Source organism: Bacillus sp. X1(2014), assembly GCF_007678255.1.
On the sequence record NZ_VEED01000002.1, the window covers coordinates 346,029 to 461,371 of the forward strand.

Below are 115,343 nucleotides of genomic sequence, written 5' to 3' on the forward strand. Positions count from 1 at the left end.
TATTGATCACTAGTCATTTCACATCATTCCTTTGACATGGTATTGGAGGGATCATCCTCGATGATTAAACAAAGGGTGGGATGATTCACTTGCTCATTTTGTTGAACTCGAAAGGCACAGCAGCCATCACCATTCTGTAGACGTTGTTCTCGGTGCACCTTGCATCCAAGCAACCGGGTAAGTACAGATACTGTCACACTGCACAATATAGGACGCTCAAGTGCTACATTATGAAAGGGACAATTCCGCTCAATTAGATAATAATCCTTACCCTTTTTGACTACTTCCATATAAGAGTCATCTTTTGCATAAAAATCCTTAAGCACTTCTAGTCTTTCGTCGATACTTAGCCCCAACATTTTCGGTTCCCATTCACGAACCCTTTCTTCAACCATCGCAGTAAGCACATTTTTTAGGGCACACATTCCGAGATGTTCAACCATCGTATCAAGAACTTCAATCGTTAAGTGATCATAATTCTTATCAAAGAGATGTTCACCAGCAGAGGTTAATCGGTATCGGATGTGAGGTCGGCCAATACCATTTTGCTTTTCGGAAATCCTGACAATCCAGCCATCTCTTTCTAAATGGAGAAGATGCTGACGGACGGCCTCACCGGACATATCTAACAATGAGGCCAGTTCGCTCATGGATGAAGCACCACTTGTTTTAATAGCATGAACGATTCTTCTTCTTGGTTCCGACAAATGTTCGGCTTTAAAACTCAGATCTCTCCCCTCCCCGCGCTTTCTTAAATGTATATTCACCTACCTTTGGAATAGTTCAAGATTTTTATTGAATAAATGGAAAAATTCATTTTTCAAAGGCAAAAAAAAATCCCTTTCATAGGGATTTACTAGAAAACAATCGTTTTATTTTGATGGACAATTATGCGGTCCTCAATGTGCCACTTTACTGCTCGGGCCAAAACGCTTCTTTCAATTCTACGACCGATCTTTTTAAGGCTATCGACATTATCATGGTGGTCGACCCGACTGATATCCTGTTCGATAATAGGTCCCTCATCGAGGTCATTAGTCACATAATGAGAAGTGGCACCAATCAATTTAACACCGCGGCCAAATGCCCGTTCATATGGTCTTGCCCCAACGAAGGCTGGTAAAAATGAATGGTGAATATTGATAATTTTGTTCGGATTTTCTTCAACAAATGTTGGAGATAAGATTTGCATATATCGGGCCAATACCACGAAATCAATCTCATACTCTTTTAGGAGTTTCAGTTGTGTAGCTTCGGCTTGTCCACGAATATCTTTATTGGCAGGTACGTAATAAAACGGGATGTTCAGCCCTTCGACAACCTCTCTTGCGGTTTCATGATTACTGATCACAAGGGCAATATCAGCCATTAGATCGCCGCTTTGCCATTCCCATAAAAGTTCAAGCAAACAATGGAGTTCTTTCGATACAAAGATTGCCGCTTTTTTCACATGATAAACATGCGTTAGGTTCCATTCCATGGAAAACTTCTTGCCAATTTCAACAAACTTATTTTCCATATCCTTCGCTTTTTCCTTTAAACCCGGGCATTCAAATTCAATTCGAATGAAAAAAGTGCCTCCCTCTGGATTAGTTGAATATTGACTAGACTCAATAATATTTGCATTATAGGAAAACAAAAATTTTGAAATCGCCGCAACTATTCCGGGCTGGTCAGGGCAACTTACTAAGAGACAACCCCGGTTCTTATTCTTTTCCTGAAATAATTCAATCTGATCTTTTATATATGCGTTCATGTCACAAAACCTCTCAAAATGTTGTTTTAGACATTATACATTAGTTTGTCACATTAGTTAATCATTATTTTGAAAATTCCTACAACGAACCCCTGACCGTTGTCGCGGCAGCTCCAACTTTATTTGCTAATTGAAGGTACTCTTCTAATTGGGTTAGACTTTCCGGCTGACCTTTTTCATGAAAGCTATACAGAAGGGCTGACATAAATGCGTCACCTGCACCGGTTGTATCGATCGCTTCCACGATCGGAGCAGGAACAAAAACTTTGTTTCCGTTAAAAATTGCACATGCCCCCTTGCTTCCCATCGTGATAAACAGGTAGGGAATCTGCCATTTAGATAATTGATCGATTCCAGCATCTAATGAATCTGTATCGGTTAAAAATTGCAACTCATCTTCAGCGAGCTTCACGATATGAGCATATTTAAGGAAGGAAGAAACGGTTTGGCGGCAATACTCCTCACTTTCCCAACGCTTGAGACGAAGGTTGGCGTCAAAGGCGATGATGTTGCCAGCGTCCTTAGCATATATCAGTGCCCTTTCAGTTGTCTTCCTAGCTTTTTTATGAAAAAGTGTTCCTGAACCAAAATAAAATATCTTTGCCTTTGCAAAAACTTCCCTTCGCAATTCATCTTCAAATAATACCTCATCTGGCGTAAGATTGACGTATGAATGAAAATAGCGCTCACCATTTTCATTTAAATGCACATATACACCACAGATGCTCTTACTCGAAGTGCGTACAGAAAATGAAGTATCAATTTGTTCCTTCTTGAATTCTTGCTGCACAAATTGACTAACTTCATCGGTCCCTAGTTTACATAAATAATAAGCAGGAATCCCGAGTCTCTTTGTCCCCGCTGCCACATTTACGGTAGCACCGCCCAACAGTTGCTGGTATTTGGTATTCGTTTGATCAATTGAAATAAAGTCTATAAATGCTTCTCCCAGTGAAATAACTCCTTTTTGTACCAAGATGGTCCTCCTTCAATGATGGTTCTATGATGATTATATGAAAAAACCTCCTCAATTGAAAATGGTTGAGGAGGATCGTTTACGAGATTAAACTAGCTTATGTGCATACCACTTTTTCCCTTTAAAACGCAGACCAAAGATGATTCCGCGAGTGCCCCATTCTACAATCATGGCGACCCAGACACCGACAATCCCAAATCCTAAGGTAATTCCTAAAACATAACCTAAAATAACCCGTAACAACCACATGGACAGCAATGAGGCAATCGAAGTAAAGTTCGAATCCCCCGCTGCCCGTAATGCTGATGGCATAATAAAGCTTGGTGACCATAGTAGTGGTTGAGCAATGGCACCTATTACCACAAGAGTATAGATTGTGGGAACAATTTCTTCAGGTGGATTGAACATTTTTATCAACACCGGAAACAATGGTAATAACAATAAAGCGGCAATGACAAAAATAATCGAGGAAAGGCCAATTAACGAAAAGATAAATTTCCTTGCGTCAGCAATATTCCTTCGCCCAATACACTGCCCCACAATGGTAACGATGGCAATGCTGATGGAATTAGGTCCGATTTGATATACCATCATTAACACATTGGCAATTGCAAAAACGGTAAGTGAAAGGGTTCCTAACTGGACAATAAATGTTTGCGTAAGCAGCTTTCCACCATTGAAAAAGATTTGTTCTGCAGCGAAGGGCAGCCCTATAAACATGACCTTTTTTAAAATAGAAAGGTCGATTCTAACCGCATTTTTTATCTTGAAGCGGATGGTCTCATTGTATTTTAAGACATACACCAAAGAAGCAGCCATTCCTAAAAATCTAGCTAAAAGCGTGGAAATGACGAGCCCTTCCACACCCATGTGAAAGAATGTAATTAATAGTAGATTTAGAATCGTATTGGTTAAATTCATGACTAACGATAAATTTAAGCAGGGTTTCGTTTCCCCCACACCTCTTAACGCACCAGTAACTGCTTGAAAGACCGCGATGAATGGATATGAAAGACAACTGCCGATTAGATAAATTCGAGCGTTTTGAAATACATCCGCTTCCGCTTTACCAAATAACAGGTTTAAGGTTGGCGTATGAAATATAATGACTAAGGTGCTGATTAGGACTGAAAAAAGGGTAACGGCAGTTATTGCTTGGGTCGCCGTTTTGGACACCATCTCCCCGTTCCCGCTCCCTTTATATTGGGCAACAATCACAGTCCCGCCTGTTGCGACCGCTATAAATACATTAACTAGGAAAATATTCAATGAATCTACCATACTCACAGCACTAACTGCAGCCACTCCAGCCGAACTTATCATCGCTGTGTTTAATAAACTCATGATAATTAAAAAGGCTTGGTCTACGAAAATCGGCAGGATAATGGCAAATATTTTCTTGTAATCTATGGATTCGCCAGAAAAATACTTATCTAACAAAGAAACCGTTCTGTGCCTAATATTCAATTCTATTTTATTCAATACACAACACTTCTTTAATGGAATTTATGGAAAGGTACCGACCATATTTTAATACGGCTTATTATACCACGAATTGGAAGTGCGTAAAGGTTTTTACCTTCTGTCAGAAATGTCCATTTATCGTTGCGTTCGCAGTTCTACACGACGAATTTTCCCCGAGTCCGTTTTAGGCAGTGCATCGATATATTCGATCACCCTTGGATACTTATAAGGAGCCGTTAATTTCTTAACAAATCCTTGTAACTCCGTGGTTAACTCCGCTGTTCCAAAAATCCCATCTTTCAACACAACAAATGCTTTAACAACATTTCCTCTGATTGGGTCCGGTAAAGCGACTACCGCACACTCCTTAACTGATTTATGTTTCATTAATGCATCTTCTACTTCAAATGGTCCAATCGTATATCCAGAACTGATAATGACATCATCTTTGCGGCCTTGGAACCAATAATAATTTTCCTCGTCTTTCAATGCACGGTCACCTGTCAGAAAATATTGACCTTGATAAGATGAAGCCGTAGTCACCGGATTTTTATAATACTGTTTAAATAATGCCGGGAAATCACTTCGAATCGCAATGGTTCCGACTTGGTTGATTGGTGCCGGATGACCGTCTTCATCGATAACATCAATAAATTCTTCTAGCAGCGGCTGTCCCATGGATCCCAATTTTTTCTCATCAACATTTAAATTCGCTATCAATAACGTACTTTCCGTCTGACCATAGCCATCGCGAATCAGGATCTTAAATTGTTCTTTAAACACATCGATGACTTCCCGATTTAGTGCTTCACCGGCAGAAACAGCCGTATGCAAATGGGATAGATCGAAGGTGGAAAGATCATCTAATTTAGCCATCATCCGGTATTCGGTAGGTGTGCAGCATAAAACATTTACTTGATGATCTTGAAGAAGATGTAAATATTTGTGCGGATTAAACCTGCCATGATAGATAAAACCTGTGGCACCTGAACCTAGAATCGATAAGAATGGACTCCAGACCCATTTTTGCCACCCTGGGGAAGCTGTAGCCCAAACCAGATCGTCCTCACTAATATTCAGCCATTTTGACGCCGCAATTCTTAAATGTGCATACCCCCAGCCATGGCTGTGAACAACTCCTTTTGGCTGACCGGTTGTCCCAGATGTATAAGCTAAAAAGGCAAAATCCTCACTCAACGTATCGACATCACTGAAAATTTCTGACTCCTCAGCGGCTAACGCTTCTAAGGAAAGCCAATTTGGTACTTCCTGACCAAAAGCAATCTTATATTGTAAAAAGGGAGTTTCCTCTTTAATATTTTCAAATTCTTCAATTAACTCAGAATAAGAAATGACGGCTTTTGCTTCCGAATGATTTAAGCGATACAGTAAATCTTTTGCTCGTAAAAGTTCTGAAGAAGGGCTAATGACGAATCCCGCTTTTAAACAGGCTAAATAAATAATATAGGATTCAATGAGACGAGTGCTCATAACAACAACCCGGTCACCTTTCTCTAGTCCTAGCTTCGTTAATCCATTAGCTAGTTTATTGGCTTTTGTGATTAACTGAGCATAAGAAATCGTTTTCGTTTCTCCAAGTTCATTTAGCCATCGTAAAGCTATTTTTTCGGAAAGATGCTTAGAAATTTCACTTGCTAAATTAAAGCGCTCTGGTGCGATCAATGATTTCAAATCCACAATTGTCAATCTCCATTCTTAGTAGTTTAGATTTGGGGTTCCCAGCGTAATTCGTTTGAATCTTCATAGTTAGTATCTGGTAATAACACTAGATGCTCAGCAATATTTACTCTTATAATAATATCACTTTATAGAACTATGTAAATTATTTCGCCTCGACCAATACTAAGACCTATTATCTGGTCTTAAATAAAAACCCCAAAAAACCAACTATAAAAAATAGTTGGCTTCGTAAGAACTCTTATTCAAATAAAGGACTAACTGCTTTTTCATTATGAATCCGGTCGATTGCCTCAACAAGAAGAGGCGCAACAGAAATCGTTTTAATTTTATTACTGATTTTATCTTCCGACAATGCAATAGTATTTGTCACTACTAATTCTTTAATTGGTGACGATTCTATTTTTTCAATCGCTTGGTCTGTAAAAACAGGATGGGTACAGCCCGCATAAATTGCTTTTGCCCCATTTTCGTCTAGAGCCTTAGCTGCTAAAGAAATGGTTGCACCGGTATCAATCATATCATCAATAATTATGGCATTTTTGCCCTCGACATTACCAATCACATTTATGGTTTGGGGACCATTTTCTTCAAATCTTCTTTTATCGATTAGGGCAAGTGGAACGTGTAATAGGTTAGCCACTTTTCTTGCTCGACCAATGCTGCCATTATGAGGTGCGACGATAACTATATCATCTAAACCTTGTTCCTTAAAATACTGCCCAAGAATAGGAACACCATATAGATGTTCTACAGGGATATCAAAGAAACCTTGAATTTGAGAAGTATGGAGGTCCATTGTAAGAATTCGACTTGCTCCAGTCTTTTCCAAAAGATTCGCCACTAATTTTGCTGTAATTGGCTCCCGTGACCGTGCCTTTCTGTCCTGCCGTCCGTATCCATAGTATGGAATGACCACATTTATGATACTAGCTGAAGCTCTTTTTAGAGCATCAATCATGATGAGGAGTTCCAAAATATTATCATTGACAGGATACGATGTGGATTGAATAACATAGACCTCACTGCCGCGAACACTTTCTTCAATATGAATTTGAATCTCTCCATCACTGAAATGAGATACTGAGCTTTTTCCTAACTCGCATCCTAAAAGCTCTGCCATTTCTGTTGCCAGCTTTTGATTGGAATTCAATGAAAACAGTTTAAATCGTTTATTTTGTTGATATGTCACCTTAGATCCTCCACACGTTTGAATTTCTACTTGTTACAAAAATTATCGATTCATCTTATTTTACTATATTAATCATCATAGTGGTAGGAAATACATCAGAGAGGTAACTTTTAATAGAGAATCCTTGTGCTTTTCTACTATCAGCCGTTTGAGTCAGTTAATTTGGCCATTACATCAGCTGTTGTCATAATGGTCGCAAATTCTTGATGCAAAGTGGCAAGTTCAAATGTTTGTACATCCTCGGCAGAGCACTTTATTCCTTTATGGTCTGTAAGTTCAAATGCAGCGATCGCGTCCTCGATCAGGTATGTATCGAAACCAAAATTTCCACTCATCCGAGTGGTGGTAGATACGCAATGTTGGGTTGATAAGCCTGTAATGATAACCGATTTGATATTTAGATTACGTAAATAAGTTTCTAATTCCGTACCAATAAACGCACTATTTACATTTTTTTGAAAGACCTTTTCATCTGTTTTAGGACGAATCATCGCTTTAAATTTTATCCCGTTTTTATTTTTATAATAAAGAGGCGATTGTGGCAAAAGGGATAAATGTTGAGAATAGATAACTGGCCAACTCCGTTTGCGCCATTCGGTAAGCAATTGTAAAATATTTTCCTCCGCCTCGGGATTGTTCCGCTTCCCCCAGTACGGATCATCAAAACCTTCTTGAACATCTAAAACCAAAAGTGCTGGTGGATTTACAAAAGGATTCATTCTGTTTTTCTCCTAACTTACTTTTTCCAGGTATCTTAAAATGACTAGGTTAATTTTTTGTAAAAAGGATGAATCGTATTCATGAACAACCAAAAAGCGCGCAAAAGGTTTCGCGCACTCATTCTTATCTGTACTTTTTCGGGAATTATTATTAATTATTCATAGGTTTAATAGAAGATAGTAACTGTTCAGCCCCTGTCACTACATCATGAACAATTTTACTTGCTGGTATTTCGAATTGTAGAAGTCTTGTCGCCTGTCCGGCCCATAGAGCAATATAGTCAGGGTTATTTTGCAAAGCTGCATGTCTGCGAATATCATTCGTCATGGTATTTTGTGTTGGGAAATCAGCCGGGGAAATCTTGTCATTATCGTAAGCTAGAATAAAAGCATTTTTGATTCCCCTTGCTGGACGACCTGAAAAAACTTTGGTAATCACTGTACTTTCTTCTGTGCTATTGATGAGCGCCTCCTTGTATACACGGTGTGCCCCAGACTCAATTGTTGTTAAAAAAGCAGTCCCCATTTGAACTCCCTGTGCACCCAGAGCTAAGGAAGCTACTAGGCCGCGGCTATCCATGATGCCTCCCGCAGCAACAACTGGGACTGAAACTTCATCAACGATCTGAGGGACAAGCGAAAAAGTTCCGACTGTTGCACCGTTTGAATTCTTATCTATTTCAAATGTTCCACGATGTCCACCTGCGTCACTTCCTTGTGCAATGATAATATCTACCCCACTTTTCTCAGCGAGCAGTGCTTCTTCAACGGTTGTTACCATGGTAGTAATGATGATGTTCTGTTGCTTTGCAATTGCCATTTTATCCTCCGGAAGGATCCCAAATGCTGTGGAAATGACAGGAACTTTTTCTTCTATTAATACTTCAAATTGTTCCTCAAAAAAATTATTTGTTTTCACTTGTTGTATTGCCGGCTCAATACCTAAGTTTTTCCTTATGTCATTGAGGACTTTCTGTGACTCTTCCACTCCTTCATAATGATCGTTCAAATTTGTACAAAACAAATTAACGGCAAATGGTTTGGTTGTCCGTTTCTTAATTTCTTTGATAGCCATTCTTATTTCTTCTGGTTTCATATAGGCCGCACCCAAAGTCCCTAAGGCACCAGAGTTCGATACATTGGCAACAAGATCTACGGTCGTAGGTCCTCCCGCCATACCCGCTTGAATAATCGGATAATCAATTTCTAAAATTCTACATAGTTTTGTGTTTAATTTCATCGAAATCCTCTTTTCTACTATTATTAGTATTCGATATATTTGAAGAGATTATTTGAACAATATGACTTATTACAATACTAACAAATATTGGTTTTCTTCTAAACATAAATGCATGAATAATAGAAAAACGATACTTCCAATGAAGTACCGCTTTAATAATTTTTATATATATAATTAAAGTTTTATGCAAAACGATAGTAAATCAATAAAAACGTTGCTAGTACAAAAATGAAGTTTAAGAATACAAAGATAAATTGATCTGTTTTTGTTTTATGCATTTTTATTGGCGGGTTATAGAATGAAACACCTTCAATTATAAAGATAATTAACACAATGTGAATCATGAAATGGCCTATGACTTCTGTCATTCCAAAAAGCATCGTGGTTGAGATGAAAATAGCAGTGACAACAAAACCTAACACTCGGTTTAAAACACCGACTACTAATAAATAGCCAACGACAAATTCAATAAATGCTGCCATAACAACAAATATACTCGGTTCAAAGCCAAATGTTGGCACATGATGGTTTGCGACAATATCTAAAGCCATACTTGGATAAACCCATTTTTCAACGGCTACCCAGCTAAGCGATAATCCTGTCCCTAAATACAGAAATGGAAATCCAGCTTGCTCTAGTTTCGTATTTCCTACCAATAATACACCTATAATGGCTACGTAAAATCCGTAATCTAACATATAGAAAATTCCATGATGGATCGTCACATAAATAAATAATCCTAATAAAATCGATGCACCAATTTTTGTAGAAATATGATGTGGAATCAATAAGAACCCAATTGTCACCCATGTTAATACTGTAATGATCGTACTACTAACATGGAACTCAGGAGCAAAAAGAGTTCCATTCACCATTTGGATCATCAGCGCAACGGCCGTTCCGTACTTTAACAAATATCTAGAATACTTTCTTAAACTGGAGAGACGATCCTCCATTTTTTTCACTGGACCCCATTGGGCCATTTTTGGAATGATTAATGGTAATGACGCTAATACAACAGCTGCCACAAGAGCTAAGAGTAAAAACATCGGTGATAATATATTTTCAATAGACTCCTTATGCGGCACCACATTTGTGAACCACTTCACATGAGCTTGCGCAAAAATTGGTGTCATAATAAGCCCTAATGTTAATAGTATCTGAAATATCTTTTTCATCAGTAATCCCCCTAGTAAATATAAACAACATGAATATAGTGATAATATACAACACTCTTGCCTCCTCTAACCATCTTAAAATTGAATAATTTGTGAAATATTTCACAAATATTACATTCTAATTGTATTTTTCATGTGAAGAGGAGTGCTAAGTCACTGTCTATTAACACTATTTAATTCATGGCAATACAATCTAGTAGAATTGTATGCTATCATATTCAAGTAAATTATTAATAGGAGGCGTTTCACCCCTTGTCCAGATTTGAAAGAGCAATAATTATTGGTGGAGGCATCTCAGGGAAATTAGCAGCACGTGTTGTGTCTGATTTTTTCAAAGAGGTAATGATTATCGAACGTGATCAAGAACCTCAAGGCCCATTTCCAAGAAAAGGTGCCTCACAAGGTGAACATTTACATGCACTCCTCCAAGCTGGTGAGCATGGTCTCGAGGCAATGTTTCCAGGTATAACAAAGAAATTTCACTCAAGTGGCGCAGTGAAAATAAACTCTACGCAGGGTCTAGCATGGTTCCACCATGGTGTCTGGAAATTACGTTTTAATGGAGAATACACGACAACCCTGCAAACTCGCCCACATTTAGAGTGGCATATTGACCAATACATAAAAGCTATACCGAACGTAACCTTTCTATATAATCACACGGTCGAAAACTATATTTATCAAGAAGAAAAGAATAGAATTGCGGGTGTCGATGTTATCGATAGCAGTGGCTCTGAAAAAAATCTAACAGCGAACCTTGTTATAGATGCAAGTGGTGTGAGCAGTCTTTCTAGTAGTTGGCTAAACAAACGTGGCATTTCTATACCTGAACAAAAGGTGAAAATTGGGTTAAGTTACATTAGTAAATCTTTTCAACTGCCTGAGAACGGTGAAAGGGATTGGGAAATTAAAATCGTTTATCCTAACCCGCCACATGAAAAAATAGGCGGTACCATCTCAAAGGTAGAGGGAAATCGTTATATTGTCACACTCAATGGCTATCATAATGAGGTAAACGAAAAAGAGGTAGTAAAAAGTGATAATAGCTTTATAGACCTTACAAAAAAATTACCTAAATTAGATATCTACCATGAAATAAAGGATGCAGTCCCTCTTTCCGGCACCTCGGTCTATCGTGTACCACATATCGTTTGGAGACAATTTAATAGGGTAAAGAATCTGCCCGACGGACTGTTATTGATTGGTGATACGGTTTGCAGAATTGATCCCGTCTTTGGTCAAGGCATGAGTATTGCTGTTTTAGAGGCATTAAAGTTAAAAGAACTCCTTCAGAATGAAAGTCATGATCTTCTAAAAGTCACTAATAATTTCCATAAACAAGAAGCAAAAATCATCGCCCCTATTTGGAATATGGTGATTACAGAAGATTTTCGCTATCCCGAGACCATTGGTAAAAAACCTGCAGGTCTTTCCATTCAGCAATGGTACGCTAAAAAGATTTTCCTCTTATCATCGGAAAATCAAGAAATATATAATTCGTTCATCAAAGTCATGAACCTAATTCGTCCGATGACCATCCTAATGAGCCCTCGAATTATCAAACAGGTATTGAAAAAGACCTTATCAAAATGATTTTATTATGGGCCATCGTCCCTCAAATAGGGTGTCAGGCACCAGTAGTTAATAAAAGCAGGTCCATTTAAATTAGTTAGGACCTGGTTCTATATGAAAGAACCAGGTCCCTTTTATCCTTCTAATCAGCTGCTCTTCAAATTATCCATTTTATTTAGCAATGGAGTTTCATTCAAAGTCCGTAATTTTTTTATATCTACTCGTATCAAGAGTGAGATCACTAATGCAATGATAAACATCCCCGAAAATACAAGAAGGGTTCCTTGGTAGCTTCCAGTTGTTTCCCGAATCCATGAGACGAATATCGGACCGACTAAACCGGCTGCAGCCCAGGATGTCAAAATGTAGCCGTGAATGGCGCCCAACTGCTTCGTTCCAAATAGGTCGCCTATATAGGCTGGTATCGAAGAAAATCCTCCCCCATAACAGGTCATAATCATATAAACAATAATTGAAAACAGAATACCCACTGTTAGGTTTGGTAAAACAAAGAAGGCAACAATCTGGAAAGCAAAAAATAGAGTATACACATTTGGTCGTCCAATGTAATCAGAAATAGTCGCCCAAAGAATACGCCCGGAACCATTAAATAACCCCATAATTCCAACCATCGTCGCAGCAGATGCGGCTGTCATTCCTACTAGCTCTTGTGCCATTGGTGATGCAACGGAGAGAATGGCAATCCCACAGGTTATGTTGATAAAAAGCATAATCCATAAAGCCCAAAATTGTCTTGTTTTTACCGCTTCATTTGCCGTTAATTGTCTAAGATCCTGTTTTATCTTTTTATTGCCTGAAGTTTCAACTGTTGAATCAAAACCTTTAGGTACCCAACCCGCTTTTGGCGGAGCAAGGTATTGAGCGGAACAAAAAATGACTAGAAAATATGTACCGCCAAGAATATAAAAGGTGTTGGAAATGCCGTATGTTTGGATTAAGTGATTCATGATCGGACTGCTGATCATTGCTGCAAAGCCAAACCCCATAATAGCAAGTCCCGTTGCCAATCCTCTTCGATCAGGGAACCATTTAACCAATGTTGACACTGGTGTAATATAGCCAACCCCTAAGCCAATACCTGCAATGACACCATAAAATAAATAGAGTAATAGTAACGATTCAAAGTGTACAGCTGCCCCAGCCCCAGCAACTCCGACGCCAAAAAATAAAGAACTAAGTGTTCCAGACACTCTTGGTCCGAATTTCTCAACAAAGTGGCCTAAGAAAGCCGCGGATAAACCTAAAAATAATATCGCTAAACTAAAGGTAAAAGAAATCTGTTTTAGCCCCCAGCCCATTTGCTGCTGTAATGGGTTTGTAAATACACTCCATGCATAGACAGATCCTATCGAAATATGTATCCCAACTGCCGAAAGAGCAATAAGCCATCTATTTTTCATCTGACCCCTCATCCCCATTTCACATAATATTTTTTATAAATTCAAAATACAAATTAATCTTTTAAATATTTTTACTCCTTATGCATTGTTTGTTATTTGACTATATTAACCTACAATTTTATGTATTTCAAGCAAAACATTTAATTAAAAAACGAATTATAATTAATGATTTTTTAATAATGTTCGTGTTTTTACCAAAGGGCACATTTAGGTCTTTCGCCTTTTTTTCTATTTTCATAAAACATCTTCAAAGGAAACCGCATACAATGTTACAAACAAGGACAGGAGGTGAAATTAGATGGGTTCTAACCATTGTTCCTGTGGCATTTTTGCAATTTTTCTTGGATTTTTAACAGGTGCCATTTGGTTATTGTTTGGATTATTGTGGGTGACTTCATTGCTTGGAGTAATCGGCCTAGTCGGTTTAATTGTTACCGTTCTAAAATTCCTTATCATTTTAATTGGCTTCCTTGCATTCCTTATCTTTGGATTATGCGTATTTAAGAAGGCATGGCATCACTGTAAGTGAAATAGCATGCAGGATTAAGCCGCCTTGGATTTATATATTTTGTGAGGACAGCCTCAACTAGAGGCTGTCCTTTTCATTTCATACAAATAAAAAAAAGCGGGCAACTAGGGCTGTTTAATGCCCTGTTGTCCCGCTATTTAAATTAGAATTTAGAATGATAATTATCGATTTCCCATGCATGAACAGCTGTACGGTAGCTGTCCCATTCTGCTTTCTTCATCGAAACATACTCGTTGTATACGTGCTCACCTAGTGTATTCGCCGCAATATCTCCTGATTCTAATTCTTTTATGGACTCTGCTAAACTTCCAGGCAAGCTATCGATGCCACGGAAGGCTCTTTCCTCTTCTGACATATGGAAGATATCTTCATTAATTGGAGCTGGTGCTTCTAGTCCTTTTTCGATTCCATCTAGACCTGCAGAGGCAATCACCGCAAACGTTAAGTAAGGGTTAGCTGATGGATCTGGGCAACGTAATTCAACACGTGTCGCAAGGCCTTTTTTGGCTGGAATACGAATTAACGCTGAACGGTTAGACGCAGACCAAGCAAGATAACAAGGAGCTTCATATCCTGGCACTAATCGCTTATAAGAGTTTACTAGCGGGTTTGTTACTGCAGTAAAGCTCTTCACGTTTTCTAGAACACCTGCAATGAATTGATAGGCTTTTTCAGATAATTGTAGCTCATCGGATGGATCGAAAAAGGCATTTTCGCTTCCTTCAAAGAATGACATATTGACATGCATTCCAGAACCATTGATTCCAAATACTGGTTTTGGCATAAATGTAGCATGCATTCCGAATTTCTTTGCTACTGTCTTCACGACCCATTTATATGTAGTGGAAAGGTCAGCAGCCGTTAATACATCTGCATATTTAAAGTTAATTTCATGTTGCCCTTCAGCTACTTCATGGTGAGAAGCCTCAATTGTGAAGCCCATTGCTTTTAAGGCACGGTAAATTTCTAAACGAACGCGCTCGCCAAGGTCATGTGGAGAGGGCTCGAAGTAACCAGCTTTATCACCAAGTTCTTGTGTAGCATAACCATTTTCATCTGTTTTAAAAAGGAAAAATTCTAACTCTGGACCTACTGAAATCGTGTATCCATGTTTCTCGGCACGATCAACTGTTTTCTTAAGAACATTTCTTGTATCTCCTTCAAACAAGGATCCGTCTGGGTTCTTTACAGAACATAGGAATCTAGCTTCTGAATAACCGTTTTCAACTGTCCAAGGAAGAACAGCAAAAGTAGCTAAATCTGGTTGTAAATAAAGATCTGATTTATTAATAGGTGAGAAACCCTTAATAGAAGAACCATCAAACATCATCTTACCTTCGACGACATCTTCAAATTGCTCAACTGTTACAGTAACGTGCTTTAAGATTCCTTCGATATCGACAAATTGCAAGTGTAATAGTTCAACACTTTTTTCGTTGATAATTTCTTTAATTTGTTCAAGAGTAGTTGCTGCTACTGGTGCGTTTGAAATTAATGTTTCTGTCATGTCACTTTACCTCGCAATTTCATGTTATATTTTATTACATCAATTAATATAAAATGATTATAATAAAAAAAGAATAGTTTGACAATCCTTTTTAGTAAATTTTTTGAATATTTATTCCGATATTTTAGTAAGCGTTTTCATAATATACCTGATTAAACCTAATATCCTCATACTATCTGGCAAACCTCGTGTTAATATTTATGCAAAAATGTGTATAAAATTAAAATAATAAGCAGAACTAGGTCTCACTTTTTAGCTAAAAGAAAAAACAGCTGCTAGAGAGATCCTAACAACTGTTTTGAATTCAACCTATTAATCTAATTTTTATGATGCTTTTTGAATAGTAATGCTTTTCCCTTGTTTTCGCTTTTCATTAAATTCAGCCGTTGCCGTGAAAAGTACGTCTGTAGATGAATTTAATGCAGTTTCAAAAGAATCTTGTAAAACACCGATGATAAAGCCAACCCCAACGACCTTCATGGCAACATCCATCGGAATTCCAAATAAACTGCAAGCTAGTGGGATCAGCAATAAGGAACCGCCCGCAACACCTGATGCACCACAAGCACAGACAGCTGACAGAACGCTTAGGATAATGGCTGTCGGAATGTCCACTTCAATATTTAATGTATTGACCGCTGCTAGTGTTAGAACAGAAATAGTAACAGCCGCACCTGCCATATTGATGGTTGCACCTAGAGGAATGGAAACGGAATAAGTATCTTTATCCAAACCCAGTTTTTCACATAATTTCATATTAACTGGAATATTTGAAGCGGAGCTGCGTGTAAAGAATGCCGTAATTCCGCTTTCCTTTAAGCACATAAATACAAGTGGGTATGGATTTTGACGAGTTGCAGCGAACACAATGATCGGATTAACAACCAGCGCCACAAATACCATACAGCCAAGCAAAACAGCAAGCAATTTCCCGTAACTTAGTAATGACGATACTCCATTAGTTGTAATAGATTCAATGACAAGGCCCATAATTCCAAATGGAGCAAACTTGATTACCCATGTAACCAGTTTGGACACCGCATCTGAAAAGTTAGAAATCATTGTTTTAGTTGTATCAGGAGCATTTTTTAACGCAAAACCAAGGAGTACCGCCCAAGCTAAAATACCAATATAGTTCGCATTGTAAATAGCTTTAACTGGGTTATCAACCACGTTTAACAATAATGTTTTTAGAACCTCTACCACACCGCCTGGAGCTGCTAATTCCTCCGAACCGGTTGCAAGTGTTAAGGTGACTGGAAATATAAAGCTGACAATAACAGCAACTAATCCAGCTAAAAAGGTACCTAAAAGATAAAGAAAAATAATCGATTTCATATTTGTTTTGTGACCACTCTTATGTTGAGCGATGGCTGACATTACCAAGAAGAGCACAAGCACTGGTGCGATTGCTTTAAGAGCTCCCACGAACAAAGAACCCAAAATGACAACGGGCTTTGCTACTGCCGGGACCGTAACAGCTAGAATAATACCAATAATCAAACCGACAATTATTTGCTTTACCAGACTGATTTGATTCCACTTGTACACTAGACTTTTCATCGAATTCCCCCACTAGTTTAAGATAATTGCATATTTATAGTTCATTTAGGTGTACATATTCTCTCTCTACTTTATTACTGAACTATTTTCTAACTAATAGTATTATAGTGAATATTTAGATATATTACAATAGTATTTTTAATCCTTAAATGGAAGCGTCAAACGTAATCGAGTTTTTTACGTAATTTAATTCCAAAACGTCCTTCATTATCTTTGAATATAAGGTTGTGGAAATGGAGACTAAAAAGATTGACTCGGTAATTGAATAGAGAAAAGTCTAAATAAAGAGGAGTGTTTCATGGTGCCTGACACCAATGCAACACTCCTTTTTCATTCCAACATCTATCTCCTATAGATAATATAGTCTAAAATAACAGGCTCGGTATCATTGGCCCTTAATAGTTGATTGATCTGTCCTCGGTGATATTGACCATGCAGGGCAACGTGGGTCAAGATGTCCCTTACGGAATTCTTAAACTCTATGCCTTGACTGTTTCTATAGGACACTATCTGTTCGAGTGCAGGATCAGTTATACTCGATAGGAATTCTTTAAAGTTTTGATTATTACGGTTAGCCATTACAGCACAAGCTTCTAAACTAACCTCTGCCCAGATTGGCAAATTTGAACTGTCTGATCCTTTTAACCTAGTCAACCACACTTGTTCGGTGAGAAGGATATGTGAGAATAGCCTGTTTATTTGTTCATTCTCCCCTTCCATTTTTTGCAAGGTTTCAAGAATCCGTTGATTAGACCAATGTAAATGCTCAAACATATTTCGGATTGTTTCCAAGTGTACACCTCCATAAAAAATGAATATTCAACTAAAGTTTATTATGCATAGAGTATGAACCTATTCGTACTCTCAGTGAAAATACAGATCTAATCTTCATAAACTTTATGTGCATGATATTTAAATCCAAGATATTGATAGTTTTGTTTTCTATACATTTCTCTTGGAGTGTCTTCACCATCCGCAACTAAAATGATGGTCTTATCGAAAAATTTCTCCATAACAAATTTTTGCAGCCTGCTGCCAATTCCTTTTTTCTGAAAGTTTTCATCTACCACCAAACCATCAATTTCGGCTGTATCATTCGTAATTATTACATCTACTGAACCAGCGGGAACACCTTTATAATAGGCAAGCAGTTGTTGAATATTCTTATCTTCATAATTTCGTTTAGCCAATTCTCTTTTTTGATTTGCAAATTCAGAACCCAACTCTAAATCGTGCTTATACTGCAATTCAAGAAAAGTTTCAAGGTTTTTATCCTTCACAACTTGTACCTCTATATCCGGGTTGTCTTTCACCAAAGGAAATTGTTTAGGCTGGATTGCGTACAATTCGAGAAAACCAATCCTATAACCTGCTTCATTCATATAAGCAACTAATTCCTCTGCTAGTTTTTCGTTTGGAGGAAAATAAAACTTAACGTGCTTTTGACCCTTTTTTAAATGATAGTTTCGTAAATAAATTTCAGCGCCCTTAAATTCTGACAAAGATGGAGATCTTTTAAACTCTATAAAATTACTATCATATCTAAGTAGCATTTCTGGATAATGAATGTGTTTGTATTGATCATTTTCAAATACCACATTTCCTACAACATAAATATTTTCAAAAGTTATATGTCTCATTAATTTTATCCCCTTTTCCGTAAATGCCCGACCACATGGATCATCCAAATTCATTATATACTTTTTCTACCTCTGTTGGATTAATTTACATTTTAAGAAATTAAAAAAGCCCTAGCGCCCTTCAAAATTGTTGAATGGGCCTAGGGCTTTCAAAATCCAATTGTAAGTCCTGAACAAAAAAATAGAAGCACCAATTTATTTAATCTACAAAAACACCCCAGCCATCAGAATAACCGCCATGAGGCTTACTTAAATCATTTAATTTATTCTGTATTTTAATTAATTCACTGTAATTTAATAGCATTCTTTTCGAGCAAGAACATGCCCACTCATCCGTTTCGTCGTCTTGCTCTAAGAAACAATTGAATCCTTCTCCTTTTAATACTTGCGATAATTTTTCACCAGTCACTTGATCAGGCACGGCCACAAAAAATTCGACTGATTGTGGTTTTTTAAAATTCACTCCATCTTTATAAAGACTTCGTAAAGCCTCTCCATCCGCATCATTTGGAAATTTCATTGGTTTTTCCTCCATATTCTAATACATTCATTGTTCATTATAATTCACTTATTTCTATTCCACTAACCAAAATTATAAATTCAACAACTTGATTTAACATATTATTAACATCTTCTACATAGTCTCTTAAAATACGAATTTTATAATGCGTATTGTACAATCCATTACTAATTAAAGGAGGATATGAATGTTCTTAAAAAAACTAACTCAAAATGGCTTAATTACAATTGTTTACTATAAAAATGGAGCTTTGCAAACCTTAAAAGGGCGCGTTTATCGCCTGAATCTAAAAGAACAATTGCTTTCTTTAAAAGATGAAAAACAAAAGTTATTCTCCATCCGTTTATCAGCTGTTAGACATATTTATTAACAGTTTTATTACACCAATGAAAGCTGACTGAAGGAATACAAACCCCTAAACCTGGAAAAGGTTATTTTTTTGTCTTAATTTTTCTTTTTGAAAAAAGAAGATGCCTTGGTCAGTTCTACCAAGGCACCTAATAGTTAGGAAAGTGCTTTTTCAAAAAAAAGCGATTTAGCTATGCTTGATACTAATTTTGGAGGCAGCTAGTTCGGCCTGGTTCCTTGCCTCTTCGACAGTCTCTCCCGAACTTAGCACCACTGCCATCCGACGACCTACTTTTGTTTCAGGCTTTCCAAAGATCCTTACCTGGGTATTTGGGATAGACAAGCTGTCCGCAACTCCATCAATACTGTATTCCTTACTCTCTTTCTCTGCTTTAATCGTCCGACTTGCGCCAGGTGTTAATAGCTGAACCCCTGGGATCGGATATCCCAAAATGGCTCGTATGTGCAGGGCAAACTCGGAAAGATCCTGCGTAGCCATGGTCACCATTCCTGTATCATGTGGTCGTGGTGAAACCTCGCTAAAATAAACCCCATTTGCCGAAAGAAATAATTCAACGCCAAAAAGGCCGTATCCACCTAGGGCATCAGTGATTTTTTTTGCAATGTCCTGCGCTTCAATTATTTGTTCCTTTGACATAGCATGCGGCTGCCAGGATTCAATATAGTCACCATCTTTTTGGACATGACCAATCGGAGCACAATAGGTTGTGCCTGAAACAGAACGAACCGTTAAGAGTGTGATTTCGGAATCAAAATGAATAAATTCTTCGACAATCACTCGAGCTTTTTTACCTCTGCCACCTGAAATGGCCTCATTCCAAGAGTATTCTGCATCCTCAAATGAACGGCAGATGGTCTGCCCTTTTCCAGATGAACTCATTATCGGTTTTATCACACAAGGAATTCCAATTTCTTGCACAGCACTCCTTAATTCCTCCAGCGTGTCTGCAAATGCGTATTTCGCCGTAGGGATTCCCAGTTCTTCGCTTGCCAATCTGCGGATTCCTTCTCGATCCATCGTCAAGTTAGTTGCTTTGGCCGTTGGTACAATACAGAAACCTTCGTCTTCAAGATCGATTAATGTTTCCGTTGCGATTGCCTCAATTTCAGGAACAACCAAGTCCGGCTTTTCTAGTTCGATCACTTTTCGCAGTTCTTCTCCATCAAGCATGTCGACAACATAAAAATGATCCGCCACCTGCATGGCAGGGGCATTTTCATAACGGTCAACAGCAATCGTCACCATTCCTAGTCGCTGAGCCTCAATAATCGTCTCTTTTCCGAGCTCTCCTGAACCTAGTAACATTACTTTTTTTGGTTTGCTAGAATTTGAGGAACTAACCATGTTATCCACTCCTAATTGTTTGCTTTTTAGCTATAATATCGTATAATCAATGGGCATATCAATAGAAAAATAGTTTAAATAACGAACATTATTTATTTTATACTAACTTTCATTCGTTAACCACGAAGTGATCCATACTATCAAACGAAGGGAAATAAAAAATAAAAGCTTCGCAAATTAACGGATTGAAAGAAGAGATAGTAAGAAAAACACTATTTTATTTAGATAAAAAAAGCTAAAATAAAAAGTAATTTAAAATTGACGATAGAGGTGCCAAAGTGAAAGAGATTCTTTTGATTTTGCTGTTACAACTGATTTATGTACCGATTTACACACTGCGAACAATATTTTTGGTTAAAAATATAACAGTGTTAGCATCGATTCTAGGTATTGCAGAAATGTTAATTTATGTTTTTGGCCTTTCTCTTGTATTTGGTGGAGATCAAAGTATTATATCAATGGTTGTTTATGCAGTTGGATTCGGGTTAGGAATTATACTTGGGACAAAATTGGAACAAAAGATAGCGATTGGTTATATTAACGTAACAGTTAATACACAAGAAAAAAATCTTAATTTGATAGACACATTACGAAAAAATGGCTTTGGCGTTACTTTATATACAGGAGAAGGCCGAGACAGTGAACGTTATCGAATGGAAATATTGACTAAGAGAAATAGAGAAAATGAACTAATAGCTACTGTGGAAAAATTTGAACCTAATGCGTTTATTATTTCCTATGAACCAAGAAGATTTAAGGGCGGATTCTTATTAGATCGACTTCGATAGAAGGATTGAAACACAACGAAATGTTGTGTTTCTTTCTTTTATTATTAATTCGCAATTTTTGCAAATAGAAAATGACGTGTGTCCTTTCACACGTCATTTCGTATGCCATTTATAAAGATGGAATCCGTTAATAACCAAATCAGGCCTTTTTACATCTACTAGATTATTATTTAGGTAAAAGGGATTTTCCCATTAAATAACGGTCCACTTCATGAGCAACCTGTCGACCCTCGTTGATGGCCCAGACGATTAGGCTTTGCCCTCTTCTAGCATCACCTGCAGCAAATACACCCTCAACGTTTGTACGATACTCACCGTATGCTGCTTCAATCTTTTGGTTGTTTGCACTAACACCAAATTGACTCAAAAGCGGCTGTTCTGTTCCTTCAAATCCGATTGCAATAAAGACAAATTGTGCAGGCCAGATTTTTTCGGTTCCTGGGATTTCTTTAAAATAGAATCGACCCTCATTGTCTCTTAATTTTTCCATTTGAATCGTGTGAAGTTCCTTTAAGCAGCCGTTTTCATCCGCAACAATTTTCTTTGTTTGGATCGAATATTGACGGGGGTCTTCACCAAACTTGGCTTCTGCCTCTTTATACGCATAATCCATGGTAAAAACATTAGGGTAGGCTGGCCACAAATTCCCTGAAGTACGAGTCTCAGGTAATTGTGGATGTTTGCCAAACTGAACCACACTTCGGCAATTTTGACGAAGGGCTGTTGCCACACAGTCCGCTCCCGTATCACCACCGCCAATCACGATGACATCCTTGCCTTCTGTATTGATAAACTGACCATCTTCAAAATTCGTATCCAAAAAACTCTTCGTCGCCTTGGTCAGATATTCCATGGCAAAGTGAATCCCTTTCGCCTCGCGCCCTTCAATGACTAGATCCCGCTGTTTTTGAGCACCTGTACAAAGAATGACGGCATCGAATTGTGCGTGCAGTTCTTCAGCTGTAATATCTTTGCCAACCTCTGTATTCGTGACAAACTTGATCCCTTCTTGGGTTAATAAACTGATTCGGCGCTCCACGACTTCTTTATCAAGCTTCATATTTGGAATCCCATACATGAGTAAACCACCTGGACGGTCTGCACGTTCAAAAACTGTTACGGAGTGACCTGCCTGGTTTAGTTGATCAGCACTGGCCAATCCAGCAGGACCAGAACCGATAATCGCAACCTTTTTCCCAGTTCTGCTCGATGGGATCCGAGGAGCAATCCAGCCATTTTCAAACCCTTTATCGATGATCGCTTGTTCAATGTTTTTAATTGTTACCGCAGGGTCAGTGATCGCTAATGTACATGAACCCTCACAAGGAGCAGGACAAACCCGCCCAGTGAACTCTGGGAAATTATTCGTTTTAAGCAACCGATCAAGGGCTTCCTTCCATCGGCCGCGATAGACCAAGTCATTCCATTCGGGAATGAGATTATGAATCGGACAGCCTGATGTCGCCCCCTGAATTTCCATTCCCATATGGCAGAAAGGAGTGGCGCAATCCATGCACCGTGCTCCTTGTCTACTTAAAGTTTCGTCCGAAAAAGGCAGGGAATACTCTTTCCAGTCGCTTACTCGCGTAAGGGGATTTCGTTCTTTACCTTTTTCTCGATAGTAATCCATAAATCCTGTTGTTTTTCCCATCTTCCTCTCCCCTTTCTTAGCGTAGTACAGCTTCTGGCTGTTGAGGTGTATTTTTCGGTTTGGAAGAATTGGCTAAAAATGCACTCATAACCGCGTCTTCTTCTGTTAAACCTGCATCCTTTTGCTTCTGAATTTGTTCCAGCATGCGTTTATAGTCCTTCGGAATGACTTTGGTAAATTTTCTGACATAATTTTCCCAGTTTTCTAGAACAAAGCTTGCTTTCACACTATTCGTATAATAGAAATGAGTTTGAATCATTTGCATTAGCTCATCCTCATCGTTTTTCGTCAACGGCTCTATTTCAATCATCTCTTGATTACATAACTTCTTGAAGGCCTCTTGATCATCAGCTAATACGTACGTAATTCCACCGGACATCCCGGCAGCAAAGTTTTTGCCTACATTACCTAAAATAACGACGCGTCCGCCTGTCATATATTCACAGCCATGATCGCCAATACCTTCGACAACCACATTCACACCGCTATTACGGACCGCAAATCGTTCGCCAGCACGTCCATTTATATACGCTTCACCGCTAGTAGCACCGTATAAAGCAACATTCCCGGCGATTACATTTTCACCAGCTGATAGTTTAGAAGATTCGTCTGCTTTTACAATCAACTTTCCGCCAGATAGGCCTTTTCCAAGAAAATCATTGACGTCACCCGTAATCTCTAATGTTACTCCGTTCGGAACAAACGCACCAAAGCTTTGCCCTGCAGACCCTGTAAACCTCAAGGTTATGGTATCGGCAGGAAGTCCCACTTCGCCATAACGCTTCGATACTTCACTTCCGACGATTGTTCCTACAACACGGTTCACGTTCGTAATCGGGAAACTCACATCGACTGGAACTTGATCATGTAATGCTGTTTGAACAGCCGGCAAGATTTTTTGGATATCAAGAGACTCGTCAATTTTGTGATTTTGTGGTGTTGTAAAAGTGCGAACACCCTCAGGCTGATGCAGCAATGGAGTTAAGTCTAAATCTTTTGCTTTCCAGTGTGCTTTTGCTCGGTTACTCATTTTTAATACATCCGTACGACCGACCATTTCATCTATCGTTCTAAAGCCAAGCTCCGCCATTAGTTCTCGAACTTCTTGAGCAATAAAACGCATATAGTTGACAATATAATCAGCTTCTCCAGTGAACTTTTGACGAAGCTGCGGATTTTGCGTGGCGATTCCAACCGGGCATGTATCTAAATGACAAACGCGCATCATCACACATCCGAGTACAACGAGTGGTGCAGTCGCAAAAGCAAACTCTTCTGCCCCAAATAATGCCGCCATGACAACATCTTTTCCAGTCATTAATTTACCGTCTGTCTCAAGGACAACACGATCACGCAACCCATTCAACATTAATGTTTGATGCGCTTCAGCAAGACCCAGCTCCCATGGTAGTCCCGTATGCTGGATACTTGTTTTTGGAGATGCTCCTGTTCCACCATCATAACCGCTGATAACGATGACATCGGCGGCACCTTTTGCCACACCGGCAGCAATCGTTCCAACTCCGCCTTTGGATACTAGCTTCACGCTGATTCGTGCCTCTCGATTGGCATTTTTCAAATCGTGAATCAGCTGGGCTAAATCTTCAATCGAGTAAATATCATGGTGCGGTGGTGGTGAAATCAGCCCGACACCTGGTGTGGAACCACGAACATCAGCAACCCATGGATAAACTTTATTACCCGGAAGCTGTCCGCCTTCACCTGGCTTTGCTCCTTGTGCCATTTTAATTTGAAGCTCATCCGCATGGACCAGATAATGACTCTTTACTCCGAAACGGCCGGAAGCAATTTGCTTCACTGCACTGCGGCGATTATCTCCATTTTCATCCAACGTATAGCGGCGTGAATCTTCTCCGCCTTCACCTGAGTTGCTTTTACCGCCTAAACGATTCATCGCAATCGCCAAAGTTTCATGCGCTTCCTTACTAATTGATCCAAACGACATCGCCCCTGTTTTGAAACGGCGGACAATGGAATCAACTGATTCAACCTCGTCAATTGATAAAGACTTTCTAGTTTCATCAAATGAGAACAAATTCCGTAAGAACCCAATTCTCTCTTCATTTGCGAGTTTGGAATACTTTTTAAATAATTCGTAATCGCCCTTTCGGCAAGCCCATTGCAGTGTATGAATCGTTCCAGGGTTAAAGGCGTGATGTTCCCCTGTTTTTCTCCACTGGAAATTACTGCCTGAATCTAATGTTTGATCATAAGAATCTGCGTAAGCGACTGTATGCAGCAATTTCGCCTCTTCGGCAATCGTATTTAATCCGATCCCGCCAAGCTGCGAAACGGTTCCTGTAAAATAACGTTCAATGACTTCTCCGCTGATTCCAACTGCTTCGAAAATTTGTGCTCCGCGATAACTTTGGACGGTTGAAATCCCCATTTTGGACATCACTTTTACAACGCCCTCAGTCATTGCTTTTACATACTTAAGTACCGCTTCTTCATAGCTGAACGGTAAACTTCCATCTACGATTGCCTGCTTATATGTTGCGAATGCAAGATACGGATTGATGGCATCAACACCATAGCCAATTAATGCAGCGAGATGATGAACTTCACGTACCTCTCCAGATTCGATAATGATGCTTACTTTCGTTCTGCTGCCTTCTCGAATCAAATGCTGGTGAATAGCACTTACTGCCAATAACGAAGGAATCGCTGCATCTTTGTTATTCATTTGACGGTCAGATAAGATGAGTAGACTTACACCTTCAGAGATGGCGGAATCTGCCTCTTTGCAAATCCTTGCTAGGCTGTCTTCCAAATCTTCATCGAACAGAATGTCAATGACTTTACTCTTAAAATCGGCTGTATCCAAAGATTTCAACTGCTCTATTTGACCATTTGTAATGACCGGTGTATCAAGTTGAATTCGACGGCAGTTTAACGGTGAAGGTTGTAATATATTTCCTTCTGCACCTAATAACGTCATCGTTGATGTGACAATTTCTTCTCGTAGTGAATCAATGGGCGGATTGGTTACTTGGGCAAATAATTGCTTGAAATAGTTAAACAAGGATTGCGCACGCTCTGATAAAACCGCTAGAGGCATGTCATTTCCCATTGCGCCAATTGGGTCTTTTCCTTCATTTACAACAGCAACCAAGTATTTTGAAATATCTTCGTAGGTATAGCCAAATGCTTTCTGGCGAATGAGTAAATCCGCTAGGACTTCTTCTTCGTTCGATTTTTCTTCATGTAATCGAACAAGCTGTTCATCCAGCCATTGTTGATAAGGAAGTGTTTCAGCCATCTCCGTTTTTACTTCTTCATCTGAAATAATCCGTCCTTCTTCTAAATCAATCAACAGCATTTTCCCTGGGCTTAAACGATCCTTATATAATACTTTTTCCGGTTCAACATCAATAACGCCAACCTCTGATGAAAAAATAATATAATCATCATCCGTAACGTAATAACGAGCAGGACGAAGGCCGTTCCGATCTAAAATCGCTCCGATTTGTTTCCCATCCGTAAAGGAAATAGCCGTTGGACCGTCCCATGGTTCCATTAAGCAGCTATGATACTCGTAAAATGCTCTCTTTTCTTTTGTCATATGCGGGTTTTCTGACCATGGTTCAGGAATCAGCATCATGGCAGCATGAGCAGGCTTCCGGCCCGCAAGTACCAAAAACTCAAGCGCATTATCTAAAATTGACGAGTCACTTCCTTCGGTATCAAGGATTGGAAGCAGCTTTTGCAGGTCATCACCAAATGCTTCCGAGACAAATTGCTTTTCTCGCGCATTCATCCATTGAACATTGCCGCGAAGTGTATTAATTTCTCCATTATGGATTAGGTAGCGGTTTGGATGTGCCCGTTCCCAACTAGGAAACGTATTTGTACTAAAGCGGGAATGCACTAAAGCAAAAGCCGATACAAAACTCTCATCTTGTAAGTCTAAGTAAAATCTGTCTACCTGTTCTGGTGTTAATAATCCTTTATACACAATCGTTCTACTTGAAAGGCTGGCAAAATAAAAACGTAAATCAGCTTCCTTCGCCCAATGTTCTGATTGTTTTCTAATAATATATAATTTTCGCTCGAACGATAATTCATCCAAAAGCCCTTCTTTGGCTCCAATAAATACTTGGCGAATGAATGGACGGCTTTGCTTGGCTGTTTCTCCGATTGTTTCAACATTGACAGGCACTGTTCTCCATCCAAGAACGGTCTGCCCTTCTTCTTCAACCACTTTATTGATATAGGACTCTATTTTTTCTCTTTCTGAAATATTGTTTGAGAAAAAAAGCATTCCTACCCCGTATTGACCTTTTACAGGTAATTGGACGTTTTGAAGAGTGTTACGGAAAAACGCATCCGGAATCTGAACCATGAGTCCAGCGCCGTCTCCTGTTAATGGGTCACTTCCTTGTCCGCCGCGGTGATCTAGTTTACAAAGCATGCTGAGTCCTTTTTCTACAATCTCGTGAGATGCGAGCCCTTTAATATTGGCATACAATCCAATTCCACATGCATCATGTTCATATTCTGGGCGGTAGAGACCTTGTGCTTTTGGTAGTTGATGAAATGTCATTACTATCTCCCCCGTTCTTAATTTTCCGATAAATCAGTATGATAGTAATTTTATGTTTTAAAATACATATAAACAATATATAATTTAGATTAAATCAATCTCATTTTTATATGAATGGAGGATTTAAGGTGGAACTACGTCAATTACGTTATTTTATGGAGGTAGCAGAGCGTGAACATGTAACCGAGGCGGCAGATAATCTCAATGTCGCACAGTCGGCCGTAAGTTTTCAGATTGCTAAATTAGAAGATGAACTCGGAGTACGTTTATTTGAACGAACCGGAAGGAACATTAAGTTAACGCAGATTGGAATGATTTTTTTAAGCCATATAAAAAAAGCGGTAAAATTGATTGATGAGGCAAAAGAAAAGGTGGATGAGTATTTAGATCCTCAATCAGGTACCATTAAAATTGGTTATCCAACAAGTCTAGCCAGCTACTGGCTTCCAACCGTTATCTCCGCCTTTCGAACAAAACAACCAAACGTTGTTTTCCATTTGAGGCAAGGCTCTTATCAATATTTAATCGAGGCCGTTAAGAATGGTGAAATTGATTTAGCGTTTATTGGGCCTGTCCCAACTAAGGATCCTGATATTGAAGCAAAGATACTATTTACAGAAAACATCTCTGTTTTGCTTCCTTCCAACCATGCACTTGCCGACCGAAAAAGGATAGAACTTAAAGAGTTACGAAACGATTCCTTCGTTTCATTCCCGCAGGGATATATTCTTCAAAAAATTGCCATAGAGGCGTGCAAAGAAGCAGGCTTTGTACCAAATATCACCTCAGAGGGAGAGGATTTGGATGCCTTAAAGGGACTGGTATCAGCAGGAATTGGTGTATGCCTCTTACCAGAAAGCACCGTATATGACTCCATTCCAAGGTTTACAGTAAAAATACCAATTGACTCCCCCCAAGTAAAAAGAACAGTCGGCCTCATCACACCAAAATACAGAGACCTGGCACCATCCGAAAACCTCTTTTACCAATTTGCCATTGATTTCTTCCGTGTATTAGAGCAGTTTCAATAGGTGTCAGGCACTATTAAAAGACACTTTATTTATTTGTCCATACAGGAAAGACAATATAAATACAAATAGGAAAGCCTGCTTTTAAGCAAGCTTTCCTATTTGGGCTCATCTTCCTTGATGAACCTCTTTAAAATCAGAAATGAATAGTCAACGAAATGCCTTAGATCCTATATCTGTTCGGTAATGAGCACCTATAAAAGATACCTTTTCTATGGATTGGTAAGCCAAATCTCTCGCTTCCTTCAAATCGTCACCAATGGCAGTGATCCCCAGGACACGGCCGCCATTTGTTAGAATTTCTCCATCCTTTGCAGTGGTACCGGCATGGAATACAATAGTCGGATAAGTTATATGTTCCAATCCTTTGATCACTTGGCCTTTTTCGTATGGCCCCGGATAGCCAGCAGAAGACATAATCACGCAAACAGCAGACTTGTCTTTCCATTTCACTTCTACATTTTCTAATTCTCCAGTGAGACTTGCAAGCAAGATATCAAGTAAATCTGTTTCAAGCAATGGAAGTACTACCTGTGTTTCCGGATCGCCAAAGCGTGCATTATATTCAATGACCTTTGGACCTGATTTTGTCAACATCAAACCTGTATAGAGAATTCCCTCATATGGGCAGCCTTCCTCTACCATAGCTTTTGCTGTTGGTTGGATTATTTCATGAATAATCTGCTCAACGATTGATGGATCAATATGTGGTAACGGCGCATACGTTCCCATTCCACCGGTGTTAGGTCCCTTGTCTCCATCATATACCGGCTTATGATCCTGTGCCGGAACCATTGCCTTTACCGTAGTTCGATTCACAAAAGCGAGCAGGGTCAATTCTTCTCCCTCTAAAAATTCCTCAACAACCACCCTCGCCCCCGCCGAGCCAAAGGAAACTTCTTTCATCATACTTTGAAGTGCTTCTTCCGCTTCTTCCAGTGTTTTTGCCACAACGACACCTTTTCCTGCTGCTAAACCATCTGCTTTTATTACGATTGGTGCTCCTTCACTGCGGACATAGGCGAGTGCTTCCTCATAGTTAGTAAAAGAAGCATATTTAGCAGTCGGAATCTGATACTTCATCATTAATTCTTTAGCGAACGCCTTACTTCCCTCGATCAATGCCGCTTCCTTCGAAGGGCCATATACTGCTAATCCCTGTTCTTTAAAATAATTGACAATACCCAATGAGAGCGGCTCTTCAGGTCCAACAAAAGTAAGATCAATTTGTTCCTTTTTAGCAAAATCGGCTAATATCTCTATTTCTGAAACAGCGATTGAAACACATTCTGCTAACTCAGCAATCCCAGGATTGCCCGGCGCACAATAAATTTGAGTAACTTTAGGACTTTGAGACAGTTTCCAAACAATCGCATGCTCACGGCCGCCTCCCCCTATCACTAACACCTTCATGAATCTTTCCTCCTAGTGTTTAAAATGTCTTAAGCCAGTAAACACCATAGCGATTCCATTTTTAAATCACCGACTTGAAGCAAGTGTAGGTTTTTATTTTCCTTCAACACGGTTCGCCAGTCTTTTGATCACTTCTGGTAATAATTTGTGCTCCTGCTCCTGAATCTTTTTTATCAATGTTTCTCTGGTCTCTTCCGAATCAATTGTTATGGCACGCTGGTCGATAATCGGTCCTGTATCCATTCCTTCGTCCACAAAATGGACTGTGACTCCGGTTACCTTTACCCCATAATCGAGTGCTTGACCAATGGCATCTTTTCCTGGGAAAGCTGGTAATAAAGACGGGTGGACATTGATTATTTTCCGATCGTATGCATGCAGTAAAACATGACCTAACAGTCTCATATATCCAGCCAGCACGATAAAATCCACCTCCAGTTGAGTTAACTTTTCAAGGATCTCTTCTTCATAGGCTTGTTTATTTGGATAATCTTTTGCCATAAAAGAAAAAACCGGGATTGATTCATTAATAGCCGTGCGGACTGCAAGAGCTTCAGGACGATCACTGACCAGTAAAACCACTTCAACGTTATTGATTTTTTTTGAATTTATGGATTCTAGAATCGCAGCAAAATTAGACCCTGTACCAGAAGCAAAAACAGCAATCTTCATACTTACTCCTTCTTGAATACGACGTCTTCAGTACCTTTTTGTACTGTACCAATTACGTAGGCTTCCTCACCTAACGTTTGCAGGTGATTGATAACATCCGTGGTGTCTGCAGCTTCTATAACTAAAATCATTCCAATTCCCATATTAAAGGTTCGGAACATATCATAATCTGAAATTTTGCCTACTTGTTGGATATATGAAAAGATCTTTGGGATTTTCCATGAACCCGCTTTAATTTCAGCCTGTAAACCATTGGGAAGAACTCGTGGAATGTTGTCATAAAAACCGCCTCCTGTAACATGGACGAGACCAGAGACAGAAAACTTCTTAATCGTTTCAAGCACAGAATTCACATATATTTTTGTTGGTTCAAGTAACACTTTTCCCAATTCAGTCCCCAATTCCTCCACATAATCACTTAATGAGAGCTTAGCATCCTCCAATAGAACCTTGCGGACAAGTGAAAACCCATTGCTATGTACTCCACTTGAAGCTAATCCAATGAGTGCCTGGCCTTCATGTACTTTTGTTCCATCAATAACATGTTTTTGATCAACCATTCCTACCGTGAATCCGGCAATGTCATACTCCTCGTCCTGGTACATTCCCGGCATCTCAGCAGTTTCCCCGCCAATTAGTGAACATCTCGCCTGAACACAGCCATCTGCAATCCCCTTAACTATCGCTTCAATTTTTTCCGGGATAATCTTACCGCAGGCTAAATAGTCTAGGAAAAAAAGCGGTTCGGCCCCTTGGACGATGACGTCATTTACACACATGGCAACAGCATCGATTCCAATGGTATCATGCTTGTTCATGGCAAAAGCAATTTTCAATTTGGTCCCTACCCCATCCGTACCAGAAACAAAAACAGGCTCTTCCATCTTCGATAAATCTGGTTTAAATAGAGCCCCAAAGCCTCCTAGTCCTGTTAAAACCTCTGGCCGGAAGGTTTTTTTTACATGTTTTTTCATTCGTTCAACGGCTTCATTTCCCGCATCGATATTGACTCCAGCATGGCGGTAAGCATCACTCACTTCGTATCTCTCCTTTACGGTAAACTTGCAGAGATTTCCTGCATGTTGAGCTTTTTTAATAATCCCGAACGCATAATGTTAGGTATAGCATTTCGCCAGGCTTCTGCTAATTTAGTAATCGGTTGAGAAATAACGATATTACCATTATGTGCAATTGAAAGTTCCTGACCTTTCACATGACCGATTTCTTTTAGTGGCACCTCCTGCTGTTGAGCGATTTTCTTAATTTTCTCTGCATTTTCCGGAGATACGGAAAGAATGATTCGAGATTGAGATTCACTAAAAAAGCTCAAATCTGTTCGAAGGTCTTCGGTTACTTGAATTTCGGCACCTATCTTCCCACTTATACAACTTTCTGCTAAAGCAACTGCTAAACCGCCTTCCGCTGTATCATGAGCTGACTGCACCAATCCTTCTTGAATCAGTTTAAGGGTAAAAGCTTGTATCTTCTTTTCCAAATCAAGGTTTAACTGAGGCGGGCGCCCTTCAATTTTCCCTGTCATAATTTTTTGGTATTCCGACCCACCTATTTCGGCTTTGGTTTCCCCAATTAAAAAAATTAAATCTCCGTCTTTTTTAAATTCTTGAGTTGTAATATGTTCGATATCCCTAATTAACCCTACCATGCCAATGGTTGGTGTTGGAAAAATAGCTTCTCCTTTTGTCTCGTTATATAAGCTGACATTCCCACCAATAACAGGAGTATTGAGTTGACGGCACGCTTCACTAATTCCATCCGCTGCCTTTTCAAACTGCCAGAAGATTTCCGGCTTTTCCGGACTTCCAAAGTTCAAATTATCAGTAATAGCTAAAGGCTCGGCCCCGGAACAAACCACATTACGGGCTGCTTCTGCTACCGCAATAGCTCCTCCAACAAACGGATCAAGATAAACATACCTTCCGTTGCAATCCGTTGTCATCGCCAGGGCTTTCCGTGTTCCACGAATAGCAACGACAGCCGCATCCGATCCAGGTATGACAGCGGTATTTGTTCTAACCATATAGTCATACTGTTGATATACCCACTCTTTGCTGGCAATCGTAGGTGATGCTAGCAGCTGCTGCAGAACAGAATTATAATCCTTTGGCTCTTCGATGGATGTTGTAATGTCTAATGATGAATATTGTTCGTAATACGGCGCCACTTTCGATGGCTTACAATACACCGGCGCATCTTCTGCAAGCTTGTCCGCGGGGATTTCCGCCACGATTTCTCCCTTGTGAAGTAAACGGAGTTGATTATCATCAGTCACTTTGCCGATTACAGAAGAGTGAAGTCCCCATTTATCAAATATCTTTTTTACTTCCCCTTCTTTTCCTTTTTTCGCTACGACCAACATTCTTTCTTGTGATTCGGAGAGCATCATTTCGTAGGCGCTCATTCCTTTTTCCCGCTGTGGAACGAGATCAAGATCCAATTCAACTCCATTTCCCGCTTTACTGGCCATTTCAGAGCTTGAACTGGTTAACCCCGCTGCTCCCATATCTTGTATCCCGACCACATGACCAGAGGCGATCAATTCAAGAGTGGCCTCAAGTAGCAATTTTTCCATAAAAGGATCGCCAACTTGGACGGCTGGACGTTTCGCTTCGGAATTTTCACTTAACTCTTCTGAAGCGAAGGTAGCTCCATGAATTCCATCCCTGCCGGTAGCCGCTCCAACATAAATGACTGGATTACCAATCCCTTTAGCGACGCCTTTTTGAATTTCATCATGGTTAATTAAACCCACACACATGGCATTCACAAGAGGATTCCCTTCATAGGAAGCATCAAAGTAGATCTCCCCGCCAACCGTTGGAATGCCCATACAGTTACCATATCCGGCAATACCCGCTACCACATTTTCAAAGATATATTTCGTTTTTGGGTTATCAAGTTCGCCAAAACGCAGCGAGTTCAATAGAGCGATTGGGCGGGCTCCCATGGAAAACACATCACGAATAATCCCGCCCACCCCTGTTGCAGCACCTTGATATGGTTCAATGGCGGAAGGATGATTGTGGCTTTCAATTTTAAACACCACTGCTTGATTATCACCTATATCAACAATACCCGCTCCTTCTCCAGGGCCTTGCAAGACGTGCGAGCCGGATGTCGGAAAACGTTTGAGAACTACCTTCGAATTTTTATAGCTGCAATGCTCGGACCACATGACACTAAATATGCCGGTTTCCGTATAATTGGGTTTCCGCCCAAGGATTTCAATTACTTTATCGAATTCATCATCAGTTAATCCCATTTCCCGATAGACCTTCTGCTGGGCGATTTGCTCAGGAGTTGGTTCTTTATGCTGTACCATATTGTTTCCTCCAGTAACTTAAAATAGATGAAAACATCCGTTTTCCGTCATCTGTTCCCAGCCATTTATGAACCGCACGTTCCGGGTGGGGCATTAATCCTAAAACATTTCCTCTCTCATTGATGACCCCTGCAATCTCAGAAATCGACCCATTTGGATTCGTCCCTTTATATCTGAATACGATTTGATTGTTCTTTTCTAATTCATCCAACGTCTCTTGATCACAGTAATAATTACCATCGCCATGGGCAATCGGTATACGTATCGTCTCACCTTCCTGATAGTCTAATGTGAAAGGAGTTTGGTTGTTTTCCACTATTAAATCAATGAAGTCACAATGAAATTTTAATCGTTGATTTCTTCGTAAAGCACCTGGCAAAAGATTAGCTTCTGTTAGAATTTGAAACCCATTACAGACACCAAGAATCAATTTCCCTTCTTCAGCGGCTATTTTCACCTGCTCCATAACAGGAGACAAGCTCGCAACAGCACCTGGACGCAAATAATCCCCGTAGGAGAACCCTCCTGGAACAAGAATTGCATCATATTTTGATAGGTCTGTTTCAAGATGCCATACATATTCGACAGACTGTTCAATCGTATCTAACACTGCTTTATACATGTCTACATCACAATTTGAACCAGGAAAAACCAGTACAGCAAAGTTCATCTTATTCCCCTCCTATCCTTCCTGCTTCGTAAGATCAAACCGAAAGTCTTCAATCACGGTATTGGCTAACAGCTTCTTACACATATCCTTTACTCGTTCTTCTGCCGCCTTTTGATTATCGCTATTAATTTCAAGCTCCATGTATTTCCCTATTCGTACATCTCCAACTTCATCATATCCAAGAGAATGCAACGACTCATGAACGGCATTCCCTTGTGGATCTAGTACACTTTCTCTTAAGGTTACATATACTGTTGCTTTAAACATTGACATTACCCCCAATTCTCCGTTGTATTTCTTGATAGGCTTCCTCAACGTTCCCTAAATCCCGCCTAAACCGGTCTTTATCTAATTTTTCCTTTGAATGAGCATCCCAAAAACGACACGTATCCGGTGAGATTTCATCCGCTAAGATAATAGTGCCTGCTGGGGTTTTTCCAAACTCTAATTTAAAATCAACTAAAATAATATCTTTATTTAAAAGATACTCTTTTAAAATCTCATTGACTTTTAGGGCTTGTTTTCGAAGTTCAACCAATTCTGGCTCTGAAGCGAGTCCAAGAATGGCAATATGATCATTGTTAATCAAAGGGTCCCCCAATTCATCATTCTTATAGTAAAATTCCACAATGGGTCCCAGTAGTTCCTTCCCTTCCTCCCATCCCAGCCTTTTGGCAAGGGAGCCCGCCGCAATATTTCGAACGACAACCTCAATCGGGATAATCTCTACTTGCTGAACTATCTGCTCTGTTAATGAAATCTTTTTAATAAAATGATTTTCCACGCCTTTCTCTTTTAACAAACTTAGGAAGATCGCACTAATCTCATTATTTAGAGTTCCTTTTCCGGCAATTTGACCTTTTTTCTCGCCATTGAAGGCAGTAGCATCATCTTTATATTCAATCCAATACTTTCCTGGTTCTGATGTTTTGTACACTTTTTTTGCTTTTCCTTCATAAAGCTGTTCTAATTTTTCCATTATTTTTTCACTCTTTTCACTCGTTGGTTATGATTTTAGCAGGACGGTCTAAACCACGTTCCCTTATGACCAAATTCCAAGATCCTTAATTTGCTTGTCTATTTGCTCGAGATTTGAACCTAAAAAATTAATGTGACCCATTTTCCTATTTTCTACGCTTTCCTTTTTGCCGTATAAATGTAGTTTGGCTGTTGATGGTAACTGCTCTATTTTATCTAGCACTTTATTTAAATGCTGACCTAAAATATTAACCATGATAATCGGACTTAAAAGTGTAGTATCTCCTAAAGGCAGTCCACATATTGCCCGAATATGCTGCTCAAATTGAGAAGTAATACATGCATCCATGGAATAATGCCCGGAATTATGAGGTCTTGGTGCTAACTCATTAACAATAATTTCACCATCATTCGTAAGAAACATTTCGATCGCAATTAATCCTACTACTTGTAAGGAATCAGCTATTTTTAATGCTTCAGTTTCCGCTTGAATCCTTTGCTCATCGGTAATTCTTGCAGGAACGAAGGACTGATTCAGGATATTATTAATATGGATATTTTCAGCTACCGGGAAAGTCTTTGTTTGACCTTGGATATTTCGGGCAACAATCACGGATAATTCTTTGCAGAACGGGATAAATTGCTCGATGATCATGTCCATCCCTGCCTTTTGCCAAGCCTCGATCGCAATTGGAATGTCATCCCTGCTTTTTATAACCCATTGCCCTTTCCCATCGTAACCCCCTGTAGCTGTTTTCATTATGAAAGGCAGTCCCATACGATCTATTGCCGTTTCAATGTCATTTTCCGAATGTATAACCAAGAAAGGAGCTACTTTCACATCAAAGGACTTTAAGGTAGATTTTTCCAGGATTCGATTTTGGGTTATTTTGAGCAGTTCGCTTCCTTGAGGTACAAAGGATGTAGTTTCTAAAATAGAGGTTATAGTAGAATCTACATTTTCAAATTCATAAGTAATAACATCTGAGGAATCAGCTAGATCTTTAACAGCTTTGAGCTCAGTATAGGGAGCTGTGATTTGAAGATCTGCCACTTGTCCACAAGGTGAGTTAGGTGTAGGATCCAATGTAATGAAGCGATATCCCATATTTCTACCAGCAATTGAAATCATTCTTCCTAGCTGGCCTCCCCCTAATATACCAATCGTTGAGCAGGGTTTAATGACTGTCAAAGCATTTTTCCTCCTTCATCCTTTTTTAAGCTTTTCATAATTTTAGGTTTTCCTGAAATGCACGCAAATACTTTTTTAATCAAAAAAACTTCTATAGTTTTCAAAACTAGACAATTTTGGAAAAGGATAAAAATTCTGCTTTCGCCAAAAATAATGAAATGAAATCAAGGGGAGGAGTACACATATGGATTCAGAAATGCAAGAGAAATGCGGTGTATTTGGAGTTTTTAATCACCCCCAAGCAGCCCATTTAACATATTATGGACTTCATGCACTTCAACACCGCGGCCAGGAGAGTGCAGGAATTGTCGCTAGTGATGGAAAATCATTCAGGCATCACAGGGGAATGGGATTAGTTACCCAAGTATTTTCACGTGAGATCCTTGATGGACTAAGCGGAAACATGGCCATCGGTCATGTACGATATTCTACTTCTGGTGCAAGTTTACTACAAAACGCACAACCTCTTGTTTTTAAGTACAGTGAGGGAGATTTGGCCGTTGCCCATAACGGAAACCTAGTGAATGCCAATATCGAACGGAGGGTTCTCCAGGAACAGGGTGCCATCTTTCAGACAACTACTGATACAGAAATTATTGCTCACCTAATAGCCCGTTCCAGTAAAAAATATTTTAATGAAACTGGACCTGAAGTTCTTAAGCGGATTGACGGTTCCTTTGCTTTGCTAATCATGACAGATAAACAAATGCTGATTGCCCTCGATCGTCATGGCTTACGGCCTCTGAGCCTCGGAAAAATTGGTGAATCCATCGTCGCGTCGTCAGAAACATGTGGACTTAATGCGGTTGATGCTAAGTTTTGGAGGGATGTTGAACCGGGAGAATGGCTTCTTGTTGACGAGACGGGAATAAAAACCGGCAGATTTGCTGCAAAAGGTGACGTTTCCCTTTGCTCCTTTGAATTTGTTTACTTTGCTCGTCCAGATAGTGTGATTCATGGAAGAAGTGTTTTATCCATCCGAAAAGAATTAGGCCAAATTTTAGCAAAAGAACATCCGACATCAGCTGATGTTGTCGTTGCTGTACCTGAATCAAGTGTCCCTGCAGCAATGGGTTTTGCCCAACAATCAGGAATTCCATATGAAATGGGAATCATCAAAAACCCTTATGCCGGTCGTTCATTTATTGAACCAACCCAAGAATTACGGGACTTGGCCGTTCGTCTAAAATTAAGTGCTGTTCGTGAAATTCTCGAGGATAAGCGGGTCGTGCTTGTTGATGATTCGATTGTCCGTGGAACGACAAGCAAGAGAATTGTTCAATTGATTCGTCAAGCAGGTGCCAAGGAGGTCCATGTACGAATTAGTTCCCCTATGGTAAGAAATCCTTGTTTTTATGGAGTGGATATGCCAACAAAAGAAGAACTTTTTGCTAACAAACATGAACATGAACGAGCAATGGGAAGTGTGATTGGAGCAGACTCATTAGCCTTTTTAAGTACCGATGGGTTATTAGAGGCAGTGGATGTAGATTTGGCAGATACTAGCAAACGTTGTATTGCTTGTTTTAGTGGTGCATATCCAACTGATTTGTATCTGAAGTGATAATCTTCATTAAACTAGGACTTCTAAAATGGAAGTCCTAGTCTGTCAATAATATTTACTCAAATAAACCAAACTTTTAAAATTAAGTTTTCCTTTAATAGCAATTAGCCACTGTACTTATTAAATTAAAAGAATAAGAAAAAGAAAAACCTTCAAAATTTTTGAAGGTTTTAGCTTTTTATTGCGAATATTTGATTCCAACCTTGAAAAAAGAAATAGCAATCCTATTTCTCCTGAAGATATCTACCTAACTAATGATTATCATTTTCGTACGCGATTACCACTACTTTTTTATGTGCTTGCTCACTTAGCTTTTCCTCTAGAGATTTAATTTCATTTATTAAATTAGGTGATAGTGAAGCTGCAACATACTGATTTTCATTTTCCATTAACACTACTCCTTTGCGATATTTGTCATAAGTATCTTTAAAGGCTTATATAAGCTTTTCCTGTATCAGGAGAAAGATATGGAACACCATCGCTTGAAATATTAGCACTTTCTCACTGAATATCAATATTATTTAGTTAGCTTTAATGTTTTTATTCATTTAATTTTGTGTCTTCCGTATTTTGATATTCCAGCCGCGCTCATTGAAGAACTAAAAGGATAAATTTTCAGTTTCTTCTATAGATATGAAACATAATAGATTGAAACTCGTCGTTATAGAGAGGGAAGGATGTGGGAACATTGAACAGATACTCAATTGAAGAATTTATCAAACAATCGGAGCAGGTTGATAAGGGACAGGGATTTTTTGAATTAGAGACCCCTCGGATATTGGAAGTAAACTTAGACGGGCAAGTATGGGCAAAAGCGGGATCGATGGTTTCTTACCAAGGGGAAATTAAATTTGTTCGTGAAGGGATGCTAGAACACGGCCTGGGAACCGCGTTCAAAAAGGCGCTTACCGGAGAAGGTGCTTCATTAATGAAGGCCAATGGAAAAGGAAAATTATATCTAGCAGATAGCGGTAAGAAAATTATTATTCTAAATTTACAAAACGAATCTATTTACATTAACGGGAATGATTTACTTGCATTTGAACCAAGTATTAAATGGGAAATAAAACTAATGAAGAAAATTGCCGGGATGATGGCAGGAGGCTTATTTAATGTTCGATGTGAAGGAAGCGGATTGATCGCTTTTACTGCCCATTACGAACCACTCACCTTAAGGGTATCGCCTGGAAATCCTGTGATTACCGATCCAAACGCAACTGTAGCTTGGTCTGGCAATCTTCAACCTAAATTTCAAACCGATATCAGTTTGAAAACATTCTTTGGCAGAGGAAGCGGCGAGTCTATTCAAATGAAGTTCGAAGGAGAAGGCTTTGTCGTAATCCAGCCCTACGAAGAGGTTTATATGAAGGCTATGCAAAGTTAATATGCTTGAATAAACATAGTAAAAATTAAAAAGTGCCTGACACCATACTGCATTGAGGGTGTCAGGCATTTCTTGGTTGTTCCCGCTATATAGGAAACTAAATAAATTTTATATTACTTATTTCCAACCATAAAAGGGCATGGTAGAATCATATAGTTGTTAAATTCTATCAACTACCGGTGGTGTCCTGTGAAAGAATCTGTATTAATTCAAGAAAACAAAAGACTCAAGCTGAAATTTGCTTTTCTAAAAAAAGACATTGTTTTTACAGCTTCTCTTGTATTAGCAGCGACAAGCTGTTTAATTTATCCTCCAAAACTGGAGTATATCAATTTTCAAGTGTTAGTTATTTTATTTAGCTTGATGCTAACCATTAAGGCGTTGGAAGAATTAAGATTCCTAGACAAATTCGCGATTGCTATCATTAATAAATGTAATAACAGCCGCTCTGTTTCAGCAATTCTAATTTTGTTATGTTTTTTTAGCTCAATGTTTGTCACGAACGATGTGGCGCTGCTTACTTTTGTACCATTAACACTTGTGGTCAGTAGGAAAACCCAAATGCCCATGATGGAGACGATTATTTTTCAAACCATTGCAGCCAACATTGGAAGTAGTTTAACTCCAATGGGAAATCCCCAAAATTTGTTCATCTATTCGCATTATGGAATCCAGCCATTTCCCTTTTTTTCGACGGTCCTATTCATGGCTGTCCTTGGAATTAGTTCTCTTTTTTTCCTTATTAAAAAAATGCAAAATAGAGAATTAAAAGTTGTTCTAAATCCAGTGCCATTAGACGATTGGAAAAAACCAGTTGTCTGGGGATTGGTCCTAGCAATTATCTTTGCATCAATTTTTGGAGTGGTCAGTTACCAGGTCGCCTTCTTGGTTACATTGATGACCGTGATCATATTAAATGTAAAATTATTGATAAAGATTGATTACCTACTTCTGTTAACATTTATCTGCTTTTTTATCTTTATTGGAAATATATCCAATTCGAGTACATTACAAGCATTTGCCAATTCAAGCTTGAAAGACACTACAACCGTCTATTTTAGTTCAATTTTATTAAGCCAGTTTATCAGTAATGTTCCTGCCTCTATGCTATTGGCAGAATTCACAACCGATTGGAAACCTTTATTATTAGGAGTGAATATTGGCGGTCTCGGGACTATTATTGCGTCATTGGCAAGTGTAATTTCTTACAAACTATTTATTCAGGCAAATCCAACCGAGAGTAAAAAATATTTAATCAAATTCAGTATTTATAATTTTTCCATTTTAGCGTTTTTAACTTTGATTCAGTACTTTATCCTAAAAATATTTTAATAAATTTTAGCAAGAGTCAAAAAAACAGGCACCATCCAACCAAAAAAATTGAATGATGCCTGCTTTTCCTAAATAAGTGTTTTAAGTATTATGACCCCGAACTAGAACTAATTTTCTTTTGACCGGTCAAAGAAAAATAACTTCCCTTCTCTATGTGGAAAAAGATTTAACTCCTTGACCTTATCTGCATGATTTGTCATGATTTCTTTAAAAAGTTCGTTTGCTGACTTATTTTTTGATTCTATCCCCAATTTCTCTGCTGCTTGGAAAATTCGTTTTTCTCTGACAGCATGGGCTACTTCACGAAGATCCTTATTATCAGTGGAAATGCCTAGTTCTTTCGCTTCTTTTTTAATCTGTGTTTCACGGATTTCATGGACTACATCCCTTAAATGTTTTCCTTCAGTCGAAATTCCCAACTCTTTTGCTTCTGTTTTGATTTCTGTTTCTCGGACTTCTTTCGCTAATGAATCTAGGTCCTTTCCTTTTGTGTCAATCCTAAGCTCCTCTGCCCTCTTTTTGATCATCGCTTCTCGAACTTCTTTGACAATGGTATCTGTATCTTTGCCTTCTGTTTTAATCCCAAGCGAGTCTGCCTGCTTTTTAATAAACTCGGGATTGTGTCTAAAATGATCTCGACCATGTACCTCATTTTCCTTTACTTGTTCATTTTCTTGGGGTGCCGCAAAAGCCTGTAATGAACCTAGAAATCCAAACAAGAAAGCCATGGCACAAACACAAGTCATCTTCATCTTTCTCATCATGTAACTTCCTCCTAGAAATAGTGTGGGTATTACAGATGATAGGATGTCCATGAGATGTTACCAATTTATGAACAAGATGTTAAATTTTGTATTTTATTTTTCCTGCAAAAATGGAAGGACTTAAAGTCTGAGATGAGTAGTGGATTTTTTCGAATTGGAGATTTTATTTTGAAGTTGATTTTTCCTGATTTTGCATAAAGATTATTCGTTCTATTTGCAGCATAACGGAAACTACTTGGAAAAATGCCTCTTTCATTGATGAAGTTTTTAAATGTTTTTCATAATGATGGTGTATGCAGCTGGACATTGCTTCTCTTGCTTCATAATCGAAATGATAAAAATCAATAATCGGGAAAAATAGGCCCCCGCCTAACGGGATTAGTGTCCCCATGGCGATTTCCCCTTGTTTTGGAGGAATAGCAATTGGAGCATACACAATAACATCCAGAGATTCATGGGTTAGAATATCAATAGCAACAAAGGTACGATCATTATATTTATGGCCAATAAAATAGAATTTTGGAACTACATTCTTACACTCCCTTAGCCAAGATTTAATAAAAGGTTTGTTCCTGAGTGTATAATGATTATCGGAAATATAATCATCAAAACAACTATTAACTGGATTTGGGCCGGAATCATACAATAGTCGCCACCAAAACAAATTATCGAGTAATCCTTGCTGTTTCTCTGCCTTCGGGTTATGTTCCTCTACAAATTCTCTAAGTAAAGACAGATTTTCATTATCATAATATAGGTCAAGGGCATAAATCATAAAATCCCTAAATACCTCACTTACCATTACCTGCCTTAAATCTTCAGACACAGGATAGTCAGGCCGAAATTTTTTTGTTTTGTTCACGGTCTGTTCTAACTCTACTATGTTTTCAACGGTTTCTGGTTTTCCCATCAAACATCAATCCCTTCTACTTATTGGATTGCTCAAGTTTATTCACTTTTCGCTTCACGCTTGCAACTTCATTAAAAAGCAATTCAATATCCGCATTTACATCTGATTGAAAGGTCCTCAAATCTTTACGAACATAAGTAACATTTTCTGTTATTAATGTAGTAGAATGCTTAATGATATCTATTATTTCTGCTTGACCCGTCTCCAAGTTTTCCATCCGTGAAGTGATTTCTCTTTGGCCATTTGTTAATTCTACTTGACCCGTCTCTAAGTTTTCCATACGAGAATTCAATTTTCTTTGGCCATTTGTTAATTCTGCATGACCCTTTATTAGTACTTCTTGACTAGCTCTCAGATTTTCCATCCGAGTTGTTACTTCTTTTTGACCCTTTATTAATGCTTCTTGGCCGGTCTCCAAATTTTGTATCCGGGAAGTCACTTCTATTTGCCCCTTTTTTAATGCTCCTTGGCCGGTCTCTAGACTTTCCATTCGGGAAGTCATATCCTTTTGGCTCGTCTTCATATTACTTATAATCTCATTTGTATTCTTCAGTTCTGAAAGAATTTTATCTAATTTTTCTTCCATAAACAAAACCTCCGTTCTTAGATTACATTCACTTTAAACGATTGGCACTTGATTATAAAACAACTTATTTTTGATGTCAAAACAATACTAATCCACCTTTCTTTAATTTATAAAACATTAACCTTTAACACAGTCATAAAAAAATAAACATATATCAAATAGACATAGGTACCCAATGAGAAAAATAGAATAGAAAGGTTTATTGCCAATTTAAGGGGATTTTTTAGGTAACAAAATGTTGAAAAGATAAATTAGAAAAATCATTATAGGATTTAAAATAGTAGAATCAATCGTGAAGAAAACGTGGAAAATCAAACAAGGAATGGTTGTTGACATTCAAATTATATCATTCCTATTCATTTAAACTAGGTTCGAATAATAGTTTTCATTAAATTGTAATATTTTCGAGTTGTTCAATGGATATCTCCGCTTTGACTTTATAAGAAAAAGCCCCGGCAGCATTTAAGGCAAATGGTCCATTCACATCTTTTTTTCATTTACATTCTTTCCTTTAATTCGATATTCCCAATAAATTTTCTAATCTCTTCCTAAAAGACCTTTTGCCATCCGTGGTATCAACTTGCTGTTGTTTTTGAGAGTTATTAAAATACATCCATGCAGACTCGGCTTTTTTTTCCACTTCCTGTTGTTTTATTCCCATCATAGTTTGATAATCATACATTCTCATTATTATTTCATCCTCCATAATATTTAAATTTTTAACTAGACATAAAAGACGACCGTTCGGTTTATTTAAAGGCTAAAACGATCCCTAATTTGTTCCTGATATTTCAGCAGCAATTCATATGTGCAAAAAAACAAGCCGATTAGAAGGGCTTGCCTTATTGCACCAACACTCTCAGGATAAACATCTTTTTTATTTCTTTTAATACCTCATGGTATGGATAATCTTCGTATACAATTGTCTGCGAGACCACTCCATCGACCATGGACCAAAAAAGATCTGCAAATAATTCTGGATTCACATCTTGTTTTATTTCACCAGATTTCTGCCCATCTTTAAGAATATCGGTGATCTGAGAAATAAAATATTTTTGCCTCCGATTACGTAATCGTTCTGTTAATTCTTTGTCCCTGGAAGAATGCAGTTTGAACTCTAAGTGAACCGAAAACCGAGCTTTATTTTCTTCAATAAAAGGATTTAGTTCTAAGTATATATCAAACAAATAGTTTAATTTTTCTATAGCTGATGGTTTTTTAGATATTTCCTGATTAAGTTCATCATAAGTTTGACTCGTTTCTGTACTCATTAATTCTAGATAAATATCATCTTTACTTTGAAAGTAATTATAAATCGCACCTTTACTGATACCAGAATGTTCTACAATATCATTGATCGTGGCTACTTCGAAACCTTTTTTCGCAAAACAAACAAAAGCACTCGATAAGATTTCTTTTTTCTTCTTCTCTTTATAATCATCAGATACAATCGGTGGCATTGTTATCTCCGCCTTTAAAATTAATTGATAATATATTATATGTGAAATATTCAAAAACGACCATTCGGTTTATTTAAATTTTAGCCTATTTCCACCATAAAAGGCAACCAAAATTTACCTGAATTTCTCACAGGATATTAAATGGTGTCAGGCACCAAAAAAAGCCCTTGTTAATTTAACAAGGACTCTAATAACAACTAATAATTGGGACTTATTTTATAATCTTACTCAGCAAAAAATCTACTTTCTCAGTCAGATGCTTCTTTACACTAACATCCATTTCCATTTCATCCATTGTCTCTTTTAAGTTACCGAACCAGATTTCGGCCCTATCTGGAGCAATCTGAAATGGATGTCTTTCTTTCACTTGTGAGACTTGCTTCCCTTGTTCCTGATCAGATCCACCGGAAACTAGTCGGTTGATAAATACTCTTTGCCGATCTTTCAATAATTCGATATCCGTGTTTCTTTCATTAAACATATTAATATAGTAGGAATCTTTTAGAAGCTTATCATAAAATCGGTCAACTAACTCATTCACTTTTTCCTGATCCAGTACAATCGTCATCATCCATACCCTCTTTTTCTTAAATAAAGTAATTAATACTATTATTATAGTGTATATAACATTCTAAACTTGTGATTTACATCACGAAAAAGACTTTGTGGAAGAAAAAAGCTTGAAAAGCGACATGTTAGGCGCCAAGTAATGGCTGGTCAAAAGCGAATAAGGCCTCGTTGATTTCATGAATATTATAGTTACCATGTTGAATAAAGTAATCAATAATTACATCAAATTTATTGCTCCGTGACAAGGTATAACCAGCAGCACCTAGCAGGTCCATCGTTTCCTCCACGTTTAACTTTAAAGCAACGGCAAACGCAATCGTGGTTTTCTTTTTCGGGGTATAATCGACTTCATTCCGGATTTTGGAGAATAATCGCCGGTCAATATTCGCCCGTTTATACGTTTCCACATCCGTCATTCCTTTTTCATCAATGAAACGAAGAAGCCGTACGGAAAAAGATTCATCAAGTTCGTCCAACAGATTGACTAAAGAATACTCAGCATCTTTAAACACATCCTGCTGAACAATTTCGATTTCTTGCTGGCTTTCCCATATGTATGGTTCTACCCTATTACGAGCAAACATGGTTTCTATTTCTTCCACATAATGCTCATCAATATATTGATGAATGGATGTAAATAATTTCTTGCTTAAACCGAAAGAGCTTTTATCAAAAACAACTAGATAAACAAGCATGTCATGCTGGAATAAAAATGAGCCAATTGTCGAAACGGCAATTTGTAATGCTTCCTCCTTGGGATAACCATAAATGCCTGTCGATATCAACGGGAATGCGATGGATTCACACTGATGGGTCATGGCCAGTTCCAAGGAATTATAGTAAGATTCCTTTAATTGTAAGGCTTCTTGATTGGAACCACCTTGCCAAACCGGTCCAGGTGTATGTATGATATATTTTGCTTCTAAGTTAAAGCCGTCAGTCAATACAGCTTCTCCTACCTTGCATTCCCCCAATTGATTGCAAGCTTTTTGCAACTCATTGACACCAGCTGCACGAAAGATAGCACCACAGACGCCCCCACCCATTTTCAATGATGTATTCGCAGCATTGACAATCGCATCCACCTTCATCTTGGTAATATCATGGCGAACAATTTCTAGTGGCATCCGTTTATCCCCCTCCCAAACAATTATTTATAAGTCTATTATCTCCACAATGTCCAAGTTAAGATTCTTATTCCTTAGGGAGATTATACCATTTATTTAATTGGAGGTTAGTAATGAACAAGGAAGATTAGACAAAATAAAACTCCTGCAAAATCAGGAGCTTTAAAGGTAATTATTATATCGATTTGTTTAGCGAACTTTTTCTAAATGACGAAGAATTTGCTCATAATGACCGGTTACGTGCTTAACGATTAAATGGTCGACTAAAAATGATAACGGTTTGCCGTCAAAGTTTGGATTATAACTTGGAGCTGTTTTTACTAAATCCTCTTCTTCAACTTTAGTAAGTGCTGCCTCTACTTTTGGTACTAAGTTTAATAGTGTAGTGATGGCATCACCTTTCTTCAAACGAGATACAACGTTTTCATCTACTGCAGCTAAACGACGCACATGTTCATGATTACGTCCCCATTTTGCACCTGGAACCACTAGCAAGGCTTCCAAATCTGTCACCCAAAAATCAACCGCTTCTATAATATGAGCGACAATTTGCATAGCAGACCATTCTTCTTCAGAAGGTTTCATGTAAAGTGTAGCCTCTTCTGTATTCTTCACAACCGTAACGATCTCATCAATACACGTTTTAAATGTTTCCAATTTTTCATTCAGTACTGCTGTAGTCATAGTCATACATCCTCCCAATCCTCACCTAATTGATCAATAGTTTTATAAGAATTAAGAATAAAAATGCGCTAGAGTTTTCTCTAACGCGTTTTTATTCATGTTGTTTATTAGCAATCGACACGTTCATAATTTTTTTTGAGATAGCCATATAAGAAATCAACAGCCTTGTAATCCGTTGGTTTGTGTTGTTCGAAAATAAAGTTACGAAGGGAAATGGTTGTTGGATCTTCAGCGTGAATAATTTCGCCCCATTTACGTGCTGTTGTTTGTACCATCGCAGAACGCGGAATCCGCAGGTCTTGGTATGCTCTAAATGCATCTTCATAAGATTTATGTTCTTTTAATTTCTCACCTAATACAAACGCATCTTCGAAAGCTTGAACGCCGCCTTGAGCTAAATATTGAAGCATGGCATGACCAGAATCCCCTAATAATGTAATGTTACCTTTGGTCCAATTATCGATTGGTTCACGGTCATACATTTGCCAACGGAATTGACGGTTAATGTAAGATAAAGCGTTTTGTACTTTTGGATGAGTATTTTCAAAACGGCGTGTCATTTCTTCTGGATTTCCCCAGTCCTCTACAGTAGCATCATATGATTTAAAAACAACTACTTGGTTGTAAAGCTCTCCACGACGAACTGGATATTGTACTAAGTGCAGGTTTGGACCAATCCACATGATCACATCATCTAAGTCTAAGTTTGAGTTACTCGCCACTTCTGCGATTGGAATCGTTCCGCGGTAAGCTACATACGCAGAGTTTACTGGTTCATCTTCAACAAATAACTTACGCATATTTGATTTTACACCGTCCGCACCAATCACTGCTTCTGCAGTAAACGTTTCACCATTTTGGTTGACAATTGTTACTGTATCACCATTTTGTTCTGCCGTTTGAATCGTTTGGTTGGTAAAAAATTTGACATTACTACGTTTTTGACATGCTTCATAAAGAACTCGGTGTAAGTCAGAGCGATGCAATACGATATATGGCTGACCGAATTCTTTTTGGAACCCTTCCCCTAAATCAAGAGTTGCTAACTCTTTTGCTGTATAAACATCTTTTAGTACAAGTCGTTTAGGTAATACCGCATGCTTTAAAATTTCTTCCTTTACCCCTAAACGATCTAAAACCTCAATCGCGTTTGGTGCTAACTGAATCCCCGCACCTACTTCCCCAAATTCAGGAGCCTGCTCAAAAATTGCCACTGATTTACCCGTTTCTTGGATTGATAGAGCTACAGCTAAACCACCGATTCCTCCACCTACAATAATGATGTCGCTTACATTAGTCATTGTAAATTCCTCCCACATGTTTTATAATCTTCTACAAATAGTGAACTATGTTCCCGATAAGAAAACTTTATCTCATTATTCACTATTCCGTCAACAATAAAATTATAAAATTTAGAAATTTCTACAAATCATTCATTCTGCTATACTAACCAAAATAATTGAAAATAGGGTGATCATGATGACAACTGAAACGAAAACTGCGGGTATTCAGTCATTACAATTGGGGTTAAATATATTAGAAATCTTAGCAATGGAAAAAGAGCCTCTTAAGTTCACTGATATTCAAAACCGAGCTTCGATGACAAAAAGTAATTTATATAAATATTTGTCCACACTAAGCCAATTTGGGTTAATCAATCGAAATCCTCATACAAACATGTATACTCTTGGACATAAATTAGTACAGCTAGGAAATGCCGCTCTAGGACAAACTTCTTTAATTGAAGTGGTTATTCCTTATTTCAAAAAGATCACTGAGTTCACAAACCTAACCGTACTACTTGCTGTACCAACTATAAAAGGTCCATTCATTTCATATATTTTAAGCGCCGATTATGGAATTAATATCGGTGCACAAATGGGGACACACTTGCCGATCTCCTCCTCTACTGGCGTCGTTTTTTCTGCTTTTGAAAAAGATGTCCATCGGAAGGAATGGGAAGTAGAAGAATTATCGAAGTTCAATGAAAACGAATTACGGCAATTTCATATTGAAAAAGAAAAAACAAGACAGCTGCATTTTGCATCAAAGACAGAGCCACTAATAATGCATGTCTCTTCTTATAGTGTTCCTCTATTAAATTTCAACCATGAACTGCTGGGTGCTATTACTATTGTTGGTATTACCGAGACGGTACCAAATTCAGCCGACCATTCAATTGGACAATACGTTCTCAATGTTGCGAAAGAAATTTCAGAATATTACGGCTTTGTGAAATGAATTTTTTATCTGAAAACAAATAATATTGACAATCTTTTCAAAACCTATTAAAATTTTTATAAATAGTGAACTAGTTTCATAATTAGTGAAATCAAGGAGGACAATACATTGAAACTTATTAATTTTACTGTCGCAGGACATACACGTGCAGGGGCTATCGTTGATCACCAAGTAATTGACTTAAACTATGCCTACCAAGCACAGCTAAAAGCAGAAGGAAAATACAGATACGAGGCCATCGCTAAAGCGTATGTACCAGATAATACAGATGAGTTATATCAAGGTGGTAAAGAATCACTACAACTAGCGCAAAATGCAATCGATTTCATCTTAGCGAATCCTGAAAGTTTTAATAAAAAAGTGATTTACAATCTTGAGGAAGTGAAGGTAGAAGCACCTGTCGTGCGGCCAGGCAAAATTATTTGTGTCGGTCACAACTATCGCGAACACATTTTAGAAATGGGTCGTGAACTCCCAACAAACCCAGTTATTTTTGCAAAATTTGCAAATACCATTTTAGGTCCTGAAGACGATATTCCACACTATCCAATTTCTGACCAACTTGACTATGAAGCAGAGTTTACGTTCGTTGTTGGCAAACAAGCTCGCAATGTGACAGAAGAAGAGGCCTTAGATTATGTAGCAGGTTATACCATTACAAATGACGTAACCTATCGTGATATTCAACGCCGCACCATTCAATGGTTACAAGGAAAAACAGTAGATGGAAGTGCACCAATGGGACCATATTTAGTCACTTCCGATGAATTACAAAATCCATCTGGTTTAGATGTTGTTCTAAAAGTAAATGGAGAAGTACGTCAAAAAACAAATACTGCGAATCTAGTATTCTCCGTTCAAAAATTAGTGTCTTTCTTATCAAATTTAATGACGTTAGAGCCAGGAGATGTTGTCTTAACAGGAACTCCAGGGGGCGTAGGATTTGCGATGAAGCCTCAGCAATTCCTAAAAGATGGGGACGTCGTTCGTATTGAAATCGACCAGGTTGGTGTACTTGAAAATAAAGTAAAAACAACAGAAGTGCCAGCTACAGTTTGATGAGGAGATGTAGGGGGTCGAGTAGCATATCCGCTACTCCCCTTTTCTCTCTAAAATTTAATTAGTAAAGGGGAATGTGAAATGGCTGAAGTAAATCCAGAAGTTCAAGAGTTTATGAAAAGTTCGATTGTAACCGATTACACAAAAGATATCCAACAATACAACTTAGGACCTCTTTGGGAAGCAATTCCTGCAATTATGCACAAAACACCAACTCCTCAAGCAGAAGCTTATCTCTGGAGCGATGAATTAATCAAAAAGAAAATGGCAGAAGCAGCTCAGATCTTCACACCAGAGCGTGGTGGTGAACGTCGCGCAATTTATTTCCAAAATCCTGGCCTTACTTATCGTAAACCTTGGGGCTGGGGATCTACTACGCAAACGATTTATGCTGCTGTTCAAATGTTATTGCCTGGTGAAAAAGCACCATCTCACCGCCACTCACAAAGTGCATTGCGCTTTATTTCTGAAGGGTCAGGTGCATATACGATTGTTCAGGGTGAGCGTATTTTCATGGAAGAAGGCGACTTTTTAATTACACCAAAGGGATTATGGCATGGCCATGCCCATTTAGGCACAGAGCCTATGTATTGGATGGATGCTTTAGATATTCCTACTCTTTACGCGATTGGCGGTACATTCTTTGAACCTTATGAGGATGGATTACAGCAGCCAGATATTCCAGATAACTTTACAGAAAGACGTTATCGTGGGGGGATGGTTCGTCCTGTCGGTGATGATAAATTCACAGTGGCTCCGCTTGCTAATTATAAATGGGATCGCACGGTAGAAGGAATTAAAGGATTGATGGAATTCGATCCAAATCCACAACATGGATATGCAGTCGAATACATTAACCCATCTACAGGTCAATCGGCTAATCCGACACTAGGCACAAGAATGCAGCATTTACCACACGGTTTCCAAACAAAGGCATTACGCCATACTCACTCAACGGTTTACCAAGTACACCAAGGTTCCGGTCACACTGTCATTAATGGCATTCGATTCGATTGGAAAAAAGGCGATTACTTTGTTGTTCCAAACTGGGCTTGGTATGAACACTTTGCATCAGAAGATTCTTACCTCTTCTCCGTAAACGATTTACCAATTATGAACCGTTTCGATTTAGAACAAGAGCAATTCTTTGAAGAAAACAACGGCCACCAAAAAATTACTGGTGAATTTAAAGCAGACTTCCGTTAATCGATTAGGGAAACGCTTGGTCCATTCCAAGCGTTTTTTGATGCCGTTGGGATGGTTGAAGTCAGAACTTACATCAAAAAAGCCATCAAATACTAGATGTATAATAACTAGTACTTGATGGCTCGTATTACTTCCTACTGGATAGTAGGTAAATGATTGTTTATAGCACTTTACTTAAGAACGCCTGGGTACGTTCATGCTGAGGGTTACTGAATAACTCATTTGGTTCATTTTCTTCCACAATATAGCCGCCGTCCATGAATATGACTCGATCGCCCACTTCACGAGCAAAGCCCATTTCATGGGTGACAACCACCATTGTCATCCCTTCTTTAGCCAGCTGCTTCATTACTTCTAGTACATCTCCGACCATTTCAGGGTCAAGTGCAGATGTCGGCTCGTCAAAAAGCATGATCTTAGGATTCATTGCCAGTGCCCTTGCGATAGCAACACGTTGTTTTTGTCCCCCAGATAGTTCTCCCGGATAACTATTAGCTTTTTCTCTTAACCCTACTTTATCAAGCAGCTCAAATGCTAATTTATCCGCCGCAGATTTTTCGGTAGAGCGAATTTTAATAGGTCCCATCGTGATGTTTTCTAAGACGGTTTTATGAGGGAATAGATTGAATTGCTGGAAAACCATTCCTACTTCTTGTCTAACCTTGTTGATATTAATCTTGTTGTCTGTGATATCCTGTCCGTTAATGACTACTTCCCCACCAGAAATTTCCTCGAGGCGATTTAAGCAGCGAAGGAACGTACTCTTACCTGAACCCGATGGGCCAATCACACAAACTACCTCTTTTTCTTGTACCTCTGCATTAATATCCTTTAAAACCTCTACCTTACCAAACGATTTTCGCAGATTTTTAACCTTAATTATACTCATCGAACCTGAATCCTCCTTTCGATGAAATTAGCTAAGATAGTTAATAAATAAATAATGATAAAGTAAATGACACCTACAGCCAGCCAAATCTTGAATGCTTCGAAGGTTGCCGAAGCTTGAATTTGCCCTTGCTGTGTTAAGTCAGCTATCCCGATAACGGATAAAAGCGAAGTATCTTTTAAACTAATAATGGACTGATTCGTAATAGTAGGAAGCATTCTTCTAAATGCTTGTGGGAGGACTACATACCGCATCGTTTGTGCCCCCGTAAAACCAATCGATCTTGCCGCTTCTGTTTGTCCTTTATCTATCGATTGAATTCCAGCTCTGATAATCTCAGCAAAGTATGCCCCGGCATTAATGGCAACAGTGACGATTCCAGCGGTTGTGCTGTTTAAGGAGATCAATTGTAAAGAATTCACGCCGAAATAGATAAAAAACAATTGTACAATAAATGGCGTACCTCGAATCGCATCTACATAAACCTTTGCAATCCAATTTAAGATCTTATTCGGTGCCAATCTCAATAATGCGACAAGTAAACCAATTAAAAATCCTAAAATAATAGCTATTACAAATATATATAAGGTTACTTGAAGTCCTTTTAATAACATCGGTATAGCCGCAGAAATAATATCCATCCTGTTCATCCCCTTTCAACAAGAAGACGCGCATTAAGCGCGCCCTATCTTCACGTATTTATTGTTCACCTAGATACGTTTTAATAATTTTATCATAGGTTCCGTCTTTCTTTAACTCAGCAAGACCATCGTTGATTTTTTTCAAAAGATCCGTGTTTTTTCCTTTTAGAACAGCAATCCCATATTGATCTCCGTTCAAACGATCACCCACGATTTTTAAGCCGAGGTCTTTTTGGGCAATAGCATATGAAATTACAGGATAATCTTCAATAAGTGCATCCGCATTTCCGTTAGATACCTCTTGGAACATAGCGGGACTATCATTAAATTGAACAACGGTAATTCCTAATTTTGAAGCATTGTCTTGTGCATATTTTGCACCAGATGTACCTTTTTTAACCGCAACTTTTTTGCCTTTAAGGTCATTGATAGATTTAATAGTTGAATTATCATCTTTCACAATTAATGTTAACCCTGCATCAAAATATGGTGATGAGAAATCCACTATTTTTTTTCTTTCTTCTGTTATACTCATACCTGCAATAGCCACATCTAACTGATTAGCTTGCATAGCTGGAATGATTCCACCAAAATCCATTGGAGAAAGTTCAATTTTGAAGCCCTGATTTTTTGCAATAGCATTAATTAATTCAATATCGATACCCTTATATTCGTTTCCTTCTTTAAATTCAAATGGAGGATACGTGGTATCTACACCAACTTTATACACCTTACCTGCTTCCTCTTTCCCGCTTTTTGTGTCACTACTTCCACACGCCGCGATAAAGATGGTAAGGATTAAAAACAAACTAAATAAACCAAACTTCTTCATTACTATCTCCCCTTATTTGTCAGATTATTCTCATTTGCAGAATAGAATGAAATCACTTTTATAATATATCACAAATAATAAACAGAAAAAAGCAAAAGTTATTGGAATATAAATTATTTCAATAAAATTAATATAATAGGATAATTTCAACAGCGGACCATATTAATAGAAAAACAGGGACATGAATACTTTTATTTCGATAACAATCCAATCAACTCAGGTTAGGTTATGGCAGCATTTGCATAAAAAATTTTATTAATACGGGCTCCAATTTCATCTCAATGTATATGATATAGGGTAATCGCCTAGTTACTCTCCTTACCATCGAAAGGAAGTGTTTAAGTGTATAATAACGCAATCCCAACAATTTGTGATCAATCTAATGTTTTTCCACAGCCTCAGATGTCTTACGGCTATGCGGCTCCTGTTCAAGGACATTGTGTTAATGTTCGTGGGTGTGAAAATTTTATCATTATAATAGTGTTGTTTATTTTATTAATTATTATCGGTGCATTTGCTTTTTGCTTTGAATAGTGCAGGTCTAAATCAGCTCTGCAAAATATGAATTTTAAATATAATTTGTCCACACCTTCCTTTCACTTCTTCATTTAATGTAGAGAGGGAGGTGAAATTATTTGATTATAGAGGACGTTATTTCAATTGGTGCAAATTGTATTGTACAAATCAGAAATCGCTTTTTTCTTTTAGTGGAAATTGAAGTGGAAGCTGGTAATGTTGCATTTGAGGAATTCGTGTTTATTCGTATATCACGACAAGAGGCTATGACATTGTTGAATGCAGGAGTCAAGCGTTGTGAAATTACAACTCGCGTTCCAAGATCCAATGATGTAGAAGTAGAGTTTATTTGTATCTTGATTGTAGACGGCGAGGCATTTGCTGTTTTTGATGTAGAAAACGACACAGACGATGCAGTTCTGGTAGAAATTCCATTAGCAGCTGCACGTAATTTAATCCGCAGAGGCGCAAGGGAATGTACTGTCATTGACAGATTGCGACATTAATTTTTAAAAAATTAATAGATTGCACAAGAGGGCTATTTAAAAAAATGGTCCTTTTGTTTTTAAAGCCCTTTTCATAAAAAGGGGTCTGTCCCCTGGTGCGTTAAAGCTTTAGTTCACTTGGGAGCTGCCCTCGATTGACCTAATGTTAGTTTTTTGTAATGGTTTGTCCCTCTTCTTGCATAGAGATATTCAAAGGGGGAATTTTTATTTTAAATACTCATAAATTTATTAGAATTACTGTCGCCTATGTTTTTATTACCTCTGCACTGATGAAATTAATGGGTACCGAAGTAACGAATCATTTTCTTGGATTAGGACTGCCCTATCCCCACATAATGTTAAAGCTTGTTATATTAATGGAATTGGTTTGTGGAATTCTATTATTGGTTAATAAAGCTGTTAAAAATGCAGTGGTACCTTTAATTGGTATTATGATCGCAGCCCTTCTTTTAACAAAGGTTCCCCTACTGCACACTGGCCTACTACCATTCGCTTTTGGTGCTCGTTTAGACATAGTGATGTTAGTTTTGCTAGTTTATCTATACAGGCAATAACCGCGCTGATCCTTTCATTTGCTAAAAATAATCAAATATTGCACTTTTCACCCCAATACTCTTCCCCTGTATCTCCATGAGCTTCAAAATGAATAATTGATAATGGGCCGTGTACATTGGCAAGGGCCTGTAATTCAGGCAATTAAATGGATTGATCGCCTCCAAGTACAATTGGAACAGCCCCTTTTTTTGCCCATTCTTTCACATGTTCAGTAATGTACAGATGGTTTTGCAATGTGCTGTCTGGAATAATCATAACATCCCCACCTTCTACACCATCCAAAAAATCAAAAATGATGATAACGCCAAATGCATGCACTCCTGTCAAACCCAGGATTCAAAAGACTCCTTTGGTACTGGTGTCGAGAAGAATCATGGGGAAAGCACCTGTTTCCCCAAAAATCATCCCCCCTCAAACTCATTTCTACAGACCGCCACTATCCCATGGTTGACTCACCGATACCAAATCGTGTTCCAAAACAATGCTTACCATCTGGTTTTCTTTGGATCGATTGATTAGCATGTTTGGCTGCGGTACAGCCCATTTATACATAGTACATTAAATCATGCGTCTATAATTATTTTGGTTGATAATGGGTAATTTATTAAGGTCCGTGGGTAGTAAGGTACATATAAAGGAGGAAAGATATGAGACTCAGAATACTATTTAAGTTATCGGTGGTCGTTTTGTTTACAGCATCTATGTTAATTGGATCCATTTATCCGAATACGAAAGCGATGAGTGTGGAAGCAGCGAGAATCCCAGGTAATAATCAAAAGGCCGATCTTATGATTAAGAACGGGCTTATTTTAACAATGAATACGAAAAAGGACCGCTTTGCTAAAGGAACAGTAGTCATTAAGGACAAGAAAATCATCGCAATTGGTGATGAAAAGTTAGAGAAACAATATAAAGCAGGAAAAGTCATTAATGCCAATGGTAATATCGTGATGCCCGGAATGATCAATACTCATAATCATGTTCCAATGGTTGCCTTTAGAAGTATTGGTGAAGAGGGAGTAGGTAATCGATTGTTTGATGTGTTTTTTCCATTAGAGGGGAAACTACTTTCAAGAGACCTTATTTATAAAGCATCCATTCATGGTGTCATAGAAATGGCAATGGGCGGAGTTACGACCTATGCAGATATGTATTACCATGAAGATGAAGTAGCAAAGGCGACAGAAAAGATTGGCATAAGAGGAGTTCTAGGTGAAACAGTTATTAGTTTTCCAACTGTCGATGCTCCAGAACCATATGGCGGGCTAAAATATGCAGAGAACTTTATTAAACAATATAAGAATCATGAACTAATTACTCCTTCGGTGGTGGCACATGCTCCATACACAGTTAGTCCTGAGATGATTAAGGCATCGAAGGATTTAGCAAAAAAATATCAGGTACCCTTTGCGATTCATGCTGCAGAATTTGCTGATGAAGCCCAAAGAGTAGAAACCAAATTTGGTCAGAAGTTTCCTACCGTTATCAAGTACTTGGATTCTTTAGGAATTTTAGATGAGAATACAATGCTTGCACATGCCATCCATATTGATGATGAAGACATCAACATCATTAAACAAAGAGGCGCTACCATTGCCCATAATCCCATTGCGAATACAAAAGGAGCAACCGGTGTTGCACCTGCGATTAAGATTGATAAAGCAGGGATTAAAATGGGATTGGGTACAGATGGGCCTATGAGCTCAAACACCATGGATGTATTCGGAACAGCGGGGTATGCGGCAAGAGTCCATAAATTGGTAAACAAAGATCAAAGTGTAATGCCGCCAAGTAAGGTGGTCGAACTTGCCACAATCGGTGGAGCCAAAGCACTTGGATTGGATAAAAAAATCGGCTCACTAGAAGTCGGAAAATACGCGGATATTATTATTGTTGATATCCATGCGCCTAACACATTTCCAACCTACGATCCTTACGCAACGTTAACATATGCAGCAGGACCACAAAATGTAAGAGATGTAATCGTTAATGGGAAATTGATTGTAGAAAACAAAAAACTTAAGACATATGATTATAAGAAAAATTTAAAGGATATGGAAGGAATCTATAAACAAGTAGCAGAAGTAGAGAAAACCCTTCCCTATCATCAACAAAAACCAACAAGTGAATGAAGTACTCAGCACAAAAATGATTTATGGGAGATTAGCAGTCCAATCAAGCCTTTTTTAATGTAAAAAAAGAATCAAAACAAACAGCCATCAAACTTGCGATGGCTGTTTGTTTTGCTCGTTTATCTATACCAGCAATATCGTCCCTAAAATACTAAAATCAATTGATTAAATTTTCCTGAAAAGTGGTAAATATAAAACAAGAGAAATACAAACTGGTGAAGTTTTGTAAAGAAAGGATGGTCGAAAATGATTATTATGGATAGGGAACAAAGCTTTTATATGATAAATCAGAACGATCACGCCAAAATTGCAGGGGAAATCGCCCGAAACTGTAAAGATGATTATTTTTTTGATCTTACACGAACCCAAGAAGTGCAACTGGCAATCCAAGAACATGACAGGGCCTGGATAGACCTAGACAAGTCTCCTATATGGAATGATAAAACGGAAAAGCCGTACTCTTTTATCGACTACCCAATAATGCTTAAAATATCTTTTTATAAAAAGGGTTTGAATGAAGTGGAAAAAATGAGCAAGTATGCTGGACTGTTATGCAGTTTACACTATTCATCCTTCATTCAGGATGCTACAGAACACACAGTCAGGGAATTTTGGAATGAAGAAAAGCAAAGACAGGAGCAACTTTTAAAGGAATTGCAAATAGTAGGAGACGAGAAAAAGAATGAAACTTTAATGTACCACTTAGATTTGTTAAAATTTTGCGATTATCTTTCCCTGTATATTTGTTTAAATGAACCTGGAAATAATAAAAGGATACATCCCTTTTTCCGCAATGGATTTCCACAGTTATTTCCTTTTGTTACGGACAAACCCATTGTTGCTCATTGGAAAAACCAAGAAATGGTTTCGCTCTCCTTCTCCCCTCTAAAAAGTGAAATTGAAGTAAAACTGCCTTGTCGGGCTGTAAGAAAAGACCGAATAGAGGAGCACGGCATCTTACAGGCATATAAGGACACCCCTGTTACTATTAGGAGGATAAAGGTTATATAGGAGAAACCCTAAAAAGGAGAATTTTTTTCCCTTCCGATCAACACATCCTACCTGTTCGGCCCCCCTCAGGTTAAGTAGACGAGCTGATAAATAGACGGAGAGATTCCGCCTATTTACTCGAAAAAAGTGAAAAAGAGAGATTTTGCTTTGCATAAACGGAAAATCTCGCTTATTCACCCCGAAACGAGCCCCATTCTACATTTAACCGGAAAAGCTCCGCTTATTTTACTTTTGCTGATTACTCAATTAAGGAGAAGACATCTTATATAAAAAGGCGAAAGTTTCTCTCAAAAATCCAAGAGATCCTCATTTTGATGCATTACGGAGAGGTATTATATAAATAAGGTTTTTGTCCTCCTAATAAAGAAACTGGCATCATTACTATAGCGAAATGTACTTTTTTATATACCAATAACGATTCCAATACGACTGTCATTTCGGCACGTCTTTTAAGAAAAGCACCTCAAAACGGAAGCCTTTAGATCAAGAACTCGTGGCTTCATATCGTTGTATACATGGGATTCTTTTTTTAGTGAAATTAAATCAAAACAAAAAGGAAACTCCCTTCTTTTATCGGAGGGAGTTTCCTTCTTGTTAAAGTATTTAACTGATCGATTCTACTCCCGGAAACCATCCTGGCGAATGAATAATTGCCTGCCACAGGGGATCTGGAACTTCCAGTTCGTGCTGATGATTCTTGTTTATTTTGGTGACAATTTCAGATTCTCTACCTTGTTCCACTTTTTGCACCCACTCAGGATCAATGATCAGTTCACGTCCCAATGCGATTAATGGGACTCCCGTTTCTAATGCGTTTAAGGCATCATCAGCTGTATAAATCGAACCGACGCCGATAACTGGAACTTGATCACCTACTCGTTCCTGAATGATTTCAATACGCGAACGTGTATCCTCCACTCCTCGTTTAGGGGTTGACCGGAAATCCAGCAATGAAACATGAAGATAATCAAGGTCTTTTTCTGCAAGTGCATCTATTAGTGCTAGTGTGTCCGCCATCGTGATTCCAGGTGTTTCAGGTTCCTCCGGGGAAAAACGATAGCCAACCAAGAAAGGTTCCTTCGCATATTCAGCAACCACTCTCTTTACTTCATCCACAATCGCCAATGGAAAAGTTAGCCGTTTTTCAAGCGTGCCGCCCCATCGGTCATCCCGACGATTAGAATGAGGGGAAAAGAATTGCTGAATCAGGTATCCATTGGCACCATGGATTTCAACTCCATCATAACCTGCTTCAATGGCTCGGCGAGTGGTTTCTCCAAAATCGCGAATAATAGATTCGACCTCTGTTTCAGTCAATGCGCGGGGAACGGGTTTTCCTTCACCTTCTGAAGGAACCGCACTAGCACTTACCACGTCACCATTCACTAATTCAGGTGGAACCTGACGGCCGCCATGGAAAATTTGCAAAATTGCTTTCGCACCCTGCTCTTTAATGGCTGATGCTAGTCGACGCAAACTTGGGATCATTTCATCTCGGTCTCCACCAAATTCACCATGAAATCCTTTACCATTTCTTGTCACATAGGTACATGCAGTAATGACCATCCCCACTCCTTTTGCACGTCGTTGATAATACTTGACTTCCGCATCTGAGACAGTGTCGTCAGGATTGGATGAGAAATTGGTCATCGGTGCCATGACAATTCGGTTTTTTAAGTGAATCCCCTTTCCTATCGTAAATGACTCAAATAATGGTGCATATTTTACATTCTTCATGTCTTTACTCCCCCTGTGTGTTCATTTATGTTATATAGGCAAAAAATTACGTTACCCTTTCTATAACTTCACGTTATAGTTTAGGTTTTTGTAAAGCTATATAAATTAAGAGTGTTTTAAAATTAATTCTGTTAAAGCTTCTTTTGGTTGGAAACCGATCACCTTATCTACTTCCACACCGTCTTTGAAAAGAATCAACGTTGGAATGCTCATAACACCAAATGATCTTGTTGTTTCTGGGTTCTCATCCACATTAAGTTTGAGAATCCCAACTTTATCACCAATTTCAAAATCGATTTCCTCCAACACAGGTGCAATCATTTTACAAGGCCCGCACCATGGAGCCCAAAAATCCACTAGCACCAATCCCTCTTTCATTTCTGCAGCAAAAGTTTGATCTGTTACGTGTAAAATTGCCATTATTTTTTCCTCCATTTTAATTTTTTTATTTTAAGGCTCTGTTAAACTTGCCTGTTGATTTCCGCTCCAGGCACTTCGCTTTCCGCGGGCGGTCCGGCGAGCCTCCTCGTCGCTGCGCTCCTGCGGGGTCTCCCCTGCCCCGTCCTCCCGCAGGAGTCTTCGTGCCTTCCGCTCCAATCAACAGGGTGCCAAAATAAACAATTAAGCTTTAACACAGCCTATTTTAAAAAACTTAATTGTTCACTCTGACAAATATATGAAAATTACCTTTTTATATCAAAATTCCTCATTCTGTTTCCACTGATTAGAAATTCAGATTTTTTGATAGGCACTTCATGATTTTTTTTAGAAGATACTAATTTTGCCGATAATTCCTTAAACCACTGCTCATCTTTAAATAGTAAAGCCAAATCTATTAAAGCTAAAAGCTCACTTTCATTTCTACCAGTTGTCTCGGGTAGCTTTTCAGCCCGTTTATTTACGATCCAAATCGATTTTCCAATCGCTGTTTCATTGTCACTATCAACTACATTTATTTGTAACATTCCTTTGGTAGTGTCTACGGTTTCAACATACCCGTGGATCAGTTCCCCATCTCTGGATATACCCTGTATCCAATCCCCATTTTCAAATCGATAATTGTCGGCCATTGTCATCTACACCCCTTAAATGTTATAAAAAAAGTTACAGTTTGGTTTTTTAAAAAAGTTTATTACTAACATCTCATTATACTGTAATAAAATAATATACAGTATGAATAAAAGAAAAAACTAAATCATGGACAATGTTTAATTTTTTCTAAAACGGTACTAAGTGTAATATTCTCTAAATATTTTTCAAAATACAATTCAGCATCATTGAAAATCTGGTCCATTACCACCTGGGTATTAGACGAGATAACACATTTTTGCTCCGGATCACCTGTGCACCAGTTTGGTTTTAGGCTTCCGCGTGAAACGGTACGATAAATATCTGCCAATGATACCTCTTGAGAATTACAGTCGAGAATATAGCCACCACCAATACCTTCTTTTGTCCTAACAAATCCATGATTGCGCAAACAGCTCATGATCTTGCGAATCCGTGCCGCATTTGTACAAACATTGGCAGCGATTGACTCACTGCTAGCCATATGATCTGGTAAATATGCTAGATAGACTAAACTATGGACGGCTATCGTAAAATCACTATTCACTTCAATGCTTCCTCCTCAAGAAGATTAATGTAATTTTATTATTTACAGTTTATAATGTCAACAAAAAATAACTCAATATTAATAATTCCACTATGGCCCATATTAATAACCTTTACTGGCTTAAAAACAAGGTCTCCTATTTTACTTATGCTAATTACTGTGATGAGTATCTACTCTGGTTTTCCAAAATCGCTAAGCGAATAAGTTTCACTTTTATTTCTTTACTTAATGAAAGCCATTCAGGTTTATGGATTTTCATTTTTCATTCCCCCATTAGAGTATTGTTCGGTTTCAAAAAGTTATTAAACAACTTATTTTTGTAACAATATTCATCTGAGATGCATTTGATTATTCTACTACTTTTATCATTCCCGTTCATATGAGCTTTTTAACATTTTTCGTTTTCCATTTTATTTGAATTTTCTACATTTTTTTCATCTGCAACATAGTTTGTAGATTTATGGTTTATTCTTTTTGTTGAATGGGTACTGAATTATCATCCCAAAAATATAGGAGGTAATATCAAATGAACAATGAAAAGTACCCAAGTAAATTACCCGCACAAGAACAAACCGAGCAGCCAGGAATTGAAAAGGAAATGAAGCCACTTCCAGATACGGAAAATCCGAACTACAAAGGAAGTAACAAGCTACAAGGAAAGAATGCCATTATTACCGGTGGAGACAGTGGGATTGGGCGTGCTGTATCTATAGCTTTCGCGAAAGAGGGGGCAAATGTTGCAATAGTTTATTTAAACGAAAACAATGATGCCGAAGAAACCAAACAGCTGGTTGAGGAGGAAGGTGGAAGATGCCTATTAATTGCTGGTGACATCGGTGATGAATCATTCTGCAAAGAAGCTGTACAGCAAACAGTAGATGAGCTTGGAGGAATTGATATCCTTGTGAATAATGCGGCTGAACAGCATCCTCAAGAAAGCATAATGGACATAGAAACAGAACAGCTAGAAAAGACATTCCGGACAAACATTTTTTCAATGTTTCATTTAACACGTGCCGCTTTGCCTCACCTTAAGGAAGGAAGTGCGATTATAAATTCGACGTCTATCACTGCCTATCAAGGACATCCAAAGCTGCTTGACTATTCTTCTACAAAAGGTGCGATTACAACCTTTACAAGGTCTCTTGCCTCTCAGCTTGCGGAAAAAGGAATCAGAGTAAATGGAGTCGCTCCAGGACCAATTTGGACACCACTTATCCCTTCTACTTTTAGCGCAGAAGAAGTTAGTAAATTTGGACAGGACACACCGATGAAGCGCCCGGGACAACCGGAAGAAGTTGCTCCTGCATATGTCTACCTTGCATCAAATGCGGATTCATCCTATGTTTCTGGTCAAATTCTGCATGTCAATGGTGGAAAAGTTGTAAATGGGTAGTTTGGTTCCTTATAAAGGTTTGGATTAGGTATACAGCCCGAGTGCCTAGCCATATATATATTTGTGCCTGTCCCCTAGCACACTACAAAATTAAGCACAGGGGACAGGCACTAAATGAGAGGTTCTAAAAAATAAGCCAACATCAAAAACTATTAATTAGTTAACATAATATTATTATGTGAGATAATACATTCATTTATTTTTGTGATGAAAGATTGATTCACGAAGAAGCAAAACTCTTTCCGTTCAGATAATAAGCGGACTCCAGGAATGTACTGAAAGCAACTTCTACCTCTGGGATACCGAGTGATTGAATATGATTTGTTACAATGTTGGCAAATTTATCTTGAATTTCCTGATCGCGTTCGAACCATTTTACTTCAATTAATGGGTATCCAGGCACTTCATCTCCATCAAATACATAAGTTGATTGGACGATTTCTAAGGTGAAATTGTCCGTTCCGCATGCACATAAATCTGCCAATTCTTTTACTAATGAAATACTAATCGTTTTTACCTGTTCAACTGAAACTCCTCTAATAATTAAATGTGGCATACAAATCGCTCCTATACCGTGTGATAAATTTTTTAAAATATATAACAAAATCCATAATGACACTAATTTATCTAAATATCCAATTCAAACCCGCTAATGGAATATCGATCAATTAGTATAGATGTTTCACCATCCAGGATTAATTCATTCATAAGCATACCTATTAGCGGAGTTACTCTACAATATGTAACCGCCCCATATGTTTTCCATGCATATCCTAAGATAATCAAACCGGTTCATTGGCTTGCTGGGCTTCCTTTTTACCGAAGGTTAGGAACTAAAGCAGCATACTTAATAACACAACCATGGAAAGTTATCAGGGCGTTGTTAAAAAAATTACAATATAAAAAAGTGTCAGGCACCATCTCCCGACACTTTTTCTGTTCAAGTAACATTTACATCATTTCACAGATTTCCAGACAAAGAAATTAATAGATTTGCCTTTTCTTTTGTAAGTGACTTATTACTTTGAGCAGATAACTCATTTACATACGCTTGAAGTTTACCTTCTGCGGCATTCTGATTACCTTTCGCAGCCGCTTCTTTTGCTCCATTAAGTTTGGTAGTCAGCGAATGAGCAACCCCCGTATCCGTTACAAAAGAATCGGTTAATCGGCTTAAACTATCAAAGTCCACTGTTACCGTAAATTGAAATTCTATTTCTGTTGCATTACCTGCATGATCAATAGCTTGGGCTGTGAATTTATTTACTCCTAAACTATATTCATATGCCGGCCTTTCTATAGACGGGCATTCGACAGTAGCAATTCCAGACAAATCATCAGTTGCACTGCAAGTGATAGATATGTTTGAATCAACCGAATAACTTTCCTTTTTCCCAGTTACTGTAATGACCGGAGATGTCGTATCTTCTTCCACAATCATAATCCAGCTGATTTGAGGATCAGGTGAACCAGCTACCCTGCGAACAGTAAGGTCAAGTTTCCCATCCGTTACGTTCACATTTTTATAGCCTTTGACATCGTAAGAACTCGTAAATACATAGCCCTTCGTTTTGGTTTCACCGTTAATTAATATATCTGCTTTTCTGCTTCCCTTAGTTGAACTGTACCACGGATCGTAGAGTCCGGTATAGACAGTGTATTTACCATTTTTCAAATCAAACTTATAGGAGAGATCATCACCGGAATTACTTAAAAGGTAACGTAATGAAGAAAATAAATCTCCACTGTTACTGCCCGACGGTTTTGTCCGATCCCCGATATATCCCCATGTTTGTCCGTTTGCTGGGTCATACTTTTGATCGATGACATCTTTATTAAGGAGTGTACCTTGCATATAAGACGACCATGTTTCGTAATCACTTGTTTTCGCCCCGCCGCCATGGACAAAATATCTTACATGGTCCGGCAAAACTAATATCTTTGTTCTGATTACTTTATTAGCTAATTCAGAAAGTGTCCCCTCAACCACTACTGTTCCAGGCTTCGAGAATGCTTCAACATTAACGTCCCATGTTACTGGCGTGTTCGTTTGAATCCCTTCTGAGTTGGTCACATTAATCTCATTCGGTAAATGAGGTACTTGATCAACAGATACTTTGGCTGGCAGCTCCGTATTAACGGTGACTTTCCCCATTCTGTCTAAAGTATCCAGTTTCCACTCGTCTAGCCATTGCAAACTAATTTCATCACCCTGGCCAAATTCAATTGGCAGCCAAATATATCGAGAATCCTTTAAATCGCTTTCCTTCCATCTGTCACCCATAAATATAAATTTTCCTTTTTTAGCATCAATGGTAATGACATTGGTGCTTTGTGAATCAAATGTTGTGGAAGCTTTCTCACCGATTGCAGGATCACGCATAGGCTTCCATTTTCCGAATATGTCATCAGCAACCGTATATCTTGCTGAATTCGGCGCCCATCCTGTCGCACCAGAAGTTATTAAATAGTACTTTCCATTATACTTGAACATCGCAGGGGCCTCACGTTGTGCACCCGGAAATACTCTTATATAATCCTCACCATAGACAGATTTGTATGTGGTATCGCGTTCCACTTTGCCGTCCTTATGCCAGCCTACAATATCCGTATATGAGTCATTCAATTTCGAAATATAAATCGTCATGTTTTCTTCGCTTGAATAGATTAAGTATGCTGTCCCGTCGTCATCCTTGAACAAGTTCATATCACGTGCCATACCAGGCTGGTTTGGCTGCCCATTATATTCCGCACCTTCAGGAACTCGGTCCATACGGTTACTTTCTTGATAAACGAAAGGTCCGGTAGGAGAATCACTTAATGCATAGCCTGCTTCCGCCTTGGCATAGTTTGCACTTGACGTAGCAGAAGGACCATCGGTATGCATCCACATCACATATTTTTTTGTTTTATCATTATAGATTACTTTAGGTCTTTCGATAATCCGGTCAGTGCCTATATCATTTTTTATATCGGCTTTATCTTCTCTGCCTTCATAAAGTTTCGAGATAAGTGGATCTGTTTCAAATTGGTCCATCGATTCTATTGCAGTTAGAGCGAGACCTTCATCTTTCCAGTTATAAAGATCTGTTGATGAATAAACCCTAACACCTCTAGCTGGAAGGTATCCGTTGGTTTTATCTTCACCATACCAATAATATTTCTTCGTTTCCTCGTCATACATGATACCGCCGCCATGTGCTTGGATTGGAGCACCATATGTATCTGTCCAAACCTGTCCAGGTTTAAAAGAATCGTTTGGAGTGAATACGATAAGTCCTGCTAATGACGTATCTAAGTTCTTCAAACTTGCTCGTATTTGTGCCTGGACTGTTTTCGTGTTAATATCTAACCCATTTTCATTGATATTTTTCACCAAATTTTCTGCCTGTTCAATAGCTTTATTAAGTTCCGCTAAACTGAATTTAGTGTAGGTTTCAGTTTTTTGCGCTTCTTCTTTTGCTGATTCTAATTTTGCTTCCAGATCAAAAAGAGGAACCGCCTTGTACTTCTTAACAATAATGTAATTAACGAGTGGATCATTATAGTTTGATAAACTTCCTGTTGAAGGTCCCTGGATCTTAACTTCTAATTCTCCGTCGTTAACAGTTATTTGTTGATATTCGACTTCTTTTACCGTGGAATAACTTCCAATATCATAATCGCCATTGGATAGATTTTGGCCCTCACTGATAATATTGACACTTCGCCCACTCCAAGGATTTTTGAATCCTAGATTAAGGTCATAATCACCATTCGGCAATTCGAATTTATACACTAACGCCTTATCACGGACTTGTGGACCACTATAATAACGAAGAGACCCTAATTTATCACTGCTACTAGAACCACTAGTACCACTAGTAGTGGTTACCAAACCCCACTTTTTCCCTGTTACTTCATCTTCACCATACATTTGCTCCGTTTTACTAGAATATAGACCCATTTTGTCAGTTCCCTCAACGGTGTTAGGTGTACCATCACCTGCATTTACAAAATACAGAATGTCTGAATCCGTATTTACTGTCTCCGCAGAAACAGGTTTACTAGTTGACAACGCGGGTAAAACAATGAGGATTAAAGCCAAAAAAGTTGAAATTATTTTGCATATCTTTAACAATAGTACCCCTCCTTACAATTCTCAATAAAACTTGATAGACCCATTGTTTCATAGATGATTATTCTAAGAGGTACCAATGACACTGTAATAGCCATTTTCCAGCTTTCATTTCCTTAGGACTAATTTTATTGAATACACCCCTTTCAAGTTAGTGTTCTTTTATTAATGAAACCCATTTCATGAAATCGGTTTCATTAATAAACAAAAAAAATTAAGTACACTTTTTAAATATACATAATTTTCTAACAAGTGATAAGTAAATAGTACATGCTGATTTTTAATGTGTCAATATCATTTATTTTTTGGTAAAGTACTATCCCTAATTACAAGTTCAGGTTCGAGCACGGTTACTTTTTTTACTTTTTCATTATTGATTAATTTATGCAGGACATTCACCGCGTTTTTTCCAAGTTCTAAACTCTTTTGTGAGACCGTCGTTAGTTCGGGAATGACTGTACTGGCAAGAATCGTATCATCAAAGCCAACAATAGCGATATCTTCAGGAATTTTCAAACCAGCCTCCACTGCTACTTTGACGGCCCCAACAGCTGTCACATCATTTACGCAAAAAATAGCAGTTGGCCTTTTGTCTCTTTTTAATAGGTTAGCCATCATCTTTTTTCCCGCATCCATAGAAAAATCGCCATATAAAATCCATTCATTTGGTACTTTTAATCCATTTGCTTTCATCGTTTTTTTAAACGATTTGACCTTTTGTGTAGTGGTAGACACAAAATTATATCCACCAAAAAACGCTATTTCATTATGACCTAAATCAATTAAATGCTGTGTCAGTATTTCGGCACCTTTGCCCTCATTTATGATTACCCGGTGTAAGGAGATATCAGGAAGATTCCCATTGACCAATACGATTGGAATCTTTTTGGCGATATCTTCAACTTCTTTTGCCAGTTCTTGTGAGCAATTGGACAGGTTGATTCGTCCACCCATAAATATAATCCCATCGACTTGTTTTTCTCTAAGAATAGTTAGACTTTGTGACTCTAATTCAGGTTGCCCAGAAGTGTTACATAAGAAAAATGTATACCCTTTACTATTTGCCTCATTTTCCACCCCCCAAAAAACTTCGGGGAAAAAGGGGTTGGTAATGTCAGGGAGAATAACACCAATCATCTTTGTTTCTTTTTTAGTAAGGCTTCGGGCTAACGCATTAGGCTGAAATTGGTACTTATCAATCAGAGCCATGATTTTTTCTCGTGTACTTTCTTTAACAGGTGCTGTGCCATTCAAAACGCGAGAAACCGTCGATACCGATACTTCCGCCTCTTTTGCAATATCATATACTGTTACATTATGTTTCAATCGCTATCACCTATCTGAGCTTAGTTGATTTTAAGGGGATTAAACCTATTTTAATCATACTGGAAATTCTTATAGGAAAAAAGGATTTTAATAATTAGATCTTCTTGATGAATGAAAAAAATGGTTGATTCTAATAGTCTATCAAAAAATATTATTATTCGAAGTTCTTACCATTCAAATAATAAGCAGATTCTAGAAATACAGTAAAGGCAATTTCCACCTCAGGAATACCAATTAATTGCAGCAGAATTTCAATTCCTCCCATAATAATTAGACTTTGTAGGGATCAAGTATAAAGTTTCCTTGTATTCAATCAAGTCTGATTGATGGTATACTTGTAGATACTACTATAGTAATGGTGATAAATGTGGTTTATTTATTGATATTGTTTTTCCTCATGGTTTGTATTATATTATTTTTCACTTTTAAAAAACTTTATATTAGAACTTCAACCATGGCCATGGTTATGGCAATTGGGATTGTTATGCAAGGTGTTCTATTAAATTATTTTGGAATCCAATTCTTCCAACACATTTTCGGAAAAATCCTAAGCATTATTAACCTATCCCTTTGGTTTGCCTTTATTCTTTCTTTGATCATTGCCAGTCTGGATGGAAAATTTAAAGACATCCATTATTCCAATCGAATCAATCGTTTTGGCATTGGCACATGGGTTGCTGGCACATCCATCAGCGGCATCTTATTTTTTAAACAATTCTACCAATGGGGCTTTATTTCGGTCATTATTGCTTTTATTAACATCGTCTTGTGGATGATTTATGTCGGGGTCAGTGTAATAACTTTTATAGAAATTTTTAGGACAAAATCATATCGGAATGTCCATGGAATTCTTCTTCTTACTACTGTTAGCACACAATCGATCGTCCTTTTACTTAACACGGTTTTCAAAAAAATTCCGGACATCTTTAATCTATCATTCCTAATTATAGGAATTTGTTTTTATCTGGTTTGTGTTTTCTTTATTTTAATTAGATACATAAAAAATACTTGGTCAATTGAATTAGATTGGAACAATACGAACTGCATTTTACATGGTGCTTTGTCTATTTCCGGGATTGCTTGTTTAGTCACAGGCATCATTAGTATCGATACCATAAGATGGATATGGAGAGCAGCTCTTCTAATTTTCATTGCGGTTGAATCTATTGAAATTTACAGGCTTTATAAACGGTTTAAACACTTTGGCTTTAAAAATGCGATCTTTATTTATGATGTTACGCAGTGGAGTAGAGTTTTTACTTTTGCCATGTTTTATACTTTTACATCCCTTATCCATACCCATTTATTTATTGGAACCTTCGTGATTGACACGATCTTAAACGAGGGTGTATGGGTGGTTATCATTCTTCTAATGTTTGAACTAATGCTATGTGTTAGTGATCTCATAAAAGCTAATAAACAATTATCAAGACAAATTGCTGATGAAAACGAAGTAAGCTCTCCATTATAATTGGGGAGCTTTTTCATTTTGCATAATTATTTTTGACTGCCAATTAAGTGACAGAACCCGATTTATACAAGAAGCCTGATTAATTCATCAGTCGCTTGAACGCTACCTACTTTAGCTGGAACTACATCTAAATATTGATTGGTATTGGTAATGACTACCGGAGTTTTTACATCATAGCCTGCCGCTTTTATGTTTTCAATGTCAAATTCAATCAGTAAGTCACCCCTTTTCACGGTATCCCATTGTTTTACATGGGAGGTGAAATATTGACCTTTCAGATTAATCGTATTCACACCCACAATAATTAAGATTTCAGCTCCGTCTTCTGATGTAATTCCTATCGCATGATCCGTTGGAAATAAAGTTGTCACAACTCCATCAACAGGTGAAACCACTTCCCCCTTTGAGGGTTCAATGGCAATTCCTTTTCCTACCGTTTCAGTTGAAAAAAGAGGATCTGAAATTTTGCTTAAGGGGACAATTTCCCCGCTTAATGGGCTTGAAATCATTTCTCGTTGTACATTCACAAATCCAAATTCTTTAACCGTTTTTGCTGCTACTGCATCGCTTTTACTTTCATATCCTAATATAAATGTAAGAACCAGCGCTAAAACTAAGGCCGTTCCTGTTCCAATTAAATATAAACCTACCGGTGTAAACACCGGAATAGACAAGAAACTTGGGAGAGCAAATCCAGTCCCTTTACACCAAATGCACCATTAATTGCACCACCAATAGCCCCAGCTATTGCAACAATTACCATTGTTCGTTTGTAGCGAACTAATATACCGTAAGTGATGATTTCTGTTGTACCTGCTAACGCACCCGGAATAAGCCCTGATCCAGCGAGCGTTTTCAAGTCCTTATCTCTTGTTTTGAAGAGAACCCCAAGCCCCATCCCGATTTGAGCAAAAGGAGCTGCCGCTACCATCGGACTAAGTGGGTCTAATCCAGACTTTGCAAGATTAGCAAGGAATATCGGAATAACAGCCCAGTGGAGTCCTAATATCGTCAGAAATGACCATGCTGCTCCCATCACCGCACCTGTGAGAATACCGCTTCTTGCACTTAAAAATTGGATAAAGACTGCCAATGCCTCACCAACATAGGTACCAAAAGGACCAAAAATTAGGACGGTCAAGGGAACAATCACAATTAATGAAATAAGTGGATTGATAAACATATGTAAGTCCTTATAGATGACTTTTTTCAAAAATTTATTTAATAAAGAATAAATCGAAACAGCAATTAAGATTGGAAAACGATGGAAGAATAATTCGCCAATATCACTGGAACCCCAAAAAAATCTACGTTTTGTGCTTTTGATGCCACTAAATCCGTATAATGAGGTTCTAAAAGAGCGGCCCCGATCGCCCCGCCGACATACCCATTGGCTCCGAGCTTTGTCGCTAATGTAATCCCTAAAAAAACGGGGAAGAAGTAAAAAATGGCATGCCCAGTTGCAGCAAGAATGGCATAAGCACCACTTTCATGTGATAACCATCCAACTGTTGTTAAAATCGATAATAAAGCTGATATTAGTCCTGATCCAGCAAGCACACCTAAAAAAGGTGCAAAGCTTCCGCTGACTGTTCCTAAAATTTTATTCATGACCGTATCTTTTTTTTCTGTAGAAGCATCATTTGCCTGAATCGGATTCATTTTTAGTTCTCCTTGTTTGAAAGTTTACAATGACATTCTTACCCATTATTTATCGAATACATATTTTTCCTTATTTTCTTCAAAATGCCCGTCCATATTCGGAAAGTAACAACAAAAAAAACCCCAATCCTTAAATGGATTGGGGTGAATAGAATATATAGTTCGAGAAAACCAATCTCATAGAATGATCAGGAAATTTATCAAATCCGCTTAGTCAATAACTCTTGCCACGCCATGACCACACTTTTGACATTTCCCCTCCAACACAATTCCACCAGAAAATTCTTTAACTGTATATTTCTCAATTTCAACTACATCACAACAAGAACTGCACCAAACATTTCGTTCTAATTCTCTACGGAAATCTACAGGAATCGAAAGCCATTTTTTATTCGCAGAAAAGGAGACCACTTCTTGATTAACTTCACTCTTCGGTTTTTCTTCTATTGTCTCCAATATATCAATAACCTCTTGGATTTTTGTCTTAACTTTTTTATATTCAATCGTTTGCCATGCCTCCAAGATTGTGATTAATTCTTTATTGTCTGAATCTGCGATTTTCTCTAATAATAGAAGAATCAAGCTTCGGTTCCGGTCTTTTAATGTTTCAACAAATTCATATCTTCTATTTTCAGCTGCATCAATAAGCTTTTCCAATAATTCATTTGCATAGGTCTCGCGTTCAATGTCCCAGCCTTTATCCGTATAGACAAGCATTGGAAGTCTACCATCATACTCGATGGCTAAATAATGATGAAGAATCAGCCAGTCTATTTTTGTGAGAATCTCTTTTTGAGAAATACCTTTCAATGCCCCGTATACAGGGCTATAGTCCAATTCTAGTTCTAGTAACTTTTTATCTTTTGATCCCGAAAGGATTTTGGCAAGCATTGCCCGGCCGCCACTCATAATCAAATCATCTGCCCCACGCAGAATGGTTTTAATTTCACTGTCTGGCAATGACTTTATTCCGTTTGGATTTAATTCATATCCCACTTGTTTTCCTTTTTTAACCATCTTCATCCCTCTTTTATGTATAACTCAACTAATTACAAGTATAGCACCTAAAGAAGGGATTAAAACCAACACTTTCGATCAAGTAATAACGTTTAACAATTCAACCTTTTATGTAATCTGACCAATGGGCAGACCTATAGTTTGATTGATGGTATATTTGTAAATATCTAATATATTAAAGGTGAAACTAGAACAACAATGTAATAAAAAATAGCCTCAGAATTGCTTTGTTTATCCATGGCTATTATAATCTTTCAACAGGAACGATTTTGATAACAGAGCCATTAAGGCGACTAATAATATGCTAGCATGGTATACTATGTCCCCTAAACGTAATTCAGCTATTTGCAAAGGAGATTGAAGTATGACAGAATTTTGGGAATCAAGTTTTATCGAAAATCAATTGATGTGGGGATTTGAACCTTCAGACTCCGCGATCTTGACCAAGGATTTTTTCCTTGAAAAGAACGTTAAGGATATATTGATTCCTGGTATTGGATATGGAAGAAATGCAAAGGTTTTCATTGAGAACGGTATAAATGTAACAGGTATTGAGATTTCAAAAACAGCGATTGAATTAGCAAGGCAAAATGAGCTTAATATTCCTATTTTTCATGGTTCAGTAACCGATATGCCTTTTGATAATAAACTTTATGATGGGATATTTTGTTATGCCCTTATTCACTTATTGAATGATCGAGAGAGAGTGAAGTTAATTAAAGATTGCTATAATCAGTTAAAGCCCAACGGATATATGATTTTCACTACTATTTCAAAAGAAGCCCCAATGTTTGGAAAGGGCAAACAACTGGGTAAAGACTATTTTGAGATAATGGATGGGGTGAAAATGTTTTTTTATGATGCTGTCTCGATTAAACAAGAATTCGGGAGTTATGGCCTGATAGAATTTTTGGAAATTGTTGAGCCACATAAGAATATGGAAAATAAACCTCCATTTAAATTTTTAATGGTAAAATGTCAAAAGGCACTATAATTTAGGATATGTCTGCATACAAAAAAGCACTTACTCTGTAAGGAATTTTCCTACTTTCCCTAGTAAGTGCTTTATTTAATCCAATTCTAAATTCCTTTATAAAAACGACGCATTCCGCTTAAGATGCTTATACAATTTTTCATTCGTCCACTTCATTCTCTTCTGTATGGCTATACAAAATGAAGCTAAGATAAAAGGTTCTTCGGAATTAGACTCAAACCTGATTCCTCTGGTATAAAAGTCATCTAAACTCGTCTCCACTATAAATCCGATTCTCTTCATCCAATATTTCTTCGGCCATCTCCAATAATTTATTGGCTTTTAAAATTTCCCTTTGGTTATCATAAATACCGTAAGCGCATTTAAAAAGTAGCGTTATTTCATCATTTGAAGGGAATTTTAGAGACCCAAACAAATTGATTACTTCCCTCTCCCACTCCTGTATAAGTTTAAATTCTTTTTTCTTGAAGCTAATTCTTTTAAAATACAAGCATAATACCAATGCTTTAGGTGTCATGGTACCGCATCCAATCGTCCTATGCACCCTGCTTCTAATTCAGCCACCGTAATAGCTGCATTGCTGATGTTTCCCATTCCTCCTTGAATGATAGGATATTTAATATGTATTAGTTCAGATATATTTAAGTATTTATAAATGTAAAAAATGATATGAGCCATTATGGCCCATATCATTTTTTTAATTGTTACCTATTCTCATAAATATGGATATTACTATACTACTTTATTCTGTTTTACTATCTTGGTATCTTTTTCATCCACTTTTTTAAACTTAAAGATGGAAATCAAAAATAGCACCGCTAAAACAACGAGACAAGTAATAATACTCACTCGATTCTGTTCATCAAACAAAAATAATACTGATATGATGCTTAACGTAACGACTGTAATCGCAGTTACATATGGAAATCCCCACAATTTAAAGCTTGGTTCTTTAGGATAGGAATTGCGAAGTTTTAAATGTGCTAGACAAATACCAATCCAGACCAACGATACGACAAAACCCGGAACCGCCATTAATAAAGTAAATACCTTTTCCTGCGCAACAAAGGCAATCATGGAGCCGCCGACTAAAATAATTGCTGTTAATATTAAACTGTATAATGGTACACCCTTTTTCGATACAAAAGAGAAAGACTTTGGAGCTTCCCCTTCAACCGCTAGGGAATGAAGCATCCGTGTACAACCGTAAATACCGGAGTTAGCTGCAGATAAGACAGCTGTAATTAAAATAAAGTTCATAAGGTGAGCTGCCCCCTTCAGGCCGGCAATGGATAACACCTGAACAAACGGACTCGCATTACTGATGCCAATTTCATTCCAAGGAATTAAACCGCAAATGACCAGAATGGGCAGCGTGTAAAACAAAATAATTCTCCAAACAAAACTTTTAATCACCTTAGGTAAAATCCGTTCTGCATCTTTTACTTCTGTTACTGTTAATCCAATTAATTCAGAACCTCCATAAGAAAACATTACAATTAACAGAGCTGTAAAGATTGACATCCACCCTTTCGGGAAAAAACCGCCTTGCTCTGTAAAATTGTGAAGATAGTTGGATTGATTGCTCGGGATGACTCCAAATAGAATACCTGCTCCTAATATGATAAATACGATAATCATGGTGATTTTAATGCCTGCAAACCAAAATTCAAATTCCCCATAATTTTTAACATTCATCATGTTAATTCCAATAACTAAAGCGGCACAGCCTAAACTTAATTCCCAAAGAGGAATGGATGGAAACCAGTATTGCAAGAAGCTGCCTGCCACGACAATCTCGATCACACATACAGCCAGCCACATGAAACAATACATCCAGCCTATAACAAAGGAAGCACGCTTACCAAATGCTTTCTGAACAAAGCCTTTCATATTTGTGTTTGGATAGACGATGGCCATTTCTGCTATAGCTCCCATAACAACAAGAAGCAATAGTCCTGCGAACATATATGTAAAGATAACACCTGGTCCTGCTATTGATACGGTTTCTGCACTACCTTTAAAAATCCCTGTCCCTATTGCTCCTCCCATTGCCATCATACTTATATGCCGCGGCAACAACTTCTTTTGCAATGATGCATCTTTCATTAACTAGTCCTCCTAAACTCTTTTAATTAATATACTAGAACGACAAGATCAAAATGAGCTATCAACGGGTTTCCTGGATGGTAACGAACTTGTCCAACCGGAAAAATCCTTTAATGCAAACGCTCACACATTTTGCTATTGTTCTTTTTTGGAAATTTCTTTCTACCACCCAAGCCTTTGGTAAGGTCCGATTTATTTTCGGGAGCTCTGTTTCCACATCTTACCTGCTTTTTGAGATAGGAAGACTTCAACCAATCTATTGGCAATGATAATACTTTACCAAAATGATGTGGAGTAGTCTTCCTAATTTGGTGTTCTATTGTCCCTAAGCTTTGTGGGACTTACTAGTTATATTCTTGGAGTTTAGTGGATTTATTGATTACTATGCAAGTTCTATTGGCCACAACTTAGGGTTTTCAATTAATTGTTTAAAGCGGTTCGTAAAGGCTACTGCTGTAGCACCGTCTGCAACGCGGTGGTCAAACGCCATCGACATGGTCATGATCGAGCGAATCGCAATCTCATCGTTTTCCATAACAACAGGCATTTTTTTCGTCTTATGGAAGGCAATTAACCCTGTTTCCGGATGATTAATAATCGGAGTAGCGCCGATACTTCCTAATGGACCAACATTACTGATGGTAAATGTTCCTCCTTTTAATTCAGCCGACGTCAGCTTATCCTCTTGCGCTTTTTTCGTTAACTCTTTCAATTTGTCATGAATTTGACGAACAGATAATTGGTCAGCATGATGAATGATAGGTACAATTAAACCATTTTCTGTATCCGTGGCAATTCCAATGTTATATTCCTTTTCTAAACGGATTACTTCGTTTTCTTCATCAAGCTTGGCATTGAATACAGGGAATTGTTTTAATGCCACTGCGATCGCTTTGATAAAGAAAGCAACAGCCGAAACATTGATATTCATTTCTTTTAAATCGTTTCGATAAGTGAGCAGCTCAGTTAAATCTGCTTCTTCAAAATGTGTCACATGAGGAATCGTATAAAGTGATTTGGTCATTTTCTTTGCAATTTGCTTCCGACGGCCTCTAAACGGAATTACTTCTGCATTTGATTCATTTATGTTCTGAACTTCCTGCTTTTGAATCTCTTGTTTAGGTTCTGTTTCGGCGGAAGGCGCTTTCATTTCCTTAGAAGATTGGATTTTATCACGTTTTTTAACAAAATTGTATATATCTTCCACGGTGATGCGCCCATATGTACCAGTACCTGTAATTTCGTTAATATCTACACGAAACTCTCGTGCAATTTTTCTTGTGTAAGGCGCCGCGATGATGAATTTTTTTTCTCCTTTTTGCTCAGTCACTGCTATTTGCTGCAGTTGTGATTGTAACGCCTCTGCCTTTTTAGTAGCTACTTCTGCTTGTTTCTTTTCTGTTTCTACCGCTTTTGCTCCTTCTGTTTCCAGTACCAGAAGAGTAGTACCAACGGAGACCGTATTACCATAATCCACAACAATTTCCTTTATTTTCCCTGAAGCTGGGGAAGGAAGCTCAGCCACCATTTTATCTGTTTGTACCTCTACAAGAGGCTGGTCCAACTTGACCATATCCCCCACTTTGACGAAATAGTGAATAATTTCTGCCTCTGTCATCCCTTCGCCAATATCATGAAGTTTTACTTCAACCAATGTTTTCCCCTCCTAAAAATGCATAACTTTTTCGATTGCGTTGAATACCCGCTTTGGTGTAGGTAAATAATGTTCTTCGAGCGCAAATAATGGTACCGGTACATCAAAACCTGTCACGCGCTCAATCGGAGATTTTATATACAAAAATGATGTATCATTTATAATGGAAACAATATCATTACCTACTCCGCCTGTTGCATGGGCTTCATGAACAATAACCGCACGTCCAGTTTTTTGAACAGATTCTGCAATAATGTCCTTATCAAGTGGATAAAGGGTCCGCAAATCAATTACATCACAAGTTATGCCGTACTTTTCGGCCTGTTCCGCTGCTTTCATGGCTACCGGTACCATCGCACCCCATGCAAAAACAGAAACGTCATCTCCTGCTTTGAGCATTTTCCCTTTTCCGATTTCAACTATATACTTTCCTTCCGGAACCTCTTCACGGTTAGCACGGTAGATTCTCATAGACTCTAAAAATATGACGGGATCCGGATCTTCGATAGCTGCGATGATTAGACCCTTAGCATCGTATGCAGATGAAGGGCAAACAACTTTTATTCCGGGCATATGAGTAAACAATGCTTCCACACTGTCTGAATGAACTTCCGGAGCACGGATGCCTGCACCGTATGGAGCACGGATGACCATTGGAACTGTATAGCTTCCCATCGTACGCATACGAATGCGTGATACATGTGTCATGATCTGCTCATACGCCGGATAAATAAAACCAAGAAACTGCATCTCTACTACGGGTTTAAATCCATTGACAGCCATTCCGATAGAGGTTCCGATAATCCCTGCTTCGCTCAGTGGCGTATCAATAACGCGATCTTCCCCAAATTCTTCTTGCAAACCCTCAGTAGCACGGAATACGCCACCGTTTTTACCGATATCTTCACCAAGCAGAAGGACTTGCTCATCCTCTTTTAACATCGTGCGCAACCCATCTGTTACGGCTTGAACGAGTGTTAACTCGTTAGTTTTTGTAGTTTGGCCATCTGCCGGTCTGTCTACACTAAAAATCATTAAGCTTCCCTCCCGATCAATTGAAAATATTCCTCTTTTTGTTTCGCAATTGTCCAAGTCGGCTTTTCAAATACATTATCGAATAAATCATTAATATTTGGTTTTGGATAGCTTTCCATATCTTTTACTGCTTGTTCTACTTCGGTTGCGGTTTCTTCTTTGACCTTCATCACCCAATCTTCATCCCAGAAGCTATTTGCTTTCATAAAGCGTTCTACACGAAGAAGAGGATCTCGATTTTCTCGAATTGTGTCACTTTGGGACTGATCGCGATATTTAGTCGGGTCATCTGCCGTTGTATGAGCACCATATCGCCATGTCATTGCTTCAATTAAAGTTGGGCCTTCACCTTGACGGGCACGGTCTAGTCCTTCCATCGTTTGGAAATACACAGCAAAAATATCATTTCCATCGACACGGACACCCGGCATATCATAAGCGAGTGCTTTTTGGGCAATCGTTTTGGAATTCATTTGTTTTTTAATCGGCACTGAAATCGCAAAGCCGTTATTTTGATTAAAGAAGATAACTGGAGCTTTAAACACACTGGCAAAATTCAATCCTTCATGGAAATCACCTTCTGAAGTGGCACCGTCTCCAAAATAGGCAATCGCTGCATTTTTCGTATCTTTTCTTTTTTCCGCCATAGCAGCCCCTGCTGCATGCGGGATTTGTGTTGCAATAGGAACGGCAGGAGGGAAAATCTTTTTCCCTTCTTCAGGCACGCATCCCTCCACACGCCCATTCCAATATAAATATGTACGGGCCATGCCGGCTCCAAACGTTAACGTGGCACCATGGTCACGATAGGTAGGGAATACCCAGTCATCTTTTTCAAGCGCCAGTGCACTTCCAACTTGAGAAGCTTCCTGACCCTCAAACGGAGCATACGTTCCAAGTCTTCCTTGACGTTGCAAACTAATGGCTTTTCGATCAAAGGTACGAATGCGAACCATATTATAGTAGAATTTTTTAACAAGATCTTCAGTTATTTTATCTTTGTAATCTTCATTTATTAGTTGGCCGTATTCATCAACAATTTGAAATATTGGAAATTCCGTTAACATGTCATCACCTCATAAACAGAAATTATTATTTACGAATATCCCATTTAGGACGTTTGGTATGAGTGAAAAAGCTATTATGCTTTTTTCGGTCTTCTATTCGTTTTTCACATAGTCGGTTTGCGGCTTGAATGGTCGTGATATCATCCAACCCTGCCTGTCTGTACACTTCCAATAACGATGTGTAAATGGATCTTGTTTTCGATAATACACGCTCTTTATTGTAGCCATACTGTTCATCTGCTACTTGAATTAGACCTCCAGCATTTACAATGTAATCTGGAGCATATAAAATTCCTTTTTGTTTCAGTACTTCTCCGTGTTTCTCAGTAAGAAGCTGATTGTTTGCCGAACCAGCTACTGCCTTTACTTTTAACAGTTCGATCGTTTCATCGTTAATAATTCCTCCAAAAGCACAAGGAACAAATACATCTGCTTCTGCGGAATACACATCATTTCCACTTACTACACGAGCAATGCTTCCTAATTGTTTTGCACGGTCTTGAATGGCTTTTATGGCTTCTTCATTAATATCACTTACGTATAAATCAGCGCCGGATTCAAGCAATTGTTCGGCTACTTTGAACCCTACTTTTCCAAGACCTTGGATAGTGTAAGTCTTTCCGGAAAGATCATCCGTGCCAAAAACGACTTTATTCGTTGCTTTTATACCGTAAATGACTCCAAGCGCAGTCGGAATGGATGAATCACCGCCGCCTCCGTATGCTTCAGGAATTCCTACGATGCAATTTGTCTCTTTTGAGGCATGAATAAAGTCATCCATTGAAGTACCCATATCTGTTCCTGTGTAAAAACGTCCGTTTAAAGAATCAACAAACTGGCCGAAAGCTCTAAACATAGCCGGTGTTTTATCCGTTGCAGGATCACCGAAGATTACCGCTTTTCCTCCACCGAAATCGACATCGGCAGCAGCGCATTTATATGTCATCCCTTTAGATAAACGCAGTACATCTTCCAAGGCCTCATCCATTGTACGATACGGGCGCATACGGCATCCCCCCAATGCAGGTCCGAGTGTTGTATTATGGATGGCGATAATCGCTTTCAATCCTGTTGTCGGGTCATTGCAAAAAACAATTTGCTCATGCTCATGCATTTTTTCAATAACTGATTCAGTTTTTTGTACAGAATGTTCTAACACGTTCATTTAAATTACCTCCATTAGCACTGTGATTATAGTAGAAAATCATTTTAAAAAAAGAGAAAAAACAACGTCTTTTCCTGTGTTAATGATGAAGAACTTTCATTTTCGACGACTTGCTTGACTCTTTCTTCTCGAATGACCATCTCTGGCTGCCTGCTTTTCGCCTTGGTAGCGATTACATTTAATTAAATAGATGCTTGGCAGTAGATATCGTTTACAACAAACCCTTCTGCTGTTGATGCAGACAAATTAATCAGCACCTTCCAAAAACAATGGTCGAGTCTTTGAAATTACCCTGATTTGAAATAATACATAATCTTTTTATTTGTTTAAAAATTAGAAAGATTATGCTTCCATTTAATAATAAGCTATAATATAATTGAAAAACATACCAAAATGTATAAATTTTGGTGATAATCATTATATTTTGCATAAGTTTTTCAATATTTAACTTCATTTTTAAAAGGGGAATACTTCTATGGACCAATTAGATATTCGTCTGCTTGAACTTCTTCAAATGGACGGACGGATGACTTTAAGTGAATTATCTAAGAAATTATCCCTTAGTCGTCCAAGCATTACTGAGCGTTTAAAAAGGCTTCAAGATAGGGAAATTATTGAAGGATTCAGTGCCCGGGTATCTCTCGAAGGCATTGGACGTGATGTAATCGTTTATATTCAGGTAAGTGAACTCAAGTTATTATCTTATACAGAATTTGAGAAGCGGATTATCGATGACCCTGATATCATTGAATGTCATCGGTTAACCGGCTCAGTTAGCTATTTACTTAAGGCTGCCGTTACAGGGATGGATCATCTAAGCAGGCTTATTGACCGGCTAGCTCCTTACGGAAATGTAAATACATCAATCGTTTTATCATCACCCGTCTCATTTCGCTGCATCACTCCACATGACGTTAAGGAAGAAAAAAAGTAAACCTGGAGCAATGGGTATGAAAAATGGAAAAAGAAAGCAGCTTTTTATAACTGCTTTCTTTTTAACTCATCTAATGTCTTCCCATTTTTATATTTCCACCTCAATGTTTATTTTAAGAATCACATTTGTAATTTATTAATCAAATCTATGAGCTGAGGTTTTATAAGCTCATTTCCTTCCCCAGCTTGTGTAGCCCATTAACTCGACTCCATCTTCTATGACTTCCAGCATTTGTTCTAGGTGTTTCTTGTGGTAACTAATGCGGTAATCGTCTTGAATACTGCCGTCTTCCTCTATTTTGTCATTAGGTCCTAGCCCGTTTTCCACAATAAAAAGTTGAACCTGTCGTTTATTTCCTCACAATCATCGTGAATGAAGACAATAATAACCCCTTAAATTAAAGTCTTGTTAAGAGGCTTGGACATAGAAACAATGCCACATCAATTCCTTCAAGCTACCGTTTTCGAATTCGAACTCGCTCATCTTGTGCCATCCAGTAAAGGATTTGTAATACAAGATCGACTTTAAATAGCAAAAACACCTTGAAGTCTCAAGGCGTTCCTGCTAAAGATGGAATAATATTTACTTAATCTCTGCTGAAATCGGCCTTTTTTAATGGCACGATTTTTGTTTTGTTAATACTTTTATAGCCTAAATAACCTATTAAGAATAGAGGTAGTCCAATATAAGAAACCAATATCCCATACCAGTCAACCTTTGAGCCAATAAATGCTCCGTAATTTGTTCCAAGCATTGCGATTAAACATAATACTGTCGCCAAAATTGGACCTAATGGGAACCACTTAGCTTTATAGGGCAGATCTTTGAAATCTCTTCCTTGTGCAACATAAGCTTTACGGAATCGATAATGTGTAACCGAAATACTTAACCAAGAGATATAACCAGCTAAGCCAGCAGCGTTTAATAGCCAAGAATAAACAGTTCCATCACCAAAAAGGGAAGTAAGAAAGCACAGCATCCCAACAAGGGTTGATATGTATAGTGCGTTAATCGGAACTCCACCTTTATTTACTTTTTTCAAGAATGACGGAGCTTTTCCTTCTTCCGCCAATACCCATAGGACGCGCGAAGCGGCATATAAAGTGGAATTTCCTGCTGACAGAACTGAAGTAAGGATTACTGCATTCATGGCAGCCGCCGCAAAGGCAAGGCCTGCGTTTTCAAATACTAAAGTAAACGGACTCACTGCAATATTCTCTAAATCAGCGCTTAATAATTGAGGGTCGGTATAGCTGATTAAACATCCAATAATAAAAATCGCTAAAACATAAAACAATAATATTCTCCAGAAGATCTGTTTTACTGCCTTAGGTAAATTTTTCGCAGGATTTTCACTTTCACCGGCTGTAATCCCGACGAGCTCCGTGCCTTGAAAGGCAAATCCCACCACCATAAATACACTAAATATGGATAACATGCCGCCTTTAAATGGGGCTTCTCCTTTTGTGAAATTTTCAAATCCGCCACTATGGCCCTTCATAATTCCAAAGATCATTAGTAACCCAACAACAATAAATAATATAATTGTTGCAACTTTAATCAATGAAAACCAGAATTCTGATTCACCATACCCCTTAACGGATAAAAAGTTAAGACCAAAAATTAGTACAAGGAAACTGGCGCTCCAAATGATACCTGGGACATCAGGAAACCAATATTTCATGATCAATGACGATGCTGATAATTCCAAAGCAAAAATAATCGCATTATTGTACCAATAGTTCCAGCCAACTGCAAAACCCAATGCAGGGTCGACAAACCTTGAGGTATACGTACTAAAAGAACCTGAAATCGGAATAAAAGCCGCCATTTCTCCTAAGCTGCCCATTATAAAATAGACCATTATTCCTGCAATGATATAGGCAGCTAAAGCTCCACCTGGACCAGCATCATGAATCGTGGTTCCACTGGCTAAAAATAACCCTGTTCCGATTGTTCCTCCGATAGCAATCATAGTAAGATGCCGTGTTTTAAGCTTTCTTTCTAAATGTTCGCCAAACTCGTGTTCATGTACTGTTTCTTGGGCTTTAAGCGCCGTATTTTGCATAAAACACCTCTTTTTATAATATTTAATGTTAAATATTTGTTAGGTAAAATTTACTTTACACTTTCCACTTGCTCAAGTAATGTTGATAGATTCATTGTTTTCAGACCTTCAGCAGATTTTTCAATATCTTTTGAGAAAATGCGGTCTTTTTTAATAGAAGGAACAAGTTCTCTTCCTTTCTCATACAGCCGTTTTGTTTGGCTTGCCATTTTTTCAACTCCACGGTATTCAACCGCCTGCATCGCACAAATGAATTCAATTGCGAGGACTCTTCTTGTATTCTGAATAATTTGATGTGCATGCCTTGATGCGATTGTCCCCATGCTTACATGATCCTCTTGATTCGCCGAAGAAGGAATCGAATCTACACTTGCTGGATGTGCCAACGTTTTGTTTTCTGATACAAGAGATGCGGCAACATATTGCATGATCATAGCACCAGATTGTAGTCCTGGTTCAGGGCTTAAAAATGGCGGTAAATCATTTAACTGCGGATTGATTAACCGTTCAATTCGTCTTTCAGATATATTTGCCATTTCCGCAACAGCAATTTTCATAAAATCCATTGCAAAAGCAATTGGCTGTCCATGGAAGTTCCCACCGGAAATGACTTTTTCACCGTCATCGAAAATTAGTGGATTATCTGTTGCTGCATTCATCTCAATCTCTAATTTTTCTTTTACATAATCAAGTGCTTGCCACGTAGCACCATGAACTTGCGGGATACAGCGGAGCGAATAAGCATCCTGTACTCTCAATTCGCCCTGTGTCGTCGTCAATAAACTATCACTTAGGTAACCTCGGATTCGCGCTGCAGTATCAATTTGCTGTTGATAACCCCTTGCGATATGAACCTCTTCAGCAAAGGCATCAATAATCCCTTGTAATCCTTCAATGGTCATAGACGAAATTAACTCACTTTGGTATGCGAGTTGTTCTGCTTCTAGATAGCCGACAACTCCCATCGCAGTCATCGCTTGGGTTCCATTGATAAGAGCAAGACCTTCCTTTGCCTCAAGTGTTACTGGGAAAATTCCTTCTTGCTGTAAGGCTTCAAGTGAATCCATTCGATTTCCTTTATAAAATACTTCTCCTTCACCGATTAGCACTAACGCCAAGTGTGAAAGCGGTGCCAAATCTCCGCTTGCTCCAAGGGAACCTTGCTGCGGAATCACAGGGATAATATTCTTGTTTACTAAATCTAGTAACCTTTCAATAACAAGCGGCCTAATTCCAGAAAAGCCCTTTAAAAGTGCGTTAGCGCGAAGAAGTACCATTGCTTTTGCGACAACCTCTGGGAACGGCTCACCTACGCCGCAAGCATGTGAACGAATTAAATTAAGCTGAAGATCTTGAACATGATCTTTATCAATAAGGACATCACTAAATTTTCCAAACCCTGTTGTAATCCCATAGACTACTTTTGATTCTGAAACAATTCTTTCTACAGCTTCCCGACTCTTTCTAGCAGCCTCTATACTCATTTCTGAAGCGCTTACCTTTTGATTCCCAAATAAAATCTCCTTCATTTGTTTCAATGTTAAATTTTGACCTGTTAATGTTATCATTAATCCCACTCCTCTATCACTTTAGTATAATAAAGAAAGAGGCTGGATTCCGATTCCTATTAGAATTGGATTCCAGCCTCTTTTTTTCCCATTTTTGAATTTGTAACAATTTTTATACGCTGCCTCATGCGTTATCCTTCCCTTCTTGATAGTCTATTATTCTATTACCATGATAATTATATGTGATATAAATCTTAATAGTCAACAGGAAAATCCCATATTTTACCACGATAATACTTTAGCACAATAGTTAATGAAAGGGAGTAACCACAAAAAATGGGGTCAGTCCCCCGGTGAAGTAAAGCTTTAACGCACCAGGGGACTGACCCCAAAATCTAGATCCTATCTATCAATGGTCTTTCGCAGCACTGATACCATACCCCGTGTTTGATTTATATACAACTTCTGCAAAGCTTTCTGCATTCGATTTTCCTCTAGACAGAACGGTTCCTAAATATGCGCCAAGGAAACCTAGCGGCACCGTATAAATAGTTGGATTTAGCATCGGGAAAATAGGTTCCCCGGTAAAAATTGCGGCTCCCGGCGTTGGACTCCATACATTCGGGCTCAATAACACAAGGACAACGGAGCTGATTAATCCAATCAGCATCCCTGTAATAGCCCCTGTTGAATTAAAGCGCTTCCAATAAATTGTGCATAAAATTACAGGAAGATTTGCACTGGCAGCAATACCAAGAGCCAATACAGACAAGAAAGCGACATTTAATTTTTGGGCAGACAATGCAAGTAAAATGGAAACAACAGCTACTCCGATCGAAGCAATACGTGCTACAAATACTTGCTGCTTTTCTGTTACTTTTCCGCCCTTAATGATTTCTCCATAAATATCATGGGCAAACGCAGATGCGGATGTGAGCACAAGTCCGGAAACTACTGCAAGTATGGTAGCAAAAGCAACGGCTGAAACAAAGGCAAATAAAAAATCTCCACCCATCGTTTGCGCCAACAATGGTGCTGCCATGTTTCCAGCAGGATTCGCCGCAACAATATTTTCAAATCCTACAAATGCCGCTGCACCGAAGCCTAAAAAGATGGTCATAATAAAAAATGCCCCAATGAACCATGTTGAATAAACGACTGATTTACGTGCCGTCGCTGCATCCTTTACAGTAAAGAAACGGACAAGAAGATGCGGTAAACCTGCTGCCCCTAAGACAAGTGCCATATTAAAGGAAATCATATCCAGCCCATCTTTGTATTTGTTTCCTGGATTCAAGAACTCTTCTCCTAATGGCGTTGCGGATTTTACATGCTGAAACATATTCATAACACTGAAGTCAAATTTAGCAAACACAATAAACGTTATAACAAATGATCCGATGAGCAATAAAATAGCTTTTGTAATTTGCACCCAGCTGGTAGCGGTCATTCCGCCAAAAATTACGTAAATCGTCATCAGGATACCTACAAGCAAAACGGAAGTCGAATAATCGATTCCAAGCAGCAACTTAATAAGTCCGCCTGCCCCAACAAGCTGAGCAATCATATAAAAGATGGAGATAACCAGCGTGTTAGCAGCAGCTACTCCTCGAACTTTTTTGGAATTGAAGCGTGCCGTAATCATGTCGGCCATTGTGTACTTTCCTAGATTTCGAAGTGGCTCAGAAACCAGATAGAGCAAAAATAAAAAGGCAACTAGATTTCCGATACTCATGTAAAATCCATCAAACCCCACTAAAGCGATGGCTCCTGTAATCCCCAAGAACGAAGCGGCAGACATAAAATCTCCGGCTACCGCCAGACCGTTTTGCCATGCTGTCAATCCTCCTCCGGCTGTGTAAAAATCGCTTGCATTTTTTGTTTTTTTAGAGGAAAGATATGTGATGACCAATGTTAAAGCGATGATTCCCAGGAATAAGGATAATGCCAATAGACTCATTAATATAATTCCTCCTTATGTTTCGCTAAGATAGCCGCTGCTGAATTATCAAATTTTTCAGATTTTTTAATGTAGACAAAACCGCATATCCATACGAGTACAAATTGCAGTAATGCATAAACCCATGCCCATGTCATATGGCCAATTGCCTGATAGTTTAATACTTTCGTATAAGCAGCTAAAATAGGTAAGGCAAAATAGAATAAACAGAAAAAGACGGCCATTGGCAAAATAAATGATTTCTTTTGCTTTAACAACGTTTGAAAATCATTCGTTTGGATCAGTGATGTGTAAGAAGCCTTTTGTACTTTCTGCGTGTGTAGTTTCTGTTCTTGAAATTGAACTCCCATACATGCTCCCCCTTTTATAACAAATGTAAATAAATAACTATAAACACTTGTTATACAATTAAATTCTCCGAATCGAAAACTTTCTCACAAAACCCTTAAAAGCAAATATTAACTGTCAATTTTTCTATCTATCACTCTCCTGTAGATTTAAAAACACAACATTTATTTAACAAACAAATAATAAACGACGTTTTAAAATCTGTTATACTATCACTTGATAAAAATACCATAGGATTGAACATTTGTAAATAAAATTCAGATATTTCTGAACAAAATTAGTTTTCTTCTATTTTTTTATAAAGGAAACTTCCATCAGCGAGGGTCTTACTGCCCGTTAACTCAGTATTTAATCTATTAGGGCAAAGCGTGGCATGCCAATAAGCCCAAAGGAAACTACCTTTGGGCTGGCATTATAACGGCTTTGCATTCGGGAAGAAACCTTAAAGTAGTTTCTCGAACTCTTATACATAATTAATTTGACAAAGGTGTTTTTTGTTTATTTCAAAATAATTAGGTCCATTGCTACTCTATTAATTTGTCTGCTCGCTTCTTCCATCATGCTGTCCAACAGCTCTTTTACGCTAGGGATGCCAGAAATCAATCCTGCTACTTGTCCGCTATTAATGAATCCGTTTTCTAAGTCTCCTGCTATCGCTCCAGTTACATGCTGTTTTTCAGACGTCATCTCATTATATTGTTCTAAAGTCATCCCTTGTTCTTCTATATTACGTAATTTGTGTGCGTATGGGGTTTTTAACATTCTTCTTACACGCCCTACAGAACGCCCTACAATGACTGTATCGGTGTCACTTGCGTGAACCAAATTTTGTTTATACGTGTTATGAAAAGGAGCCTCTTTCGTAGCAATCAGCCGTGTACCGATCTGGACACCACTTGCCCCGAGCATCAACGCCGCCGCCAGGCCTTTTCCATCCCCAATTCCCCCAGCTGCAAGTACCGGAATGGTCACAGATTGAGCAATTTGCGGAATCAGTGTGAAGGTTGTCAGTTCAAGATTAGAGTTAATCCCAGCTGCTTCAAATCCTTCCGCTACTAAGATATCCGCTCCTGCTGCTTCTGCTTTTTGCGCATGCTTTACAGAAGCGACAACAGCAATTACTTTTACACCATGATCGTGAAGAACCGGAATAATGGGCGCAGGATTCCCTGCAGATAATGATACAACTGGAATATGATGTTTTATAACCAACTCTACTAGTTCCTTTACAAAAGGTGTAACAGTAATGGCAATATTTAAAGCGAATGGCTTATTTGTTCTCTTTTTCGTTTCTAGAATAATGTTTTCTACTTGGTCCGGCGCCATGGTACCGCTTCCAATTGTCCCTAATCCTCCCGCTTCTGATACAGCCGCCGTAAGGGGCGCATTGCTGATGTTTCCCATGCCCCCTTGTATGATAGGGTATTTAATATGCAATTGTTCAGTTATATATTTCACTTTTACCACTCCCCTTATAAATAATGTTATAATAGAATCAACATAAACACAATCATAATCATACAAAAGGGGACATAATATGCTTAATTTACAAAAAGGAAAACTCAAATAAAAAACTCCTAAAGGAACGCTTCCCTCTAGGAGTTTTTTATTTGTTCGCTGATTAACAGATGGTCAGAAGCATCATACGATTGATCTTTGCGCCTTAAATCATTATCCTCCTGGAAGACCTCTTCAAAGAAACGGTTAGCCGGCTCAGCTAATAATTTATAATATTGACTAAACAACAACGCCGCATGGTTACCGCTCCAGCGCGCAGGTAAAAGCTCCTTCGGCAATCCTGGATCAGTGAATAAAAATTTCCGATACTCGTGAACAAGATTCGTTCTCTCGACAAAACATTCCGCATCCGTCATCTCGCCTCTTTGCATGATACTTTGATGCACAATGTATTTCCTGCTGTAATCCGAGATAAATTGCTCATACTTTTCTTCAATCTCAGATAAAGGCCAACTTCTCTCAACAAGCGATTGGCTTTCCTTCGGCCCCTTATATTCTGATAAAAAGAAATCAACGTATGGCCTAATATCATATTTGTCGATTAAGAGCTCAACTTCCTTATCTAAGGCGTTGGGAGATATCCAGCAGCCGCTGGCAAAACTTCCAAAGCCACTCCATAGTAATTCTTTTCTAAGTTCATCACGAATTTGTCTTTTTTCTTCCGGAATGGTATACATAAGGATTCTCCACTTTCCATCCCATTCATGAGGATTCAGCTTGAAAATTCTCCCCGCGGCTTCTTCCATGCGGTTATCACCGCGAGAAGTTAGAAAATAATAACTTTTATTCCCCTTTTTCTCCGACTGAATCCACCCTAGTTTCAACATACGCGAAACAGCTACACGAACAGCCTGTTCATTATGTCCAAATTCTTTTAACAAGCGTATTAAACTTCCAATCCAAATTTTATTTCCATAATGGCGTAAGTAATCGCCATAAATCGTAAAAATCATGGACTGCGTATTAGCAGTACTCATTTTATCTCACTCTTTCTGTTTGCACCGCCTGTATATGTTTTGTTTCAAAAAAGTGGAGCGCTCGAGAATCTATTATAATCCTATGCTGATTTGCAGCTATTATTTTCCTGTGAAATTAGGCAGTCTCCGCTCGCTAAAAGCTCGTAAAGCCTCTAAACGGTCTTCGGTTGGAATCGTTATTTCATAGGCTTTCGACTCAATTGCCAATCCAGTTTGCAAATCTGCATTCATCCCTTGATTAATCGCATATTTCGCCTGCTTTAAAGCAATAGGACCATTTTTCATCATTTCTGCTGCAAACTCTTCACAGGACTTCATAAGTTCATCACGCTTTACAACTCTCGTCAGTATTCCCCATCCATAAGCATCTGAAGCAGAGATTTTTCGCGCTGTAAAAATCAGCTCTTTCGCTTTTGCTTCACCAATTAACCGAGGTAAACGCTGCGTACCGCCAGCTCCGGGAATAATAGCCCAGCTCGTCTCTGTAAGTCCCAGCTTCGCTTCCTCTACTGCAAGGGAAAAATCACAGGCCAACATTAATTCAAAACCGCCGCCAAACGCATAACCATTTACCGCCGCAATCGTTGGCTGAGGAAGAGAAGCTACGCTGTTGAATACATCCCGAATTGCTTTTACGTTTCTTCTTACTTGCACATCGGTTAAAGTTTTACGCTCTTTTAAATCAGCACCTGCACTAAAGGCTTTCTCACCTGCTCCAGTGAAAATGACTACTCTCACTTCTGGATCTAGCTCAATAGAATCTACCACTTCTTGTAACTGCTTTAATGTCTCATAATCAAAACAATTTAACACGTCAGGACGATTTATTGTTACATACCCTATACTATCTTCTATATTATACAAAACATTAGACATTTTCTACACCTCTTTTTATTTGTAAAAAACCCTTACTTGGCATTTCGTCAAATAAGGGCCCTCACGTTATTCTGTTACACTCTCTACGATCGCCGCTATTCCTTGCCCAACGCCTACACACATCGTCGCAAGGCCGAATTTTGCATCGCGTTTCTTCATCTCGTATATAAGGGTTGTTAAGATACGAGCTCCGCTTGCCCCAAGCGGATGGCCAAACGCAATCGCCCCTCCGTTTACATTCACTTTATTTTTATCCAGCTCCAATTGACGGATACATTCCAAAGCTTGAGAAGCAAATGCCTCATTCAATTCAACTAAGCCGATATCTTCGACCGTTAAATTGGAACGTTGCAGCGCTTTTCTTGTAGCAAAAATCGGTCCTAATCCCATGATAGCCGGCTCTAATCCTGCTGTTGCTCCTACTACATACTTCACTAAAGGCTTCAATCCTAATTCCTTCGCCTTATCGGCACTCATGATTAATAACGCTGAAGCTCCATCATTGACACCTGAAGCATTACCCGCCGTAACCGTTCCTCCTTCAAACAGAGGCTTTAATTTCCCGAGTTTTTCTAACGTTGTATCCGGACGAGGATGCTCATCCGTATCGACGACAATTTCATTACCTTTTCGATCTTTATATACAACAGGGACAATTTCTTGTGCAAAACGATTTTCTTCCATCGCTTTTTTCGCCCGCTGCTGACTCTCAAAAGCAAACTGATCCTGATCACTGCGTGGAACATTAAAGCGCTGAGCTACATTTTCAGCCGTTTTCGGCATTGTGTCTACACCATACATTTCTTCTAACTTTTTATTCGTGAAGCGCCAGCCAATCGTCGTATCTTGAAGCTCCATTCCACCACGAGGGAATTCTTTATCAGGCTTTGCCATAACGAAAGGCGCACGTGTCATGCTTTCCGTACCGCCGGCAATGTATATGTCTCCTTCTCCAATCGCAATCGCTCTCGCTGCATACATGACAGCATCTAATCCGGAACCGCACAAACGGTTTACTGTTGTACCCGCAACGCTAACGGGGAGACCCGCCAGTAAAGCCGACATTCTCGCTACGTTACGATTGTCTTCCCCCGCCTGGTTTGCGTTTCCAAAAATCACTTCTTCAATTTCATCAGCCGGAAGAGACGGATTGCGTTCTACAAGCGCCTTGATGACAACCGCACCTAAATCATCTGGACGTACACTTTTTAATGCCCCGTTATATCTGCCAATTGGTGTTCGAACAGCATCTACGATTACAACTTCTCTCATTTTTTAACCGCCTCTTTTTCTTCGGTAGTATAATCATATACTCCCTTGCCTGATTTTCGACCTAAACGTCCTGCCTTAACATATTGCTCTAATAACGGAGCCGGACGATATTTTTCACCAAGCTTCTCATGCAAATACTTTAAATTATTTAAACGGGCATCTAACCCTACTAAGTCTACAAGTTCAAATGGACCCATTGGGTAGTTCAATCCTAATTTAATGGCTTTATCAATCTCCTCAGGTGTACCCAGCCCTTCTTGAAGCATGTAAAAAGCTTCATTACCGACCAAAGCGCTAATGCGGCTTGTTACAAATCCAGGGAACTCATTAATCACAACCGTCTCTTTTCCCATCTTTTCCGCAACTTCTTTAATCACTTGTGCCGTTTCATTACTTGTTTCCAGGCCGCGAATAATTTCAACAAGCGGCATTTTATGAACCGGATTAAAGAAGTGCATCGCAATTGTTTTTTCCGGACGGTTTCCGTATGAAGCAATTTCCGTTGGACTCATCGTTGATGTGTTCGTCGCAAAGAAACAATGAGCTGGTGCATATTTTTCAATTGTTTCAAATACCGCTTTTTTGATTTCAGCTTTCTCAGGAACAGCCTCAATCACTAAATCCGCTTCACTGGCCGCTTCTTGTAAACTAGTAGCATAGTAAAGATTTTTCTTGGACAATTCTACTGTTTCAGCAGATATTTTTCCGCGGGATAATCCTTTTTCAAAGATGCTGTTCAATTCCTTTTTGGCATTTTCTAATGCCGCTTCTTGCACATCCACTAATGTAACCGAGTATCCCCCGACAGCTCCTACATAGGCAATACCTCTTCCCATTACACCTGAACCTACTACAACAATGTTATTAATCATGGTTGTCCTCCTTTTTTCAACACACACTTATGCAAATAAGTACGAATAAAACTCATTAGGAGCTCTATCCGTACTCATCATAGAATTACACACCAAATGGATTTAATGGACGGCTGCCATAGTAAGAAATGATGCTTTTTGTTTCCGTATATAGATCAAGCGTCTCAATACATAGCTCACGGCCAAAACCGGATTGTTTATAACCGCCAAACGGTGTTCCAGGCATGGCTGAGAATGGGCAGTTCACCATTACGATACCAGCTTGAATTTGATTCGCTACACGAGTAGCACGTGCTCCGTCTTTCGTCCAAACAGCTGAACCTAGTCCAAATTCAGTATCATTAGCTAATTTGATTGCTTCTTTTTCATCTTTAAATTTCATGATCACGACAACTGGTCCAAAGATTTCTTCATTAACTACTTTCATGTCATGATTAACATTGGCAATAACAGTTGGCTCGTACCAGAATCCATTTTCAAATCCTTCGACCTTCGCCCCTTTGCCGCCGGCTAAAATTTCAGCACCGTCTTCAATGGCAGATTTCACATAACCATCCACTACATCCCATTGGCTTTGATCAATAATCGCACCAACATGTGTTTCTTTGTCAAACGGATTCCCTAATTTCAATTTCTTTGTCTTTTCAACAAATTTACTTACAAATTCATCATAAATGTCTTCGTGTACGTATAAACGTGAGCGAGCTTCACAAGACTGACCTGTATTGTAGAAAATACCGTATAAAGAACCGTCTACCGCTGCATCGATATCAGCATCGTCAAATACGATATTAGGAGATTTACCGCCTAGCTCTAACGTAACACGCTTTAATGTTTTAGACGCTCTTGCCATGATATCTTTACCGATTGGTGTAGAACCAGTGAAGGCTACTTTATCTACTTGTGTATGCTCCACTAAGTAGTTTCCAACTTCTGCACCTGAACCAGGAACGATGTTTACGACACCTTCAGGTACTCCTGCTTCATAACAAATTTCTCCAAGAATAATAGCTGTAAGCGGTGTTAAACTAGCCGGTTTTACAACAACTGAACATCCGACAGCGATGGCAGGAGCAATCTTCCACGCAGCCATCATTAATGGATAATTCCAAGGAATGATTTGCGCACAAACTCCGACAGGTTCTTTTTCTGTATAGTTGTGGAATTGTCCAGGCACAGGGTTCACCGTACCGCCATGTCCTACGATGGCACCTGCATAAAATTCGAAGTCTTCGATTGCCTGCATCACTTGACCTTGTGCTGCATTCAGGGATTTACCAGTATCTAAAATCTCTAACTCTACTAATTCATTAAATCTTGAACGCATGATTGAAGCGATTTTATTTAATACACGAGAACGTTTATTAACCGGTGATTTTTTCCATTTGCCAAAATCAAATGCATTGCGAGCTGCTTGAATGGCTTTTTCTGTATCTTCTTTTGTCGCTTTCGCTACTTGTGCGATGACTTCGCCAGTAGCAGGATTATATGTTTTAAACGTAACGCCGTTGCTGCTTTCTACTTTTTCGCCATTGATGATTAAATGGTAGAATTCACGTTTCATAGCAGGTTTTTCTGTTTTGATTTCTTGAACTGTTGTCATATTATCCCACTCCTTTTATTTTCCTGTAAAAACTGGTTTGCGTTTTTCTAAAAATGCGTTAACGCCTTCACGAGAATCTTGTGTCAATCCTGCAATACGTTGACCTTCAGCTTCTTTCTCTAGATAAGAGTCAAAAGAAATGTTGTTAGCCAAGGTTAAATAATATTTGATTAAGCCGATTGCTTTCGTTGGCATTTGAGCAAGTTTCACAGCAAACTCTTTGACTTCTTGTTCCCATGTATCCATCGGAATCACTTTTGTCACTAGCCCGAGGTCAAAAGCCTTCTCAGCACTAACCTTTTCTCCCAAAATAGACAGCTCTGCCGCTTTCGCGCTTCCGATTAATTTAGAAAGGAAGTAAATATTACCTGAATCTGGAATTAATCCGATATGGATGAAGGCATTAAGAAAGCTTGCTTTTTCTGAAGCTATTCTAAAATCACAAGCAAGTGCTAAACTAAATCCAGCTCCTGCTGCTACACCGTTTACGGCAGCAACAATAGGTTTCTCACAATTCACAATTTGTTTCACCATTGGGCCGTAATGATCTCTGAGAACTTGGCCATGATCCATTTCCTCATTAACTTCCGCTAAGTCTTGTCCGGAGCAAAACGCCCGCCCCTCACCCGTTATGACAATACATCGCACCGTTTCATCTAAAGATGCTTCTCTTACCGCCTCTTTTATTTCACGATTCATTTGAGCGATAAAAGCATTCAGCTTATCTGGTCTATTCAGTCGCAGCCAAGCTACGCCATCTTGCACGTTGTAGCGAATCGTTTCAAACATATCCCTTCCGCCTCCTTATCTTCCTTTGAAGTGCGGTTTTCTTCTTTCTATGAAAGCCTGCATTCCTTCTTTTTGATCTTGTGATGAGAACAATAAGTAAAAATTCTTTCGTTCATACTGCATTCCTTCGTATAAGGAATGGTCCACCGCTTTATTTACCGAATCTTTAATAAGACGTAATGATAAAGGAGGTTGTTTTGCTAACTTATTAGCAAACTTCATCGCTTCTTCCATCAATAATTCTTCAGCAACAATCCGATTAACGATTCCGTGCTCCTGCGCTTGTTCTACCGAAATTCTATCCCCAGTCAAAAGCCATTCCAGCGCTTTTGTTCTTCCAGCAAGCTTCGTTAAACGTTGTGTGCCTCCGGCTCCTGGCATTACACCAATATTGACTTCCGGGAATGAAAATTCAGTGCCGCTTGCTGCAATTAACATATCGCAGCAAAGCGCTAGCTCAAAACCTCCGCCCAACACAAATCCTTTCACCGCGCCTATTATCGGTTTTTTGATAAGACCTAAACGGTCCCAATCGGCAAACTGATTTAACAGCTCTAAACGGATGGAATCATCATTTGCCATTTCATCAATATCAGCACCTGCTGAAAAGGCACGTCCTTTTCCGGTAATTAATATTGTGACCACTTCATCCTGCTGATCAAATGATTCAATCGCTTCGACAATTTCTCTTACCATTCTGCGGTTTAATGCATTGTATTGCTTCGGGCGGTTTAGTTCAATTAATCCTACCCCGTCTATAATGGAAGTTTCGATAAATTGGAAACTAATCATTTCACTTCTTCACCTATCATTAATGTTACAAGCTCTCCAGCAAAGCCCATTAAATCTTTTCCAGAAGCCTTACCCTCTGCAGAACGCATGCCTTGCTTAAGCGCTTCATAATCGTCGTAATACATTTCACACATTAAGTAGTACTCTCCTTCTCCACCCATAGGAGAGCCGGTGATTTTGGTTACTTCCATTTTGCGAAGGCCGGGAATCTTCTCTGTAATTGGACCGTGAACATTAAAGTAATGCTCGTCAAATGCTTCTTTATTTTCAGGATGTTTATATAATGCAATCATTTTCACCATAGTTGTATCCTCGCTTTACATTAAATTTGAAATCGGCTTCATTGCCTCAAATGGGTTTTTGCAGCTTTTGCAATACAAAATACTTCTGCATGCGGTCGGTCCAAAAATATTTTCCAATGTTACATAAGTAGATCCACAGTACGGACAGTCTACATGCCAAGTGCCGTCTTCCTCCATCTGTTTTGGAGGAGGGGCTATTCCGAACGCCTTTAGCCCCTGTTGTCCTTTTTGCGTGATACGGTCTGATGTCCATGGCGGGGATTGAACAAACTCCACCGAAACTTCTTCAACAGCCGGAAGCCCTTTCACCGCACAAACAATATTGTTTTTAATAAACTCTAAAGCCGGACAGCCTAAAAAGGTCGGCAATATTTTAATCGATATATCACTGTTTTGGATGGAAACTTCTTCCACCATTCCTAAATCAATGATACTTACTGTATCAATCTCGGGATCTTTTACATTTTCCAATATGCTTAACACGTCTTCCTGTGTTATATGCAAGGGTGCTATCATTATTTACACCTCTTTTCTGATTGATTACCAAGGCGCAACAGGATCGAGGTTGTATACTTCACCTAGTGTTGATAACGCATCCTCTAATTCTTTTGTGTGTTCTCCGTTGCGTCCATTTTGGCTTTGAGGATTTACTTTTCTAGGAATTTCTAACTCTAGGGATTCAAATATACCAGAAAGGGCAATAGTCCATTTTTCTTTTAAAACGCTTTCTTCCTCAATCAAGCCAAATTGCTTCATTTGTTCAGCATGATGCCCTAATGAAAATACATCATCAAAGTCACTCATTACTTTGTCCATGGCCTGCATCATTCGCTCTTTCGCTTCTTCTGTTGTACTTAAAAGCTGGACAAACCAAGTTTTCCAATGAAGCAAGTGATAGTAAAGTTCCATATTTACTTTCACGGCTACTTCTGCCAGCGGGCCGTATGTGCTTTGTTTCAACGAGTCTATTTTCACTTTCTTCGCTTGTGTGTAGAAATAGTTTCTTACTACCGCGTAAGCCCAATCATATTGCGCATCTTCCATATAATGACCTGGGCCGTTTAAGCGTTCTACTAAAATACTATTCTTTCTTTCATGCGCAGGACGAGCATGAGCTAAATCGTCGGCTTTCCCTAATCCTAATTCTTCCAACAGGGTATAGAACATTGTCGCATGCCCCATGCTGTCCTGGCTGATGGAGGAAGAAGCCACATCCTCTTCAATATGCGGAGCTAATCCAAGCCATTCAGAACCTCGGTAAGCAAAAAAGAAATCATCATCTGCCAGCTGAAATAATAATTCAACCAATGCCTCTTTAAATTCTGGGCTTAAAGTTTTTGCTGCTTCACTCATTTGTCTTTTCCCCCTGCCCATGACAATATTTCTTTTTCATCAAGCATCTTCTGTTCGTAATGACGCCATTTTTTCTTTAAATAACCGTAACCTTTGGTTGTACGGTAATCTTTATTATCTAAACGATTTAATATTTGCTTTTCTTCTGGCGCTAACGCTCGAATGTCGGATCTGTTAACCACCCAGATATCAGCAACCGGTTCACGGCGCATAAAATTTTCTTGAGCCATAATCAAAGCCATTTCTGCGTTTGGAGCGAGCAAGCTGAATTGATGCTGGAACGCAGAGCTAGGTGTACGTTTACTAAACACTTCATACTCTTGATAAAATGTTTTCTGGTTATTTTCCATTTTTCCATCTACTCCCTTCTGCTTCTCAGCGAATCGCTGCACTTAATGCTTCCCGTACCCAAGCGTTACTTTCATAAGATTTCCGGCGAAGGTTCAGACGAACTTGAGATCGCGGACCTTGGTTTTTACTGATTTTCTTTAACTCATCCCAATTAGGCTGTTCATATACCCATTGTTGCTTTTCCTCATCATAATGGAGCGTTGGATCCGGAATCGTTAATCCTAATGATAAGATTCGCGGAATATATTTCGTAAAGAAGGCTTGACGCAGTTCTTCATTGTTTTTTGTACGAATCTTGTATTTAATGGTCACATCTTGTTTCGAGCTGCCCATCGTAGTGCTGCTGGCTGGTCCAAAGAAGATGAGCAAAGCCTCCCACCAACGGTTTAGTGCCTCTTGAATCAAGGCCTTTTGCTCTTCAGTTCCTTCCGCCAGAGCGATGATGATGGATTCTCCATGCTGTGCATGGAACACTTCTTCAGCACAAATGCGATGGAGTGCTCTTGCATATGGGCCGTAGGAAGCGCCCAGCATATCCGTTTGAGTGATAATCGCCGCTCCGTCTACCAGCCAGCCGATTAAGCCTGCATCCCCCCAAGTTGGCGCTGGCATATGAAACACGTTGTGGAACTTAAGCTTCCCTTCAAATAGGTCTTCCATTAAGTCGCCTCTTGATTTTCCGAAAGGCTTTAACAAGTCTTCTGCTACACGCAGTAATAATTGCCCGTGTCCCATCTCATCCTGTACTTTTGCCATAATACCGAGTTTCCGACGAAGAGAAGGTGCTTTCGGTACCCATTCTTTTTCAGGAAGCGCTCCCATTATTTCGCTCATTCCATGCATAGAAATTAATTTAATAAGTGCTGTTCTATATTCATCGGGCATCCAATCGTCTACTTCGATCTTCTCCCCCGCTTCAATGCGCTTCATAAATTGTTCTAACTTTTCCGCCTCAGTTAATGTTTCTGTGAGATTAGACATCGTCTATTCCCTCCCTTTCGTATAACACTTCTATAACGATATTATAAATTACTGTTATATTAAAAATCAAACAATTTTTTAAAAATTTAATATTTTATACAGTAGCTGCAACTTTCCGTTCATCCACAATGCGGACTGCTTTGCCTTCAGATCTAGGAATACTTCTTGGAGCAAGAACTCTTACCTTCATGCTCACCAAACAGTTATTTTTCATCGAATGCTGTACTTTTTTCATAATAAATTGAATATGCTCATGCTGCATGTTGTTATTTACTTGTTGGTAAAACTCTTCAGTAATTTCCACATGTAATTCCACCACATCCAACGTTCCTTCTCGACGCAGGCGAACCTGGTAATGCGGTGCGAGCTCCTCGATTTGGATTAAAAAATGTTCAATCTCAGACGGGAAGACATTTACTCCGCGTATAATGAGCATATCATCGATACGGCCCTTCACACGTGACATTCGTGTGGTTGTTCTGCCACATTTGCATTTTTCCTTCGTAATAGAAGCGATATCTCCTGTACGATAACGTATAACCGGAAATGCCTCTTTCGTTAAGCTAGTGAAAACCAATTCGCCTTCTTCACCATCAGCTACAGGTTCAAGTGTATCCGGATTGATAACTTCCACGATAAAATGATCCTCCGCAATATGTAATCCATTTTGCGCTTCATGACATTCCATCGCTATTCCCGGCCCCATTACTTCACTCAAACCATAGATATCACAGGCTTTAATCCCCAACTTTTCTTCTAAAACTTTACGCATTTCTTCCGACCATGGCTCTGCCCCAAAGATACCAAATTTTAAAGAGCTGTTTTTTGGATCTTTCCCCAAATCCTCCATTTCTTCAGCAACTTTCAAAATATAGGAAGGTGTTCCAGCAATGACAGTTGGCTTAAAGTCTTCAATGACAGTAATTTGACGATCTGTATTCCCTCCGGAGATCGGAACTGTTGCCATGCCAAGTCTTTCTGCCCCATAATGAATCCCTAATCCACCTGTAAATAATCCATATCCGTAAGCATTCTGAAATATTCCATCTGGCTCTCCACCAGCTATTGCAATGGCACGGGCAACCATATCTGCCCAATTATCAATATCATTCTTCGTATAGCCCACTACCGTTGGCTTTCCGCTTGTACCAGAAGAAGCATGAATGCGAATGATGTCTTTCTTGTCAGCCGCAAATAAGTTGAAAGGGTAATTTTCACGCAAAGCTTCTTTTTTTGTAAATGGCAGTTTTCTAACGTCCTCTATAGTTTGGATATCCTCTACTGTTATATTAAGTTCATTAAACCTTTCTTGATAAAAAGGTACTTTAGCAGTTACTCTTTTTACCGTTTCCTTTAACCGCTCCAATTGCAGCGCTTTCATTTCCTCTTTTGAATACGTTTCAACGTCATGAATAATCATTACTCCATCCCCTTTGATAGATTCCATCCTTTTAAACGCTTACAAAAAACTTATTGATGTAAAACATGTAACTGATTTTTTGTTAATGATGTGATTTTTGTTACACTTTATATTTATAAGGTATCACATGTAACAAACGTTGTAAATATTTCAAATATTATAATAGTGAAAATAATAAAAAACTTTATAAATAAAAATGAATTTTCATCATTATTATTCCACTAACCTCCCATTACATGAAAAGACACGTTCCTAAATAACACGCCTTATACGGATAAACAAGAAGCTAAATGTTTTTAATCAAACTAAATTGAGAGAACCATTAAATCATAAAAGACACAGCCTTATGCTGCGTCTTTTTTTGCATTTCCATATTTGATATTCCCCGGTTCCAATTTGATCTTGGCCTGTATCTGTTTGAACACCGATATTTGGAATTGTGAGGATTGGACTACGAAAGTGTTGTATAGATTAAGGGGTACCCAATGAATAAAATTTCACTTGGGTACCCCTTTTATTAACCATCCAAAATTTTATAAAAAACTCATCCAAACATAAGTTAGAATGAGCTTCTATTTATTTCAATATTAATTGATTAATACTTGAATATCCATTGGTAGATTCGTTTTATACTGTTTCTACAAAAGAAAGAGGGTGCATCTAAAAATTATATTTTTGGGACACCCTCTTTCTTCTTGAAATGCACCCCGTTAGGACAATACAAAAATCCGCCTTTATGGCATTCTTAGTTATCCTTACATTCCAAACTTTTGGAGCCTTTTATAAAAAGTACTCCTTGGTATTTCTAGTAATTTCGCGGCTGCGGTTACATTACCTTTTGTCTTTATTAATGCATCCACCATTAGGTCCTTTTGTATTTTTTCTCGGGCATTTAACTTCTTTTCAGCATCGTCTTTATTTACTTGAGAATTTGACAAAGAACTGGATGGATGTCTTATTATTAAAGAATCAAAGCTATTAACAAAAATATTCTGACTTGACTGTTCATCAAGAGACATAATGTACAGCCGCTCTAAAACGTTTATTAATTCTCTTATGTTTCCTGCCCATTCATAGTCTTTCAATCTAGAAGATAGATCATCCATATTAGGGATGTTCCATCCATTTCTTTTACAGAAATACCTGATAAGGTGAGGGATATCTTCTTTTCTTTTTCTAAGAGAAGGAACTTCAATTGGGAAAACGTTCAAACGGTAATAGAGGTCTTCCCGAAAAATTCCGTCCTCTACAAGTTTCGTAATATCACGGTGGGTTGCTGTAATAACACGAACATCCAATGGGATTTCCTTCGTACTCCCAATCGGGGAAACATTCTTTTCCTGAAGTACACGCAATAAGGCCACTTGCATGGAATGCGGAATTTCACCTATCTCATCAAGAAAGATCGTCCCCTTCTGAGCCTGTTCAAATTTCCCTTTATATCCTTGCCGCCTTGCTCCGGTAAAAGCCCCTTCGACATAGCCAAAAAGCTCACTTTCCATAAGTTCTTTCGGAATCGCTCCGCAGTTTAATGAAATAAATGGGCCATCCTTTCGGGGGCTGTTGTCATGAATTGCCCGAGCAATCAGCTCTTTTCCAGAACCGGTTTCACCTGAAATAAACACGGTGGTATCTGTTGGAGCTACAAGCTTAACCTTGGCTAACGTATTTTGAAAAACCTCACTCGTTCCACACTCTCCTTTAAAGATAAAGGGTTTTGAATGGCTTTGTACTTGAATTGATACGTTTTTACGATGTGTTAGCACTTCTGAAATAAAATAGCAGCTTCCGATGATCCTGTTGTTTTCCTTCGAATGAAAAGGCATTTCAGCATCAATTTGGTATCCGTTATGTAATAGTTCGTACAGGTTCATTCCGATCGATTGAGGGAACCTTTCGCGAAGCGGTTTACTCGCGGATATGATCATTTGTTTTTGATTACATACCAGAAAGAACTGGTTTTGATAGGTCTCTGCCAGATGGCTTGCTTGCTGGAAAAGTGTTATTTCTTCTAAATAGGCCCGCTTGCTGATTTCTTTTTCAATGGCATAAGAAATCGAAGTGACCATTCCAAGCATAAAGGGGTGAGAATAATTAACTGGGCATGAAACATCAATGACGCCCATTAGATTTCCATTATCGTGAAAAATAGGTGTGGCGGAACAGCTCCATTGATGGGAAGCGACGGAATAATGCTCAGCCCCATTAATAGTTACCGCTTCTTTTGTCTGTAACGCTGTCCCTATTGCATTTGTACCGACCTCCGCCTCAGTCCAGCGCACCCCTTCAACAAAATTAATTTTTCTTGCATCGGATAAGGTTTGTTTGTTTCCTGTTAAAGATAGAACATATCCATCCGGATCGACCAAAAGTGCCATCATTCCAGAATCTTTTATTGCCTGATCCATCTTTTTTATATAGGGGGAGGCTATTTCGATCAGCAGAGAATTCTTTTCTTTTTTGGCATCCAGTTCTTCTTTTGATAATAAATCCAGGCCTTTATTTAAATAAGGGTTTACCTTTTCTTTTTTACAGCGGTGCCAGGATTCCGAAATTCGTTTGTTCAACCGTGCTGAATCAAGAATTCCTTCTTTAACAAATCGCTTCCAAGCATCAAAATAGAAAGTTGTATTCATAAACCCTCCTGTAACCATAGGAACTATTTTCTACAGTAATTTTTTATAGATTACTTTTGTAAATCTTGCGAAGAAAAAAGGAGTATTAGTAGAAATCCGTCAAACGTGGTGTTTAGAAGTACAGTTCTAATTATACAAAACAGAGAATGCGCTTTCAATCATACAATTGTCATTATATAGAAAATTAAAAAAACTACGCGCAATAAACACGTAGTTTGATAACTTAATAGAATATTAAAGTGAAGGATCTACAAGTATCTTAATTTGGTTCTTGTTTTTAGTTAATGCTTCAAATCCTTCAGAAACGATTTGATCAATAGATATTTTTTTAGTTACTAATTCTGCTGCCTGAATTTGCCCATTGGCGATAAGTTGAATAACTTGCGGAAAAATGTTGCGATAAGCTATGATACTAGTCATTTTTCTCTCAGTTAAAATAAAATTATTTACTGGAATTCTGGCTGGCTTTTCCCATATGCTGATATTCACCACATTACCTTCTGATTTTGTCGACTCAATCGCTGTATTAATAGTGGCTTCGATTCCAGCTACTTCAAATGCTACATCAACCCCAAGTCCATTTGTATATTCTTTTATTGATTCAACCGGATTTACTTCGGTAGGATCAATGACGATGTGTGCTCCAGCTTGTTTAGCAATCTCACGGCGTTCTGCTGAAACCTCTACCGCAATAATTTGACTAGCTCCTGCCGCTTTAGCAGCTTGAATAACTAATAATCCAATGGGTCCTGTACCGATTACGGCGATTGAATCCCCAATCTTCATATCACTTTGGCGAACCGCGTGAACGGCAACAGCTGTTGGTTCAACAAGCGCTGCTTGTTCCCATGACATATGGTCTGGGATTTTATGCACCATCTTTGATGGTACAACGCTATATTCTGAAAAACCGCCCAAGCCTCCGGACAGACCAATAAAACCTAATTGTTCACAAACATTATAGTGACCTTTCTGGCAAGAAGAACATTTCCCGCAGCTGTAAATGGGTTCTACACATACTCGGTCACCTACTTTAATACCTATTACAGCTTCCCCAACTGCTGTCACTTCCCCGGCATATTCATGCCCCATAACAATTGGAGCTTTATCCATAGAAATTGGATGGGGCTCTTCTACCGGGACAAAAATAGGGCCAGCCAAATATTCATGTAAATCCGAACCACAAATGCCACAATAGGATACTTTTATTTTCACCTGATCTTTTTCAACCGAAGACTCGGGAATGTTTTCGACTCTTATATCTTTTTGGTTATACCAAAGAGCAGCTTTCATAATCATTTCTCCTTTTCTTAAACATGAACTGCATGTCCAACGGCACTAAGTAATGCCTCATGGATTGCCTCAGAAAGACTTGGATGGGCAGCAATAAATTGTTCCAAACTATCCGTTGTCAACTCAGCATGAAGCATGACGGTACCTTGCCCTATCAGTTCGGTGGCGTGGGGACCGACAATCGAAACCCCAACAATTTCCCCATACTCTGGTTCAACTAACACCTTTACCTTTCCAGATTGTTCATTGGAAATTAACGCCTTCCCGTTTGCGGAGAATGGAAACTCCCCAACTCTTATATCACCATATTGGTCGATGGCCTGCTTTTCCGTTATACCTACACTGGCAATCTCAGGTGAGGTATAAATGCAGCGGGGCACAGCACGATAATTTACATGTGTATCGACTCCGCATGCGTTTAAAGCAGCAACTGTTCCTTCATGGAATGCCACATGGGCCAATTGAATCCCGCCGATAACGTCTCCACAGGCATAGATATTTGGAATGTTTGTTTGCATTTGCTCATTTACTCCAATTCCTTGTCTTGAAAAATCAATGCCGATGTTCTCAAGACCCAAGCTATTTACCCTTGGCTTGCGGCCAATCGAAACGAGGACCAAATCAGGCTCAACCTCATGGAGACCTTTATCGTTTTCTATAAACGCCTTCTTCTGATCCTTGTTTAAATCTTTTAGTCTAGTCGAAGAAAAGATAGTAACACCGTCGTTTTCAAGCTCCTTATGTAAGATCGTAGCTACATCTTTATCTTCTCCTGGCAGCAGCTGATCCGCCATCTCCACAATGGTGACTTTTGTTCCCAATCTGCTATAAATACTAGCAAATTCACAGCCGATTACACCTCCGCCGATAATTAGCAATGAGGAAGGAATGGACTGTAGCGACATCGCCTGACCACTATGAATGATCCAATCGCCGTCAAACGGTGCAAATGGCAGCTGGATCGGTTCAGAGCCAGCAGAGATAATTATTTTGTCTGCAGTTATCTCTTCTTGGTTCCCATTATGCTCAATTCGTAAAACCCGGCTCGTTAGGAAAGACGCCGAACCCTTTATTACCTTCACTTTATTTTTCCTCATTAGATATTGGATTCCTTGAACCAGTGTCGAAACAATCTTGTTTTTACGGCCCTGAACGGAATTCCAATCGATACCAATGCTGCCAGAAGGCAGACGAATTCCAAACTCACTCGCATGTTGAAGTGTATTGTACACTCCAGCACTTTCTAAGAGGGCTTTCGTAGGCATGCACCCTTCATTTAAACATGTGCCTCCAAGAGGTCCCTGGTCTATTATTGTCACTTCATGACCCTGCTGGGCTGCAGTAATTGCAGCCACATATCCAGCAGGACCACCACCTATAATTGCGATCAGAGTCATAAGAGTTCCCTTCTTTCTATAAAAGCATGGTTATCGGCTCTTCTAAATACTGCTTGATCGTTTGTAAAAATGCTGCAGCTGGAGCTCCATCAAGTACACGGTGGTCAAATGTCAAACTGAGCGGAAGAATGCTTCTTCTTTCTAAATTTTCACCAATATAGGTTGGGGTATCATAAACAGCACCGACACCAAGAATCCCTGTTTCAGGTGGATTTAAGACTGGTGTGAAATGCTCAACACCATAGGACCCGAGATTACTAATCGTAAACGTGGAACCTTGCATTTCCTCGTGAGTAAGCTGAGTTTGTCTTGCTTTTTGTGCCAGGGTTTTAATACTTCGAGACAAATCAATAAGTGAACAACTCTCAGCATTGCGGATGACTGGAACCACTAACCCTTTTTCAAGCGCAACTGCCATGCCAAGATGAACGTTCCTAAACAAATGAATTTTATCGTCCATATACGCACTATTCATCTCGCCGTGCTTCTGCAGTGAGAGCACAACGGCACGAGCAATAAAGTCGGTCACCGTTATTTTTTGATCAAAACGATTTTGAACAGTTTTGGCTATTTGCTTTTGTAAAGCCATTAAATCCGTCACATCGGCCTTCATGTTAATCGTTAGCTGTGCTGTTTTTTGCAGGCTGTCAAACATTCGTCCAGCAATCACTTTTCGGATTCCACTGAGGGGGATTTGCTGGGTCTCCTCTATTGGGTTCACCGGAGTTTCGACTGTTTCCTTTTTCTCCTCTGCCTGAGGCGAAGCTGAATTTTTTATGGTTGCCTCTACATCTTCCTTTGTTATTCTTCCTCCAGGCCCCGTTCCTTTGATATTTTCAATAGTAAGGTTGGCTGCCTCCGCGATTTTCCTTGCGACTGGGGAAATTTTCACGCGATTCCGAGCCGCTTTTACTGAAGTGATAGACTCTTGTTTTTCATTTACAGATGTGGCATTTTCCACTTCAGTTTTTTGGGCTTCTTCGACTGCCAACGCAGCAGCTACTTCTTCACCCGGAATTCCGATATAACAAATCACAGTCCCAGGAGGAACCCCTTCTCCTTCGGGAACAGCAATTTTCAATACTGTTCCTTCCGCAGGAGATTCCACATCAATTTCAATTTTTTCTGAACTGACGCTTGCAATCGATTCCCCCTTTTCGACAGGGTCTCCGACTCCTTTATTCCATATCGATACAGTGCCTTCTTTCATGGCCATTCCCAATTTCGGCATCACAACTTCTACCGCCATGTTGATCTCTCCTTCCCGCTCTCTGATTTATACTTCTAGAGGTACACCTACTAGTTCTGCTGCCACTTTGACAACTGTTTCTACTTTAGGCAGATAAATATCTTCGAGGACCGGTGAGAAAGGTACAGGCGTGTGCGGTGCCGTAATTCGTTTAATTGGGGCATCAAGTGTATCAAACCCTTTATCGGCAACTAGTGCTGCAATATCCGTAGCAATACTGCATCTTGGATTGGCTTCATCAATAACGATTAAACGGTTGGTTTTTGCTACAGACGAAAGAATTGTTTCTTCATCCATCGGTGACAGGCTGCGTGGATCAACGACTTCCACTTCAATTCCCTTCTCTGAAAGTTGCTCAGCAGCTTCCAATGCAGTATGTACCATTTTGCCAACCGCTACAATGGTTACATCTGACCCTTCCCGCTTGATATCTGCTTTACCAATCGGAATCGTATAATAACCTTCTGGAACATCGCCTGTCATATTATAGAGTGTTTTATCCTCAAAAAAGATGACAGGATCGTTATCTTCGATCGCTGCGAGTAATAATCCTTTTGCTTCATAAGGTGTGGATGGGACAACCACTTTTACACCCGGAATCGCAGTAAACAGAGCATATAAACTTTGGGAGTGCTGGGCAGCCGCTCTAAATCCGGCACCATGCATGGTTCGAATGGTAACTGGAACCTGGGCCTTGCCCCCAAACATATAGCGAAACTTTGCCCCTTGATTTAATACTTCATCTAAACAGCTTCCAATAAAGTCGTTAAACATTAATTCAGCAATTGGCCTTAAACCGGTTGAGGCCGCCGCCATCGCTGCTCCCATATAACCTGCTTCTGTAATTGGGGTATCCAAAATTCTTTCCCGACCAAACTCCTGAACAAGTCCTTTCGTGACCCCTAGAACTCCGCCCCATGCATCTTCGTCCTGCAAGTGATCCACTTCAGCCCCGCCGGCCACGTCCTCACCTAATAAAATGACATTTTCGTCCTTACGCATTGCAAGTTTCATAGCCTCATTTATCGCTGCTGACATACTCAATTTCCTTGCCATAATCGAATTCCTCCTTTTAATTAGTCGATCAATAAAATGACTAAATTCTAAACTTATTAATCGGGGCTGCTCCTATAAGCCGTCCTTTTTGAATCACCAATTTCAGGGTTCTCTATTTTAATAAGACACATAAACATCGGTTAACAACTCAGAAGAACTTGGGTACGGGCTCTCTTCACTGAACTTCACAGCTTGATTTACCGCTTCTTTAACTGAGTTTTCTAATTTGGTTAATTCGTTTTCAGCTAACAGCCCCTGGCTTAGCAAGTGATTTCTAAAAAGTAGAATGGCATCTTTATCCGTTTTATGCTCGACCTTTTCTTGGTCCGTTTTGTATTTTTGGGCATCTCCTTCGAAATGGCCATAATTTCGATACGTCACACATTCAATTAGTGTTGGACCTTCCCCGCGGCGTGCCCTTGCAACAGCTTCTTCTGCTGCTTGGTAGACTGCGAGAACATCTTTTCCATCTACCTTAATACCTGGGATATTATATCCAATCGCCCGATCAACAATGGATTTACAGCTTGACGCATAGGTAAATGGAGTAGCCTCTGCATAGCCGTTATTTTCGGCAACAAAAACGACTGGAAGATTCCAAATAGCAGCAAGATTAATTCCTTCATGGAAGGTCCCGTGGTTTTGGGCGCCATCTCCAAAGAAACAAACGCTTACATCCTCAGTCTTCTTATACTTAGCTGTTAAAGCAGAACCGCATGCGAGAGGAAAGCCACCGCCTACAATTCCATTCGCACCCAGCATCCCTTTATCAAGGTCGGCAATATGCATAGATCCGCCCTTTCCTTTGCATAAACCAGTTACTTTCCCGTAAATTTCCGCCATCATCCCATTTAAATCACAGCCTTTGGCAATACAATGACCGTGTCCGCGATGGGTACTTGTTATACTATCTTTATCAGTTAAATGGGCACAAACGCCCACAGCAACGGCTTCTTCTCCTGCGTATAAATGAACAAATCCTGGCAAGATTCCCTGTGCAAATAACTCATGCACACTGTCCTCAAAGTTTCGGATTTCTAGCATTTTTTGATACATCCATTGTGCTTTTTCCTTTGTTAAAGCTACATCTTTACTATCCATCGTTCTCATTTTTTCAGCCTCCCTGGAAAAATTCATTACAACTTTATTAATGCAAGAACCGTGCCAAAAAACGGAAGTCATATTCTCAATGCCTTAACGAAAATTCAGGTACAAAAAAAGAGACAAAACGAAACAACTGTCTCGTTTTGTCTCTTTTTGATTACTTTCCAGGTGGCTACTTAAATTAATTTTCCATAAAGGCTTAGTAAATTTGCTTCTTAGCCTTTTTATCGCAAGAGGTTGGAGAAAATATATTCTTATCTAGTGATCTCATCTTATCGATTGTTGAATATGACACTTGCTGCTGAATCTCTGCATCTGAATTTCTTTTCACTTTATTTAAATATCATAGTGGGCTAGTCATGAAAACCATCATTCTATGTATATTAAAAAAGGACCGTTCAACTAAATAGAGATTCTCTCTTATTGTTTTTTAATAGGCGAAACAACCGCATATAAATTTTCACTTGGATCCGAGACCTTGATCTCAACAATTTTATATCCATTCCCTCCATTTTTGCAGTCGTTTTCCCTTGATGTTTTGAATTGAATGTTATTCATTGTTCCTACTTCCTTCCTAGAAAAATTTCTCACAGAAGTTACTATATGCTGTATGTTTTAAATATGTGCATGAATTTTTTTCAAAGTGCTTATGTTTTTCATTTATTTAAATTACATAATTCGCTTGAAAAGGGCTGCCATATCTGGCAGCCCGCTTAGTTTTCTTCATCTTTAAAGATTGACTTTATTAAAGTATGAGGGATATTCAGTGTTTCATCGAAAAAAATGGGAACATCTTCTCCATTTCCCCTTTTTTTGAGGGTAGCTACTTCATTATTTATCTTCTCCATTTTGAAATCCAACTCAGAAGCTGAAAGTGCTGCCTCTTTTAAATCATTTTTTATCCGCTCTGGTATTTCCTTGTCATATTTATAGTATATTTTATGTTCCAGACTTGCCCAAAAATCCATGGCAATTGTTCGTATTTGCAGCTCCACGAACACCATTTCTACTTTGTCTGACATAAAAACAGGGATTTTAATAATTAGATGGAGACTCTGATAACCGTTCGGTTTTGGATTCTTTATATAATCCTTCCTTTTAACTAACTCTACATCCTTTTGATTTTCAATGATTTGACTTATTTTATAGACATCCGTGATAAAGGGACAAACAATCCGAATCCCTGCAATGTCTTTAATATTCTCTTTAATGGATTCCAAAGAAAAATTAAGGTTTTTCGCTTGCAACTTCTTTAGAATACTATCCGGTGATTTTAGCCTCGAATTTGTATGTTCAATTGGGTTATATTCATGGATGTGAATAAATTCTTCTTTTAAAATATTTATTTTTGTATTCATTTCATCCAATCCAAATTTATACATTAATGAAAACCGTTTTAATTCGTTTCTCATATTCCTTAGCTTAATCATATGCTGTTGGGCTAACTCTTCCATTAATAAAATGTCTCCTTTAAACAGAACTAATCCATTAGTAAATAGTTTTACGGTTGCTATCTTATCTTAGACCCTTTGTTTTATTTTGCCCAAAACGATCCTAAATAATGGCTTTAAATGAATGCCGAATGACATCCCCTCGGCTAATGATCCCAACCAACACCCCGTTTCGTTCTACCGGCAGCTTTTTAATTTGTCTTTTACCTAAGAGGGCTGCAATATTTTCTATTTCTTCATTCCATGAAACTTTGAGAACTTTTCTTTTAGCAATTTCAAGAACATTCTTATTTAGCAATCTTTGTACTCTTTCGTCGAATTCCTCATCATCCCCCTGGATAGTGAAGCTATAGGAAAAAGTATCAAAAAATCGATCCTCATGCTTGCCAATATATCGCATGATATCACCATCACTCACATACCCAACAATTTCGTTTCTGTCATTGACCACAGGAAGTCCGCTGATACCATAAGTAATGAATTTCTCGATGACCGATCGCACTGATTCGTTTTCCTTAACTTTATAGACTTGTTGAATCATAATCTCATATGCTTTCATTATTTATTCTCCTATGCAAAGTTTAGTGAATTATTTCACATTAACCCGTAACTAGTTGGCCTTTCTTTAACGTGCGTTTATTACCTTCATATCTTTAAATACCCTGCACAAACACCTGCTGAAAGAGTTTAGTTAGAACCGTACAACTAATACGGCACCTAACTATCAGAATAAACGGCCCCATGATGCTTTTTTCCATGCAAACCGTTTCCAAGAGATTCATTATGTCGGGAAAATATTATGTTTTTTTGCCTCGTGTAAGCCATCTTTAATTTTTTCTAGCAAATTCACCAAGAGCTGTTGTTCTTCTTCGGTTGTCTTTGAGAAAATATTTGTCACATGGTTACTATATAAGGGCGATAATGTGTTTAAAACGCTACTTCCTTTTTCAGTTAAATAAATGGCTGTTTTTCTCCGGTCATCGAGAATATCCCTTCTAATAAAACCATCCTTTTCCAGACCATCCAATAAACCCGTCATCGTGGACCTGGTTACTCCTATTTCATCAGCTAACTCTGAAGGGTTAAGAGGACGTTCATGGTTTAGGACTGATAGGAGAACTTTTAATTTTCCATTAGACAATCCGAAATACGATAACTTGGAAGTTACCTCATATTCCAACTCTCTTGCCACTCCCAATAGTTGAATTAATACTTCAAAGTGGCGATCCCCAATAAAAGGGTTCATTGTTAAATTTGGATTTATATTCTTGTCCAATGTATCACCCCTTCACAATAATAAGCCACCTAATTATAAGGTGGCTTATTATTATTTGTCAACGCGTTACTATGGTAGCAACATGTAAAAGGTGTAAAATTTGCTCAGAAATTTTTCATTGGAGAAATAGTATACATCTATCGCTTTTTATTTTAGTTTAATCAAAATGGTAGATTTTCTGTAATTTTTTGCCGGCCATATTTACTAACCAGTACATCACGACAGAAAGAATAGCCAAAATGGTGATACTGGTCATCACTAGATTCATTTGGAACACTTGACCTCCGTAAGTAATGAGGAAGCCTAAGCCCGCTTTGGAGGAAAGGAATTCACCCATAATTACACCTACAAGGGTTAGCCCGACATTCACTTTCATTGTCGCCACAAAATTGGGGATGCTGGCTGGAAGAACGACCATCTTCAGCATTTGCCAGCGCGTAGCACCGAATGACTCCATCAGCTTCATTTTGCCTTTCGAGATCTCCTGGAAGCCGGAGTGGACCATAATGACGGTGACAATAATTGAGATAGCAATCGCCATTCCATAGATGGATAGCTGGTCCCCGAGCCAGATGTAGAAAATAGGACCAAGTGCCACTTTCGGTAAAGCATTTAGCACGACAATATAAGGCTCGACCACTTCGGAAAGAAAACGGGAACTCCAAAGCAGGATGGCAAGGAGCGTACCTATCACCATAGATACGATGAAACCTAAGATGGTTTCTTTCGTGGTAATCCATGTGTGATGCAAAATCTCGCCTTTGATTAACAATTCTTTAAAAGAAGCAAAAATTTGGGAAGGTTTACTTGTCAACATCGTATCAATCCAACTCATGTTTGCCGCTAATTCCCAAACTCCTAAAAACACGAAGAGCACTAGCCATTGTGCCAAGCGAATCGATAGGTTGCGATTCCGCTGCTTTCGTAAATAGGATGAATATTGAATGCTGGGCGATTTTTCGTTTGGTGTCCTCTGAATGAAAGGTTCCGCTGCGACATCGCTTGAGGCTGTCATTATTTTAGGGTTAGGTACGGACATTTTCTTCCAACTCCCTCCAAATGGTATTAAAGTAAGTATGGTATTCTGGGGTCTCCCTCGTATGAAAAGGAGAAGGCCTTCCGTGTTCATTGGCAAATTCAATTCGATAGTCGGATTGAATGGTACTTGGTCTTCGGGACATCACGATGACTCGATCGGCCATAGAGATAGCCTCTGAGATATCATGGGTGACTAAGATAGCTGTTTTCCCTTGCTCGCGCAGAATGGAGGAAATTTCATCCGATAAATTCAAACGGGTTTGATAGTCTAACGCAGAAAATGGTTCGTCCAACAGCAGGATCTCCGGCATTACAACTAACGTTCGTATTAAGGCAACTCGTTGCCGCATTCCCCCAGAAAGCTGTTTCGGACTGTGATGGACAAATTCTCCTAAACCATAGCGGTGCAAGAGATCCAAGGCACGTTCCTTCGCTTCTTTTCGATCCATTCCGCGGATTTCAGCCCCAACTAGGACATTGTTCAATATATCTCTCCATTCAAATAGGTGATCATGCTGCAGCATATATCCGATTCGCTTGGATGGTTCCTTCACTTTTTCACCGAAAAGCCTGACCTCTCCTTCTGTCGGTATAATCATCCCCGAAATGAGAGAAAGCAGAGTACTTTTCCCACAGCCGCTCGGACCGACAATGCTGATGAACTCTCCCTCCTGGATTGAGAGATTGATATGTTGCAGAGCCTTTGTCTCCTCTTTTGGTGTAAAGTAATGCAAGGATACATCCTGCAATTCGATTTGCGTCATTACTTTCAGCTCCTTCCCCTTAATTTCCTTCTTGTACGGCTTTCTCTGCAAAGGTTGTCTCAACTATATCTCCATGCTTGACCTTTTGATCTGACGGCAGTACCCCGCTATCAACCAATGTGTCCTGGAGTTTATCCAATTGCGCCTGGTCCAAAACAGGGTTTTTAGCCCATGAATTTTGCTTGGCATATCGTTCCACTGATTTTTGGATTAACTCTTTAGATGTTCCTTCGAAATATGGCTCAAGTGCGGCAGCTGCTTCCTCAGCAGAATGTTCATTCAGCCATAGGGTAGCCTTATAAACGGCATTTGACCACTTTTGTAAAATTTCAGGATTCTTCTTCATAAATTCGTTTGTTGCTACATACGATGTCTCCGGATAGGACCCGTATGCTTCCCCCATGGATGCGACTAGTTTGGCCTTGCCTGATTGCTCGAGCATAGAAGCGAGGGGCTCAAATACTTGGATGTATTCCCCTTTACCGCTTTCGAAGGCACCGACCATGGCAGGGGAGGCAATATTGGTGATTAGTTTTGACTTTCCGACTTGATTCTTCTTAAGTACTTGAGACATCACCATCTCCGGCGAACTTCCCGGCCTCCAGCTCACCACGGCTTGGCCATTTAAATCGCTCCATTGAAACGGGCTCTTAGGGTTTCGTGCCAATAAGAAAGAGCCGTCCGTTGCCGTCAGCTGATAAAACACCTTTAAAGACTGTTTCCCGTGCTGATTAAAGATAAACACAGCCGACTCAGGACCAACCAGCGAAATATCTGCCGTTCCGGACAGTAAGGCTGCCGCCCCTTTGTCCGAGCCTTGGGAAGTCGTCATA

112 protein-coding genes and 2 pseudogenes (2 of these 114 cut by a window edge) are annotated in these 115,343 nt (G+C 38.8%); 20 read left to right on the forward strand and 94 right to left on the reverse strand.

The genetic code is table 11. The features are described 5' to 3' along the window. The 10 genes from folE to FS608_RS05670 all read right to left on the reverse strand — a co-directional run. Positions 1-17, reverse strand: partial view of a GTP cyclohydrolase I FolE gene (gene folE / locus FS608_RS05625; RefSeq protein WP_144548275.1) — the 5' portion only. Its footprint begins 622 nt before the window's first position; 17 of the gene's 639 nt are visible here — the first part of the coding sequence; it begins with the start codon at positions 15-17; its stop codon lies off the left edge, out of view. A 6-nt stretch (positions 18-23) separates the two neighbouring features. Next, positions 24-707 carry a helix-turn-helix transcriptional regulator gene (locus FS608_RS05630; RefSeq protein ID WP_222127305.1) on the reverse strand — a complete coding sequence of 228 codons (684 nt, stop codon included), beginning with the start codon at positions 705-707 and terminating at the stop codon, positions 24-26. A gap of 149 nt (positions 708-856) precedes the next feature. Further along, positions 857-1,756 carry a formyltetrahydrofolate deformylase gene (gene purU / locus FS608_RS05635; RefSeq protein WP_144548277.1) on the reverse strand — a complete coding sequence of 300 codons (900 nt, stop codon included), beginning with the start codon at positions 1,754-1,756 and terminating at the stop codon, positions 857-859. A gap of 79 nt (positions 1,757-1,835) precedes the next feature. Next, a complete protein-coding gene (locus tag FS608_RS05640; RefSeq protein WP_144548278.1) occupies positions 1,836-2,732 on the reverse strand; it encodes a carbohydrate kinase family protein in 897 nt (298 codons plus the stop codon). 87 nt (positions 2,733-2,819) lie between these two features. Then, positions 2,820-4,205 carry an MATE family efflux transporter gene (locus FS608_RS05645; RefSeq protein WP_395947628.1) on the reverse strand — a complete coding sequence of 462 codons (1,386 nt, stop codon included), beginning with the start codon at positions 4,203-4,205 and terminating at the stop codon, positions 2,820-2,822. A gap of 126 nt (positions 4,206-4,331) precedes the next feature. Then, complete coding sequence (locus FS608_RS05650) at positions 4,332-5,897, reverse strand: acetate--CoA ligase (RefSeq protein WP_483861887.1); 1,566 nt, start codon at positions 5,895-5,897, stop codon at positions 4,332-4,334. 238 nt (positions 5,898-6,135) lie between these two features. Beyond that, complete coding sequence (locus tag FS608_RS05655; RefSeq protein ID WP_144548281.1) at positions 6,136-7,086, reverse strand: ribose-phosphate diphosphokinase; 951 nt, start codon at positions 7,084-7,086, stop codon at positions 6,136-6,138. Positions 7,087-7,226: 140 nt separating this feature from the next. Further along, complete coding sequence (locus FS608_RS05660) at positions 7,227-7,805, reverse strand: cysteine hydrolase family protein (RefSeq protein ID WP_144548282.1); 579 nt, start codon at positions 7,803-7,805, stop codon at positions 7,227-7,229. 151 nt (positions 7,806-7,956) lie between these two features. Next, positions 7,957-9,045 (reverse strand): NAD(P)H-dependent flavin oxidoreductase, encoded by a 1,089-nt coding sequence (locus FS608_RS05665; RefSeq protein WP_144548283.1) that lies wholly within the window; start codon positions 9,043-9,045, stop codon positions 7,957-7,959. Between the two features lie 182 nt (positions 9,046-9,227). Further along, positions 9,228-10,223 carry a hypothetical protein gene (locus FS608_RS05670; protein ID WP_144548284.1) on the reverse strand — a complete coding sequence of 332 codons (996 nt, stop codon included), beginning with the start codon at positions 10,221-10,223 and terminating at the stop codon, positions 9,228-9,230. A 252-nt stretch (positions 10,224-10,475) separates the two neighbouring features. Between FS608_RS05670 and FS608_RS05675 the strand changes: the two genes are divergently transcribed. Then, on the forward strand, positions 10,476-11,816 hold the full coding sequence (locus FS608_RS05675; protein WP_144548285.1) for an NAD(P)/FAD-dependent oxidoreductase: 1,341 nt from the start codon (positions 10,476-10,478) through the stop codon (positions 11,814-11,816). A 125-nt stretch (positions 11,817-11,941) separates the two neighbouring features. On the opposite strand, the gene FS608_RS05680 is transcribed toward FS608_RS05675, so the two are convergent. Further along, positions 11,942-13,228 (reverse strand): L-lactate MFS transporter, encoded by a 1,287-nt coding sequence (locus tag FS608_RS05680; protein ID WP_144548286.1) that lies wholly within the window; start codon positions 13,226-13,228, stop codon positions 11,942-11,944. A gap of 286 nt (positions 13,229-13,514) precedes the next feature. Here FS608_RS05680 and FS608_RS05685 point away from each other — a divergent pair, with 286 nt between their 5' ends. After that, a complete protein-coding gene (locus tag FS608_RS05685; protein WP_144548287.1) occupies positions 13,515-13,745 on the forward strand; it encodes an ABC transporter in 231 nt (76 codons plus the stop codon). A 142-nt stretch (positions 13,746-13,887) separates the two neighbouring features. Here the strand turns inward: FS608_RS05685 and glnA are convergent, their stop codons facing one another. The 5 genes from glnA to FS608_RS05710 form a co-directional block, all read right to left on the reverse strand. Beyond that, positions 13,888-15,252, reverse strand: a complete 1,365-nt coding sequence (gene glnA / locus FS608_RS05690) for a type I glutamate--ammonia ligase (protein WP_144548288.1) — start codon at positions 15,250-15,252, stop codon at positions 13,888-13,890. 324 nt (positions 15,253-15,576) lie between these two features. Next, complete coding sequence (gene sstT / locus FS608_RS05695; protein WP_144548289.1) at positions 15,577-16,815, reverse strand: serine/threonine transporter SstT; 1,239 nt, start codon at positions 16,813-16,815, stop codon at positions 15,577-15,579. A gap of 342 nt (positions 16,816-17,157) precedes the next feature. Further along, positions 17,158-17,607 carry a DinB family protein gene (locus FS608_RS05700; protein WP_144548290.1) on the reverse strand — a complete coding sequence of 150 codons (450 nt, stop codon included), beginning with the start codon at positions 17,605-17,607 and terminating at the stop codon, positions 17,158-17,160. 89 nt (positions 17,608-17,696) lie between these two features. Next, positions 17,697-18,509 carry a GNAT family N-acetyltransferase gene (locus FS608_RS05705; RefSeq protein ID WP_313958695.1) on the reverse strand — a complete coding sequence of 271 codons (813 nt, stop codon included), beginning with the start codon at positions 18,507-18,509 and terminating at the stop codon, positions 17,697-17,699. Positions 18,510-18,654: 145 nt separating this feature from the next. Further along, entirely contained in the window at positions 18,655-18,975 is a 321-nt protein-coding gene (locus FS608_RS05710; protein WP_260871585.1) for a ribonuclease E inhibitor RraB, read from the reverse strand. Between the two features lie 187 nt (positions 18,976-19,162). On the opposite strand from FS608_RS05710, the gene FS608_RS05715 reads away from it, so the two are divergent. Continuing rightward, positions 19,163-19,345, forward strand: coding sequence for a YolD-like family protein (locus tag FS608_RS05715; protein ID WP_144548292.1), 183 nt, complete (start codon positions 19,163-19,165; stop codon positions 19,343-19,345). A 165-nt stretch (positions 19,346-19,510) separates the two neighbouring features. Here the strand turns inward: FS608_RS05715 and purT are convergent, their stop codons facing one another. Continuing rightward, complete coding sequence (gene purT / locus FS608_RS05720) at positions 19,511-20,689, reverse strand: formate-dependent phosphoribosylglycinamide formyltransferase (protein WP_144548293.1); 1,179 nt, start codon at positions 20,687-20,689, stop codon at positions 19,511-19,513. Between the two features lie 278 nt (positions 20,690-20,967). Between purT and FS608_RS05725 the strand changes: the two genes are divergently transcribed. Then, a complete protein-coding gene (locus tag FS608_RS05725) occupies positions 20,968-21,477 on the forward strand; it encodes a DUF2179 domain-containing protein (RefSeq protein ID WP_144548294.1) in 510 nt (169 codons plus the stop codon). Positions 21,478-21,643: 166 nt separating this feature from the next. On the opposite strand, the gene gltD is transcribed toward FS608_RS05725, so the two are convergent. Then, the gene (gene gltD / locus FS608_RS05730; RefSeq protein WP_144548295.1) at positions 21,644-23,128 is read right to left on the reverse strand and encodes a glutamate synthase small subunit; all 1,485 of its coding nucleotides are present in this window, start codon (positions 23,126-23,128) and stop codon (positions 21,644-21,646) included. 16 nt (positions 23,129-23,144) lie between these two features. After that, positions 23,145-27,695: a glutamate synthase large subunit gene (gene gltB / locus FS608_RS05735; protein WP_144548296.1), complete on the reverse strand. Its 4,551-nt coding sequence runs from the start codon at positions 27,693-27,695 to the stop codon at positions 23,145-23,147. Positions 27,696-27,823: 128 nt separating this feature from the next. On the opposite strand from gltB, the gene gltC reads away from it, so the two are divergent. Continuing rightward, on the forward strand, positions 27,824-28,726 hold the full coding sequence (gene gltC, locus FS608_RS05740) for a glutamate biosynthesis transcriptional regulator GltC (RefSeq protein WP_144548297.1): 903 nt from the start codon (positions 27,824-27,826) through the stop codon (positions 28,724-28,726). Positions 28,727-28,873: 147 nt separating this feature from the next. Here the strand turns inward: gltC and purD are convergent, their stop codons facing one another. From purD to purK, 8 genes are all read right to left on the reverse strand, one after another. Next, the gene (gene purD / locus FS608_RS05745) at positions 28,874-30,136 is read right to left on the reverse strand and encodes a phosphoribosylamine--glycine ligase (RefSeq protein ID WP_144548298.1); all 1,263 of its coding nucleotides are present in this window, start codon (positions 30,134-30,136) and stop codon (positions 28,874-28,876) included. Positions 30,137-30,229: 93 nt separating this feature from the next. Then, positions 30,230-30,808, reverse strand: coding sequence for a phosphoribosylglycinamide formyltransferase (purN, locus tag FS608_RS05750; RefSeq protein ID WP_144548299.1), 579 nt, complete (start codon positions 30,806-30,808; stop codon positions 30,230-30,232). Positions 30,809-30,810: 2 nt separating this feature from the next. Beyond that, positions 30,811-31,845, reverse strand: a complete 1,035-nt coding sequence (gene purM, locus FS608_RS05755) for a phosphoribosylformylglycinamidine cyclo-ligase (RefSeq protein WP_144548300.1) — start codon at positions 31,843-31,845, stop codon at positions 30,811-30,813. Positions 31,846-31,859: 14 nt separating this feature from the next. Next, positions 31,860-34,148 (reverse strand): phosphoribosylformylglycinamidine synthase subunit PurL, encoded by a 2,289-nt coding sequence (gene purL / locus FS608_RS05760; RefSeq protein ID WP_144548301.1) that lies wholly within the window; start codon positions 34,146-34,148, stop codon positions 31,860-31,862. Then, entirely contained in the window at positions 34,135-34,818 is a 684-nt protein-coding gene (gene purQ / locus FS608_RS05765) for a phosphoribosylformylglycinamidine synthase subunit PurQ (RefSeq protein ID WP_026567597.1), read from the reverse strand. The genes purL and purQ overlap by 14 nt, the downstream gene beginning before the upstream one ends. Positions 34,819-34,830: 12 nt before the next feature. After that, positions 34,831-35,085: a phosphoribosylformylglycinamidine synthase subunit PurS gene (purS, locus tag FS608_RS05770; RefSeq protein WP_144548302.1), complete on the reverse strand. Its 255-nt coding sequence runs from the start codon at positions 35,083-35,085 to the stop codon at positions 34,831-34,833. Then, positions 35,078-35,797, reverse strand: coding sequence for a phosphoribosylaminoimidazolesuccinocarboxamide synthase (gene purC, locus FS608_RS05775; RefSeq protein WP_144548303.1), 720 nt, complete (start codon positions 35,795-35,797; stop codon positions 35,078-35,080). The genes purS and purC overlap by 8 nt, the downstream gene beginning before the upstream one ends. A 63-nt stretch (positions 35,798-35,860) precedes the next feature. Continuing rightward, complete coding sequence (purK, locus tag FS608_RS05780; RefSeq protein WP_144548304.1) at positions 35,861-36,988, reverse strand: 5-(carboxyamino)imidazole ribonucleotide synthase; 1,128 nt, start codon at positions 36,986-36,988, stop codon at positions 35,861-35,863. Positions 36,989-37,172: 184 nt separating this feature from the next. Between purK and purF the strand changes: the two genes are divergently transcribed. After that, positions 37,173-38,552 carry an amidophosphoribosyltransferase gene (gene purF / locus FS608_RS05785; protein WP_144548305.1) on the forward strand — a complete coding sequence of 460 codons (1,380 nt, stop codon included), beginning with the start codon at positions 37,173-37,175 and terminating at the stop codon, positions 38,550-38,552. A 251-nt stretch (positions 38,553-38,803) separates the two neighbouring features. Here the strand turns inward: purF and FS608_RS30100 are convergent, their stop codons facing one another. Continuing rightward, entirely contained in the window at positions 38,804-38,941 is a 138-nt protein-coding gene (locus FS608_RS30100; RefSeq protein ID WP_186328617.1) for a hypothetical protein, read from the reverse strand. A gap of 299 nt (positions 38,942-39,240) precedes the next feature. Between FS608_RS30100 and FS608_RS05790 the strand changes: the two genes are divergently transcribed. Together FS608_RS05790 and FS608_RS05795 are read left to right on the forward strand one after the other, a co-directional pair. Further along, complete coding sequence (locus FS608_RS05790; RefSeq protein ID WP_144548306.1) at positions 39,241-39,936, forward strand: AIM24 family protein; 696 nt, start codon at positions 39,241-39,243, stop codon at positions 39,934-39,936. Positions 39,937-40,125: 189 nt separating this feature from the next. Further along, positions 40,126-41,268 carry an SLC13 family permease gene (locus FS608_RS05795; protein ID WP_144548307.1) on the forward strand — a complete coding sequence of 381 codons (1,143 nt, stop codon included), beginning with the start codon at positions 40,126-40,128 and terminating at the stop codon, positions 41,266-41,268. A 107-nt stretch (positions 41,269-41,375) separates the two neighbouring features. Here FS608_RS05795 and FS608_RS05800 read toward each other — a convergent pair whose 3' ends face one another. From FS608_RS05800 to FS608_RS05835, 9 genes are all read right to left on the reverse strand, one after another. Beyond that, positions 41,376-42,032 (reverse strand): hypothetical protein, encoded by a 657-nt coding sequence (locus FS608_RS05800; protein ID WP_144548308.1) that lies wholly within the window; start codon positions 42,030-42,032, stop codon positions 41,376-41,378. Between the two features lie 163 nt (positions 42,033-42,195). Continuing rightward, positions 42,196-42,942: a hypothetical protein gene (locus tag FS608_RS05805; protein WP_144548309.1), complete on the reverse strand. Its 747-nt coding sequence runs from the start codon at positions 42,940-42,942 to the stop codon at positions 42,196-42,198. Between the two features lie 16 nt (positions 42,943-42,958). Further along, the gene (locus tag FS608_RS05810) at positions 42,959-43,528 is read right to left on the reverse strand and encodes a hypothetical protein (RefSeq protein WP_144548310.1); all 570 of its coding nucleotides are present in this window, start codon (positions 43,526-43,528) and stop codon (positions 42,959-42,961) included. Positions 43,529-44,039: 511 nt separating this feature from the next. Further along, positions 44,040-44,234 carry a hypothetical protein gene (locus FS608_RS30105; RefSeq protein WP_222127306.1) on the reverse strand — a complete coding sequence of 65 codons (195 nt, stop codon included), beginning with the start codon at positions 44,232-44,234 and terminating at the stop codon, positions 44,040-44,042. A 136-nt stretch (positions 44,235-44,370) separates the two neighbouring features. Beyond that, positions 44,371-44,988 carry a TetR/AcrR family transcriptional regulator gene (locus tag FS608_RS05815; protein ID WP_144548311.1) on the reverse strand — a complete coding sequence of 206 codons (618 nt, stop codon included), beginning with the start codon at positions 44,986-44,988 and terminating at the stop codon, positions 44,371-44,373. Between the two features lie 211 nt (positions 44,989-45,199). Beyond that, complete coding sequence (locus tag FS608_RS05820) at positions 45,200-45,559, reverse strand: truncated hemoglobin (protein ID WP_144548312.1); 360 nt, start codon at positions 45,557-45,559, stop codon at positions 45,200-45,202. A gap of 124 nt (positions 45,560-45,683) precedes the next feature. Continuing rightward, a complete protein-coding gene (locus tag FS608_RS05825) occupies positions 45,684-46,685 on the reverse strand; it encodes a macro domain-containing protein (protein ID WP_144548313.1) in 1,002 nt (333 codons plus the stop codon). Between the two features lie 189 nt (positions 46,686-46,874). Next, a complete protein-coding gene (locus FS608_RS05830; protein WP_144548314.1) occupies positions 46,875-47,369 on the reverse strand; it encodes a DinB family protein in 495 nt (164 codons plus the stop codon). 107 nt (positions 47,370-47,476) lie between these two features. Next, the gene (locus FS608_RS05835) at positions 47,477-48,670 is read right to left on the reverse strand and encodes an FAD-dependent monooxygenase (RefSeq protein WP_144548315.1); all 1,194 of its coding nucleotides are present in this window, start codon (positions 48,668-48,670) and stop codon (positions 47,477-47,479) included. Between the two features lie 178 nt (positions 48,671-48,848). Between FS608_RS05835 and FS608_RS05840 the strand changes: the two genes are divergently transcribed. The 3 genes from FS608_RS05840 to FS608_RS05850 all read left to right on the forward strand — a co-directional run bounded on the left by FS608_RS05840 (position 48,849) and on the right by FS608_RS05850 (position 51,875). Continuing rightward, positions 48,849-49,610 carry an IclR family transcriptional regulator gene (locus FS608_RS05840; protein WP_144548316.1) on the forward strand — a complete coding sequence of 254 codons (762 nt, stop codon included), beginning with the start codon at positions 48,849-48,851 and terminating at the stop codon, positions 49,608-49,610. Between the two features lie 108 nt (positions 49,611-49,718). Then, positions 49,719-50,669 carry a fumarylacetoacetate hydrolase family protein gene (locus FS608_RS05845; RefSeq protein WP_144548317.1) on the forward strand — a complete coding sequence of 317 codons (951 nt, stop codon included), beginning with the start codon at positions 49,719-49,721 and terminating at the stop codon, positions 50,667-50,669. 81 nt (positions 50,670-50,750) lie between these two features. Then, positions 50,751-51,875: a cupin domain-containing protein gene (locus tag FS608_RS05850; RefSeq protein ID WP_144548318.1), complete on the forward strand. Its 1,125-nt coding sequence runs from the start codon at positions 50,751-50,753 to the stop codon at positions 51,873-51,875. 160 nt (positions 51,876-52,035) lie between these two features. Here the strand turns inward: FS608_RS05850 and FS608_RS05855 are convergent, their stop codons facing one another. Genes FS608_RS05855 through FS608_RS05865 form a run of 3 tightly spaced genes read right to left on the reverse strand, consistent with a single transcriptional unit; the run spans position 52,036 to position 54,237 of the window. After that, entirely contained in the window at positions 52,036-52,764 is a 729-nt protein-coding gene (locus tag FS608_RS05855; RefSeq protein ID WP_144548319.1) for an amino acid ABC transporter ATP-binding protein, read from the reverse strand. Next, positions 52,761-53,405 carry an amino acid ABC transporter permease gene (locus tag FS608_RS05860; protein ID WP_144548320.1) on the reverse strand — a complete coding sequence of 215 codons (645 nt, stop codon included), beginning with the start codon at positions 53,403-53,405 and terminating at the stop codon, positions 52,761-52,763. The genes FS608_RS05855 and FS608_RS05860 overlap by 4 nt, the downstream gene beginning before the upstream one ends. Before the next feature lie 58 nt (positions 53,406-53,463). Further along, on the reverse strand, positions 53,464-54,237 hold the full coding sequence (locus FS608_RS05865; protein ID WP_144548321.1) for a transporter substrate-binding domain-containing protein: 774 nt from the start codon (positions 54,235-54,237) through the stop codon (positions 53,464-53,466). A 402-nt stretch (positions 54,238-54,639) separates the two neighbouring features. On the opposite strand from FS608_RS05865, the gene FS608_RS05870 reads away from it, so the two are divergent. From FS608_RS05870 to FS608_RS05880, 3 genes are all read left to right on the forward strand, one after another. Next, positions 54,640-54,771 carry a YjcZ family sporulation protein gene (locus FS608_RS05870; protein WP_144548620.1) on the forward strand — a complete coding sequence of 44 codons (132 nt, stop codon included), beginning with the start codon at positions 54,640-54,642 and terminating at the stop codon, positions 54,769-54,771. A gap of 104 nt (positions 54,772-54,875) precedes the next feature. Beyond that, the gene (locus FS608_RS05875; RefSeq protein WP_144548621.1) at positions 54,876-55,259 is read left to right on the forward strand and encodes a hypothetical protein; all 384 of its coding nucleotides are present in this window, start codon (positions 54,876-54,878) and stop codon (positions 55,257-55,259) included. A 158-nt stretch (positions 55,260-55,417) separates the two neighbouring features. After that, positions 55,418-55,813 (forward strand): DoxX family protein, encoded by a 396-nt coding sequence (locus tag FS608_RS05880; RefSeq protein WP_144548322.1) that lies wholly within the window; start codon positions 55,418-55,420, stop codon positions 55,811-55,813. A gap of 31 nt (positions 55,814-55,844) precedes the next feature. Here FS608_RS05880 and FS608_RS31750 read toward each other — a convergent pair whose 3' ends face one another. The 3 genes from FS608_RS31750 to FS608_RS31125 form a co-directional block, all read right to left on the reverse strand. Continuing rightward, the gene (locus FS608_RS31750) at positions 55,845-55,955 is read right to left on the reverse strand and encodes an arginase family protein (protein ID WP_144548323.1); all 111 of its coding nucleotides are present in this window, start codon (positions 55,953-55,955) and stop codon (positions 55,845-55,847) included. Then, complete coding sequence (locus FS608_RS05890) at positions 55,956-56,141, reverse strand: arginase family protein (RefSeq protein WP_144548324.1); 186 nt, start codon at positions 56,139-56,141, stop codon at positions 55,956-55,958. A 96-nt stretch (positions 56,142-56,237) separates the two neighbouring features. Continuing rightward, entirely contained in the window at positions 56,238-56,366 is a 129-nt protein-coding gene (locus FS608_RS31125) for a hypothetical protein (protein WP_260871586.1), read from the reverse strand. A gap of 95 nt (positions 56,367-56,461) precedes the next feature. Here FS608_RS31125 and FS608_RS05895 point away from each other — a divergent pair, with 95 nt between their 5' ends. Then, entirely contained in the window at positions 56,462-57,946 is a 1,485-nt protein-coding gene (locus tag FS608_RS05895; RefSeq protein ID WP_222127307.1) for an amidohydrolase, read from the forward strand. 246 nt (positions 57,947-58,192) lie between these two features. Beyond that, positions 58,193-58,957, forward strand: a complete 765-nt coding sequence (locus FS608_RS05900; RefSeq protein WP_144548325.1) for a DUF3891 family protein — start codon at positions 58,193-58,195, stop codon at positions 58,955-58,957. Between the two features lie 603 nt (positions 58,958-59,560). On the opposite strand, the gene FS608_RS05905 is transcribed toward FS608_RS05900, so the two are convergent. From FS608_RS05905 to FS608_RS05920, 5 genes are all read right to left on the reverse strand, one after another. Beyond that, positions 59,561-60,694, reverse strand: a complete 1,134-nt coding sequence (locus FS608_RS05905) for an NADH-dependent flavin oxidoreductase (RefSeq protein ID WP_144548326.1) — start codon at positions 60,692-60,694, stop codon at positions 59,561-59,563. A 105-nt stretch (positions 60,695-60,799) separates the two neighbouring features. Then, positions 60,800-61,114 carry a thioredoxin gene (trxA, locus tag FS608_RS05910; RefSeq protein WP_144548327.1) on the reverse strand — a complete coding sequence of 105 codons (315 nt, stop codon included), beginning with the start codon at positions 61,112-61,114 and terminating at the stop codon, positions 60,800-60,802. Positions 61,115-61,139: 25 nt separating this feature from the next. Further along, positions 61,140-61,295 (reverse strand): hypothetical protein, encoded by a 156-nt coding sequence (locus tag FS608_RS30715; protein WP_222127308.1) that lies wholly within the window; start codon positions 61,293-61,295, stop codon positions 61,140-61,142. Positions 61,296-61,377: 82 nt separating this feature from the next. Next, positions 61,378-61,770 (reverse strand): IDEAL domain-containing protein, encoded by a 393-nt coding sequence (locus FS608_RS05915; protein ID WP_144548328.1) that lies wholly within the window; start codon positions 61,768-61,770, stop codon positions 61,378-61,380. 119 nt (positions 61,771-61,889) lie between these two features. Beyond that, complete coding sequence (locus FS608_RS05920; protein WP_144548329.1) at positions 61,890-62,309, reverse strand: RrF2 family transcriptional regulator; 420 nt, start codon at positions 62,307-62,309, stop codon at positions 61,890-61,892. Positions 62,310-62,835: 526 nt separating this feature from the next. On the opposite strand from FS608_RS05920, the gene FS608_RS05925 reads away from it, so the two are divergent. After that, complete coding sequence (locus FS608_RS05925) at positions 62,836-63,705, forward strand: SDR family oxidoreductase (protein ID WP_144548330.1); 870 nt, start codon at positions 62,836-62,838, stop codon at positions 63,703-63,705. A 220-nt stretch (positions 63,706-63,925) separates the two neighbouring features. On the opposite strand, the gene FS608_RS05930 is transcribed toward FS608_RS05925, so the two are convergent. The 3 genes from FS608_RS05930 to FS608_RS05940 all read right to left on the reverse strand — a co-directional run bounded on the left by FS608_RS05930 (position 63,926) and on the right by FS608_RS05940 (position 69,148). Further along, entirely contained in the window at positions 63,926-64,261 is a 336-nt protein-coding gene (locus tag FS608_RS05930) for a DUF1904 family protein (RefSeq protein WP_144548331.1), read from the reverse strand. A 405-nt stretch (positions 64,262-64,666) separates the two neighbouring features. Further along, positions 64,667-67,825 (reverse strand): family 43 glycosylhydrolase, encoded by a 3,159-nt coding sequence (locus FS608_RS05935; RefSeq protein WP_144548332.1) that lies wholly within the window; start codon positions 67,823-67,825, stop codon positions 64,667-64,669. Positions 67,826-68,116: 291 nt separating this feature from the next. Beyond that, entirely contained in the window at positions 68,117-69,148 is a 1,032-nt protein-coding gene (locus FS608_RS05940; RefSeq protein WP_144548333.1) for a LacI family DNA-binding transcriptional regulator, read from the reverse strand. A gap of 454 nt (positions 69,149-69,602) precedes the next feature. Here FS608_RS05940 and FS608_RS05945 point away from each other — a divergent pair, with 454 nt between their 5' ends. Next, a complete protein-coding gene (locus tag FS608_RS05945; protein ID WP_260871587.1) occupies positions 69,603-70,619 on the forward strand; it encodes a TDT family transporter in 1,017 nt (338 codons plus the stop codon). A gap of 62 nt (positions 70,620-70,681) precedes the next feature. On the opposite strand, the gene FS608_RS31130 is transcribed toward FS608_RS05945, so the two are convergent. The 4 genes from FS608_RS31130 to FS608_RS05960 all read right to left on the reverse strand — a co-directional run bounded on the left by FS608_RS31130 (position 70,682) and on the right by FS608_RS05960 (position 73,298). Then, positions 70,682-71,293, reverse strand: coding sequence for a PTS sugar transporter subunit IIA (locus FS608_RS31130; protein WP_260871588.1), 612 nt, complete (start codon positions 71,291-71,293; stop codon positions 70,682-70,684). After that, a complete protein-coding gene (locus FS608_RS31135; protein WP_313958701.1) occupies positions 71,266-71,946 on the reverse strand; it encodes a PTS sugar transporter subunit IIC in 681 nt (226 codons plus the stop codon). The genes FS608_RS31130 and FS608_RS31135 overlap by 28 nt, the downstream gene beginning before the upstream one ends. Next, complete coding sequence (locus FS608_RS31140; RefSeq protein ID WP_260871589.1) at positions 71,868-72,281, reverse strand: PTS sugar transporter subunit IIABC family protein; 414 nt, start codon at positions 72,279-72,281, stop codon at positions 71,868-71,870. The genes FS608_RS31135 and FS608_RS31140 overlap by 79 nt, the downstream gene beginning before the upstream one ends. Before the next feature lie 210 nt (positions 72,282-72,491). Then, a complete protein-coding gene (locus tag FS608_RS05960) occupies positions 72,492-73,298 on the reverse strand; it encodes an RQC domain-containing protein (protein ID WP_222127309.1) in 807 nt (268 codons plus the stop codon). A 364-nt stretch (positions 73,299-73,662) separates the two neighbouring features. On the opposite strand from FS608_RS05960, the gene FS608_RS05965 reads away from it, so the two are divergent. Next, a complete protein-coding gene (locus FS608_RS05965; protein ID WP_144548335.1) occupies positions 73,663-74,292 on the forward strand; it encodes a class I SAM-dependent methyltransferase in 630 nt (209 codons plus the stop codon). Between the two features lie 241 nt (positions 74,293-74,533). On the opposite strand, the gene FS608_RS05970 is transcribed toward FS608_RS05965, so the two are convergent. From FS608_RS05970 to FS608_RS05995, 7 genes and pseudogenes are all read right to left on the reverse strand, one after another. Next, entirely contained in the window at positions 74,534-74,809 is a 276-nt protein-coding gene (locus tag FS608_RS05970; protein ID WP_144548336.1) for a hypothetical protein, read from the reverse strand. Next, positions 74,801-74,970, reverse strand: a pseudogene (locus tag FS608_RS31755) (nitronate monooxygenase); the annotation flags it as partial. The pseudogene FS608_RS31755 and the gene FS608_RS05970, both read right to left, overlap by 9 nt. Before the next feature lie 54 nt (positions 74,971-75,024). Continuing rightward, positions 75,025-76,401, reverse strand: coding sequence for an amino acid permease (locus FS608_RS05975; protein ID WP_144548337.1), 1,377 nt, complete (start codon positions 76,399-76,401; stop codon positions 75,025-75,027). A 382-nt stretch (positions 76,402-76,783) separates the two neighbouring features. Then, on the reverse strand, positions 76,784-78,055 hold the full coding sequence (locus FS608_RS05980; protein WP_144548338.1) for a dihydrolipoamide acetyltransferase family protein: 1,272 nt from the start codon (positions 78,053-78,055) through the stop codon (positions 76,784-76,786). Between the two features lie 12 nt (positions 78,056-78,067). Continuing rightward, positions 78,068-79,090, reverse strand: a complete 1,023-nt coding sequence (locus FS608_RS05985; protein WP_144548339.1) for an alpha-ketoacid dehydrogenase subunit beta — start codon at positions 79,088-79,090, stop codon at positions 78,068-78,070. After that, complete coding sequence (gene pdhA, locus FS608_RS05990) at positions 79,090-80,157, reverse strand: pyruvate dehydrogenase (acetyl-transferring) E1 component subunit alpha (protein WP_144548340.1); 1,068 nt, start codon at positions 80,155-80,157, stop codon at positions 79,090-79,092. The genes FS608_RS05985 and pdhA overlap by 1 nt, the downstream gene beginning before the upstream one ends. 25 nt (positions 80,158-80,182) lie before the next feature. Next, positions 80,183-81,322 carry a Leu/Phe/Val dehydrogenase gene (locus FS608_RS05995; protein ID WP_026567687.1) on the reverse strand — a complete coding sequence of 380 codons (1,140 nt, stop codon included), beginning with the start codon at positions 81,320-81,322 and terminating at the stop codon, positions 80,183-80,185. A gap of 475 nt (positions 81,323-81,797) precedes the next feature. Between FS608_RS05995 and FS608_RS06000 the strand changes: the two genes are divergently transcribed. Then, a complete protein-coding gene (locus FS608_RS06000; protein ID WP_144548341.1) occupies positions 81,798-82,256 on the forward strand; it encodes an Lrp/AsnC family transcriptional regulator in 459 nt (152 codons plus the stop codon). A gap of 177 nt (positions 82,257-82,433) precedes the next feature. On the opposite strand, the pseudogene FS608_RS06005 reads toward FS608_RS06000, so the two are convergent. The 32 genes and pseudogenes from FS608_RS06005 to FS608_RS06160 form a co-directional block, all read right to left on the reverse strand. Beyond that, positions 82,434-82,601 (reverse strand): annotated as a pseudogene (locus tag FS608_RS06005) (family 1 glycosylhydrolase); the annotation flags it as partial. 241 nt (positions 82,602-82,842) lie between these two features. Continuing rightward, entirely contained in the window at positions 82,843-84,324 is a 1,482-nt protein-coding gene (locus tag FS608_RS06015; protein ID WP_144548343.1) for an amino acid permease, read from the reverse strand. A gap of 50 nt (positions 84,325-84,374) precedes the next feature. After that, positions 84,375-85,892, reverse strand: coding sequence for a histidine ammonia-lyase (hutH, locus tag FS608_RS06020; RefSeq protein ID WP_144548344.1), 1,518 nt, complete (start codon positions 85,890-85,892; stop codon positions 84,375-84,377). A gap of 349 nt (positions 85,893-86,241) precedes the next feature. Then, positions 86,242-87,792 carry a solute symporter family protein gene (locus tag FS608_RS06025; RefSeq protein ID WP_144548345.1) on the reverse strand — a complete coding sequence of 517 codons (1,551 nt, stop codon included), beginning with the start codon at positions 87,790-87,792 and terminating at the stop codon, positions 86,242-86,244. Beyond that, entirely contained in the window at positions 87,792-88,142 is a 351-nt protein-coding gene (locus FS608_RS06030) for a DUF485 domain-containing protein (RefSeq protein WP_144548346.1), read from the reverse strand. The genes FS608_RS06025 and FS608_RS06030 overlap by 1 nt, the downstream gene beginning before the upstream one ends. A gap of 496 nt (positions 88,143-88,638) precedes the next feature. Beyond that, positions 88,639-89,598 (reverse strand): NAD(P)H-dependent flavin oxidoreductase, encoded by a 960-nt coding sequence (locus FS608_RS06035; RefSeq protein WP_144548347.1) that lies wholly within the window; start codon positions 89,596-89,598, stop codon positions 88,639-88,641. Positions 89,599-89,735: 137 nt separating this feature from the next. Continuing rightward, positions 89,736-90,635, reverse strand: coding sequence for a phenylacetic acid degradation operon negative regulatory protein PaaX (gene paaX / locus FS608_RS06040; protein ID WP_144548348.1), 900 nt, complete (start codon positions 90,633-90,635; stop codon positions 89,736-89,738). A gap of 99 nt (positions 90,636-90,734) precedes the next feature. Then, on the reverse strand, positions 90,735-91,511 hold the full coding sequence (locus FS608_RS06045) for an enoyl-CoA hydratase-related protein (protein WP_144548349.1): 777 nt from the start codon (positions 91,509-91,511) through the stop codon (positions 90,735-90,737). Between the two features lie 66 nt (positions 91,512-91,577). Next, on the reverse strand, positions 91,578-92,783 hold the full coding sequence (locus FS608_RS06050; protein ID WP_144548350.1) for an acetyl-CoA C-acyltransferase: 1,206 nt from the start codon (positions 92,781-92,783) through the stop codon (positions 91,578-91,580). Then, on the reverse strand, positions 92,780-93,655 hold the full coding sequence (locus FS608_RS06055; RefSeq protein WP_144548351.1) for a 3-hydroxyacyl-CoA dehydrogenase: 876 nt from the start codon (positions 93,653-93,655) through the stop codon (positions 92,780-92,782). Before FS608_RS06055 ends, FS608_RS06050 begins: the two co-directional genes overlap by 4 nt. 85 nt (positions 93,656-93,740) lie before the next feature. Further along, positions 93,741-95,258 (reverse strand): aldehyde dehydrogenase family protein, encoded by a 1,518-nt coding sequence (locus FS608_RS06060; protein WP_144548352.1) that lies wholly within the window; start codon positions 95,256-95,258, stop codon positions 93,741-93,743. 15 nt (positions 95,259-95,273) lie between these two features. Beyond that, the gene (locus tag FS608_RS06065) at positions 95,274-96,047 is read right to left on the reverse strand and encodes an enoyl-CoA hydratase-related protein (RefSeq protein WP_144548353.1); all 774 of its coding nucleotides are present in this window, start codon (positions 96,045-96,047) and stop codon (positions 95,274-95,276) included. A gap of 15 nt (positions 96,048-96,062) precedes the next feature. After that, positions 96,063-96,839 carry an enoyl-CoA hydratase/isomerase family protein gene (locus FS608_RS06070; protein WP_144548354.1) on the reverse strand — a complete coding sequence of 259 codons (777 nt, stop codon included), beginning with the start codon at positions 96,837-96,839 and terminating at the stop codon, positions 96,063-96,065. After that, positions 96,836-97,141, reverse strand: a complete 306-nt coding sequence (locus FS608_RS06075) for an EthD family reductase (protein WP_144548355.1) — start codon at positions 97,139-97,141, stop codon at positions 96,836-96,838. Before FS608_RS06075 ends, FS608_RS06070 begins: the two co-directional genes overlap by 4 nt. Before the next feature lie 15 nt (positions 97,142-97,156). Next, a complete protein-coding gene (gene paaD / locus FS608_RS06080) occupies positions 97,157-97,657 on the reverse strand; it encodes a 1,2-phenylacetyl-CoA epoxidase subunit PaaD (RefSeq protein ID WP_144548356.1) in 501 nt (166 codons plus the stop codon). Between the two features lie 24 nt (positions 97,658-97,681). After that, the gene (gene paaC, locus FS608_RS06085; RefSeq protein WP_144548357.1) at positions 97,682-98,494 is read right to left on the reverse strand and encodes a 1,2-phenylacetyl-CoA epoxidase subunit PaaC; all 813 of its coding nucleotides are present in this window, start codon (positions 98,492-98,494) and stop codon (positions 97,682-97,684) included. Continuing rightward, positions 98,491-98,844, reverse strand: coding sequence for a 1,2-phenylacetyl-CoA epoxidase subunit PaaB (gene paaB, locus FS608_RS06090; RefSeq protein WP_144548624.1), 354 nt, complete (start codon positions 98,842-98,844; stop codon positions 98,491-98,493). Before paaB ends, paaC begins: the two co-directional genes overlap by 4 nt. A gap of 25 nt (positions 98,845-98,869) precedes the next feature. Continuing rightward, entirely contained in the window at positions 98,870-99,826 is a 957-nt protein-coding gene (gene paaA, locus FS608_RS06095) for a 1,2-phenylacetyl-CoA epoxidase subunit PaaA (protein WP_144548358.1), read from the reverse strand. Between the two features lie 94 nt (positions 99,827-99,920). Next, complete coding sequence (locus FS608_RS06100; RefSeq protein WP_144548359.1) at positions 99,921-101,246, reverse strand: phenylacetate--CoA ligase family protein; 1,326 nt, start codon at positions 101,244-101,246, stop codon at positions 99,921-99,923. A gap of 755 nt (positions 101,247-102,001) precedes the next feature. Beyond that, positions 102,002-103,882, reverse strand: a complete 1,881-nt coding sequence (locus tag FS608_RS06105; protein WP_144548360.1) for a sigma-54-dependent Fis family transcriptional regulator — start codon at positions 103,880-103,882, stop codon at positions 102,002-102,004. A gap of 234 nt (positions 103,883-104,116) precedes the next feature. After that, entirely contained in the window at positions 104,117-105,175 is a 1,059-nt protein-coding gene (locus FS608_RS06110; protein WP_144548361.1) for a 2,3-butanediol dehydrogenase, read from the reverse strand. Between the two features lie 17 nt (positions 105,176-105,192). Continuing rightward, a complete protein-coding gene (lpdA, locus tag FS608_RS06115) occupies positions 105,193-106,572 on the reverse strand; it encodes a dihydrolipoyl dehydrogenase (RefSeq protein WP_144548362.1) in 1,380 nt (459 codons plus the stop codon). Positions 106,573-106,588: 16 nt separating this feature from the next. Next, a complete protein-coding gene (locus FS608_RS06120; protein ID WP_144548363.1) occupies positions 106,589-107,821 on the reverse strand; it encodes a dihydrolipoamide acetyltransferase family protein in 1,233 nt (410 codons plus the stop codon). Between the two features lie 27 nt (positions 107,822-107,848). Continuing rightward, entirely contained in the window at positions 107,849-108,877 is a 1,029-nt protein-coding gene (locus FS608_RS06125; RefSeq protein ID WP_144548364.1) for an alpha-ketoacid dehydrogenase subunit beta, read from the reverse strand. 117 nt (positions 108,878-108,994) lie between these two features. Beyond that, the gene (locus FS608_RS06130; RefSeq protein WP_144548365.1) at positions 108,995-109,987 is read right to left on the reverse strand and encodes a thiamine pyrophosphate-dependent dehydrogenase E1 component subunit alpha; all 993 of its coding nucleotides are present in this window, start codon (positions 109,985-109,987) and stop codon (positions 108,995-108,997) included. 414 nt (positions 109,988-110,401) lie between these two features. Then, entirely contained in the window at positions 110,402-110,539 is a 138-nt protein-coding gene (locus FS608_RS30110; protein WP_186328621.1) for a hypothetical protein, read from the reverse strand. Between the two features lie 155 nt (positions 110,540-110,694). Further along, positions 110,695-111,435: a GTP pyrophosphokinase gene (locus FS608_RS06135; RefSeq protein WP_144548366.1), complete on the reverse strand. Its 741-nt coding sequence runs from the start codon at positions 111,433-111,435 to the stop codon at positions 110,695-110,697. A 100-nt stretch (positions 111,436-111,535) separates the two neighbouring features. Next, positions 111,536-111,991, reverse strand: a complete 456-nt coding sequence (locus FS608_RS06140) for a CBS domain-containing protein (protein ID WP_144548367.1) — start codon at positions 111,989-111,991, stop codon at positions 111,536-111,538. A gap of 222 nt (positions 111,992-112,213) precedes the next feature. Continuing rightward, entirely contained in the window at positions 112,214-112,708 is a 495-nt protein-coding gene (locus FS608_RS06145; RefSeq protein ID WP_144548368.1) for a MarR family winged helix-turn-helix transcriptional regulator, read from the reverse strand. Positions 112,709-112,865: 157 nt separating this feature from the next. Further along, entirely contained in the window at positions 112,866-113,747 is an 882-nt protein-coding gene (locus FS608_RS06150; RefSeq protein ID WP_260871590.1) for an ABC transporter permease, read from the reverse strand. Next, a complete protein-coding gene (locus FS608_RS06155; protein WP_098571786.1) occupies positions 113,734-114,510 on the reverse strand; it encodes an ABC transporter ATP-binding protein in 777 nt (258 codons plus the stop codon). The genes FS608_RS06150 and FS608_RS06155 overlap by 14 nt, the downstream gene beginning before the upstream one ends. Before the next feature lie 19 nt (positions 114,511-114,529). Continuing rightward, on the reverse strand, positions 114,530-115,343 hold the 3' portion of the coding sequence (locus FS608_RS06160; RefSeq protein WP_186328622.1) for an ABC transporter substrate-binding protein. Its footprint extends 242 nt past the window's final position; the window shows 814 of its 1,056 coding nt (coding positions 243-1,056); its start codon lies off the right edge, out of view; it ends in the stop codon at positions 114,530-114,532.

What these genes read in the sequence shown, in the direction of transcription:
- purC (WP_144548303.1), bottom strand. Translation starts at nt 35,797, where the DNA reads ATGGAAAAATTAGAACAGCTTTATGAAGGAAAAGCAAAAAAAGTGTAC.
- gltD (WP_144548295.1), bottom strand. Translation starts at nt 23,128, where the DNA reads ATGGGAAAAACAACAGGATTTATGGATTACTATCGAGAAAAAGGTAAA.
- FS608_RS05800 (WP_144548308.1), bottom strand. Translation starts at nt 42,032, where the DNA reads ATGATGAGAAAGATGAAGATGACTTGTGTTTGTGCCATGGCTTTCTTG.
- FS608_RS06130 (WP_144548365.1), bottom strand. Translation starts at nt 109,987, where the DNA reads ATGAGAACGATGGATAGTAAAGATGTAGCTTTAACAAAGGAAAAAGCA.
- FS608_RS06070 (WP_144548354.1), bottom strand. Translation starts at nt 96,839, where the DNA reads ATGATTAGTTTCCAATTTATCGAAACTTCCATTATAGACGGGGTAGGA.
- FS608_RS05840 (WP_144548316.1), top strand. Translation starts at nt 48,849, where the DNA reads ATGACAACTGAAACGAAAACTGCGGGTATTCAGTCATTACAATTGGGG.
- FS608_RS05860 (WP_144548320.1), bottom strand. Translation starts at nt 53,405, where the DNA reads ATGGATATTATTTCTGCGGCTATACCGATGTTATTAAAAGGACTTCAA.
- FS608_RS30105 (WP_222127306.1), bottom strand. Translation starts at nt 44,234, where the DNA reads ATGGAGGATGAAATAATAATGAGAATGTATGATTATCAAACTATGATG.
- glnA (WP_144548288.1), bottom strand. Translation starts at nt 15,252, where the DNA reads ATGACAGAAACATTAATTTCAAACGCACCAGTAGCAGCAACTACTCTT.
- FS608_RS05900 (WP_144548325.1), top strand. Translation starts at nt 58,193, where the DNA reads ATGATTATTATGGATAGGGAACAAAGCTTTTATATGATAAATCAGAAC.
- paaC (WP_144548357.1), bottom strand. Translation starts at nt 98,494, where the DNA reads ATGAGTGAAGCAGCAAAAACTTTAAGCCCAGAATTTAAAGAGGCATTG.
- FS608_RS05705 (WP_313958695.1), bottom strand. Translation starts at nt 18,509, where the DNA reads ATGAATTTGGATGATCCATGTGGTCGGGCATTTACGGAAAAGGGGATA.
- FS608_RS06060 (WP_144548352.1), bottom strand. Translation starts at nt 95,258, where the DNA reads ATGACAACAGTTCAAGAAATCAAAACAGAAAAACCTGCTATGAAACGT.
- FS608_RS06155 (WP_098571786.1), bottom strand. Translation starts at nt 114,510, where the DNA reads ATGACGCAAATCGAATTGCAGGATGTATCCTTGCATTACTTTACACCA.
- FS608_RS06000 (WP_144548341.1), top strand. Translation starts at nt 81,798, where the DNA reads ATGGACCAATTAGATATTCGTCTGCTTGAACTTCTTCAAATGGACGGA.
- FS608_RS31140 (WP_260871589.1), bottom strand. Translation starts at nt 72,281, where the DNA reads ATGAATCCGATTCAGGCAAATGATGCTTCTACAGAAAAAAAAGATACG.
- FS608_RS06135 (WP_144548366.1), bottom strand. Translation starts at nt 111,435, where the DNA reads ATGGAAGAGTTAGCCCAACAGCATATGATTAAGCTAAGGAATATGAGA.
- FS608_RS05915 (WP_144548328.1), bottom strand. Translation starts at nt 61,770, where the DNA reads ATGACAATGGCCGACAATTATCGATTTGAAAATGGGGATTGGATACAG.
- FS608_RS05925 (WP_144548330.1), top strand. Translation starts at nt 62,836, where the DNA reads ATGAACAATGAAAAGTACCCAAGTAAATTACCCGCACAAGAACAAACC.
- FS608_RS05870 (WP_144548620.1), top strand. Translation starts at nt 54,640, where the DNA reads ATGTCTTACGGCTATGCGGCTCCTGTTCAAGGACATTGTGTTAATGTT.
- trxA (WP_144548327.1), bottom strand. Translation starts at nt 61,114, where the DNA reads ATGGCAATTTTACACGTAACAGATCAAACTTTTGCTGCAGAAATGAAA.
- gltB (WP_144548296.1), bottom strand. Translation starts at nt 27,695, where the DNA reads ATGACATTTCATCAACTACCAAAAGCACAAGGTCTCTACCGCCCAGAA.
- FS608_RS06050 (WP_144548350.1), bottom strand. Translation starts at nt 92,783, where the DNA reads ATGAGAGAAGTTGTAATCGTAGATGCTGTTCGAACACCAATTGGCAGA.
- FS608_RS05995 (WP_026567687.1), bottom strand. Translation starts at nt 81,322, where the DNA reads ATGAACGTGTTAGAACATTCTGTACAAAAAACTGAATCAGTTATTGAA.
- FS608_RS05830 (WP_144548314.1), bottom strand. Translation starts at nt 47,369, where the DNA reads ATGACTACAGCAGTACTGAATGAAAAATTGGAAACATTTAAAACGTGT.
- FS608_RS05810 (WP_144548310.1), bottom strand. Translation starts at nt 43,528, where the DNA reads ATGGAAGAAAAATTAGATAAAATTCTTTCAGAACTGAAGAATACAAAT.
- FS608_RS06105 (WP_144548360.1), bottom strand. Translation starts at nt 103,882, where the DNA reads ATGAATACAACTTTCTATTTTGATGCTTGGAAGCGATTTGTTAAAGAA.
- FS608_RS05685 (WP_144548287.1), top strand. Translation starts at nt 13,515, where the DNA reads ATGGGTTCTAACCATTGTTCCTGTGGCATTTTTGCAATTTTTCTTGGA.
- FS608_RS05945 (WP_260871587.1), top strand. Translation starts at nt 69,603, where the DNA reads ATGGCCATGGTTATGGCAATTGGGATTGTTATGCAAGGTGTTCTATTA.
- FS608_RS05670 (WP_144548284.1), bottom strand. Translation starts at nt 10,223, where the DNA reads ATGAAAAAGATATTTCAGATACTATTAACATTAGGGCTTATTATGACA.
- FS608_RS05905 (WP_144548326.1), bottom strand. Translation starts at nt 60,694, where the DNA reads ATGAAGAATGTAAAATATGCACCATTATTTGAGTCATTTACGATAGGA.
- purL (WP_144548301.1), bottom strand. Translation starts at nt 34,148, where the DNA reads ATGGTACAGCATAAAGAACCAACTCCTGAGCAAATCGCCCAGCAGAAG.
- FS608_RS31125 (WP_260871586.1), bottom strand. Translation starts at nt 56,366, where the DNA reads ATGTATAAATGGGCTGTACCGCAGCCAAACATGCTAATCAATCGATCC.
- paaB (WP_144548624.1), bottom strand. Translation starts at nt 98,844, where the DNA reads ATGGAAAATAACCAGAAAACATTTTATCAAGAGTATGAAGTGTTTAGT.
- FS608_RS05970 (WP_144548336.1), bottom strand. Translation starts at nt 74,809, where the DNA reads ATGACACCTAAAGCATTGGTATTATGCTTGTATTTTAAAAGAATTAGC.
- purQ (WP_026567597.1), bottom strand. Translation starts at nt 34,818, where the DNA reads ATGAACTTTGCTGTACTGGTTTTTCCTGGTTCAAATTGTGATGTAGAC.
- FS608_RS06075 (WP_144548355.1), bottom strand. Translation starts at nt 97,141, where the DNA reads ATGGTGAAAATGATTGCATTATATAAACATCCTGAAAATAAAGAAGCA.
- FS608_RS06125 (WP_144548364.1), bottom strand. Translation starts at nt 108,877, where the DNA reads ATGGCAAGGAAATTGAGTATGTCAGCAGCGATAAATGAGGCTATGAAA.
- FS608_RS06045 (WP_144548349.1), bottom strand. Translation starts at nt 91,511, where the DNA reads ATGTCTAATGTTTTGTATAATATAGAAGATAGTATAGGGTATGTAACA.
- FS608_RS05805 (WP_144548309.1), bottom strand. Translation starts at nt 42,942, where the DNA reads ATGGGAAAACCAGAAACCGTTGAAAACATAGTAGAGTTAGAACAGACC.
- FS608_RS05975 (WP_144548337.1), bottom strand. Translation starts at nt 76,401, where the DNA reads ATGAAAGATGCATCATTGCAAAAGAAGTTGTTGCCGCGGCATATAAGT.
- FS608_RS06100 (WP_144548359.1), bottom strand. Translation starts at nt 101,246, where the DNA reads ATGATTATTCATGACGTTGAAACGTATTCAAAAGAGGAAATGAAAGCG.
- FS608_RS05960 (WP_222127309.1), bottom strand. Translation starts at nt 73,298, where the DNA reads ATGGTTAAAAAAGGAAAACAAGTGGGATATGAATTAAATCCAAACGGA.
- FS608_RS05820 (WP_144548312.1), bottom strand. Translation starts at nt 45,559, where the DNA reads ATGATGACGATTGTACTGGATCAGGAAAAAGTGAATGAGTTAGTTGAC.
- purU (WP_144548277.1), bottom strand. Translation starts at nt 1,756, where the DNA reads ATGAACGCATATATAAAAGATCAGATTGAATTATTTCAGGAAAAGAAT.
- purT (WP_144548293.1), bottom strand. Translation starts at nt 20,689, where the DNA reads ATGGTTAGTTCCTCAAATTCTAGCAAACCAAAAAAAGTAATGTTACTA.
- FS608_RS06030 (WP_144548346.1), bottom strand. Translation starts at nt 88,142, where the DNA reads ATGGGAGTTCAATTTCAAGAACAGAAACTACACACGCAGAAAGTACAA.
- pdhA (WP_144548340.1), bottom strand. Translation starts at nt 80,157, where the DNA reads ATGTTAACGGAATTTCCAATATTTCAAATTGTTGATGAATACGGCCAA.
- FS608_RS05850 (WP_144548318.1), top strand. Translation starts at nt 50,751, where the DNA reads ATGGCTGAAGTAAATCCAGAAGTTCAAGAGTTTATGAAAAGTTCGATT.
- lpdA (WP_144548362.1), bottom strand. Translation starts at nt 106,572, where the DNA reads ATGACTCTGATCGCAATTATAGGTGGTGGTCCTGCTGGATATGTGGCT.
- FS608_RS05985 (WP_144548339.1), bottom strand. Translation starts at nt 79,090, where the DNA reads ATGATTTTTAGTGTAGACAGACCGGCAGATGGCCAAACTACAAAAACT.
- FS608_RS05880 (WP_144548322.1), top strand. Translation starts at nt 55,418, where the DNA reads ATGGTTTGTCCCTCTTCTTGCATAGAGATATTCAAAGGGGGAATTTTT.
- FS608_RS06140 (WP_144548367.1), bottom strand. Translation starts at nt 111,991, where the DNA reads ATGAAAGCATATGAGATTATGATTCAACAAGTCTATAAAGTTAAGGAA.
- FS608_RS06065 (WP_144548353.1), bottom strand. Translation starts at nt 96,047, where the DNA reads ATGTTTGAAACGATTCGCTACAACGTGCAAGATGGCGTAGCTTGGCTG.
- FS608_RS06015 (WP_144548343.1), bottom strand. Translation starts at nt 84,324, where the DNA reads ATGCAAAATACGGCGCTTAAAGCCCAAGAAACAGTACATGAACACGAG.
- FS608_RS30100 (WP_186328617.1), bottom strand. Translation starts at nt 38,941, where the DNA reads ATGGAAAATGAAAATCAGTATGTTGCAGCTTCACTATCACCTAATTTA.
- FS608_RS05665 (WP_144548283.1), bottom strand. Translation starts at nt 9,045, where the DNA reads ATGAAATTAAACACAAAACTATGTAGAATTTTAGAAATTGATTATCCG.
- purD (WP_144548298.1), bottom strand. Translation starts at nt 30,136, where the DNA reads ATGAAGGTGTTAGTGATAGGGGGAGGCGGCCGTGAGCATGCGATTGTT.
- FS608_RS06055 (WP_144548351.1), bottom strand. Translation starts at nt 93,655, where the DNA reads ATGATTAATAACATTGTTGTAGTAGGTTCAGGTGTAATGGGAAGAGGT.
- paaX (WP_144548348.1), bottom strand. Translation starts at nt 90,635, where the DNA reads ATGAGTACTGCTAATACGCAGTCCATGATTTTTACGATTTATGGCGAT.
- FS608_RS05710 (WP_260871585.1), bottom strand. Translation starts at nt 18,975, where the DNA reads ATGAAATTTCCAAATGATGCGGATGGAGAGGCTTTACGAAGTCTTTAT.
- FS608_RS05835 (WP_144548315.1), bottom strand. Translation starts at nt 48,670, where the DNA reads ATGACTAATGTAAGCGACATCATTATTGTAGGTGGAGGAATCGGTGGT.
- paaA (WP_144548358.1), bottom strand. Translation starts at nt 99,826, where the DNA reads ATGTCTAATCTCACAGAAACATTAACTGAGGCGGAAAAGTTAGAACAA.
- FS608_RS06025 (WP_144548345.1), bottom strand. Translation starts at nt 87,792, where the DNA reads ATGAGTCTATTGGCATTATCCTTATTCCTGGGAATCATCGCTTTAACA.
- hutH (WP_144548344.1), bottom strand. Translation starts at nt 85,892, where the DNA reads ATGATAACATTAACAGGTCAAAATTTAACATTGAAACAAATGAAGGAG.
- FS608_RS05865 (WP_144548321.1), bottom strand. Translation starts at nt 54,237, where the DNA reads ATGAAGAAGTTTGGTTTATTTAGTTTGTTTTTAATCCTTACCATCTTT.
- FS608_RS30110 (WP_186328621.1), bottom strand. Translation starts at nt 110,539, where the DNA reads ATGAATAACATTCAATTCAAAACATCAAGGGAAAACGACTGCAAAAAT.
- FS608_RS05965 (WP_144548335.1), top strand. Translation starts at nt 73,663, where the DNA reads ATGACAGAATTTTGGGAATCAAGTTTTATCGAAAATCAATTGATGTGG.
- FS608_RS06110 (WP_144548361.1), bottom strand. Translation starts at nt 105,175, where the DNA reads ATGAAAGCTGCTCTTTGGTATAACCAAAAAGATATAAGAGTCGAAAAC.
- FS608_RS05895 (WP_222127307.1), top strand. Translation starts at nt 56,462, where the DNA reads ATGAGACTCAGAATACTATTTAAGTTATCGGTGGTCGTTTTGTTTACA.
- FS608_RS06120 (WP_144548363.1), bottom strand. Translation starts at nt 107,821, where the DNA reads ATGGCGGTAGAAGTTGTGATGCCGAAATTGGGAATGGCCATGAAAGAA.
- sstT (WP_144548289.1), bottom strand. Translation starts at nt 16,815, where the DNA reads ATGAAAAGTCTAGTGTACAAGTGGAATCAAATCAGTCTGGTAAAGCAA.
- FS608_RS05660 (WP_144548282.1), bottom strand. Translation starts at nt 7,805, where the DNA reads ATGAATCCTTTTGTAAATCCACCAGCACTTTTGGTTTTAGATGTTCAA.
- FS608_RS06150 (WP_260871590.1), bottom strand. Translation starts at nt 113,747, where the DNA reads ATGTCCGTACCTAACCCTAAAATAATGACAGCCTCAAGCGATGTCGCA.
- FS608_RS05930 (WP_144548331.1), bottom strand. Translation starts at nt 64,261, where the DNA reads ATGCCACATTTAATTATTAGAGGAGTTTCAGTTGAACAGGTAAAAACG.
- purF (WP_144548305.1), top strand. Translation starts at nt 37,173, where the DNA reads ATGGATTCAGAAATGCAAGAGAAATGCGGTGTATTTGGAGTTTTTAAT.
- purS (WP_144548302.1), bottom strand. Translation starts at nt 35,085, where the DNA reads ATGTTTAAAGCAACAGTATATGTAACCTTAAGAGAAAGTGTACTAGAT.
- FS608_RS05715 (WP_144548292.1), top strand. Translation starts at nt 19,163, where the DNA reads ATGTTCTTAAAAAAACTAACTCAAAATGGCTTAATTACAATTGTTTAC.
- FS608_RS05825 (WP_144548313.1), bottom strand. Translation starts at nt 46,685, where the DNA reads ATGCCACTAGAAATTGTTCGCCATGATATTACCAAGATGAAGGTGGAT.
- FS608_RS05815 (WP_144548311.1), bottom strand. Translation starts at nt 44,988, where the DNA reads ATGCCACCGATTGTATCTGATGATTATAAAGAGAAGAAGAAAAAAGAA.
- FS608_RS05680 (WP_144548286.1), bottom strand. Translation starts at nt 13,228, where the DNA reads ATGAGGGGTCAGATGAAAAATAGATGGCTTATTGCTCTTTCGGCAGTT.
- paaD (WP_144548356.1), bottom strand. Translation starts at nt 97,657, where the DNA reads ATGATAGCACCCTTGCATATAACACAGGAAGACGTGTTAAGCATATTG.
- purN (WP_144548299.1), bottom strand. Translation starts at nt 30,808, where the DNA reads ATGAAGATTGCTGTTTTTGCTTCTGGTACAGGGTCTAATTTTGCTGCG.
- FS608_RS05855 (WP_144548319.1), bottom strand. Translation starts at nt 52,764, where the DNA reads ATGAGTATAATTAAGGTTAAAAATCTGCGAAAATCGTTTGGTAAGGTA.